Annotated in this window: 49 protein-coding genes, 3 tRNA genes and 22 pseudogenes; 29 read left to right on the top strand and 45 right to left on the bottom strand. The window is 42.1% G+C overall.

The features are described from left to right. Nucleotides 1-259: 259 nt before the first annotated feature. From TT11_RS10990 to TT11_RS10950, 9 genes and pseudogenes are all read right to left on the bottom strand, one after another. The gene (locus TT11_RS10990) at nucleotides 260-481 is read right to left on the bottom strand and encodes a DUF6122 family protein (RefSeq protein WP_261870471.1); all 222 of its coding nucleotides are present in this window, start codon (nucleotides 479-481) and stop codon (nucleotides 260-262) included. A gap of 307 nt (nucleotides 482-788) precedes the next feature. Beyond that, nucleotides 789-863, bottom strand: a tRNA-Thr gene (locus tag TT11_RS10985). 102 nt (nucleotides 864-965) lie between these two features. Continuing rightward, nucleotides 966-1,039: transfer RNA gene (locus tag TT11_RS10980), tRNA-Gly, on the bottom strand. A gap of 84 nt (nucleotides 1,040-1,123) precedes the next feature. Then, nucleotides 1,124-1,207: transfer RNA gene (locus TT11_RS10975), tRNA-Tyr, on the bottom strand. 337 nt (nucleotides 1,208-1,544) lie between these two features. Beyond that, nucleotides 1,545-3,041 (bottom strand): annotated as a pseudogene (locus TT11_RS10970) (anthranilate synthase component I family protein). A 176-nt stretch (nucleotides 3,042-3,217) separates the two neighbouring features. Beyond that, complete coding sequence (locus TT11_RS10965; RefSeq protein WP_261870470.1) at nucleotides 3,218-4,474, bottom strand: FHA domain-containing protein; 1,257 nt, start codon at nucleotides 4,472-4,474, stop codon at nucleotides 3,218-3,220. 157 nt (nucleotides 4,475-4,631) lie between these two features. After that, nucleotides 4,632-5,483 (bottom strand): RsiV family protein, encoded by an 852-nt coding sequence (locus tag TT11_RS10960; RefSeq protein WP_261870469.1) that lies wholly within the window; start codon nucleotides 5,481-5,483, stop codon nucleotides 4,632-4,634. A gap of 204 nt (nucleotides 5,484-5,687) precedes the next feature. Further along, a pseudogene (locus TT11_RS10955) lies at nucleotides 5,688-7,282 on the bottom strand (peptide chain release factor 3). A gap of 205 nt (nucleotides 7,283-7,487) precedes the next feature. Next, nucleotides 7,488-8,390 (bottom strand): hypothetical protein, encoded by a 903-nt coding sequence (locus TT11_RS10950; RefSeq protein ID WP_261870468.1) that lies wholly within the window; start codon nucleotides 8,388-8,390, stop codon nucleotides 7,488-7,490. 268 nt (nucleotides 8,391-8,658) lie between these two features. Here TT11_RS10950 and TT11_RS10945 point away from each other — a divergent pair, with 268 nt between their 5' ends. The 5 genes and pseudogenes from TT11_RS10945 (at nucleotide 8,659) to TT11_RS10925 (ending at nucleotide 13,811) form a co-directional block, all read left to right on the top strand. Continuing rightward, nucleotides 8,659-8,880: a hypothetical protein gene (locus tag TT11_RS10945; protein ID WP_261870467.1), complete on the top strand. Its 222-nt coding sequence runs from the start codon at nucleotides 8,659-8,661 to the stop codon at nucleotides 8,878-8,880. Between the two features lie 12 nt (nucleotides 8,881-8,892). Next, nucleotides 8,893-9,072 (top strand): OsmC family protein, encoded by a 180-nt coding sequence (locus TT11_RS10940; protein WP_370587837.1) that lies wholly within the window; start codon nucleotides 8,893-8,895, stop codon nucleotides 9,070-9,072. Nucleotides 9,073-9,336: 264 nt separating this feature from the next. Continuing rightward, nucleotides 9,337-12,313: pseudogene (gene polA, locus TT11_RS10935) on the top strand (DNA polymerase I). A gap of 376 nt (nucleotides 12,314-12,689) precedes the next feature. Further along, nucleotides 12,690-13,148, top strand: coding sequence for a hypothetical protein (locus tag TT11_RS10930; protein WP_261870466.1), 459 nt, complete (start codon nucleotides 12,690-12,692; stop codon nucleotides 13,146-13,148). A gap of 288 nt (nucleotides 13,149-13,436) precedes the next feature. Next, nucleotides 13,437-13,811 (top strand): hypothetical protein, encoded by a 375-nt coding sequence (locus TT11_RS10925; RefSeq protein WP_179799018.1) that lies wholly within the window; start codon nucleotides 13,437-13,439, stop codon nucleotides 13,809-13,811. Nucleotides 13,812-13,925: 114 nt separating this feature from the next. Here the strand turns inward: TT11_RS10925 and hemH are convergent, their stop codons facing one another. Beyond that, nucleotides 13,926-14,945 carry a ferrochelatase gene (gene hemH, locus TT11_RS10920; RefSeq protein WP_261870465.1) on the bottom strand — a complete coding sequence of 340 codons (1,020 nt, stop codon included), beginning with the start codon at nucleotides 14,943-14,945 and terminating at the stop codon, nucleotides 13,926-13,928. A gap of 489 nt (nucleotides 14,946-15,434) precedes the next feature. Here hemH and TT11_RS10915 point away from each other — a divergent pair. From TT11_RS10915 to TT11_RS10905, 3 genes and pseudogenes are all read left to right on the top strand, one after another. Next, nucleotides 15,435-16,785, top strand: a pseudogene (locus tag TT11_RS10915) (homoserine O-acetyltransferase). Continuing rightward, on the top strand, nucleotides 16,782-17,399 hold the full coding sequence (metW, locus tag TT11_RS10910) for a methionine biosynthesis protein MetW (RefSeq protein WP_261870464.1): 618 nt from the start codon (nucleotides 16,782-16,784) through the stop codon (nucleotides 17,397-17,399). The pseudogene TT11_RS10915 and the gene metW overlap by 4 nt, the downstream one beginning before the upstream one ends. Before the next feature lie 400 nt (nucleotides 17,400-17,799). Further along, nucleotides 17,800-18,382, top strand: a pseudogene (locus tag TT11_RS10905) (tetratricopeptide repeat protein). 789 nt (nucleotides 18,383-19,171) lie between these two features. Here TT11_RS10905 and TT11_RS10900 read toward each other — a convergent pair. After that, nucleotides 19,172-19,714, bottom strand: a complete 543-nt coding sequence (locus TT11_RS10900; protein ID WP_261870463.1) for a hypothetical protein — start codon at nucleotides 19,712-19,714, stop codon at nucleotides 19,172-19,174. Nucleotides 19,715-20,220: 506 nt separating this feature from the next. Here TT11_RS10900 and TT11_RS10895 point away from each other — a divergent pair. After that, nucleotides 20,221-21,312, top strand: a pseudogene (locus tag TT11_RS10895) (rhodanese-related sulfurtransferase). Nucleotides 21,313-21,462: 150 nt separating this feature from the next. Here TT11_RS10895 and serA read toward each other — a convergent pair. After that, nucleotides 21,463-22,689 carry a phosphoglycerate dehydrogenase gene (serA, locus tag TT11_RS10890; protein WP_201547948.1) on the bottom strand — a complete coding sequence of 409 codons (1,227 nt, stop codon included), beginning with the start codon at nucleotides 22,687-22,689 and terminating at the stop codon, nucleotides 21,463-21,465. A gap of 336 nt (nucleotides 22,690-23,025) precedes the next feature. Between serA and TT11_RS10885 the strand changes: the two are divergent. Beyond that, a pseudogene (locus TT11_RS10885) lies at nucleotides 23,026-24,463 on the top strand (FAD-binding oxidoreductase). Nucleotides 24,464-24,550: 87 nt separating this feature from the next. Here the strand turns inward: TT11_RS10885 and TT11_RS10880 are convergent. Next, nucleotides 24,551-25,180, bottom strand: coding sequence for a BLUF domain-containing protein (locus TT11_RS10880; protein WP_114701153.1), 630 nt, complete (start codon nucleotides 25,178-25,180; stop codon nucleotides 24,551-24,553). A gap of 561 nt (nucleotides 25,181-25,741) precedes the next feature. Here TT11_RS10880 and TT11_RS10875 point away from each other — a divergent pair. From TT11_RS10875 to lspA, 6 genes and pseudogenes are all read left to right on the top strand, one after another. Next, on the top strand, nucleotides 25,742-26,059 hold the full coding sequence (locus TT11_RS10875; protein WP_261870462.1) for a hypothetical protein: 318 nt from the start codon (nucleotides 25,742-25,744) through the stop codon (nucleotides 26,057-26,059). Beyond that, entirely contained in the window at nucleotides 26,043-27,104 is a 1,062-nt protein-coding gene (locus TT11_RS10870) for a carbon-nitrogen hydrolase family protein (RefSeq protein ID WP_261870461.1), read from the top strand. Before TT11_RS10875 ends, TT11_RS10870 begins: the two co-directional genes overlap by 17 nt. Before the next feature lie 7 nt (nucleotides 27,105-27,111). Further along, the gene (locus TT11_RS10865) at nucleotides 27,112-27,357 is read left to right on the top strand and encodes a hypothetical protein (RefSeq protein ID WP_261870460.1); all 246 of its coding nucleotides are present in this window, start codon (nucleotides 27,112-27,114) and stop codon (nucleotides 27,355-27,357) included. A 186-nt stretch (nucleotides 27,358-27,543) separates the two neighbouring features. Then, the gene (locus TT11_RS10860) at nucleotides 27,544-28,092 is read left to right on the top strand and encodes a protein disulfide oxidoreductase (protein ID WP_261870459.1); all 549 of its coding nucleotides are present in this window, start codon (nucleotides 27,544-27,546) and stop codon (nucleotides 28,090-28,092) included. Between the two features lie 451 nt (nucleotides 28,093-28,543). Beyond that, nucleotides 28,544-31,405: pseudogene (ileS, locus tag TT11_RS10855) on the top strand (isoleucine--tRNA ligase). Beyond that, the gene (gene lspA, locus TT11_RS10850) at nucleotides 31,398-32,054 is read left to right on the top strand and encodes a signal peptidase II (protein ID WP_261870458.1); all 657 of its coding nucleotides are present in this window, start codon (nucleotides 31,398-31,400) and stop codon (nucleotides 32,052-32,054) included. Before ileS ends, lspA begins: the two are co-directional and overlap by 8 nt. A 138-nt stretch (nucleotides 32,055-32,192) precedes the next feature. Here lspA and TT11_RS10845 read toward each other — a convergent pair whose 3' ends face one another. Beyond that, nucleotides 32,193-32,702, bottom strand: coding sequence for a DUF1294 domain-containing protein (locus TT11_RS10845; protein ID WP_261870457.1), 510 nt, complete (start codon nucleotides 32,700-32,702; stop codon nucleotides 32,193-32,195). 343 nt (nucleotides 32,703-33,045) lie between these two features. Here TT11_RS10845 and TT11_RS10840 point away from each other — a divergent pair, with 343 nt between their 5' ends. After that, nucleotides 33,046-33,543 (top strand): peptidylprolyl isomerase, encoded by a 498-nt coding sequence (locus TT11_RS10840; protein ID WP_261870456.1) that lies wholly within the window; start codon nucleotides 33,046-33,048, stop codon nucleotides 33,541-33,543. A 100-nt stretch (nucleotides 33,544-33,643) separates the two neighbouring features. Next, nucleotides 33,644-34,685, top strand: a pseudogene (locus tag TT11_RS10835) (aldo/keto reductase). Between the two features lie 173 nt (nucleotides 34,686-34,858). Here TT11_RS10835 and TT11_RS10830 read toward each other — a convergent pair. Then, entirely contained in the window at nucleotides 34,859-35,659 is an 801-nt protein-coding gene (locus TT11_RS10830) for a 1-acyl-sn-glycerol-3-phosphate acyltransferase (RefSeq protein ID WP_057758444.1), read from the bottom strand. A gap of 307 nt (nucleotides 35,660-35,966) precedes the next feature. On the opposite strand from TT11_RS10830, the gene hflX reads away from it, so the two are divergent. From hflX to TT11_RS10810, 4 genes and pseudogenes are all read left to right on the top strand, one after another. Beyond that, nucleotides 35,967-37,394, top strand: coding sequence for a ribosome rescue GTPase HflX (hflX, locus tag TT11_RS10825; protein ID WP_057758442.1), 1,428 nt, complete (start codon nucleotides 35,967-35,969; stop codon nucleotides 37,392-37,394). Between the two features lie 434 nt (nucleotides 37,395-37,828). Continuing rightward, nucleotides 37,829-38,203 carry a CidA/LrgA family protein gene (locus tag TT11_RS10820; RefSeq protein WP_261870473.1) on the top strand — a complete coding sequence of 125 codons (375 nt, stop codon included), beginning with the start codon at nucleotides 37,829-37,831 and terminating at the stop codon, nucleotides 38,201-38,203. Nucleotides 38,204-38,219: 16 nt separating this feature from the next. Continuing rightward, nucleotides 38,220-38,909, top strand: coding sequence for an LrgB family protein (locus tag TT11_RS10815; RefSeq protein WP_101204237.1), 690 nt, complete (start codon nucleotides 38,220-38,222; stop codon nucleotides 38,907-38,909). A 486-nt stretch (nucleotides 38,910-39,395) separates the two neighbouring features. After that, nucleotides 39,396-40,202: pseudogene (locus TT11_RS10810) on the top strand (lytic transglycosylase domain-containing protein). 157 nt (nucleotides 40,203-40,359) lie between these two features. Here the strand turns inward: TT11_RS10810 and tsf are convergent. The 11 genes and pseudogenes from tsf to TT11_RS10750 all read right to left on the bottom strand — a co-directional run bounded on the left by tsf (nucleotide 40,360) and on the right by TT11_RS10750 (nucleotide 53,888). Next, complete coding sequence (gene tsf, locus TT11_RS10805) at nucleotides 40,360-41,241, bottom strand: translation elongation factor Ts (protein ID WP_114701165.1); 882 nt, start codon at nucleotides 41,239-41,241, stop codon at nucleotides 40,360-40,362. A gap of 375 nt (nucleotides 41,242-41,616) precedes the next feature. Further along, nucleotides 41,617-42,409 (bottom strand): annotated as a pseudogene (gene rpsB / locus TT11_RS10800) (30S ribosomal protein S2). A 465-nt stretch (nucleotides 42,410-42,874) separates the two neighbouring features. Continuing rightward, a complete protein-coding gene (locus tag TT11_RS10795; protein ID WP_261870455.1) occupies nucleotides 42,875-43,282 on the bottom strand; it encodes a chemotaxis protein CheX in 408 nt (135 codons plus the stop codon). A gap of 78 nt (nucleotides 43,283-43,360) precedes the next feature. Further along, nucleotides 43,361-43,675, bottom strand: a complete 315-nt coding sequence (locus TT11_RS10790) for a chemotaxis protein CheX (RefSeq protein ID WP_261870454.1) — start codon at nucleotides 43,673-43,675, stop codon at nucleotides 43,361-43,363. A gap of 166 nt (nucleotides 43,676-43,841) precedes the next feature. Further along, the gene (locus TT11_RS10785; RefSeq protein WP_261862712.1) at nucleotides 43,842-44,012 is read right to left on the bottom strand and encodes a response regulator; all 171 of its coding nucleotides are present in this window, start codon (nucleotides 44,010-44,012) and stop codon (nucleotides 43,842-43,844) included. Then, nucleotides 43,990-44,193 carry a response regulator gene (locus tag TT11_RS10780; RefSeq protein WP_261870472.1) on the bottom strand — a complete coding sequence of 68 codons (204 nt, stop codon included), beginning with the start codon at nucleotides 44,191-44,193 and terminating at the stop codon, nucleotides 43,990-43,992. The genes TT11_RS10785 and TT11_RS10780 overlap by 23 nt, the downstream gene beginning before the upstream one ends. A gap of 73 nt (nucleotides 44,194-44,266) precedes the next feature. Further along, nucleotides 44,267-46,447 (bottom strand): ATP-binding protein, encoded by a 2,181-nt coding sequence (locus tag TT11_RS10775; protein ID WP_261870453.1) that lies wholly within the window; start codon nucleotides 46,445-46,447, stop codon nucleotides 44,267-44,269. A gap of 12 nt (nucleotides 46,448-46,459) precedes the next feature. Then, nucleotides 46,460-47,329: a transporter substrate-binding domain-containing protein gene (locus tag TT11_RS10770; protein WP_261870452.1), complete on the bottom strand. Its 870-nt coding sequence runs from the start codon at nucleotides 47,327-47,329 to the stop codon at nucleotides 46,460-46,462. Between the two features lie 354 nt (nucleotides 47,330-47,683). Next, nucleotides 47,684-48,858 (bottom strand): annotated as a pseudogene (locus TT11_RS10765) (multidrug effflux MFS transporter). Nucleotides 48,859-49,296: 438 nt separating this feature from the next. Beyond that, on the bottom strand, nucleotides 49,297-50,109 hold the full coding sequence (locus TT11_RS10760; RefSeq protein WP_101204229.1) for a crotonase/enoyl-CoA hydratase family protein: 813 nt from the start codon (nucleotides 50,107-50,109) through the stop codon (nucleotides 49,297-49,299). 223 nt (nucleotides 50,110-50,332) lie between these two features. Then, nucleotides 50,333-53,888: pseudogene (locus TT11_RS10750) on the bottom strand (ATP-binding protein). Nucleotides 53,889-54,553: 665 nt separating this feature from the next. Between TT11_RS10750 and cysM the strand changes: the two are divergent. The 6 genes and pseudogenes from cysM (at nucleotide 54,554) to TT11_RS10720 (ending at nucleotide 62,797) form a co-directional block, all read left to right on the top strand. Then, nucleotides 54,554-55,508: pseudogene (gene cysM / locus TT11_RS10745) on the top strand (cysteine synthase CysM). Nucleotides 55,509-55,650: 142 nt separating this feature from the next. Continuing rightward, on the top strand, nucleotides 55,651-56,475 hold the full coding sequence (locus TT11_RS10740; protein ID WP_160021514.1) for a 3'-5' exonuclease: 825 nt from the start codon (nucleotides 55,651-55,653) through the stop codon (nucleotides 56,473-56,475). A 61-nt stretch (nucleotides 56,476-56,536) separates the two neighbouring features. Continuing rightward, nucleotides 56,537-58,109: pseudogene (gene rlmD / locus TT11_RS10735) on the top strand (23S rRNA (uracil(1939)-C(5))-methyltransferase RlmD). Between the two features lie 422 nt (nucleotides 58,110-58,531). Next, nucleotides 58,532-61,068: pseudogene (locus TT11_RS10730) on the top strand (bifunctional (p)ppGpp synthetase/guanosine-3',5'-bis(diphosphate) 3'-pyrophosphohydrolase). A gap of 55 nt (nucleotides 61,069-61,123) precedes the next feature. Further along, nucleotides 61,124-62,065, top strand: a complete 942-nt coding sequence (gene mutM / locus TT11_RS10725; protein WP_134292618.1) for a bifunctional DNA-formamidopyrimidine glycosylase/DNA-(apurinic or apyrimidinic site) lyase — start codon at nucleotides 61,124-61,126, stop codon at nucleotides 62,063-62,065. Between the two features lie 345 nt (nucleotides 62,066-62,410). After that, on the top strand, nucleotides 62,411-62,797 hold the full coding sequence (locus TT11_RS10720) for a hypothetical protein (RefSeq protein WP_261870451.1): 387 nt from the start codon (nucleotides 62,411-62,413) through the stop codon (nucleotides 62,795-62,797). 114 nt (nucleotides 62,798-62,911) lie between these two features. On the opposite strand, the gene mscL is transcribed toward TT11_RS10720, so the two are convergent. The 3 genes and pseudogenes from mscL to TT11_RS10705 all read right to left on the bottom strand — a co-directional run bounded on the left by mscL (nucleotide 62,912) and on the right by TT11_RS10705 (nucleotide 67,139). After that, nucleotides 62,912-63,367: a large conductance mechanosensitive channel protein MscL gene (mscL, locus tag TT11_RS10715; RefSeq protein ID WP_261870450.1), complete on the bottom strand. Its 456-nt coding sequence runs from the start codon at nucleotides 63,365-63,367 to the stop codon at nucleotides 62,912-62,914. A 279-nt stretch (nucleotides 63,368-63,646) separates the two neighbouring features. Continuing rightward, nucleotides 63,647-65,495, bottom strand: a pseudogene (typA, locus tag TT11_RS10710) (translational GTPase TypA). Nucleotides 65,496-65,844: 349 nt separating this feature from the next. Continuing rightward, nucleotides 65,845-67,139 (bottom strand): annotated as a pseudogene (locus TT11_RS10705) (OmpA family protein). A 586-nt stretch (nucleotides 67,140-67,725) separates the two neighbouring features. Between TT11_RS10705 and TT11_RS10700 the strand changes: the two are divergent. Further along, entirely contained in the window at nucleotides 67,726-68,454 is a 729-nt protein-coding gene (locus TT11_RS10700) for a GspH/FimT family pseudopilin (protein WP_261870449.1), read from the top strand. A gap of 20 nt (nucleotides 68,455-68,474) precedes the next feature. On the opposite strand, the gene TT11_RS10695 is transcribed toward TT11_RS10700, so the two are convergent. The 16 genes and pseudogenes from TT11_RS10695 to TT11_RS10615 all read right to left on the bottom strand — a co-directional run. Continuing rightward, the gene (locus tag TT11_RS10695) at nucleotides 68,475-69,248 is read right to left on the bottom strand and encodes a pyridoxine 5'-phosphate synthase (protein ID WP_261870448.1); all 774 of its coding nucleotides are present in this window, start codon (nucleotides 69,246-69,248) and stop codon (nucleotides 68,475-68,477) included. Nucleotides 69,249-69,290: 42 nt separating this feature from the next. After that, nucleotides 69,291-70,105 (bottom strand): annotated as a pseudogene (locus tag TT11_RS10690) (DNA repair protein RecO). Nucleotides 70,106-70,168: 63 nt separating this feature from the next. Further along, nucleotides 70,169-71,134: pseudogene (gene era, locus TT11_RS10680) on the bottom strand (GTPase Era). A gap of 320 nt (nucleotides 71,135-71,454) precedes the next feature. Next, the gene (gene rnc, locus TT11_RS10675) at nucleotides 71,455-72,279 is read right to left on the bottom strand and encodes a ribonuclease III (protein ID WP_261870445.1); all 825 of its coding nucleotides are present in this window, start codon (nucleotides 72,277-72,279) and stop codon (nucleotides 71,455-71,457) included. A 102-nt stretch (nucleotides 72,280-72,381) separates the two neighbouring features. After that, nucleotides 72,382-72,774, bottom strand: coding sequence for a DUF4845 domain-containing protein (locus TT11_RS10670; RefSeq protein WP_220455960.1), 393 nt, complete (start codon nucleotides 72,772-72,774; stop codon nucleotides 72,382-72,384). A gap of 131 nt (nucleotides 72,775-72,905) precedes the next feature. Continuing rightward, the gene (gene lepB, locus TT11_RS10665) at nucleotides 72,906-73,808 is read right to left on the bottom strand and encodes a signal peptidase I (protein WP_261870444.1); all 903 of its coding nucleotides are present in this window, start codon (nucleotides 73,806-73,808) and stop codon (nucleotides 72,906-72,908) included. A gap of 102 nt (nucleotides 73,809-73,910) precedes the next feature. Beyond that, nucleotides 73,911-75,710: pseudogene (gene lepA, locus TT11_RS10660) on the bottom strand (translation elongation factor 4). A gap of 389 nt (nucleotides 75,711-76,099) precedes the next feature. Beyond that, a complete protein-coding gene (locus tag TT11_RS10655) occupies nucleotides 76,100-77,314 on the bottom strand; it encodes a capsule biosynthesis protein (protein WP_261870443.1) in 1,215 nt (404 codons plus the stop codon). 145 nt (nucleotides 77,315-77,459) lie between these two features. Next, nucleotides 77,460-78,551, bottom strand: a complete 1,092-nt coding sequence (locus TT11_RS10650; RefSeq protein WP_261870442.1) for a hypothetical protein — start codon at nucleotides 78,549-78,551, stop codon at nucleotides 77,460-77,462. Further along, entirely contained in the window at nucleotides 78,499-79,944 is a 1,446-nt protein-coding gene (locus tag TT11_RS10645; RefSeq protein ID WP_261870441.1) for a hypothetical protein, read from the bottom strand. Before TT11_RS10645 ends, TT11_RS10650 begins: the two co-directional genes overlap by 53 nt. Before the next feature lie 75 nt (nucleotides 79,945-80,019). Further along, complete coding sequence (locus tag TT11_RS10640) at nucleotides 80,020-80,469, bottom strand: SLBB domain-containing protein (RefSeq protein WP_261870440.1); 450 nt, start codon at nucleotides 80,467-80,469, stop codon at nucleotides 80,020-80,022. Nucleotides 80,470-80,516: 47 nt separating this feature from the next. After that, the gene (locus tag TT11_RS10635) at nucleotides 80,517-80,699 is read right to left on the bottom strand and encodes a hypothetical protein (protein WP_261870439.1); all 183 of its coding nucleotides are present in this window, start codon (nucleotides 80,697-80,699) and stop codon (nucleotides 80,517-80,519) included. Next, entirely contained in the window at nucleotides 80,690-81,790 is a 1,101-nt protein-coding gene (locus TT11_RS10630) for a polysaccharide biosynthesis/export family protein (RefSeq protein WP_261870438.1), read from the bottom strand. The genes TT11_RS10635 and TT11_RS10630 overlap by 10 nt, the downstream gene beginning before the upstream one ends. Before the next feature lie 55 nt (nucleotides 81,791-81,845). Beyond that, complete coding sequence (locus TT11_RS10625; RefSeq protein WP_261870437.1) at nucleotides 81,846-82,883, bottom strand: capsule biosynthesis protein; 1,038 nt, start codon at nucleotides 82,881-82,883, stop codon at nucleotides 81,846-81,848. 41 nt (nucleotides 82,884-82,924) lie between these two features. Continuing rightward, a complete protein-coding gene (locus TT11_RS10620) occupies nucleotides 82,925-83,602 on the bottom strand; it encodes an ABC transporter ATP-binding protein (RefSeq protein ID WP_261870436.1) in 678 nt (225 codons plus the stop codon). Nucleotides 83,603-83,642: 40 nt separating this feature from the next. Beyond that, nucleotides 83,643-83,826 (bottom strand): annotated as a pseudogene (locus TT11_RS10615) (ABC transporter permease); the annotation flags it as partial.

The raw sequence follows: 83,826 nt of genomic DNA, 5'->3' as shown, positions 1-83,826 counted from the left end.
GGTGAATGATCAATAAAAAGCTGTTTAATGGCTCATAATAGAATTAAATCATCATAAACCTAGCTATCAACCGCACGAACCACTGCTTAAACAATGCTCCGAACTAATTCTTGTATCCGTTATTATACGCTGACTTGTCTTAAATAGTCATACATCTCTTAATCGAAATCAACTTCTCTCTAACTAGTAGATATAAAGCTCGATTGATTATAACCTTTCTTATAACCGTATAATTATCTTGATATGCAAGGTCGCGATATTAGCTGACCGACATCATCAAACAATCCGTAAAATCCGTTAACATATGGAACAGCAGTCCAGTTCCAATGATATTAAGAGGCTTACGAAGAAAGAGTAAAGCAAAATACACTAGCATCGCATAATAAGTATGTAACGGATGAAAATTAATGCTACATCTATTTGCCTGAAATATTGGGTTTGCTACCAGATGATCTATATCAACCAGCATGGTCGCAAGCAAAATCAGATATACTTTTTTCCACTCTTTTCTAAAAAAACGCAATCGCGATAAAAAGAGGAAAACCAAAGTGCAAAAAAATAATGTATTAATGTCTGCATACTGACCTATTAGTTTTAGTCTTCTCTATATAAGACCATCAAAACCAATATTTATTAATATACTGACAGCACTAAAAGGCAACACCTCAGTGTCACCTTTGAATCATTGTCTACCGCACTACTGTTATATATTTCAATATTCTATAATTTCGATATCGACGCAAAGTTATATAAATAGCAAAACAAGCATAAAAGGTATAAACAATAAATGGAGCTCATATCGAGAATTGAACTCGAGACCTCTCCCTTACCAAGGGAGTGCTCTACCGCTGAGCTATATGAGCGTATATTGAAACCTTTGAGTTGCACTAAAAAAATATCACGATGCAGCAATAATTACTGACTCTCGTGATGATTTATTGTTATGCTTTGCGATGGTGTATATATGGAGCGGGTGGCGGGAATCGAACCCGCGTCATTAGCTTGGAAGGCTAAGGTGTTACCATTATACCACACCCGCATTTACTCTTATTCAGGATAACTCTAATCGAGAGTTATGAGATATAGAGAGTATGCTTGGCGCTATGACAAACTTTAGAAAATATGGTGGTGGGGGAAGGATTCGAACCTTCGAAGCTTTCGCGACAGATTTACAGTCTGTTGGGTTTGACCGCTCCCCAACCCCACCTTAGGTTGCTTTGAACAAAAATGACTTACATTTAAGACAAATTCATAAAAAGCTACTTTAAGAGAGATGGTGCCGACTGCCGGGATCGAACTGGCGACCTACTGATTACAAGTCAGTTGCTCTACCAACTGAGCTAAGTCGCTTGTTCTCTTAAAGTGGTGGCTATTCTATCAAATTTTTTTGAGATGCGCAAGTACTTTTTCATCTTTTTTTTAAATTAATTTGATATAAATATTTAAGTCACTGATTAAGCTGGTTTTTTTTATAAATAAAAATATGACGATAAATTGGCTTTTTACTGGTAGCCTTTATTTTTGTCACATTACTGGCTATTTAATTAGCGAATACGCAAGCCATTACAGGCCATTTCTACCGCTTTTATTAATGCCAATGCTTTTTTTATTGGTTTCATCCCATTCTTTTTCTGGAATAGAATCAGCGACAACCCCTGCTCCGGCTTGAATATGTATTTCACCACGGCGCATCACCGCAGTACGGATAGCAATGGCCGTGTCCATATTACCATTCCAACCTAGATAACCAACTGAACCACCAAATACTGTTCGACGTACTGGTTCTATCTCATCGATAATTTGCATAGCGCGGATTTTGGGTGTGCCCGATAGCGTCCCAGCTGGGAAAGTGGCACAAAACACATCTAGTGCATCCTTATCAGCTCGTATCGTACCCTCAACATTAGATGCGATATGCATCACTTGTGAGTAGCGCTCTATAAACATCTTTTCTGTGACTTTAAAACTGCCATATTCGCAAACGCGGCCAAGATCATTGCGACCCAAATCAATGAGCATCAAATGCTCCGCTGTTTCTTTCTCATCATTTAGCAGCTCTTGCTCAAGCGCGAGGTCTTCAGCCTTATCTCGGCCACGTTGCCGTGTCCCTGCTAGCGGCCTTACCGTCACCTTGCCATTTTCGATACGGGATAGATTTCAGGAGAAGCACCGATAATATCAAAGCGTTTGTGATCATCGAGTGTGTAGCCATGCACCAAGAACAGATAAGGCGACGGATTAAGGTAGCGAAGCGCACGATAGACGGCTAGAGAGTCGCCTGTATAGTCCGCTGTCAATCGCTGCGCTGGCACTACCTGCATGACGTCACCTGCGGCAATGTAATCCTTTATTTTATTGACATCGCTACAGTATTTTTTTGGCACCTGTTTGCGATATAAATTTAGGCGTAGGCATTACAGGTGCGCGCAAATTGGATGGCTCTGCTAGCTTTTCTTCGATTTGTTCTAGCTCACGGATAGCTGAACTGTAGCCATCCTCAGACTGGCAATCAGCATAGACGATGATTGATAGCGTATTCTCTAAATTATCAAATACAATAACGCTCATCGAAAGCATCAGCACATATCTGGCATCGACATTGGATTGGGCGCATCAGATAAACCGACACTTGGCTCAATAACACGTACCATATCGTAGCCAAAGTAACCGACTAAACCGCCGCTAAAGCTCGGCATTGTTGGCACATCCTCAGCGGTTGGCATATGATACTGCGCCATCAGCTCACGCAGGTAATCAAAGGGATTCTCTACTGCCTCTGTATCAATATGATCGTTTCGCTTGGTCGTCATATTGCCATCAGCGTACTGCAAAATCAGATCGCTACCCAATCCAATCATGGAGTACCGTGCCCAGCGCTCACCGCCTACCACAGACTCAAACAGATAGGCAGAGCCATTTAGATCACGTACTTTGGAGAATACAGATACAGGAGTCTGCGCATCCATCAGACGCTTTTTTACCAGCGGTGCGTGACTAAAGCCTCTATCTCTAAAAGCTTGGTATTCTTCAAAAGTCATCATAATAGCGCTCTCTTAGCACCTTATAGGCAATAACAAAACTATAAGCTGCTCTATAAAATATAGCGCCAATATTCGCTAAAATATCGACGCTATAATGAGTCATTTGTTTAAAAAAACGGTAAGCACAATAAGGCTCTCTATCAAAAATTACGACAAAGACCGAGTGTAAAATTGAATTATGCACCGCCCATATTAAACAACCATAAGGCCAAACCGATAATTAGAATGGTCACAAATACCCATATAAACCAGCCGCCGCTCGCTTTTTTCTCTACATGACCTGCATGTGCAGGGTTGCTGATTTCTTGATCCATCGCATTGTTGCCTTCGGTACCAAGATCGCGCGGCTGCCCTAAATTAGCCGTGCCTGAAAACTGTGCACTAGCTGCTTGTTTGGCTTTTAAAACTTCAGGGTCAGCTTCTTCTTGTAACTCTGTTTTTGTTGTTTTGTCGTGTTCGTCTTGGACTGCTGGCTCTTCATGCACTGCTGGCTCTTCATGCACTGCTGGCTCTTCATGCACTGCTGGCTGCTCTTCTACCACTGGCGCGCTATCAGTAGATGCTGCATGTGATGACTCTGTAGACGTCACAGCCTCTATTTCAGTTGCTGTTGGTACAGATGTGTCATCCACCCCTTCTGTGGCAACTGGCGTTTCTTCTACTGGCTTAGGCGATGCTGCTTCCGCGTCAGACAGTACTTCATTAATCCCTGTTTCTTTGACAACTGGCTCTGTAGCAACGGCTTCTTCAGTAGCTAGCTCTTTAACAGCTGGTTCTTCAACAACTGGTTCTTCAACAACTGGTTCAACGGTTTCGTGCGTAGGGGTTACTGATTCTTCGGTCATATCTGAGCCGGCATCTGCAGGTAAAGGCTCTACAGGTACAGTATCATCTGTAGCAGGTAACATTTCTTCGATGCCAGTCTCTTTGATCACTGGCTCATTAACTGTTTGCTCTATGATCGGCTCTTCCTCAAGAACGCTTTCCTCAATTATCTGCTCTTCAGTCACAGGCTCACTAGCAGTAGTTTCCAGCACGGCAGCTGTGTCAGCATTTTCATGTGCATCTGCTACTAACTCCTCTGTGGTCACTGGCGCAGCAGATGCCTGTACTTGAAAGCTAAAACTTGCAAAGCCAAGCGTATCATTTGCTTTGAGATGACTAGATTCATTACCTGCAATACGTTGCTCATTGATAAACGTGCCATTAGAAGAGTCTAAGTCTTTTACGTACAGCTGACCGTCTAACACACTGAGTACCGCGTGATTGCGAGAAACCTGCTTGCTACCTAGGACTACGTCGTTATCACTACCACGACCTATAGATAAGCTATCACTAACCGTCAGTGTTAGGTCACCTAGCGCTTCGGTCAATGCATTCAGCTGCCAAGTTGTACTTGCTGCCGTATTCGTACTTTCTGTCTCGTTTGTCATGTTATAACTCCTTATTTTTCTATTGAATATCCAATGATGCTAAAAATAATAACTCTAAAATATTACTGCCAATTGATGATAAGTATTGTCGCTATTTCTTTAATAATATTTGCCTAGCACGGTTTATTAAGTACTTTCCTCAGACACCATACAGTATTTACTTTGGTATAAAGTGAGGTTTTATAACTTTGTCAAGCTTGCTATAGGGGATATTAAGAATAGGCATACCGTAAGCATATGGGCCGATAGAATAATGCTGGTAACGAATGCTAACGCCTGTATCAGTCAAGGTCACATTATCGCTCAACGTAAATGGCCAGTTTTTCTCATAACTGCTCACGTCTTCGGCAACCGTTTTGACCCACACTTTATACGCATCATAGGCAAGCGCCTCAAAACGAGGTTTTTTACCTGAGATAAGCATGTCGTCAAGCGTGACTTGCTTTTTGGTACTTGGGTCAAATACTAGGTACTCGCTATAAGGCATGCCGTGTGCACCGCCAGTATAGACGTAAGAGCTTATCTCAAACAGTTCAAAGTCATCGACATGACCTAGATAATTGGGCGCTACCATCAGATTATAACCCCACGACACATCATCAGGCATATCTTGGAATTGCGAACTCACAAAGCTATCAAGAGCATCTTTAACTTCTTTTTCGCTGATTTTACCCTTGATAGGTGCTGACTCTGTCATCTGACTATTAACGACCATATTATCGATACGGGCATTGGCAATCTCATCTATCCAGTTTTGACTGCTTTTGAGATATTTAACTTCAATCTCTGGACAGTTATCACGCTTGTCACATGTCTCTTGTATATTACTGGGTAGTTGATACGGTAGATATTCAGTGCTACTAAGAAAGCTTCCTGCATTTACCGACATACTAACGGCACTTAATAATAGGCTGCCAGTCAACATAGCAATTGAACGTCTCTGGCTTACCTTTATCGAAAATAGATCAGCCGATATAGATTTATCATCAATTTGAGTCGTAGTGTGCATATGTCCTCTTTTATAAATATAAAATGTTGTTTATCATTCTACCGTAACAATTGCACTGTATTGTAGGAACACTGTTTGTGTTTTTAAGGTTCTGTTGACAATTAAATGCTTATCTCCTCGCATTTATCACATAAATAACAGACAATAAAAAAAGACACGGCTAGCGTGTCTTAATAGATAAACAATACAGCGATGTGGCTGATTTTAATGCTCACGCGTACTGCTAAAAGTCACTTCTGGATAACGATCTTGCATCAACTGTAAGTTAACACGTGATGGTGCAAGGTACGTTAAATAACCACCACCATCTATTGATAATTGGTCATGAGCTTTCTTCTTGAACTTCGCCAATGCTACTTCATCATCGCAATGAATCCAGCGTACCGTAGCTATCGATACTGGCTCAAAGGTACATTGAACCTTGTACTCTTCTTTGAGACGATGCGCGACCACCTCAAACTGTAGGACACCGACCGCACCCAAAACCAAATCATTATTAATCTGCGGCATAAAGACCTGCGTTGCGCCCTCTTCGCTTAATTGTTGAAGACCTTTTTGCAGAGCTTTTGATTTAAGCGGATCTTTTAGTACCACACGGCGGAACAATTCAGGAGCAAAATGCGGAATACCGGTAAAGCTTAACTCTTCGCCTTCAGTGAAGCTGTCACCGATGGAGATGGTGCCATGGTTATGCAAACCAATGATATCACCCGGATAGGCTTCTTCTAGCGCCTCGCGGTCACCTGCTAAAAAGGTCAGCGCATCAGCAATACGTACGTCTTTCCCCAGACGCACATGTTTCATTTTCATGCCCTTCTCGTACTTACCAGAGCACACTCGCAAGAACGCAATACGGTCACGGTGACGCGGATCCATATTGGCCTGAATCTTAAAGACGAAGCCTGTAAAATCTGTCTCGGTGGCTGATACTTCACGCTCAGTCGTTGGATGAGCTTTTGGCGGCGGTGCATACTTGACTAAGGTATCAAGTACCATGTTTACCCCAAAGTTACCCAATGCCGTACCAAACAATACTGGCGTCATCTCGCCAGCCAAAAATGCGTCAACACTGAACTCTTCTAACGCCATCTGTACCAGCTCAAGCGACTCTTCAAAAGCGTCAAACATCAACTGTCCTAGACGCTCACGGATATCTGGATAATCGTAGCCTTCTCGGGTCTCAGAGACCGTCATCTTGCCGCCATTACCTTTTTCATAAAAGTAAGTTTTATTTTCAGTCAGATGATAGACACCGATGAAGTCTTGACCCATACCGATAGGCCAAGTCACTGGGATACATTTGATTTTTAGAACGGCTTCGATTTCGCTAAGCAATTCAAGCGGCTCACGAATCTGACGATCTAGCTTGTTGACGAATGAGATGATAGGTGTATCGCGCATACGACACACTTCCATCAGCTTGATGGTTCGTTCTTCGACACCTTTTGCGCCATCGACCATCATCAGCGCACTATCCACTGCGGTCAAAGTGCGGTAGGTATCTTCACTAAAGTCGGCGTGACCTGGGGTATCTAGTAGGTTGACCATATGGTCTTTATACGGAAACTGCATGACAGACGTCGTAATCGAGATACCACGCTCTTGTTCCATGCTCATCCAATCTGAGGTTGCATGACGATCTGTCTTACGGCCTTTTACTTCGCCACTACCTGAATCGCTTGACCCCACAACAGGAGTTTTTCGGTCATGGTGGTCTTACCAGCATCGGGATGCGAGATAATGGCAAAGGTGCGGCGCTTAGCAACTTCTTTGTTTAATTTCTTTGGATCTACGCTCATAATTTTCAGCTTCAACAGTTATGTGATTTAGAAGTGACTCTAAATAAATAAAATAAATAATGGGCGTATTGTAGCGGATTTAGCATCAGGGTGCAGAATTAGCGTATAAAAAAACACGCTCCGTTATTTCAACGAAGCGTGTTTTTGGGCTTTTAAATTGCGATTATCCTGCTTAATTAGCGCGACTAATAACCATCACTCCATCTCAATAGTAGCGTTCTATTTGCTCAGCCAAGAAGTCGCCAGCTACTTCATTGACGATTATACAATCAACTACGTCAAAACGACTGTCTGTGTTCGGGTCAGTGCTACCTTTGGCGACATAGTTTGCCTCATAGACGTCTTTTCCATACTCAACACCGTTATATTCATAAGCAGGCTGATCATCGTATTCGAAAAACATGACTTGCGCGGCTTGTTGCTGATTGCCTACGCCCACTCCGAACTGAGAAGTTCTATGATCTCTATCAGCACTAAAGCGGGTTTTGGCCACTTCAATCCACCTCTCTATGGAGGCGTATCCAGTCTTGTTTTTATCATTAAAAGCCAAAAACGAACGCTCACTGGTTACCACAGGGATATAACAAACTGACCCTTCAGGAAAAGCAACATTGGTCGGAATTTCAGAATAATTATTTAAGTCGGTAATAATACCGTATCTATTGTTCACGTTTGTACTAGCAACATAGCTGTTCGCATGCAAACCCGATAAGTTGAGCGTCTTATAAGTAGTTTGATAGTCTAGCTGGTTATTGGTGTTTTTTTCATAGATGGGGCGTTTGACCGTCCGATTATTAACCTCGATGTCTTTATTTTCAAGTCGACCCTCGAAGTCATCTGCCAGCACGGTTCTATCTAAATCATTCAGGCTTTGGTTGCTATAACTGTTGATGAGATTGGTTGTTTTGATCTCGCGCGCACCAGTACGATACGTTTCATCAATTCGCGCAATTGCCGTAGCATTGGCTTTGCTATCATAACTATTAGCAAAGCTTGTCAATGTAATCTTGCTACTAGCCGTCCCATAAGCGCCGTCTTCTTCTTCGCACCCTATCAAAGCGAGCGTCGTCAAAAAGCAAACACTAGGTATCGCAATCCATCTATTCATCAAACAATGTCCTTATGATTCAGATTTCTATTATCTGTACTGATAACGTATATATGGCTCATTACCGCTATTGTACCTCTTTGACAACTGTACGATAAGATTGTAAATCTAAAAACGAATAAAACTGAGCCCGAAATCTCATTTACAAACTAGCAGTATATATTTACTCTCTATGCACTGAGCTGCGTGAGCGATTTGTTATGCTAGGTCTCATATTAAGATTTACCACTTAAATATAAACATAAAAACTCACAACAAAGGATGTGTCATGAAATCTTTATACTCTACCAAATCTACTGTTACTGGCGGCCGCATGGGTACAGCAACCTTAAGCGATAGTGACCTTGAAATCAATATGGTACCACCAGGCGGTAATGAAAAAGGTAATAACCCTGAGCAATTACTGGCGATGGGTTATGGCGCTTGTTTTGATGGCGCTTTAGGCGTGGTCAAAAAAAATGGAAAGCGCAACATTTGGCTCAACTGTTGAGACTCTGTAGACCTGTTACAAGGTGATAATCATGAATATAAGCTTGCCGTAAAAATTCACGTCATCGCTGATAATACAGACCTATCTGCTGACGAGATTCAAAAATTGGTCGAAAAAGCGCATGAAGTATGCCCATATTCGAAAGCAACCAGCGGTAACATCGATGTCGAAGTCTCATCAGAAGTAAAATAATGCATTCAAAGATTTCTTATCAACTATTTAATAACAAATAGTTGATAGTCATCAGACATTAAAAGAACTCAGTTTATCTGGGTTCTTTTTTTTGTTTTTACCAATTCATTTGTCTCGGAAATAGAATATCGAAAACTCAGTGTAGATTTCAATAAAAAAGAACACGATAGAACATCTCGTAACGGTTAAGCAGTTCGGCACACGATGATTTTATCGTTATAATAAGCGTATATATTTTTATCTAATAGCTGATAAGTGACTTTTATGACTGATGACATAGCTGACAATACCACCGATAACGACCACAACTCTCACCAAGCGCTTGACCCCAAAGCACTACCGAACTTCGATACCATGCCTAATGTGGCGCTGATGGATACCAGTCATGTAGACAAAGATCAGCCACCTTTTATTTTGGTTGATGGCTCCTATTATCTGTTCCGCACTTATCACGCCTTGCCAAAAACCATGCAAAACTCGCAGGTCTAATCACCAATGCGATACGCGGTACACTCAACGCACTACTAAAGCTGATGCGTCGCTATCATCCTACTCACATGGCTGTTTGCTTCGATACCAAATCACCGACTTTTCGTCATCATATGTCTGCTGATTACAAAGCTGCTCGTCCACCTATCGATGTCGAGCTAGTAGAGCAAATTCCTTATATTCATCGTTTGGTCACTGCATTAGGTATTCCGCTGTTGCGAATCGAGGGTGCAGAAGCGGATGATATCATCGGTACACTTGCCCATCGTGCTGTCGAGCAAGGCCATCATGTGTCATCTCAACGGGTGATAAAGACATGATGCAGCTGGTCAACGACTGCGTAATATTGGAAGACAGCTTTACAGGTAAAGTCACGGATACGCCAGCGGTAATCGATAAATTCGGTATCAATCCAAATCAAATGATCGATTTCTTAACGCTAATGGGTGATGCCTCTGACGGTATCAAAGGCGTACCTGGTATCGGTAAAAAGACCGCTAAAGACCTACTCGTTGAGTATGGTGATATTGAAAACATGCTCAAGCACATTGGCTTTATCAAAGGTCGTGGGGCGAAAGGTCTGATTGAGCATGCTGACGATATTCCTTTTAACAGAAAGCTTGCTACTATCGTCACTAACTTAGCCATCGGTCAAGATTGGAATGATCTAAAAATCAATACCGATCCTTGTGCGCATATAGATGAATTGCGCGACTTATATAATGAGCTTGAGTTTAGAAATGAGCTGGCATCGCTCGATCATCCAAATCACCCTGCCAATGGCTCTAAAAGTGTTGCTGATAGCCAAGCCAATACTGAGTCACAGGCACAGGTAGCAAAATCGCTCCAATCGACCAATACTGACAACATCAAAGACAGTACTAACCATGATAAAGCGTGGCACACTGTACTCGATGAGCCAGCGTTTGATAGCTTGGTCGAATTGTTAGAAGCTGCTCCGCATTTTGTCATTGATACCGAAACCACTAGCGTTCATTGGCGTGATGCACAAATCGTCGGTTTATCTTTCGCATTGCAAGCACACGAAGCCTATTACATTCCGCTTACGCATAGCCTAGAAGGTGATGAGCTAACTGCCAAGCAGCTTGATCGCGATACAGTATTAGCTCGCTTAAAACCTGTCTTAGAAAATCCTAATATCGGTAAAATCGGTCAGCATCTAAAGTATGATGCGCACATCCTCGCTCACTATGATATCGACCTAGTTGGCGCCATACATGAGCAGCCAAATAACTGGGCAATGGACACCATGCTTGCCAGCTATGTCATCAATGCGGCAGCTACTCGCCACGGTATGGATGATTTGGCACGTCATTATTTGCAAACGCAAACCATCAGCTTTGAAGACGTAGCAGGTAAAGGCGCTAAGCAAGTTACTTTTGACCAAGTGGCCATCGATATCGCGAGCGACTATGCTTGTGAAGATGCTGATATCACCTATCAATTATTTGACGTGTTCAGCGTTGAGCTGGCTAACGATGCCAATAATGCCAAATTGCTACATGAGCTAGAAATTCCAACGGCAGAGATACTTTGCCAAATGGAAGCGCATGGCATTTTGATTAAACGTTCATTCTTAAACGAGCTATCAAAACGCTTCGATGAAGAAATTATCGCCTTAGAAAAACGCGCTTATGAAGTAGCTGGTGAAGAGTTCAATCTTGGCTCTCCTAAGCAGCTTGGTGAGATGCTGTTTGAAAAGCTAGGCGTGGCTGGTGGCAAAAAAACCAAGTCTGGTCAATACTCGACTGGTGAGGCGGTACTCTCAAAAATCGATCATCCATTGGTCGATATTACACTAGAGTATCGCGGACTGTCCAAGCTCAAAAGTACTTATACCGATGCGCTGGATAATGTCGCAGATAGCGAAACCGATCGTGTGCATACTAGCTACCATCAGGCATTAACGAGCACTGGTCGTTTGTCATCGACAGATCCTAACTTACAAAATATCCCAATTCGTACGGCAACTGGTCGCTTAATTCGTCAAGCTTTTATCGCACCAGAAGGCCGCGTGATTCTCGCAGCGGATTATTCACAAATTGAATTGCGTTTAATGGCGCATTTTTCAGGTGATAAAAACCTAACTCATGCCTTTAACGAAGGGTTAGATATTCACGCGGCGACTGCTGCCGAAGTGCTTGGTAAGGATGTCGCAGACGTCACTTCAACCGAACGTCGTAATGCTAAAGCCATTAACTTTGGTTTGCTATATGGTATGAGTGCCTTCGGACTTGCCAAGCAGCTACAGATGAGCCGCGGCGAGGCACAAGACTATATCGATATGTACTTTGAGCGCTATCCAGGCGTCAAAAACTATATGATCAATACCCGTGCCAGCGCCTATGAGCAAGGCTATGTCGAGACGATATTGGGCCGTAAGCTCTATACGCCTGATATCAATCATAGCAATCGTATGGTCAAGCAAGGTGCTGAGCGCGCGGCGATTAACGCGCCACTACAAGGCTCTGCTGCTGATCTAATCAAACTTGCTATGATCGCCGTTGATAAAGTGCTGCCAAAAGAGCAAGCCAAAATGCTGCTACAGGTTCACGATGAACTGGTGTTTGAAGTGGATGCCGATAAAGTAGACGAAGTTAGCCAGCTAATTACCGATGCTATGCAAGATGTATTGATAACTACGGCAGTAGAAAAAGGCTGGAATGTCGACTTTGCAGTGCCTTTATTGGTCGAGACTGATAGCGGTCAAAACTGGGATGAGGCGCACTAGACATTAACTGTCACTAACTGCCATTTTATCAAGCGTGTAAGGCACGATTATTTATATATTTTGCAGATATGAGAGTTTTTGATAACTGATACTACAATGAGTCATTATATATTGTTTATATTAACAATCACTTATGACCAGTTAGTTATATTTCATAACAGTAATATCTAGGTACGGGGTTTATAATAGGTCATCTGTTAAACACTAACTATTCGATATTTTTGCTTTAAAGTGAGCCTTTGGGCTCACTTTTTTTTGTTTTTAACACATTCTTTTTGATACGCAGGAGCCAGTTATTTTGAGTTCAGATGGCATCATTGAAGTCCCTGGCATTATGCTTTTGATAATATGCCTATTTCGCAGTTCACAATATGTTATGAAAAGTCATGTCAAACAAATTAAGGCTTTTTGGCTGGCAGCCGTACTTATATTTGTCTCTGTCATTCGTCGAGAGTTGAACTATCTACCAGACTTACTAGTTCCAAGCGACTTTTCGATGCTTGGTCAATCTTATGACTGGTGGGAGGACAGCGTCCTTACCGTTATCTATCTCGTCGCGCTTGGTTTGCTGGTTTACTCGAGGCATTACCTATGGGCAGTGCTAAAAAACGTGCCAGTTTCGCTCTATCTTAGCGTTACTGTACTGGCTATCATTCAGTACATGGGCGAGAACGCTATTATGTTCCCGCATACATTTGGTGAAATTGTCGAAGAGCTGGCTGAGACTGCCATTTATGGTATTGCCTTGACCTATTTATGGCAATTTAAACTGGCTGACTATGAGTCATGTCTGGTACAGAAGTTAAATTATAAGTTCGACCACGCCAATAATTAACACTATAAGTTTTATTATTTATGTAGCGATCTGGCTATCGTACAAAGACTTAGTAGAAATTTCATAAACAATTACGGCTACTCATTTTGAGTAGTCGTTTTGCGTTCTAATCATCGTCTTACATTTTTGAACATCCTGTCACACCTTACTACTAGTGAAAAGTTGAATAAGCGTACAAACTGAGAAGCATATTATCTACAGTGCAATGAGCGATGACTTTAACAAGTCAGCGCGATATTTTTATTTCTAATGATGGCGACATCTAATAACTACAATAAGGAATTATTCATGGAAAATTCAAAAAACCCACTACCAAAAGAGATGGATCATATTGACGGTAATCGTCGTGACAATAATGACAACGTCGATAACTTAGATAACAATAATCAGGATGAACAAGACAACCAATTGGTTGATTTGGATAATCCTATGCTGCATACCATCGATAACGATGATGTGATTGATAATAGTGCAGGATTTAATAACTCAGAAGTCGGTAGTGATGCGACCCAAGGGCTGACACCTGCGCATCGTCAAAATATCGATGAGTCACGTGTCGATGAGATTTTGGTTCAGGACAATCTTGATGACAGCGATTATCCAGATGCGATGGATATTGTTGATAGAGAAGCGGCTGAACGTAGCAACGATGATGATTTTTAGAACTTAATACGATTGTTAATTTACCTCTCTAAACCAAAAAAGCACGCTTAACTATATTAAGCGTGCTTTTTTTCATTCTACTATTCAACTTACTAAAACAGCGACTTCGACTGTCTAAACCCAGCCATCTAGCGTGCCAGCCCAACCTTTCACCAATGGCAAACTCAACGCTTCAAGCAATTCAATATGTGTTTCATCAAGATTTAGTGCAGGAATATAATGATACTCTTGCCCGCCAGCATTAAGGAAGTTATCACGGTTTTCAATGGCTAACTCTTCTAGTGTCTCTAGACAGTCTGCTGAAAACGCCGGACTGATCACCTGTACCGAGCGCACACCTGACTTACCCCAGTCTTCCAACACCACATCGGTGTACGGCTTAACCCACTCTTGCTTACCAAAGCGTGACTGGAAACTGATAATCCATTCATCTTCCGTTAAGCCAAGTTCATGCGCCACTTGTGCAGCGGTACATTTACAGCGCTTAGGATACGGATCGCCTTTATCGGCATAAGGCTGCGGAATACCATGAAAACTAAACATCAACTTTTCAGGCTTGCCATGTATAGCTTGAAAGCGACGAATCGAATCAGCCAAAGCTTGAATATATAGCGGATGGGCAAAGTAGTCTTTGACAATCGTATAATTTGGCAAGTTGCGTTGCTTGAGCGTCCACTTCGTCAGCGCATCATATACGGCACCGCCTGAAGAGGCAGAATACTGCGGAAACAACGGTAGAATAACAAAGTGATCAACCCCTTCACCACGTAACGCGTCCATCACATCAGGCAAACCAGGATTACCATAGCTCATCGCAGGATGCACAGAGACACGAAATGGCGCCACACTATCGGCCAAACGTGGTTCTAATAGCTCAACTTGGCTTTTTAGTATTTTACGAATCGGTGAATCACCTTCCCAGATACTGGCGTAAGCCTTTGCTACGCGCTTAGGACGACTAGGTAAGACAAATAGATTCAGAATAATAGCCCATAGAAATTTGGGAATCTCGATCACTCGTGGGTCTGACAAAAACTGTTTGAGGTAGCGACGTACGGCAGGTGCCGTTGGCTCATCTGGTGTACCAAGATTCACTAACAAAACGGCAATACGTGGGGGCAATTTAGGTTTCATAGCAGCACTTTATTAGCAGTAAGTTATTAAGGGTTAGGTCAAAGTAATAAGAGACGATACTGTTAAGACATAGTTGAATAGATATCTCATTAGTGTAGCATTTTATCCATTAATGACGCGGGCTAAAAGCGCCCCTATACAATTTGATACGCAGTTGCTATTTATTAACTCTTGATTACTTGATGCTTGCGACTTATTCGTTATTCGCCTATGGCGCATTTTACACATAAACTATGATCGATGCGCTCGAAAGGCGCGCTCGATGGTTGTACTCCAACGCGCATCACCATACAATAGGCAGGCCCAGTTTATAAAAACCGTGTAGGTAAAATAGCCTGTTAACAACATGCCATTTTGCTTTTATTTTATTGATGATTGTAGTCTTGCGAGGTAACTTTGAACGCACGCTCTGATAATACCAGTGACCAGCATCCTAATTCACAACCTCACCCTAATAGCTCAGCCAATACCGACAGTGCTGTAGGATCTGTGGGTGTCGTTACGCCCCAGAATTTTCATTTTGCTGAGCCCTTAACGTTAGAATGCAACCGTACCCTGCCCTCGTTTGACTTGATGGTAGAGACTTACGGTACGCTCAATAGCGACAAATCAAATGCAATTCTGATTTGCCACGCGTTATCGGGCAATCATCATGCAGCTGGCTTCCATAGTGCTGATGACAAAAAAAGCAGGCTGGTGGGACAATATGATTGGCCCCAATAAAGCAATTGATACCAATCAGTTCTATGTGGTGTGTGTCAATAATATCGGTAGCTGTTTTGGTTCAACAGGGCCTACCACTATTAACCCTGATAGCGTTGGTTCGGACAGCGTTGATTCAAATAGTAGCGATGAGCCGCAAGTGTATGGCCCTGATTTCCCGCTGATCACTATCAAAGACTGGGTAAAAACTCAAGCAATGCTCTCAGATCGTTTAGGCATCGACGTTTGGCACGCCATTGTCGGCGGCTCAATGGGCGGTATGCAAGCGCTACAATGGTCTGTTGATTATCCAGAGCGATTAAAACGCTGTGTGGTCATTGCCAGTACGCCAAAGCTATCTGCTCAAAATATCGCCTTTAACGAAGTGGCGCGCCAATCTATATTATCCGATCCTGACTTTAAAGACGGACGCTATATACAAGAAGGCACTTATCCTCGTCGCGGACTGATATTGGCGCGTATGGTTGGCCATATTACCTATCTAACTGATGACGCGATGAAAGCCAAATTTGGCCGTGATTTAAAATCAGGTAAATTCATGTATGGCTACGATGTCGAGTTTCAGGTCGAAAGCTACCTACGCTATCAAGGCGAACGCTTTAGTGAAAACTTCGATGCCAATACCTATCTGCTCATGACCAAAGCCTTAGATTACTTTGATCCGACGCGCGACTATCCAATACGCGACTATCCATCAACGGTAGCAAAAGATACTACAGAGTCGGCAGTGCAAATAGAAGACTCAATCGCGGCGTCAGTCGAATCTAGCAAAGCGAATGCACAGAGTGAGTTAGAAGATGCGGTAACGACGATTGAGGATATTGAATCTGATCGTCAGCAAGAGCTTTCTGCGCTCAAAGCAGCTTTTGCCCATACACAATGCCAGTATCTAGTCGTTTCATTCACCACTGACTGGCGCTTTGCACCTGAGCGCTCGCAAGAGATTGTCGATGCGCTGATGGCCACTGGCAAACCAGTCAGCTATATCAATATTGACGCGCCGCACGGACATGACTCCTTCTTATTTGATATTCCTCGCTACATGGGTGCGGTTAAAGGATTTTTGACTGCGCCATTTATTACCCCTAGCCGCTCAGCCACAGGAGAACGCTCATGAGAATGGATCACCAACTGGCAGAGCGCTGGATTGCGCCGCAAGCACATGTACTGGACTTAGGTTGTGGCAATGGCGAGCTGCTTGCCCACTTACAGCAGAAACTAGGTGTAACAGGTTACGGACTAGAGATTGATGAAGACAAAATCAATGAGGCGATTGGTAATGGCTTATCAATTGTCGAGCAGGACCTCAACGATGGTCTAGCGCGCTTTGCTGATAACAGCTTTGACACGGTCGTCATGGCACGTGCCCTACAAGCAGTAAAAGCACCTGATGAGTTGTTGCTTGATATGCTGAGAGTCGCCCGTGAAGCAGTTATCACCTTCCCTAACTTTGCGCATTGGCAAAACCGTATCCATTTAGGGCTAAAAGGTATGATGCCCGTTTCTGAAGCGCTTCCTTACGAATGGTATAACACGCCAAATATTCACCTATGTACCTTTAAAGATTTTGAACTGTTATGTGCGCAGCATGATATTCATATTATCAATCGCTTCGCTGTCAGCGACTCTGACAGAGGTCATTCACCGCTGATGACCTCATTGATTAGACAAGCGCCTAACCTATTGGCAGATGTCGCCATCTATCGGGTGACCAAACAAAAGCCAGAGTAATAACAACTGTTAATGCTCCTTTTAAATGGATAATAAAGCTCAAATACGCTCAATTGAAACCTTAATGTAGTCTTAAGTTATTCTTACCCTTAAGTAACTGTATGATTTTATTGAAGACAATAAGGTATAGCCGGCCATTAATTCTTGTAATTAGTATTTGAGTTTCGTAAGTTTGGGTGTTAAGCTAGCAAAATAGTGTCGATGACACCCCTATTACAACCGTTTATCTGTTTGGTCATGGTCAAAACACAGACAAAACGATAAACCAAATTGCTAATGATTAGGTATGTTTATATCGCAAGATTCCACCTAATTGTTATCGCCGTCTAACTGTCTTTCGCGAGACAATGTTTAGCGGTACAATTTTTTTGCTTATTAACTGCCTAATTTTGGAGCTGCTATGAAATTATTAAAAGCTGCGTTGTTTACTGCATTATTTTCTTGTGCTGGTTTAGCCAATGCTGAGTTAATATCAAACGTACCGCTTGATACCTCACGTTTTGAGCTTATGCCTGTGAGCGAGCTGTCTAGTCGTGCCGCCCAAGGTAACGATCACGCACAGTTCTATCTGGCCAAGCGTTTGCAAAAAGGTGAAGGTATTGCGCAAAATACCCAACAAGCAATCCAGTGGTATACAAAAGCGGCTCAGCAAGGCGTTGCTCCTGCTCAGTTGAATCTTGCCATCATGTATTTGCGCGGCGAAGGCGTACAGCCTAACTTACAACAAGCTCGTCTGTGGTTAGAAAAAGCTGCAATGCGTGGCGATAATCGTGCCAGTTACACGCTTGCACTATTGGATGAAAAGCAAAAAAAATCTGGTCGATGCCTATAAATGGTATGACTTGGCTGCCCGTGATGGCATGCTAGATGAAAAAGTCCGCAACAAAGCTCGCGGCAAAATTGGTCAGTTGGCATTGAACTTATCAAGCTCAGACATTGCTAGTGCCCGTAGCAAAGCGGATACTTGGTTCCAGAGTAAGTAAATCTATAGCTATTTATTTTAGCAATAAAAATCCAGCCTTTGAGCTGGATTTTTTATATTTAAGGCATTACACCCTTTAATATTACTTCTCAACAGTACTGAACCATATTATGAAAAAAGTAATTTTTTTGGATTTTTATCATGACTTGTATCACAATACAGTCATTCTTCATTTATTTCATAGCACAACCACAATTCATTGAACGTTTTATCTCACTTTGGATAAGCTTTGGCGTAGAACAAACAGCTTATACTAAGTTTGTTTTTAGTACCATTGAATGGTGGTCGATAGTTCCTGTTGTGTGTTTAACACTTTCGGCTATTACACTACAACGCCCATCAAAGCTCTTATCAACTTTAACACTCATTATTAGTATGATCGGTATGCTGGCTTTGGTCTTATCGATATATTCGACCTCTCTGCTTATACCGCTCGGAAAGTAGATTAGGACAAGACTTACTATTCTACATTCCACAATAATGAAGAACGATAACGTCTATTTGATAGCTACCTTTAAATCTTGGATTTTACGCCTACATTTTGCATAATTGTCGTGCATCTTCCTCATCTATGGTTGAATGCTCATTTGAAATATATAGCCAACTATAATGAGTGTGACAATTTAAGCATAGGAATATATTAGACAGTGTGGTATCCCTCGATACATAACGCCTTGTGACACTGCAGTACTCACTATCTGGAACTCCTTTTGGGCGATAAATATCGTATTTAGAGTAAAGGTTTTTCTGCCAATCAACCATCTGCTGCAATTTTACAACCATTTGCGACTTACAATGGGGACAGTTTTTTTAGAACTGGCATTTCTACTTTATTGAATTGGCACTTACTATGGTTTAATACACCCTCATTATTTACATAATCAGTATTAATTTCAGAAAACCTTTTAATGTTAGATAAGGTATCAACACCAGCCTTGAACTCAACTTCATTATGTTTTAGGCGGTATAACACACTGTTATAATGAGATTTATACCTCTCAAATATTATGGAACCTACAAGAAATATCGCAATCAGATATAAGTCCATGATATCCGTCCAACTATATATTTTTGCCATAATTAAAAGAATTGCGTATAGCGACAGCCATGCGAAATAGGGCCAGTGATGTAAAAATGATTTAGATTTTCTATTTTCAACGATACTTACTTTGTTGATTTGATCTACATCAACTGGTTTCTCCGTCAAAAGACTGTGATTACAATGTGGACAAAATAGTATTCCTTTTTCGATTAAAGGGACAGCAAACGACTCATGACAACTTTCATGAGGACAAGTTAGGTTTAAAACTTTATTAGGTTTTGTTTTTGGCATGCAATCTCTTATTTTCTACTCGTCACAAATTTTGCACGATTTATAGCTCTATAAGGAACTATGGATCTTGTTAATATATTTTCGATGGTGATGGCTAAAATAAATATAATTAGTTGCCTTTATCATGAAATAAACAGAACAGATAATGATAAATGTCTACTATAGCAAGCCCTACTCATAGGATAAACGCCTAAAAGCTATTACAGCTTAGAGCAGATCACTTAATGAGTTATGTATACGCTTAACGATGCTATTAACTTTTAAAATATTCAAAACCCATCTAAAATTTGCTACACTACGCGCGCATTGGCCAATTCCACAATTAGACTAGTGTTATAACCCATTTCGAACTGACAAAGTCTATTTCAAATGAATGCGATATAAGAAAGCCGAGCGCAGATTGTACCCAAAGTACATCAAGCGAGGATGACACAATAACGTGTTCGTTTGAACCAGACTGTTAACCCAACGCACTAGGTTTACGACCTAGCCAGCAGGAGAAAAACATGAGTACCACTCAAAGTAGCAATATCCAAGATAGCACCACTCACAGCCCTACTACAACTGACAATAAATCAGCCCCTGTATACGATAGTGTAACTAATAATATCGTCGTTGCCGCACTATATAAGTTCACGCGCTTTGCTGATTTTGAGCAATATCGTGAGCCTATCCTAAACACTATGCTCGATCACGATGTGAAAGGTACGTTGTTACTTGCAAGCGAAGGCATTAATGGTACGATTTCTGGTACGCGTCAAGGTATCGATGCCGTACTTGACTACCTGCGTAGTATTGAGGCGATTGGTACGTTTACCTTCAAAGAATCCTATACTGACGCACAGCCTTTTTATCGCACTAAGGTGAAGCTAAAAAAAAGAAATCGTCACTATGGGTGTCGAGAATATCGACCCATTGGAGTCCGTTGGTCGCTATGTAAAGCCAAGCGAGTGGAATGCGTTGATCTCAGATCCTGAAGTCACCTTGATCGATACGCGTAACGATTATGAGGTGCAAATCGGCACCTTCCAAAATGCAGTCAATCCGAACACTGAAACGTTCCGCGAGTTTCCAGAATACGTTTCAAAAGAGCTAGATCCAACCAAGCATAAAAAAAAGTGGCGATGTTCTGTACAGGTGGTATCCGCTGCGAAAAATCTACTGCCTATTTACGCGAGCAAGGGTTTGAAGAGGTCTATCATTTAGAAGGCGGTATCCTAAAATACCTTGAAGAAGTCCCTGCCAGTGACTCTATGTGGCAAGGCGACTGCTTTGTTTTTGACAACCGTGTGTCAGTAAACCATAACTTAGAAAAAGGCAGCTACGAGCAATGCTTTGCTTGCCGTATGCCAATCACCGCTGAGGAGATGCAAAGCCCTGCCTATATCAAAGGCGAGTCATGCCCACACTGTATCGACAAAGCGACCGACGAGCAGAAAGCCCGTTTCCGTGAGCGTGAGCACCAAATGCAGCTAGCGAAAAAGCGTGGCGAAGCCCATATCGGTAGTGACGTGATGGATGTAATCGAAAAACGTAAAGCTGCTAAGACGGAAGCGCGTCTACAAGCGGAAGCTGCAAACAATACTAAAGCCAATTAAACTTAGCATTAGTACAATAAAAAAAGAAGTGAAATAAAAAAAGAGAGGCTCTAATCAATAGAACCTCTCTTTTTTATGATAAATCTTTAGTGACTATCAAAACTATTAGCACTGATATAGTTAATCCAATTTTATAATGGAGTGACTATATTAGAATAAGATACGTACGCGGATAGTCTCTTCTACATCTTTTAATTGGTCTAGTGCAGCGGTCGAATCATTGTAATCGACATCCATCACTAGATAACCAACATCACCTTCTGTCATCAGGCTCTGCGCTAGGATGTTAATGCCAGCTTCAGCAAATAAGCGGTTAATCTGAGACAGTACGCCTGGCACGTTTTTGTGAATGTGTAGTAGACGATGCGAGTTTTCTTTGAACGGGATAGAAACTTCTGGGAAGTTCACAGCAGTCGCTGTATCACCTTGGTCAGAGTATCTAACGAACTTATCTGCTACTTCCAGTCCGATATTGGCCTGTGCTTCTTGTGTTGAACCACCGATATGTGGCGTCAAAATCACATTATCAAACTTACGTAGTGGTGACTCAAACTCTTCGTCAGCTGATTTTGGCTCTTTTGGGAACACATCAATAGCCGCGCCCAAGATTCTACCAGACTCAAGCGCATCCGCCAGATCATCAATCTCGACGCACGTACCGCGAGCCGCATTGATAAAGTAGCTGCCTTCTTTCATCTGAGCGAACTGCTCAGCTTTCATCATATAGCGAGTGCTTGGTACATCAGGTACATGCAATGTTACGATGTCAGCCGTTGATAGTAGCTCTTCTAGACTACCAACCTGTACCGCGTTGCCTAGTGGCAACTTGGTCACAGCATCATGATAAATGACTTTCATACCAAAGCTTTCTGCTAAGACAGACAGCTGCGAGCCGATAGAGCCATAACCGACGATACCGATAGTCTTGCCACGCACTTCGTGTGAATTGGTCGCAGACTTGCCCCAGCCGCCGCGATGTACAGTTGCATTCTTCTCAGGAATACCGCGGTACAGCATAATGGCTTCGGCCAATACTAGCTCAGCTACCGAACGGGTGTTCGAAAATGGCGCGTTAAAGACAGGGATACCAAGATCACGAGCGGCGTCTAGATCTACTTGGTTGGTACCAATACAAAAGCAACCAATGCCGATAAGCTTATGTGCGTGCTCAAGCACTTCACGCGTCAACTGAGTGCGTGAACGAATACCTATAAAGTGAGCATCTTTGATCTTTTCGATCAGCTCGTCTTGATCTAAGGCGTGACTGATATTCTCGATGTTGTGATAACCAGCTCCTTCCAATACTTTTAGGGCATTGTCATGTAGACCTTCAAGCAATAAAAACCGGATTTTGTCTTTTTGTAGTGATAACGCCATATGAGAACTGTCCTATAATTGTTTTATAAGATTACCTGTTGGATAATCTATGATGGATGAAACGAAAACAGTCCCGATATCTTACACAAAATTTGAGGTCGATGTTAGCAGATTAGATGAATTATTGGTTATCAAGCCTGAAAAATTTTTATGCTATAGTGAATTATTCTGTTTGAAACCGATCGAATCAACTATTTATTACTTACCTCTTATTATAGGTAAAAATTATCACCCACTTATTACTTCTACGAGCTGACTCATCACTGAATTTATAGTTATTTCACTATATAATAAGCAGTCCCAGCATCGTGCTTACGCCAATATTGAGATTTGACCATGACGCCAACTACCGCTCAGAACACATCCGAAACCAATGCCGTGCAAACCATCTTGAGCACGCTCACTGATACCCATGATTTCGATCCGACCCAAATCAAAACTGATGCTGAAAGTTTAGAGCATTGGGGCAAAGACTGGACCAAGCATTTTGCGCCTGCTGCTGCTGCCATCGTCTTTCCAAAGACCACTGAACAAGTACAGGCTATCGTACTGCTGGCCAATGAGCACAACGTCGTCCTCACCCCAAGTGGCGGTCGTACAGGCCTGTCTGCTGGTGCCGTGGCTGCTAATGGCGAGATAGTCGTTAGTATGGATAAAATGAACCAGATTGGACAGTTCTATCCTGCCGATCGAATAGTTGAAGTCGAAGCCGGTGTCGTCACCCAGCAGTTGCAAGAATTCGCTGAATCCAAAGACCTATATTACCCTGTCGACTTTGCCTCAGCAGGCTCTAGTCAAATCGGTGGCAATATCGGTACCAATGCTGGCGGTATCAAAGTCATTCGCTATGGCATGACCCGTCAATGGATTATGGGATTGACTGTCGTCACGGGTAAAGGCGATATCTTGCAGCTGAATCGCGGTATGGTAAAGAACGCTACTGGTTATGACTTGCGTCAACTGTTTATCGGTAGTGAAGGCACGCTTGGCCTTGTCACTCATGCGCAAATTAAGCTTGAGCGTCAACCACAAGACTTAAACGTCATGGTGCTTGGCATGGACAGCTTTAACGATGTGATGAACGTACTCTCTGCTTTTCAAGCGCAGATTGATTTGACGGCATTTGAGTTCTTTGACGATGTGGCGATTGATAAGCTGATGGCACATGGTCAAGTACAAGAACCGTTTGAATCGCGTACCAAGTTCTATACGCTATTAGAGTTTGAAGCACCATATGAGCCAATCATGGACAAAGCCATGGCCATATTTGAGCATTGTATGGAACAAGGCTGGGTGGTCGATGGTGTCATGAGCCAAAACCTCACACAAGCAGCAGAGCTGTGGAAGCTGCGCGAGTATATCTCTGAGACTATCTCAGTATTCACCCCTTATAAAAACGATGTGTCTGTACTAATAAGTCACGTACCGACCTTTATCGAAGAGATTGATCATATTGTTAGCAGCAACTATCCTGACTTTGAAGTCTGTTGGTTCGGTCATATCGGCGATGGTAATTTGCATCTGAATATCTTAAAACCTGAGAATATGAATAAGGATGATTTCTTTGCAGAGTGTCAGGTCGTCAATAAATACGTGTTTGAGACGGTACAGAAATATGGCGGTTCAGTGTCTGCTGAGCATGGGGTTGGTATGACGAAGAAGCCGTACCTGCACTATAGCCGCAGTGAGACGGAGATTGATTATTTACGAGAAGTCAAAAAAAGTATTCGATCCAAATAACATTATGAACCGCGGTAAAATTTTTGATATGTGATTAGTACTCTAAACGCTTAACCCAAAAAAAAGACGCTAACCCGAGAGCTAGCGTCTTTTTGGCTTTATAATTCGCAAAAACTACAATCTATAAATATAACAGTATCAATGCGACGACCAGTAGTATGCTCAAAAACCCTTGAATAATCAGAAATGCCTGATGCGGTGCCGCGATATGACGCACCATATTACCCAATGCATTATAAGTAATACCTGCCGCCTTAATATGAGGTGGACTATCGAAAGTTTTGATAATTTGCAAAAACTGTTCGGTCCGATCAGATGACCAACCGTGCGGCGCAAATGGTAAAAACGGAGATAATTGTACAGCCTGTTTCTTGGTTGCGGGCGACCATAACCAACGCTCTAAAAACAGCAAACGCATACGCCAGTCGGCAAAGCTGCGATGATTGATAACTTGTAGTAGCAATACTTCTACATTCTTATGACGACTATCGACGAAGATACGCTCTTGCAGATTAAATACGTCTGACTTTTTACCTTCAATACATTGCAGGAAGTGACCATTGCCGTAGCATAGCGTGCCTGTGATGTTATGCTGCTGATTGTAGTTACGTGCGTGGCCTTCTACTTCATCAAAAATAGAGGTGCTCAGACGCGAGCCAAGAGTCAGCGTACTGACATAAACCAACTGAACCAAAGCGGAGTCATCTATGTCATCCCACTTCATGATTCTATTGGTATGATTTAAAGGCATAATAAAATAATCCTAAGAAGCCGATGAGATACGGCTAAACGATACAAGCAACACAATACTATGCCTGAGTTGAACCAAAAAAATTGACTCACAAAAACGTAGCAAATATTTACTACGTGAGACTGTTATTACCGTTACAGCTTGCTATGATAACAAGCAAAACAAAAGGTGCTGATAGATATTATTTAGATTCTATATTGAGATAATAAATAGCAAGACAGTCGCAGGTACAATGATAATGCAGGGTTATGCGCTTATCGGTGCTCACAAACCCAATAGGTATAAAGTGGTATAGAATGCGGCGTTCGCTATCCTTTAGTCCTCTATATTAGCCAAAATCATTACGAAATATAGTGAGCAAAACAGCCTAAGATATCAACATAACCTATTGTAAATACGGCAATAAATTATTGTAACGACAATATCTTCCTATTGGAATGTTTTTATTACTTTTTTTGCACAAAAATCGGCATATCAATTTGCTATGACCCCATTATTTGATAACACTACATTCAATAGCTATTTAAAACAGGAAAATTATGAGTAAGATGGAAAAACTAGATGATTTTCACCTCACGATTGCTGAGATTAAGAAAAAAAGATTATCCACAATTAAAAGCCTTGATGGATCGTGTCTATGTAAACTTGGGTGGCGCTTGGTCAAAGACAACCATTCATACTTTAATCGATGCTTTTCCAGAAGGTCAGATTGCTTTGTTTGATCATGATCAGCTGATTGGTATCGTGCTCTCCATGCGCGTTGACTATGCCAAGTTTTCAAATCCACATACCTATGATGATTTGATTGGGCAAAAAGAAATCATTAGAGACAATCCAGAAGGTGATGCCATTTATGGTTTAGATGCACTCATCGACTGATTATCGCGGCTACCGTCTCGGTCGTCGTCTTTATGATGCACGCAAGGAGTTATGCCGACAGTTGAACTTCCGCGCTATCTTAGCTGGCGGGCGTATACCTAACTATCATAATCACAAGGATCTGACTCCAGGCGAATATATTGATGCCGTTGAAAGCCGTGAAATTCACGATTCAGCTTTGTCGTTCCAGCTATCTAATGGCTTTATCGTTAAGCGTATCTTGACCGCTTATCTGCCAGATGATAAACAATCAAAAGGCTTTGCTACCTTGCTTGAGTGGGCAAATATCTACTATGAGCCTAAAGACTATAAGCCTAATACTCGTAAGTCTGAAGTGCGTATTGGTGGTATTCAGTGGCAGATGCGTGAAGTCGAATCACCTGAGGAGCTATTGCAACAGGTTGAGTTCTTTGTCGACATCATGGCTGACTACAACTCAGACTTTGCCTGCTTACCAGAGTTTTTCAATGCGCCATTGATGGGTCTATGCGAAGAAACCGATCAAAATATTGCCATTCGATTTTTGGCGGGTTATACCGAGTGGTTCAAAAATGAAATCTCGCATTTAGCCGTCAGTTATAACGTCAACGTCATTACCGGTTCGATGCCGTTACTAGATGAAGACGATACCTTATACAACGTCAGCTATCTGTGCCGCCGTGATGGCACCGTTGAAGAGCAACGCAAAATTCATATTACTCCGCATGAGCGTAGCGCTTGGGTAATCGAAGGTGGCGATGAAGTCAAAGTATTCGACACAGATGCGGGTCGTATCGGTATCTTGGTCTGCTATGATGTTGAGTTCCCTGAGCTTGCACGTCTAATGGCACTTGATGACATGGATATCTTGTTTGTGCCCTTCTGGACTGATACCAAGAACGGCTATCTACGTGTTCGCCACTGCGCGCAAGCCCGCGCTATCGAAAACGAATGCTATGTGATGATTTGCGGGTCAGTGGGTAACTTACCGCAAGTTGAGAGCTTGGATATTCAGTATGCTCAGTCATCGATTTTTTTCACCTTCAGACTTTGCGTTCCCACATGATGCGATTATGGCAGAGACCACTGCCAACACGGAGATGGTATTCTTCTCTGATGTAAACTTAGACAAGCTTACTCACGTTCGTCATGAAGGCTCAGTACATAACTTAATCGACCGCCGTGATGATTTGTTCAGTTTAAAATGGAAGCGCAAGGCCAAAGTGCCAGCGAGCAAATTGAGTGATGAGCAGCGCCTTGAAAATTCAGGCAGCGTGCTTATTGGTGATCCATTACAAAACCGAGCACAAAAGCCATAATAGGTTGACGTAGCACACTTATAGTAGACTTTATAAATAATACGGCTGATTTTCAGCCGTTTATTTTTATCTAATGTCTACTCTTTGTGCAATGGCCATATAGGCAATCACGATAAGATAAGCAGTGACGATAAGCCATTATTTGAAAATAACTGAGAACAATATGCAAACCAAAAAGCGGATGTCATGACGACTGATATTGAGCAAAAAGAAGTAAAGCCAAAGAAGCAGCCGAAGCGAAAGATAGTTTCGATACTTAAAACGATAATGTTATACGGTCTCATGTTTGTCGTGATCTATAGCGTGATCAATTGGTGGCGACAGCCTGTCATGCCTGCCAATCCTCAATTGCAACTGACCGATTACCAAGGACAAAGTATCGATCTAGCAGCGATGAGTCACGAGCGGCCGACACTGGTATACTTTTGGGGTACGTGGTGTTCAGTCTGTAGCTTTACCTCACCCACCATTAATAAGTTAGCAGCAGATAATTATCCCGTGGTCACTGTTGCCGTACAGTCAGGCTCAAACCAAGAGTTGCGCAGCTACCTCGATCAACATCAGTTTGACTTCACCACCATAAACGATCAACAAGGCAATATCTTTGCAGATTGGCAAGGACAAGTCACACCGTCTTATGTGGTATTAGAGAATGGCGAGATGACACAAGGGCTAACAGGGATTCAGCCATTATGGTCATTGAAACTGCGCTTGTGGTTAGCATCTGTTTTTTAGCACTTGAGCCGTACTTTATATTTCAATAAATCATTATTTAAAGTGCTTATAGTTACGTCCGTGCTAAGGATATACGACGTAGATAAACGATTGATATTGGACAAAATTGGGCTGACCTCGCACAGCTCTTTTTACCCTACCCTTTTTGTCATATAATAGCTGCCGATCTAAATCTTTTTTTTGAATTATTTTTGCTAGCATATTTTATGTTGCAATCGTCTCGTTACCATTTATTATTGACGTAACTATTTACCGACTAATGAGCGATAATGGGTATTTATTGACATGATGGTTGATAAACCGACTATGATGAGCAATATACCTACTATTAGTAATTGAATAATATCGACACAGCATTAACCTCAGCACTATATTGAACTACATTGAACATCGAGCCTTGTATCCGGTTTTGAACCGACACACAAACCTACCTTTTAAAAAGATACCTTCTATGACTGATAAAAGCACTGACACACCAAGCCAAGATTACAAAGACACGCTGAACCTTGCGGATACGCCATTTGCGATGCGCGCAAACCTTGCCAAACGCGAGCCAGATTGGTTAGCTGCTTGGGAAGCAGATGACGTGTACGGTAAAATTCGTCAGGCGCGTGCTGGTGCGACCAAATATATTTTGCACGATGGCCTCCATACGCCAACGGTCAGATTCACCTGGGTCACGCAGTCAATAAAGTACTAAAAGATATTATTGTAAAATCAAAAACCTTGTCAGGATTTGATGCGCCTTATGTCCCTGGTTGGGATTGTCATGGTCTGCCAATCGAACAAAAAGTCGAAGCCAAGGTTGGTAAAGTTGGTCAAAAAGTGTCTGCTACCGAATTCCGTGGTCTATGCCGCGAATATGCGAGCACTCAGATTGAATTGCAAAAAGCAGACTTCAAGCGTCTAGGTGTGTTTGGTGATTGGGACAACCCTTATCTGACCATGAACTTCCATCAGGAAGCCAACATCGTACGTGCGCTTGCCAAAATATATGACAATGGTCATGTGACTCGCGGTATGAAGCCGGTCAACTGGTGCTTGGACTGTAGCTCTGCCCTAGCAGAAGCTGAAGTAGAATATCAAGACAAAGTCTCTGACGCGATCTATGTCAGCTTTGATGTGCTCGGTACGGATAAAGTAGCCGCACTGGCTGATATCGCAGATAACATCGCTGCTGTTATTTGGACAACTACGCCATGGACACTACCTGCCAACCAAGCTATCTCAGTACATCCTGAGCATAACTATAGCGTGGTTGCGACCGAAAAAGGCAATCTGTTACTCGCAGCGGATCTTGTAGAAACGGCGCTAAACGAACTTAAACTAGAAAATAACGGCATCCTAGCAACTGTATCAGGCAGCGAGCTTGAAGGCTTACATGCCCAGCACCCACTAATTGCAGACCGTCAAGTACCGCTCATCTTGGGCGACCATGTGACTACTGATAGTGGTACTGGTCTGGTACATACTGCACCTGGTCACGGTTTAGACGATTATATCGTTGGTCTAAAATACAACTTACCAGTGGAAAACCCAGTAAGCGGTACAGGCGTTTATTTAGATAGCGCTGCTGTATTTGCAGGCGAGCACATCTATAAAGCCAATCCAAAAATCATCGCTGCCCTACATGACAATGGTCATTTAATCAGCCATACCAAAATTGAGCACAGCTATCCGCATTGCTGGCGTCATAAGTCACCAATTATTTTCCGTGCTACGCCTCAGTGGTTTATCAACATGGAAACCAAAGGCTTACGTGCTCGCGCGCTTGCTGATATTCCTACAGTCAACTGGACCCCAGCGTGGGGACAAAACCGTATCGAAGCAATGATGACAGGTCGTCCTGATTGGTGTATCTCGCGTCAGCGTACATGGGGCGTGCCGATTACTTTCTTTACGCATAAAGAAACTGGCGAGCTGCATCCAAACACGCTTGAGCTAATGGAAACTGCGGCACAAAAAAATCAATGAAGGCGGCGTAGAAGCGTGGTTTGATGCTAGCTGTGAAGATTTCTTAGGTAGCGAAGCCGCTGACTATGACAAAGCAACTGACACGTTGGACGTTTGGTTTGACTCAGGCACCACGCATTTTGCGGTACTTGATCAGCGTGATGAATTGACCAATCCAGCTGATATGTATCTAGAAGGCTCTGACCAGCATCGCGGTTGGTTCCAGACGTCACTGCTAACGTCAGAAGCGATGTATGAGCGTCCACCGTTTAAGCAAGTATTGACCCATGGTTTTGTGGTCGATGAAAACGGTCGCAAGATGAGTAAGTCACTGGGCAATATCATCACCCCGCAAGAAGAAATCAATAAAACAGGCGCAGACATGCTGCGTCTATGGATTGCCTCAAGTGACTATCGTTATGAGATGAGCGCAGGTAAGACGGTCTTTAAAGGTGCGATCGATATGTATCGCCGTATCCGTAATACCTTACGTTTCTTGCTTGCCAATACCGATGACTTCAATCCAGCGACCGACAGCATTGATATCAATGAATTGGTTAGCCTTGATAAATTCATCATTGAGCGCGCACAAACCGTACAAGCGCAAATCATTAGCGCTTACGATGCGATGGACTTCCACCAAGTCACTCAGCACGTGACGGCGTTTTGCTCGCAAGACTTGGGTAGCTTCTATCTAGACATCATCAAAGATCGTCAGTACACCACGCAGGCGGAAGGTCAACCTCGTCGTTCTGCGCAGACGGCTATCTACCATATCACTCATGCTCTGATTCGCTGGATTACACCAATCCTGTCATTCACAGCGCAAGAGGCTTGGGAAGTGCTGAACCAACGTGATGCAGATAAAGGCGGCTATGTATTCACTCAAGAGTGGTATGAGTTCCCAGCGTTTGAGCTAAGTGCTATTAGCAATGATGACTGGCAGCGCATCATGTTCGCGAAAGACATGGTAAACAAACATATCGAGACTGCACGTGGCGAAAAAATCATCAATGCCAACTTGTCTGCCGACGTGAGTCTATATGCTGACGGTGCTATGTATGAAAGCTTAGCCAAGCTTGATGAAGAGCTTCGTTTTGTACTAATTACTAGTAACGCTGCACTAAAGCCAATGAGCGAAGCACCTGCTGATAGCATCGCACAGACAGAAGAAGCGACCGACACTAATACCGAAGAAGCTGTAGATTTAGTAGTCCAAGTAAGCGCGGCTACTGGTACTAAGTGCGTACGCTGCTGGCACATTCGTGATGACATCGGCACAGATAACGCACACCCTGAACTATGCGCGCGCTGCGTAACCAATGTCAGTGGCGATGGCGAGGTACGTCACTATGCCTAACCCAACAGACTCACCTGAAAGCCAGCATGACCAGCCGCCGCAGGTTGAGGTTGACCATTCACCTAAGCCTGCTCATGCAACCACAGGTAGCTCAACTACGCCTAGAAGTCGCCTGACCAAGTCAACAAATAGGACACCAAAGCTGGTGGCCAATGGTAGTCGTGCTTTTGTATGGTATATATTGGCATTGGTTGTTGTCATTATCGATCAGTGGACCAAATGGCTGGCAGAAACCAAACTGACCTTTCATGATCCAGTGCCGGTAATTGAGCCATTTCTTAATTGGACATTGGCTTATAACTATGGCGCGGCATTTAGCTTTTTGGCGGATGCTGGCGGTTGGCAGAAGTGGTTTTTTTCAGGACTGGCATTACTAATGTCGCTATTTCTAATCATTTATCTGATTAAAGCACCGCGCAAAGCCACGCTGTTATCTTTTGGTCTAGCCTTAGTGTTGGGCGGTGCAGTTGGTAATTTAATCGACCGCTTACTACATGGTCATGTTATTGATTTTATCCATGTGCATTATGCTGATGTCTGGCATTATCCGATTTTTAATATCGCGGATATCGGTATATCCATCGGTGTTGTACTGATTGTCATCGATATGCTGTTTTTGGAAAAGAAGCGTGAAATGCCACGTTCATAACCGTCTATAGCTAGAGACATTAATTCAATTTATAAATAAAAAAGGTGGGTTACGCAGTCGTAACCCACCTTTTTTTGTCGATCATTTTAGTGCTTTCGTCATACACGTAGCAATACTGCTAATCGTGAATGCAATTATTTATAGCAACGCTGATAGTAAATCAGTGACAGTCTCTAACCCACCATCTGATAATAAAAACAGCAAGCCTGCCATATTAATGACAACGGTCAAATAATAGGTGACCCGAAACTCAGGCTTTTGTGATTTGTGCCGCAGATACGTCTGAGCCAATAGCGCGCCTACCCAACCGCCAAGCGCGCTTAGTATATGTAATTTAGACTCAGGCGTACGCCAGTCGCCACTTTGCGCAGCAGCTTTGTCTTTGGCATACATGCCATAAGTAATAATCCCTAGCACGACGTACCAGCCGACCACTAGCCAGCTTAGTTTATCTGTTGCTGCTAATAAAGCTAAGACACCATAAAAAGCCAGTCCAAGAAATGAGCGTTTCTTTTGACCCGCTTCAAATTCCGCTTGGTGGCTACGTTTCTGATTACGCTGACGAATCTGCTGATTTTTTTTGTGCCATTTTTTGCTGCACAAACCCAAGCTCTTGTACTTGCTTGGCTCGCCTGCGTCCTTGGGCATCCTGTCCAATGCTAAAGACCACTGCCTCACCGATATTAGGACGGCGCTGAGCCTAAACTCACTCACATGAAAGAAGACAGACTCGCCTGCTTCAGTTTCAATAAAGCCAAACCCTTTATCGTCCTGCCATTTTTTTGACAGTGCCTTGTTGTTTATTCACTACCGACACCTCATATCTTTTAGAATTGCCAATTATAGTACACCATCTGCGTTACATTATTGACGCTTACATCTGGTCTTAGATGGCTTATTATTTCTTACACTATAATACTGCAATTAAAAACACTTTAATCAAACACATTATTTTCTATTCTTTTACTCTAGTAACCGATGGTTTTTTATTATGACTCAATCTCAATTTATTAATCCAAACGAAGACACGCGTATCGCTCACGGTAGCCTTGTTAAGCTGCACTTTGAAGTTTCACTAGAGAACGGTACCATCATCGATTCAACCTTTAATCGTGACGCACCTGTGTCTTTGACCGTTGGCGATGAGAGCTTGTTGCCTGGTTTTGAGCAAGTACTGATGAATCTACGCGCCGGTGACACTCGTACCGCACACCTTGAACCAGAGCAAGCATTTGGTGAGTGGAATCCTGAAAACATCCAACATTTTAGCCGTACTCAATTTGCGCTAGTCGCTGACAATCCAGAGATTGGCATGATGGTTGAGTTCGAAGACAAAGGTAAAAACACGCTGCCCGGTACGATCAGTGCCATCGATGATGATCAAGTCGAAGTCGACTTTAATCATCCGCTTGCTGGACAAGACGTGTTGTTCAAAGTAAAAATCTTCAAAGTCACACCACCCGGTGTCACTGGTATCAAATTGATGTAGTCACTTAAAGACTATCAAAAACTCGTTAGGCATTAACTAAGATAAAAGCTCGCGACGATAAAAATTAATATCGATAAAAAAAGCCAAAAGGGAGACTTATATGCAGTATCAAACCTTACCGCAACTCGATGAAAAAGTATCTAAAATCTGTTTAGGCACGATGACATGGGGACAGCAAAATACTGAGTCCGAAGCACATGAGCAAATGGATATGGCACTCTCTGAGGGTGTGAATTTTTGGGATACCGCCGAGATGTACCCGTCACCACCAGATAAAGACAAACAGGGTGATACCGAACGCTTTATGGGTACTTGGTTTGATAAAACCAAACAGCGTGACAAAGTCATCCTTGCTAGCAAAATATCACCAATGGACTTTTTGCGTGATGGTCAAACGCGCTTTAACGCCGAGCATATTAGCAGCGCTATTGATGGCAACCTTGAGCGTTTACAAACTGATTATATCGATATTTATCAGCTGCATTGGCCTGAACGTAAAACAAACTTTTTCGGTCAGCGCGGCTATGATGAAGAGATGTCAGCACAGTCATTAGATGATTTAACGCCATTTTTAGAGACTATTCAAGCGTTGAACGATGAAATCAAAAAAAGGTCGTATTCGTGCTTATGGTTTATCGAATGATACCGCGTGGGGACTCATGCGCTACCTGTGGGAAGCAGATAAAAACGGTCTAATTGCACCACTTACCGTGCAGAACCCATATAGCCTATTAAACCGTTTATACGAAGTTGGTATGGCTGAGATTGCCCATCGTGAAAACGTTGGTCTACTGGCGTATTCTCCGCTTGGTTTTGGTGTATTGTCTGGTAAATATCTTGATGGTAAACGTCCAACTGGTGCACGTCTGACTATGTATGATCGTTTCGGTCGTTATGTGAATGAGCAAGCCAAATCAGCCACTGAGCAATATGCCAAGATAGCTGCTGATGCAGGTCTGGACATGGCGCAGATGTCATTGGCTTTTGTAAACTCTCGTCACTTTGTCACTAGCAACATCATTGGGGCGACCACGACCGAGCAACTCAAATCAAACATCGACAGTGTCAATGTGGAGCTAACAGCAGATGTATTAGAAGCGATTGAAGCGGTGCATACACAGCAACCTAATCCATCACCATAGTTGGTATTTTATAGAGACTGGATGTTAATAGAGCCTGCTGAATAAATAATATTAAGTTCGCTCTATTAAATCTCCTATAAGAAAGGGCGCAAATCGTTTCGATTTGCGCCCTTTTATTAACTGGCTGAGATTAGCTGCACTAGTTCAACTCTAACTAGCTCAACTATAAGTAATCAGTCTTCAACTGGTGCGCTAAGTACTCTTGAGTGCAGCTCAGCCAACCCTTCATTCATGCGTGCTTGCAATAAATTGGTCAGCTCGCTTTTGTTACGACCCTCTGGATCTATAGGCGCGAGTGGCAATACATAAGCGGTCACGTTTTTGCTATCGAGCACTTTTTTCATACTTTCTTTCATCGTCAGCTTACCATAGTATGGCAATGCGTCGCTTAGTGTGCCGTCTTTATTGACATAAGCGATGATGATCGGTCTGATAGGCACATCAGCGTCAATGGCTGCTTGCAGCAATGTTCCATGAATGCGCTTTACTTTTTTACCACTAGTGGTCGTCGCCTCAGGGAAGAAAATAATCGAAAAACCTTTGGCTAAAAAGTCAGCAATCTGTGCCGATACTGAGCTTGCATCACCGGAGCCACGCTCGATGAAAAGCGTCCCTGCGGCATGGGCAAGTTTGCCAAATACAGGCCATTCACCGATTTCAGCCTTGGATAAAAAGAACGCTGGGCTCACAGTACCAACGACAGGGATATCCATCCATGACACGTGATTCGATACCCACAAGCCATGGAACTGCTCTACAGGTTCCACCTCTACCACTTTTACCCCAAAAGAGCCTGCCATCTTGCGGCAGAATGTCTGGATATAGCGTGGTAAGGTCTCGCGTGGTGGCTGCTTAAATGCACCGATACGCTTCGCCGCGCGTATGCCGCCGACCATGGTCGTGGTCATACCAGCAACCTGTCTGCCTCGGCTCAACTGTCGTCTGAGTGAAAAGCTTGATTTAGCTTGGCTCATCTTCGCCTCATGATTAAATAACGGGTGTTTAATAGTCAAAAAAACGAGCCCAGTATAACAAAGTTCGCACACTCAGTGATAGCTTGTTCACTCAGTGAATGCTGACTTTTATACAAATGGGTAATAAAGCAGATTTATAAAAAAATTATCCGCAGCAAACGCTGTAACATAAAACCATCGCTAATTATGCTAATACGCTTTAATATCAAGTGATAAGACCATATATAGATAATCATATGAACGCTACGTCAAAGCTTATTGAGCTGATTATGGCGAGACATTTACTTTATTAAATAGGTGATACTCTTTGGATTATTTTGAAAGACATGAAGGTGGCGAACGCGCCATTTTAGTACATTTAGACATCCGCCAAATTCAAGATCCTGATGATCTTAGTGAATTTGAGCTGTTGGCTGATTCAGCAGGTGCCGATCGTTTGGCATTAGTCACTGGATCACGCTCACGCCCTGACGCCAAATACTTCGTTGGTAGCGGAAAAGCAGAAGAAATCGCAGAGTTGGTACGCGAACACGAAGCAGACATCGTACTGTTTAACCATAGCCTGTCGCCATCACAAGAGCGTAATATCGAAGCGCTAGTGAAGTGCCGCGTGTTGGATCGTACTGGTTTAATTTTGGATATTTTTGCGCAGCGTGCCCGTACCTACGAAGGTAAGTTGCAAGTAGAGCTGGCTCAGCTTAACCATTTATCAACGCGTCTGGTACGTGGTTGGACGCATTTGGAACGTCAAAAAGGTGGTATTGGTCTGCGTGGACCGGGTGAGACTCAGCTTGAGACCGATCGCCGTCTACTACAGACTCGCGTCAACCAGCTAAAGAGCAAACTAGAAAAAGTCCGTCAGACCCGTGCGCAAGGTCGTGCCCGTCGCCAAAAATCTGATGTACCGACTATCTCACTGGTCGGCTATACCAATGCGGGCAAATCTACTTTGTTCAACCGTTTGGTCGATGAAAACATCTACGCTGCTGACAAACTATTTGCGACGCTAGACCCTACTCTACGCCGTCTGGACTGGCAGGGAGTTGGTCGTGTCGTCTTAGTCGATACGGTTGGTTTTGTCCGTCATCTGCCGCATGAGCTGGTTGAGTCTTTTCATGCAACCCTAGAAGAAACACTAGAAGCAGACTTGTTATTGCACGTCATCGATTCCTCTAGCGAAGACATGCACGAGCAGATTCAGGCGGTTAAAGAGGTATTGGCAGAAATCGATAACGATGTACCTGTGCTCAATGTCTATAACAAGATTGATTTGACTGACGAGCCTGCACATATCGGCTATGCTAGCGAAGGTCAGCCAAACCGCGTCTATGTTTCTTCTAGACAGAACCTCGGTATGGAAGAGCTAACGCTTGCCGTACAGCAACTGCTGACAGGTAAACTGACGACGTTTGATTTGACCTTGCCGTATGATGCTGGACAGTTCAAAAACACCTTATATGAACTGGGTGTTATTGAAGAAGAAAGCTACGACGATACAGGTCGTGAATGTCTGACGATTCGTCTGCCAAGTGACCGTCTAAGACAGCTACTGGGTCAAGCAAACTTGAAACCTATCGATGTATTGCCGCTTGCACAAGCAACACTACTGATGCCGGTACTCGAAGAGTTTGAGAAGGTTGACGACGTTGAAGAGCCAACCATGACAGAGGCTGAAGAAAAGGCGTTTGACGAGTTTGATGCATTACACTCAGAAACAGCTGATTCAGAAAAATAATGATCATTTCTGCAAAATAAGAACTATTGTTAAAGTGAGTCATTTGCGACAGTAGTTGAATGAACGTTTGATTCATACTGTTAGATCACAAACCCTTATATAGTACGTTAAAATAGAATAGACGATATCCATTGATATCGTCTATTTTTTTGGATATGACCAGTCACGGTGCATAGGCTTTATTAGTTGCCCCACTCTCTATATAATCGCCTGTTATACATTCAATAAATATTGATAGATAGCGCTAATCTCTCGAAAGTGAATCATTGCTACCATCAGTATGCATAGCATCATTTTCTACGTTGTGTTCTTGGTGTGATCACGCATTTTGTTTTGTACACCATCCATTTATATCTGACTTGGCCAGAATTGCTTATGAAGCTGCTCACTCTCCCCATCTCCCACTATGGCTTGCGTTAATTCTAACGTTGACCATGGTCATCGTTGTTCGAGAAACGGCGGTCGTTCTCTGTCAAATGGCAGGCATCGAAAAAGCGGCCAATATTGTCGGTTTGGTTGCGATGTTTGTTATCTTGATGGCGTGGCGATTGCTCAAAGGATTACCGAGCTGGCTCACACAGGCCAGTAATACTTTACTAGTCGATAGTGGGTTTGCCTTCTTACCCGTTTCTGCTGGTGCAGGCTTGTTACTATTTGCTCTAGGAGATGAGCTATGGGGTGTGATGATAACGATGATTGTTAGTACGCTCATACCATTGTGGGGACTGGCATTATTGGCCAATCGTTGGCTCAATCACGCTGCAAACACTGATAGTACGACTACCACTGAGCAAAAGGGACAGCCGTGAGCTGCGGAGAAATATTATGACTTTTGACAGCGTATTTATGGCAACCCTAGCCGCAATATTATTGACATTAGCAGCACACGTAATTGCACGTGTATTGGCACGTAAATTATCATGGCTACCGATGGTCATTACCGCACTTGTCCTCGTGCTTGTTTTCCTATTTGTACTGCAGTGGGATTACAACAACTATTACAGCGCGGCAAAACCTGTATTTGACCATCTGTTGGGATATGTGACAGTACTTCTGGCTGTACCACTGGCGGCGATGAACTTTAAAGGCTTACCAGTCAAAAAACTCACTCTAATTGTCGCTATCGCTAGTGTCGTTGGCGCATTACTGCCTATGTCGTTGGCTTACTTATTTTCACTCAGCCATGAGACCCTATTGGCTTTCGCTACCCGTTCTGTGACTACGCCGATTGGCCTGAGTGTCGCAGATTTAATCAAAGCACCGTTGGCAATGGCTAACCTAATTATCATCGTCTCAGGATTGATAGGTGGTACGGTCGCTCGCTTTTTGTTCCGCGGTATCAATGACGACCGTGCTAAAGGTCTAGCACTGGGGTTAGCAGCTCACGCGTTTGGTACTGTAGAGGCATGGCAGATCAGTCACACAGCAGGACGTTATGCAGCATTTGGCTTGGCAGTGAATGGGTTGGTTACTGCAGTTTGGGTACCTATCTTTATCAGTGCTATCGGTATCTAGTCATCACTAAAAGCTACCTACACTATTCTTATATTTTTAAGAACCTAACCATTAATAGTATTATCTACTGTTAATTTCAGATTGAAAATCACCTCGACTATTCAAATGTCATTATTATTTCTTAAAAAAATTGAGAAACTTTATTTATATGAATTCATAAACGAAAAAAACCGACTACAAATGGCTCATTAAGTCACTTAGAAAAGTTAGTATATTGATTTATCTAAGGTTATTTAATAATAGAAATCTGATTTTACAACTTAGTTTGTCAATCTGATGCGTCAAAAAGTTATTATATGTTATAGTAAGCAACTATTATTTTTTGTATCTATTGCAAGTGGTTCCTTATTGAAAGTGATAATTGCTAAGCTGCTGTCCTCACAGTGGGCTAAATAATTCTGCAAAATCAGTAACCGCTTAAGCGCCTAAATCAACGCATATGTAGGCAAAATAATTTGCTGTTATTCGATAAAAAGTGATTTTACTATGATAAATACGGCTACTTTGATGACTCGCTGCTTATCTCCCCTTTTGCTAAGTGCCATTGCTCTTTCGACTTTTTCTGTCGCTGCCAATGCAGGCAATATGTATATCTACAAAGACAAAGGTGGACAAGTACTGTTGACCAACGTCAATCCTAGTGGAAATTTTGATAAGTTTACGAAAAAAAGTAAAAGTAACTTATTATAAAGACTCTAAGATGTATGACGGAAGTAGCGATAGCTATGGTAGCAGCGCCGCTAGCAACAGCGGAAGTCGCAACTCTTACGACAGCTACATTCGTGCGTCCGCTGAGCGCAACGGTGTTGACCCTGCCCTTATGAAAGCGATGATGCATACCGAATCAGCTTTTAATCCAAACGCACGCTCACCAGTGGGGGCGCAAGGCTTATGCAGTTGATGCCAGCGACTGCGCGCCGCTTCAATGTCAGCAATCCTTGGAACCCTGCAGATAATATCGAAGGATCAGCTAAGTATATCGCTTGGCTCATGCGCCGCTTCAATAACAATGTCGAACATGCTGTCGCAGGCTACAATGCGGGTGAAGGCAATGTCGATAAATACGGTGGCATCCCTCCATTCAAAGAAACACGTAACTATGTTCAAAGAGTGATGAGCCGTTATCATAGCTTGTATAAGAATGATGCAGGGCTTTTTGGTGCAAGTATCAGTGCTAACAATCAAACCAGTAGCACCAGTACCAGTAATGGCTTACAGAATGTCAGTTACGGTACCAGCAGCAATGTTAATAGTGCCAGCTATGCCAACTCAGCCTATGCAGCTTTACGCTAAGCCAATTACCTAAAAGCCAAACATAAAAAAGCCCATTAACGAATTAATGGGCTTTTTTTTATGTTTGGCTGCTTTATATCTTGATGCATTAAGAGTAATAAAGCCAAACTGTGAGTCACAATTAAGGACTCACAGCTGATCCAATACTATTTGATGCTTACTTGTTAGCAGCCTGAGTTGCAGCAACTTCAGCAGCGAAGTCTTCTTGCTTCTTCTCGATGCCTTCACCAACTTCTAGACGTTTGAAGCCAAGTACTTTTACGCCTTCAGCTTTTAGGACTTCACCAACTTTCTTGTCGTTGTCCATAACGTATGGCTGACGTAGTAAAGTTACTTCGTCTAGGTACTTACGTAGGCCACCTTCGATCATTTTTTCAACGATGTTATCAGGCTTGCCAGACTCACGAGCTTTTGCTTCGATGATGTCTTTTTCGCGTGCCAATACGTCAGCAGCAACATCTTCATCATCTACAGCAACAGGGTTGAATGCAGCGATATGCATAGCAAGGTTTTTACCAGTGTCAGCGTCGCCACCTTCATAAGATACAACTACACCGATACGTAGACCATGACGGTATGCAGCGATGTTAGCACCTTCAAGGGTTTCAACACGGCGAATCTGGATGTTTTCACCGATTTTCTGTACTAGAGATACACGTGCTTCTTCAACAGTCTGACCTTCACCATAAGACAATTCAGAGATAGCAGCAACGTCAGTTACGTTGTTTTCTAGCGCAAGGTTAGCAACTTTTTCTGCAAATGCAGTGAAGCTGTCATCTTTTGCAACGAAGTCAGTCTGGCAGTTAACTTCTAACAAGAATGCTTTGTTCTCGCCTTGAGCGATGATGATAGCGCCGTCAGCTGCGATGTTACCCGCTTTTTTAGCTGCTTTAGCTTGACCAGATTTACGTAGGTTATCAATGGCAACTTCAACATCACCGTTTGATTCTTCTAACGCTTTTTTACATTCCATCATGCCAAGACCAGTACGGTCACGCAATTCTTTTACCATTTTGGCAGATACTTTTACTTCTGTCATAAGAGTCACCTTAGTATAGTTATGTATAGGAGTGCTGTATTTCTAAATGCTGTATTTCTATTCGATATCTTAGTATTACTTAAAATCTAGCAGACAGCTCGTTTTGAACGATTACTAATATAGCCATCAATGATGTCAAACAAATAACATCTGTACAATATAGCGATATGACCAGTAGGAGCGATAATACTCGCCCAATAGCTACTCGCTTATACGCATGGCGTTATTAATAAGGCTTTATTCAATAACAAGGCATGACGAGTAAAACTACATCATGCCTATTATGAGCTTATACGCTGTTCAAAACATTATATGGATGCTGATAGATACACTATCAAGACATCCTTACAAAGTTAAACTTTTTAAGTCAGCTACTTATTCTGCTGGAGTTGCTGCAGCTTCTTCTGCAGCTGGCGCTTCTTCAGTTGCAGCAGGTGCTTGCTCAGCTTTACCACCAGCTTGAGTTTGTGCGTATTCTTTACCAGCGATGATAGCATCAGCCATAGAAGTTACGTACAAAGTCACAGCACGGATAGCATCATCGTTAGCTGGGATGATGTAGTCAACGTTGTCTGGGCTAGAGTTAGTATCAACGATACCGATAACTGGGATACCCAAGTTCTTGGCTTCTTTAATAGCGATAGCTTCGTGATCTACGTCTACTACGAAGATAGCGTCAGGTAGGCCGCCCATATCTTTAATACCACCTAGTGAACGCTCAAGTTTTTCCATATCGCGAGTACGCTCTAGCGCTTCACGCTTAGTTAGCTTAGCGAAAGTACCGTCTTCTGCTTGCTTTTCTAGCTCTTTTAGACGGTTGATTGACTGACGTAGAGTTTTCCAGTTAGTCAACATACCACCTAACCAGCGATGGTCAACGTATGGCATGCCAGCGCGAGCTGCTTGCTCACGTACGATACCGCTTGCAGCGCGTTTAGTACCAACAAATAATACTTTGTTTTTCTTAGCAGCTAGGCCGTTTACGTAAGTCAACGCTTCGTTGAACGCTTTTACGGTGTGCTCTAGGTTGATGATATGGATCTTGTTACGTGCGCCAAAGATGTATGGACCCATTTTTTGGGTTCCAAAAACGTGTTTGGTGACCAAAGTGAGCGCCTGCTTGTAGTAAGTCGCGCATTTCGATTTTGGTTGGATTCTTTGTAGCCATGAGAATATATCCTATTGGTTGGGTTATGCCTCCACATCACAAAAACAGCCTATTTAGCGACACGCATCTGCTACCGGTTAGTTTTCATTAGTAAAGCACTAACAGATCACAAATTAATCAAGTCGCCAAACACCCAGCAATTTTTTTGCCATGATGTGTGTGTCATTGGTTGGTTTAAAAAAAGAAGCTATCGCTAGATTGAAGCAAATGCTCAAATCTAAACTATAAAGTGAATTATAAAAAAATAGCTGCGCTGTATTTTATCACATAACGCCTTGGAATCTCCAGCAGTTTGTTTGTAGCGTATCAATAAGATAAAAACAAACTACGGCGATAATAAAACAAAAAAAGCGACACATTTGCATCGCTTTTTTATGATTATCTTTTTAATAGCTATTTTTTAAGCAAGGTTAATGCTGCCGCTCTTTTATAGTTATCACTCGTTGATAGAGGATTGACTATAACTTATGCAATGCAAATACCAATGACCGCTTTGTAACCACGCCACGTAAATGGTGTGATATAGCTTTGACGATCTTTAGGTAAATAAGACACGCTTGGGGCACTCTCTACAATGTGCGGCGGCGAGATAATAAACTCTGAACCAAACTCTGTCCGAGCGTTACCTGAAATTGTATTGGCCATTTCACCCAACAAATCTTTCATCATAGTGATTGAAGAGTCAGGCTCGCCCATCACTTTGATGACTTCTCGCAACATCGCGCTTGGTGCACTGACATAGACGCAACCTTCTAAAGGCCCTGATATCTTAATGACACCGCTATAATCAAAGCCAATCGCGCTTTTGTTGTTGTTCAAGTAAGGGGTATCAATTGACACTTCCGAGCCATCGATTTGCGCAAAAAAACGCATTGATCGAGCTTAGAAATACACCCAATTTTTCTACTTTAACCATAATATATTAATATCCATCTGTATTACGTGGCAGCATTAATCTTGCAAACAAACCACAATCTCGCCTACTTCAGAATGCCAAGTGATGGGGATGATAAAAGAACGCTCATCGTTCGGCAATACAATACTTTGCGGCGCACCTTTGAACACAAATGGTACAGAGATATGAAACTCTGAGCCAAACTCTTTGCGTGCATTGCCTGCGATGGTATTGGCCACTTCCCCAGCCAGATCTACATAGTTCTCTTCACTTTTATCGGTTTCGCCCATGCTGTCTAATATTGAAGACAGCAAGTCACGCGTCGCCGAAAAATACACCACGCCTTTTTGGCCACCAGATATACCAATCACGCCTGTATAGTCATGGACTTTTGGCTGTTTGTTTTCTAGTAAGTAAGGGGTATCAGCAATTAGCTCTTCTCCGCCAAACTGATCAAAGTAATTACTAATAATACTTAAAAAAAATCTGTAGCTTTTGCTCTTTCATAATGACATCTGCTTTGGTCGATGAATGGTATTAGTCTTGCATCAGCTCATACAAAGACTCTACAAGCTCCTCTTCTGAAAAAGGCTTGCACAAAAAGCCGCTGGCACCCAATGATAATGCCTCAATACCAGTGGCTTTGTCCGATAACGCTGATACCACCAAAATGCGTACTTCAGGATCAATCGCGATGATTTTTTTCAATGCATTCTAGCCCATCCATTTGTGGCATGGTTAGGTCCATAGTGATTACATCAGGACGATGGACATTGAACTTTTCGATGGCTTGAACACCGCTAGTCGCTGTCGCCACCAGCATGAACTTTCCTGAATCGTATGCACGCTGAATACGGTTTCTAATAATATTTGAATCATCAACAATCATTAACTTATACATAACTTATCTACTACCTTTAATGAAGTGCTTGTCGTCCCTGACAATATAATTACTATTTTGATTAAGCTTTAGGTAAAGTAATGACAAACCGTGTCATCTGACCCAGCTCGCTATTTACATTAAGCTTGCCATCATACTCTTTTACTTTTGCTTTGATGATATCAAGTCCAACACCGCGGCCACCGTCTTCATCTGCGTGCTCTTTGGTAGAAAATCCAGAAGAGAACAGCTGTTTGAGTAAGTCGCCTTTGCTAAGCTGATTTGCCTCTTCCGTACCGAAACGACCTTCTTGAATCAGCTTATTACGGATGTTGTCATAGTTGATACCCTGTCCGTCGTCTTGCACCACCAACATAAAGTTTGAACCGTTGTCTTGCACTTCCAAATCAATGGTCCCAACGTCAGGTTTGCCAGTAGCATGACGCACATTTGGCGACTCGATACCATGGACTACCGCATTACGCAGCAACTGAATACTGATTTCTTTGATTGGTTTTGCAAGATGCGCCGGAATGCTCGTTTGGGTCAGCGTCGTACTTTTTAGCTGTACTCGCTTGCCCTGTCTTGCAGCAATCTCTTTTGTAAATTCATTGTAGAAAGACAGCAAATCGTCATCTGTTTCATTGTCTAAGTCGATATCTAGCCCACCATCAAAGTCAGCATTGCTAGCTGCATGGTCTGCTACTGGATTTTGAGTAGCGACTGGTGCTTGTACGGTTGACGCCTTAGCTGCTGACGGTGCTGAGCGGTTGATACGCTCACCCAACGTCGCAATCGTATTCGATAAGCTAAGCAAATCATCCAAATGTACCGCTAATGGTAAGAAGTCATTACCAGACAACTGACCTTGGTTTTGTAATGCATGCAGCTTGTCTTCAGCATCAGAAGCAATCTTCGTAAAGCTATGTAGTTTTAGTGCTGATGCTTCACCTTTTAAGCTGTGCATTTCACGATAAATAGCTTTTAATTTGCCTTCAAGCTCATATTGTGAGCTACCAGGATTTTTCAAGATATTATTCATCTTCTCGATATGCGCTTGGGTATTACCAATAAACTCATTAATAATCTTTGGATTCACATTCAAGATAGTCGTTAACATCTCAATCTGCATATCGTTTTGCGAACGCTCTTTTTCTAGGCGCTGTTCTAAGTAGACTGCATCTGATACATCGTTAACGTTGACCAAGATACGAGCAATGTCTTTATTGTCATAAACACGTGAGAATTTAAAATCTAAGAAGCGATTATCAAGACTCTTGTCTTCAGATAGGTTATGTAGCATGACCTTGTGTAATGGGTTAAGTGAATCTACCAGTTTTTCTTTAACGCGAGGGTTATAGAGCTGCTCAATAAATTGCTGGGTGGTCTTAAGGTCTTTATCAGAGATACGACCACGCAAGACATTGGTAAAGTTCTCCCCTGCCAAGCGATCAGAGCCGATGATATTGTTAAGCGCACGAGAATGCTGTTGACCAATATTCAAGTCTTTATCAAGTAGGAAAAGACCCGTATTTACCGTTTCCATAATCTCTTGCGTTTCTTGGCGAGCGGCAAGTGCTTCAGCATCCGTCTCACGTAGACGACGTACAAAGAAGAATACGAAAATTAGGAAGTAGGTAAAGATAGCGGCAACACCAAGTACCTGAATAAGACGAATGGTCGTTGCTTGACGTTGTGCACTATCGAACACGTCTTTTGTCAAATTATCCAAAGAATCGTTAATAAACAAACTTGATGTTTTCGCCTGTTCAACGGCCTGCGTCAATTCATCAGCAGACGTTACCATGATATTATCAGCATCTTTTAGATATGTTTGAATCTTAGGCTCTAGCGCTTTCCATTGCTCATTGGCCGCAGCAATATTGGTCTGTGCTTGACTATCAATTTTTGGCAAGTCATAGCTATTACCTTCTGCATCTGTGATTGTACTGCCTTGCTCAATAGCAGCAATCGAGCTAGTGATTAGCGCAGTATTTTGTTCTAAACGGCTTAGCACTCGTTGTATGTGCGGAGAGTTAGTATCCTCACCATAACTACTGTCTAAATCGAAAAGATCTTTAATTACTGCCTGTGCACTATTCGCAACTTGGTTAGTTTGGTCAATTAAAGCGGTGTTTCTTTCTAATAAATTTGAGGTATAAAACGTAAACGCCAGCAAAGCACCGATTAGAGATAAAAATAGTGCAATTGAAATAATCAGACCTTGATAGCGCTTATTGTCAACATTAGGTACGGTTGCCATCTTCAGAATTCCTTAGTTCAATTGCTTAGTATTGGTGTCAGAGTCGCTCTTTTCAGTAGGGTCAGCTTCACCCAACCAGCGCGCCTCAATTTCTTTAAATGTCCCTTTTTCTTTTAGTTTGGCAATACCTTCATTAACCGTTTTGATAAGCTGAGTATTTTCTTTTGCCATGAGCACCACTTGTTGGGCTGAAGGCGCATCTGCAGCTTCATAGGGTACAATTTTCACTTTATGCTCAGGATAGCCTTTGACGATATATTGCAAGACTGGCATATCGTACAAGAAGACATCCGTATTACCTTGAACCAAATCCTGATACGCCAAAAATGCTGTAGGTCTCGAAATTAGCTCCACTGAACTACCCATCTCTTTTAGTGTGTCTTCTTCTTTAGAGCCTTCTAACGTACCTGCTCTTAGACCTTTTATATCGTTTAAGCCTTTTATATCGAACTTACCTTCCAAATACATGATAGTAGCTGGGTTGAAAAAGTATGGTGTTGATAGACCATATCTCACTGCCCGATCGTCTTTGTAAGAAATACCAGAAATCGCTAGATCACGCTTTCCTGTTTCGACGCTATCGAACATGTCTTGCCAAGTTTCTTTGTAAAACTCGACTTTGAACCCCTGCTCTTCACCAATAGCACGAATTGAATCAACATCAGTGCCCTGCATATTGCCATAGTCATCCTGGAATGAAAAAGGCGGCAAATCACCAGTCATGGCAACTTTCAATGTTGGCGCTGTATCAGGTAACTTACTCACAAAGCTATCTGTGTTTTCCTTTACTGGTGCGCTTGCACTTTCTTGAGTAGCGGAATTCCCACAGCCGAATAGGCCAACACTCAACAAAATCGGTAACGCTCGATATAACTGCTTCATAATCTATCCTTGAAACCTAACGTTGTTTTACATTTTAATTAATTGACAATCTAGCAAGGTTAAGCAATGTCTATACATATCCACTTACAGAAAGTTACGTTAGATAATACTTACCTAATTTTGCGATTGCAATAATTATGTTTGGTCATTATCTACGTTTAGTTATATATATAAAATACAGCATATAATTCGGAACAACTTATGTTTACTAAAGTCTAGTGACCTTGCTACTTAAAGTCTCTATGAGACTTGATCCTTAACTGAATAATTATTCAACACAGAAAAAAACACTTATACGCTGTGAACGTATAAGTGCTTTTTTTGAAATACTGTTAACTTAAAATAGAGGCGCTGTTACTCTGCGTCGTCCAAGTTGAGATTACGATCAATTTTCCAAATCAGGAAAGAACCGAAACTCATTAGTGAGAACAGGGCAATACCAACTTTGAGAACTGGGTTGACTGGAAACAGGTTCAATAATAAACCGCCAAAGATACCGACTGAAAACATTAGCGAACCTTGTAGCGCACTTGCCATACCAGCACGGCGTTTCTGAAAAGCGAGCGCAATTGCAGAAGCATTGGGCTGGGTCAGACCCAGTCCTGCGATACAAAAGAAAATACAAGCCAGCACTAGTGGCAACCAAGCGTCCGTCCCTAAAAGCAAGCCGATCACGAATAGCAGACCCGCAGAGATAACCTGCATCATTGCCCCAAAGCGCAGAATACTTAGTATTCGAAAGCGATTGGTAAGCCATTGGTTTAACTGAGTCAAACCTACAAAACCTGCCGCATTCATTCCGAACAACCAAGCGAAATGTGTTGCTGAGACGCATAAGTATCCATGATTAGCTCTGAAGCGGAGCTGATATAGACAAACATTGCTCCCATTAACAATCCACCACCAATTGCTGGATAGTTAAAGGTCGGGTCTTTTAATAAGTCCCAATATTGACTGAGCACTTCTCTTGCAGGGCGTACGTTACGGTTTTCTTCGGTCAAAGTTTCAAAAAAGAAAAACTTAGTAAGTAACAAATTAAGAGCGCCAAATGCAGCTAAAAACCAAAAGATAGAATGCCAATCAAAAAACTGTAAGAATAGCGCGCCAAGCGATGGTGCCAATATGGGTGCTAAGCCCATCACTAAAATCATGATGGAAAAAGCTTTTGCCGTTTGTTTGGCAGTGAGGCGATCTCGAATCGCAGCGCGAGTAACTACTGCACCGACGCACGCGCCCAACGCTTGTAGAGTACGGCCTGCAAAAAGCACGTACTCATTGTCAGTGGTCGCACAAAGGATAGAAGCGATAACGTATAACGTCATACCTATATATAAGGGTTTGACACGGCCAACACGGTCACTAAAAGGTCCGTAAAATAGCTGCCCAAATACCAAACCTAAAAAGTATGCAGGAACAGAGTTGGCCATAAATGCCGTTGAAACACCGAAATCATCGGCCATCGATGGCAGTGCTGGCAGATACATATCAATTGATAATGGCCCTACCGCAACCATCAGCCCAAGCATCATAATCCATGCAACAGGCAAATCAGCAGAGCGCACTCGCTCAGAAGCGATAGGTTTGTTTGGAAGAGAGGGTTTTGAAGCAGACATATTTAGACCGTTTTATATAGTGGCTATTATTTTTAATATTTTATTTTTCAACGTTTAATTGCTTGCACGTGTTATTAGGTAGGCTTTCGTCATTTTACTGGCTTATCCAGTAATCAAAATGAACACCTTTAACAACAATAGTGCATCTTTACCCACATCGGTGCAAGCAGACAATGCTATATCGTGCTATCTGCTTGCATTTCAATGGCTATAAGATATTGGCGAAACGACCGCTAACAATTAAAAATCGTCAAATAATTAATCAAAATATGTCTAGTTTTCTTAGGTAGCAATTTCTTTTATCAGAATGAATCAAACGAAAATAACACTAGAAAATTTACTGATAGCAAAAATTTAGCGGAATTGGCGTTTGCCAAATAAGGTGCTGGCCTGCTTTGCTTTTCTGAGGGCAAGCTTACGATTACGACCAAGCATCATTTTAAGCTGCCATGCTTTTTCTTTATATAAAGTCTTAGCAGGCTGATCGTACATCGCATTTATCACGCGTTTACTTGCTAGCACCGCATCAGGAGAGCGCTCTGCGAATTCGGCAGCAAGCTTTTGCGCTTGTTCAAGAGGCGCTTCACTACAATGACTAATCAAGCCTAACTCTTTGCCTTCATTAGCATCGATGATACGGGCGCTCATGGCGAGCTCTTTTAGAGTGTCTTCTCGTAGGACCCCAAATGCTGATTGGGTCAGTCCCATGTCTGGCACTAACCCCCACTTAGCTTCCATAATAGATAATTGACAATCAGGATGGCTGATACGTACGTCACAAGCCAATGCCAACTGTAGTCCAGCGCCGATACAATACCCTTCCAATACTGCTATGACGGGTACTGGCAGATCACGCCATACCAAGCACACCCGTTGGAACGCACTTTGCCATGGCTTGATCAGCTCCCAAAGCGCAAATGCTGTGTTCTTTGGATGATTTAAGTCTCCTAAGTCAATCCCTGCACAAAAAGTTCCTTCTGCCCCATTTAGAATGACTGCGCGTATGGTTCTGTCCTTGCTAATACGACCTGCCAGCTTAATCAGCTCATTGATTACCTGAAAGCTCATGGCATTTTTTTTATGTGGACGATTTAAGGTAACCGTCAGTATGTTGTCTGTAATACTAACTTGTAAGGTCTCATACTGGTAACTTGCAATCGCGTTCATAACAATCCTTATTAATGAATAAAACATATATGGTGCTAATATTCACAATATTAGCAGGCTTGTCTTTGTTGTACCGTAGTAATAACTGACTGCCACGATACTATAGTCAGTTTCATATACAGCAGACACAGAGTACCTAGTTGATAGCGATAAGCAAATCTAACAAGATTACCTATCGCTCTCTGAATCTGAATGATTTTGTCTGTTTTGCCTTACCGTCAACTTATATCATTTTCCATGTCATGTCATTTTCGCTCAAGCGATGATAATTAAGCTGAGGATAAGAAGATAAATCCACCTTTTGCAAGTTGTCTAGCGCCGTTAATAATGCCTCATAATAAGGCTCAATCATTGCAAATTGCACAGGTGTCGTATGCTGTACATTCAGCAAGCACTTATCTTCCAAATCTTGGCTAGCCTGACGCAGTTGCGGTACACCTGTATATCGACTACCACCCAGTATACGATGGGCAATTTGTGCCAGCATATTGCGGTCATGCGCTTCCCATGCCTGAATAAGCGCCTGCTTTTCATCATTGATAGTATCGATCATCATGATAATAAGCTTGGCCGCCAATTCAGGTTTGTTCGCTGAACGAGTGAGCGCATCTTGCCAATCTAAAATGTTTGAGGTATCACTTTTGCTTATATTGTTGTGGCTAAGGTCATTATTAATTTGCTCGTGTAAAGTCGTATTATCGTGAGCTGTTCTATCTTGAGGGCTTTGGTCTTGAAAGCTGTCGATAGACTTTGTTGGTGATTGTAGTAGTGGTGACTGACCTTGTTTTTGTAGACGTAAGCTCTCATAGCGCGGCTGAATATCACGCGCAGTATCTCGTCTATAGCCGTCACGAGGCTGGCTATCACGCAGATAGTCATCACGGATTTTTTTCAAGGATAATGGACGGGTAATTTTTGGCTCGCTACTGACAGAAGTACTATTACGATCTACCCCGTCTCCTCTTATTATTGGATAAGTAGCGGTTAATGTATTTGAAGATATATCTGAACTGGCTTGAGTCTCTTGCCCTTTTATATTATTAGAGAGCAAGTCGTTCGATAAATCATTATCATTAATTGAGTAACCGCGCAGCGAGTCAATAGGAGTTAACTCAGCCCTGTTGGGTCGATACTCTGTACATTAGCACCTTGTACATTAGCATCTTGTAAATTATCACTCTGCAAATCAGAATGCTGTAAGCCAAAGCTCTGCAAATCTGTATCAGGCAACGCGGTCAATTGTGGTGTAGTACTCTTACGACCAAGCCATTTCTGTAGCACCTGTAATAACTGAGGTTGGCTAATCGGTTTGCCAACATAGTCATTGATACCGCTGGCTATAAGTTTGTCACGTTCATCTGCCAACCCATGCGCGGTCAGAGCGATAATAGGGATACGACTATCCGCATTTTCGATATTTCGAATCTGCTTAGCTGCCTCATGTCCCGACATCCGCGGCATTTGAATATCCATAAAGATCAGATCAATATTATCTTTATCTTGCGTAGCCGCTTTATCATCAGCGCTCGTGTCCTCATGATAGAACGCGCTATTTGTTTTCTTATTTATCTCATCACGTGTTTCTGCTTTAGAAAGTTGCGTTTTATTCGATAGGCTTTGCTTATCGCTCTTGGCAGTTTTGATGTTTTTGGTTTGCTGTTTACTGATAATCTCGATAGCATCAAACCCACTGCTCGCAGTAACTACCTGAATCCCTAGCTCGCTCAATAGAGCATCAAGCACTAGTAAATTGGGCAAATGGTCATCAACTGCCAGTACCGTGACCCCTTTCCAGCGTGGTTCCTGAAGCTTTGCGGCGTACTACGGCTTTGCGTATCAAGCATCGCGTACAGCTGTCTTTTGTCTAATGGCTCATACAGTATGTTGGCATGATAGCGATTGAGTAGCGCTTGATCGGCAGCCACTTGATAGCCAAATACAGCAAGCTTACCTTGATAATGCAGACGAATTTGCTTGAGGAGCGCCATCATATCGTCTTGCGTGTCATCATCAACGATGACCCAATCCCAATAATTACCGTGCTCTTTTAGTGACTCAAGTACACCTGGTAATGAGTTGGCTTGAGTTAGCTTAATTGGCAAATACTGCAAGCTGGCCTTAAGCACTTGTATTGAAGCAGTATGATTGATCCAAACCAGTACATTAAATTCATCGGTCTCGCTTGCTAGTGGCGCTAATACTGGCAATTCAATCGTCTGTCCTGTGGCCGCCTCTAGCACGTCGACATGGGCTGGCATGCGAAACCAAAACGTTGCACCTTGGTTGGCAATATTCTCTTGCGCATTATCATGAAACCCAATATCACCGCCCATCAAGCGCGTCAACTGTTTGGAGATGACCAAACCTAACCCTGTACCACCATACTGACGCGTGATTGATGGATCGCCTTGGCTAAAGCTTTGGAACAGCATTTTTTGATCTGCCAGAGAAATACCTTTTCCGCTATCTTGCACACTAATCATCAGATAATTATCACGGTGGTCATCTAAGCTCACACGCACCACCACATCGCCACTATCCGTAAATTTAATGGCGTTACCAACGATATTGGTCAATACTTGCTTAAGACGTAACGCATCGCCATTGATACGCATCGGCACATCATTGTAAAACAGTACTGCCATGCGCAAACCCTTCTCCGCAGAGACAGGAGATAGCATATCGACCACATCATAAATGGTGTCATAGAGATCGAACTCATGGCGATCCAATACCAGCTTGCCTGCTTCAATTTTAGAAAAATCTAAGACATCATTTACCAAAGCAAGCAAATGTGCTGAGGACTTACGTATGGTCTGTACATACAAGTCCTGCTCAGGATTAAGCTCACCATGGCGTGCCAGCAGATTAATAAAGCCATCGATACTGTTCAATGGTGTACGCAGTTCATGACTGATATTGGCTAAAAACGCAGATTTTGCTTGGCTGGTTGAAATCGCTGCATCACGTGCATTTCGAATAGAGATGTTTTGCATCTCCATTTCATCAAATGCCAACCGTAAATCATCCTCAGTCTGCTCGGCATGGTCTTTGAGCTCTTGAAAGCTTCTATGCAAGCGGCGCAATGTTCTGACTAGATCTTGCTGCAATAGATTCAGTTCACCATCTGACTCAACGGGTACAGGTTGGTATAAATTATCGACATGGGTACGCTGCAACTGCAACCGCAGCTCATAAATGGGGGCAATCCAACGTTTCGAATAGATATTTAAGCTCAGTAGTAGAATCAAGATAGTAAACAAGCCAGTAATCACTAACGCCATCGCAATACGGTAGCGTGCAATATAAAGCGGCTCATTATCCATATCCACGAGCAACCACAATGTCTGCCCTTCAAACTCTCCCAATACACTGCCATACGCTGTGCCTACAGGCGTTGGGCGTTGTGATAAAAAGCTTGCAGAATCACTGATTAATGGCCATTCTTCATTGAGACCATAACCGACGGTTGCCAGTATTTGATTGCCTTCATTAATAATAGCAATGCGCTGTACATGCTGCTCAGACTGCATACGTCCAAGCTTATCTTGGATGCCCTCTAGCGTCGTCATCGCCGCTTGCTGGGTCCTCTCAGCACTACTCCCTACTTGCTGGCGCTCTTGTTCTAGCAGCTCAGGAATCAGTTCAGCTATGACTGGCGTATAGCGAATAAGTACCGCTTCGGCCAATACTTCTTGCTCAGAGTCGCTTGCACGCATGGTTTCGTGAAATACCAAAATGCCGCCTACTGCTGCCAACACACAGATAGGCAAAAACACCAGTATGATCAGCTGACCATAAGCACTACTGGTATCGAAACGTTTTTTTTATATGCCATGCTAGGTCTACTCTCTACTAGGTTCTTGCCATGAATTTTTGTGATAATGTCAGTATTCGTGTTACTTATAGCATGTCGTGTCAAAGCATTTGGGTAAGGCGCTACTTTTAATGAAGCCACTAATCGTTAATAAGGTCACTGGTTTTGATAAGACAATTGATATATAACTCAAGATTATCTTAACAGGATTTTATAAGTACTGGTTAAGCATTCCATGTGATGAATAACGTTATAATTAGAGTACCAACCACTCTGTGTTAAAGAGAATATGGCTTTAAGCGAACAGTCCCATTTTTGCAACCCTTAACGTAGCATTAGTACTGACCTGATACAGTGACTATTAATCCTTGATGCGATAAGCGCAGCTGAAAACAAAATGATATAATAAAGCCACTTTTTATTTACCACAATATATCGCTCATAGTCATAACATATGAGAGCGCACTCTAATGCCTTTCGTTTTTAGCTCGCTTATCACTGTAAACCTATAACCCAAGCGACTGTCTAAAATTATGATCAAACAATAAAAACAGCGCTTCCATCAAAAACAAGCCATTAAAAACATATTTAAAAAATAGAAAAGGATACTTTATGTCCACTACGGCCATGTCAAATGCTAACTTTATTACTCAAATCACTACCCTCGCTGATTGCGTTGGTCAAACGCCATTGGTGAAACTTCAACGCCTGCCTGAGCAAGAGCACATTGCCAATGGCGCCACAGTACTAGCTAAGCTTGAAGGTAATAATCCAGCGGGTTCCGTAAAAGATCGCCCCGCTTTTAATATGATTTATCAAGCAGAACAGCGCGGTGATATCAAGCCTGGCGATATGTTGATTGAACCACTAGTGGCAATACTGGTATTGCATTGGCCATGGTCGCTGCGATGCGTGGCTACCCAATAACATTGCTCATGCCAACCAACTCTACCCAAGAACGTAAAGATGCCATGATTGCTTATGGCGCAACGCTGATTGAAGTAGATGAAGGTATGGAAACTGCGCGTGACTTGGCATTGCAGATGCAAGCAGATGGCAAAGGGGTTGTATTGGATCAGTTTAATAATCCTGACAATAGCCAAGCACATTACCTGACTACAGGCCCTGAGCTATGGGCACAGACAGAAGGTAAAATTACGCATTTTATTAGCTCGATGGGCACGACAGGTACGATTACCGGTGTGTCACGTTATTTAAAAGAGCAAAATCCAGACGTCAAAATCATCGGCCTACAGCCTGACGAAGAAGCTTCGATTGCTGCATTCGCCGTTGGCCTGCTGCCTATATGCCAGGTATTTTTGATGCAGACTTGATTGATGAAGTGATGGATATCGATCAGCGTATTGCTGAAGTCTATATGCGTAAATTGGCGAAGACTGAAGGTATCTTTGCTGGAGTATCTTCGGGCGCAGCTGCGTGGGCAGCGACCCAAGTGGCAAAAGAAAATCCTAATGCTGTTATTGCTTTCATTGTTTGCGATCGTGGCGATCGTTATTTATCAACAGGTTTATATAACGTTGATGATAGTAATACGAACAACAGCAGCGCAGAAGTTAATTAATGCATAAGAAATACCATTTAGTATCGTTAATTTAAAAGAAGTGCAAAGCGGCCAAGTGCAGATGTAATACTTCAAGCAAGGTTAGCGCTGTTATTCTTTTATAATGAATTAACTATAAGCTCATAAATAGTCAGGATTATCTATGTCACAAGCGCTACCATCCGACCCTATATTGGTTTTTGATATCGAGACTGTTGCCGATGTCGATGCAGCACGCCGTATCTATCCGAAATTGGCCGATCTTAATGATGCAGATGCCTTAAGCGCGCTGACAGCCATACGTACGCAAGAGGCAGGGCATGACTTTATGCGCTTGCCACTACAGCGTATCGTCTGTATCTCAGCTCTGTATATCAAGGATGGTAAGTTATCGCTATTTTCTTTGACTGCCGATAAATTTAGTGAAAAAGAAATCCTAGCCAAATTCTTTAGAGCATTTACCGACATTGAGACACTGCCACAACTTATTAGTTGGAATGGCTCGGGCTTTGACATACCTGTACTGATATATCGTGCCATGCAATATGATTTGTCAGCACCATGGCTGTTCGAAGAAGGCGAGCGTATTAAAAACATGCGCTTTGATAACTATGTTAATCGCTTTCATACGCGTCATCTAGACTTGATGGATCGGTTTAGCCAGTACGGTGCTAGTCGCCGCGAAGCCATGGATATCGTCGCAAGTCTGTACGGATTACCTGGTAAAACTGATGTAGATGGTAGCATGGTCGGCGCGCTTGTTAGTAGCGGTGACTGGCAGACCCTATCTATATACTGTGAGTCTGATGTCATGAATACTTGGCTTATTTATTTACGCTGGTTACGTCTAACAGGACAGTTGTCTTCACAAGATTTTGATGCCTGGCAGCAGCAGAGCTATGACTATCTGGCAAAGTATACCCAAGCTGACGGTAGTCCGCGACATCAAGAGTTTATCGCTGACTGGTCATCTGCACCTGAATTATAGAATTCGCATTATTAGTAGTTTTTATTCCCCTCTTCTAGTTATTTATTATTAAGGCAGGTTTATGCAACCCACCGATTCAAAAACATCTACAGCATCTGATATGGCAGCGCAAAATAGTAACACTCAAGCGAATGAAGCTCAAACAAACGACACCCAAACGATTGTCATTCCGCCGAGTAAGAAAAAATCAAAGCCATCATCAAAGACACGTCGTCGTCTAAAAGATGCAGAGCCAATTCCATTCAATATAGATGGCTTATCACATGATGGTCGCGGTGTTGCTGTGTATGGTAATGGTTTTGACGTTGCTGAAGGTCATGCTGAAGACAAGCATGGCAAAAAGATCTTTGTTAGCTTTGCCCTACCCGGTGAGAGCGCCTTAGTAAAAATAACTAACAGCCGTGCTAGCTTTGAAGAAGGCGATGCCATTAGCATTACTGCCAACCCAAACCCTGAACGTGCTGTACCACCCTGCCCGCATTTCGGTACCTGCGGCGGTTGTAACTTGCAACATTGGCAACCAGATGGTCAAATAAACTTCAAGCAGTCAGTACTGGCTGAAATGCTAATGCACCAAGCCAACGCGGAACCTGACAATTGGCTCCCTCCTGTGGTCGGCGATCGTCTTGGTTATCGTACCAAAGCACGTTTGGGCGTGCGCTATGTTGTCAAAAAAAGAAACCGCACTTGTCGGCTTCCGCGAGCGTTCAAGTAACTTCTTAGCAGAGCTAAATGAGTGCCATATCTTGGATCCGCGTATTGGTTTCGAGATTGAAAACCTAAAAACACTTATTAGCACTTTAGAGAGCCGTGACAAGATTGCTCAGCTTGAGCTTGCAATGGGTGAGCAACTGCCAGAACTACCTGATGGCAATCAGCCAGTTGCGCTCATCGTACGTAATTTAGAACCGTTGTCAGACGCTGATATAGACAAACTAAAAGTATTTTTCGCAGCGCGTAATTGGCAATTGTATTTACAGTCGAAAGGCGTTGATAGCATCCAACGTATTGCGTTAACAGATGCTGATGATTTGAGCGAACAATTTGGTCGTTTATATTATCAATTGCCAGAGTATGATCTGACTTTTGAATTTATCCCTACTGACTTTACCCAAGTAAACTTATCGGTTAACCGTCAGATGACTAAGCTTGCCTGTGACTTGTTGGACTTAAAAGCAGGTGAAAGGGTACTAGATTTATTCAGTGGCTTGGGTAACTTTAGCTTACCACTAGCGCGCCTCGTTGGCGAGATAGGCTCAGTAGTCGGTGTCGAAGGCAGTGAAGCCATGACCGAACGTGCTGCTGACAACGCTCGTCGCAACGGTATCAACAATACTGAGTTTTATAGTCAAGATTTGACTCAAGACTGTACTGATAAGCCATGGGCCAACCAAGGCTTTGATGCACTGTTGATTGATCCGCCGCGCTCTGGTGCTTGGGAGATTATGCAATATTTGCCAAAATTTAATGCTGAGCGCATTGTTTATGTCTCTTGTAATCCAGCGACCCTTGCTCGTGATACAAAAGCATTGTTAGAACAAGGCTATCGTCTGACTCATGCTGGCGTGATGGATATGTTCTGCCATACGGGTCATGTTGAATCTATCGCTCGTTTCGAGAAGGTAGCGGTTTAACATTGTTAGTCTTCAAAAATGATAATAGTTAGTAACAACTGATAGTTGAACCTGATTAAAGAGACAATTAAGCGTTATTACAATTATCTAAGTTAACCCAAAGCTTTGATAAGTTTGTGCTAATAAATAGCCATTATTTAGCGTAATTGACCACAGCCATACAGAGGCTCGCTTGATTTGTCACTTTAAAATGAGATAATAGTAAACAATCTTCCTATGTTTTTGGTGATGTTTCCAATCGCTACATAGCAAGCATTTGCACTCATAGCTTTATATATTTTACGCGCATTTTATAGCTGCTAAAAATAACATTTTTAGCAGTTGTATTGGTTTATAGCTGACACTTTATGGATCATTAATTCAGAGTGTGTGCATAGTAGATGAGGTTATAATCAATTCAAAATAGCTAAGAGGAGTCGGCTATGGTAAAAATTCGTGAAGGATTACCGCTGGTGGATGGACAAACCACGCAGGCCGATAGTGCAACACTTGCGGCGCAACTGGTGGCGAGCCAACGCTCTCACCAGTCAGCAATAGCTATGCCCAAATTCCCCTCGACATCAAATACCAGTTGGCAACTCACAAGCTACATACTACTTTTGATCGCTCAGCCGCACACACTTATCATTTGCATGACCCTCACATTGAAGACGAGTATTTGGATGATACCAATGTGCTATCAAACGAAGAGCTTGAGGCGGTCGACTTAGACCAAGCCAATATTGACGTACCTACTTGGCTAGATAATGTGGCCAAGCGTATTGGACAAGAGTCAGTACCCAACCTAAGTGCAGCTTGCGAGTTTATTCGCAGTCATATGAACACCAGTGAATCTGAGCGTTCAGGCGCTTATGTGACCGGTATTGGTATGACTGATATTTTGACCTATCTTTATCAAGATGAAGAAGCATTGGTCGCGGCCATGCTGTATCGCAGTGCGCGCAAATCAATTATTAGTCTCGCTGAAGTGGAAAAAAACTTTGGTCCAGATATTTTGACGCTTGTTAAAGACACCCTTGCAATGGGTAAACTGTCGGAGATTATCGAGAGCAACAAGCGCTTAGAAGATCATTTCGTCAATAATCAGCGTGATCAGCTATCAAATATTTATAGCATGCTCATCTCTGTTACTAACGATGTGCGCGTGGTACTGATAAAACTGGCTGAACGTACTTTCGCCATGCGTGAATTGACGTTTTCTAGGCCAGAGCGTCAAACGCGTGTCGCACGTGAAGTCATGACTATTTATGCGCCATTAGCCCATCGTTTAGGTATTGCGCAGCTAAAATGGGAGCTTGAAGATTTAGCTTTCCGTTATCTCGCGCCTGATCGCTATAAAGAAATTGCTAAGCTGCTGTCAGAAAAACGTAGTGAACGTGAGTCCTATATTCAGCGCGTACAAGACAAATTAAATGAGTCATTAGCAGACGCCAGTATCGAAGGCGAAGTATCTGGGCGCGTCAAACATATCTACTCTATCTATCGAAAAATGAAGCTCAAAGGTTTATCGTTTGATCAGCTTTATGACATTCGCGCCTTACGTGTGTTGGTCAATAGCCCTTCTGACTGTTATCACGTTTTAGGATTAGTACACGGATTATGGCGTTACATTCCTGAGCAGTTTGATGACTATATTACTAACCCTAAGTCCAATGGTTATCGCTCGCTACATACTGCTGTAATTGCAGAAAACAAATCACTCGAAGTCCAGATTCGTACTCATGAGATGCATTTTGAGGCCGAGCTTGGCATGTGTGCGCACGTTAATTACAAAGAAGGGCTAAAGAACAAAAAAAGACAATTATCTGAATCAAAGAATCAGCTCACTACGCCAATTATTATCTATCAACAATGAGACACGTAATCAACCACGCTCAGCTGTGGTAGCGGGCGAAGAGATAGACGATATCGAGTTTGACGAAGAAGAACAACTTGTTGATTTTGATGAACTAGAACGTATTTATATCTTTAGCCGTGACGGTGATATTACTGAGCTACCAAAAGGCGCGACCGTTCTCGATTTTGCCTACTATGTGCATACTCAAGTTGGCAACCGTGCGCAGGCTGCTCGTGTCAATCAACGCTATGTGCCACTGACGTATCAGTGAAAACAGGTGAGCAAGTTGAGATTATTACTAAGGCATCGCGTGAGCCCAATCGTGATTGGTTGGTAGCCTCGTTAGGTTATATTCATACCAATCGCGCCCGTTCAAAACTGCGCCAGTGGTTCAATAAGCAAGACCGTGATAAGAATATTGAAATAGGTCGCCAAATGCTCAGTAAAGAGCTTGAGCGCCTATCTGTTCATCCTAATAGTATTGATCTGAACGACTATATTCAGCATTTTCATGTCAATACGACCGACGATATTATCGTGGGGCTAGTGACAGGTGATATTGGCCTTAATCAGTTAACCAGTCATATCTCTCGTCAGCTACACCTTGAACCTGAGATACCACCAGAGAGCTTTGTACCTCATGTAGATAACAGAGATACAGGTAAGCTCGATGCGTATAAAATCCATATCGATGGTTTGGATAATATCGAAATCAATTTGGCAGGTTGTTGTCATCCTGTGCATGGCGAACCGATAGCTGGCTACATCACTTTATCGCGTGGCGTTAGCGTGCATAATCGAGGCTGCCCAGAGTACTTACGTCTGGTCGAGCGTGACCCTGAGCGTAAGATAGAAGCCGCTTGGCAAGTGCAGACGGGGCGTTATCAGCCCGTTGATATTCATGTCGAAGCATATGACCGACGAGGTTTGCTACGTGATTTGACACAGATAATTGATAAAGAAAACGTCAATATTCGCCAAGTGCAAACGTTAAGTAATGACGACAATATTGCTTTTTTAAAGTTCCATATTGAAGTCTCAGGCTTAGCACATCTATCTAAGTTGCTCGCAAAATTAGAGCAGCAACATGGTATTTTGCACGCACGCCGTGCAGTCGTGTAAATAAAACCTTAAGCCAGTCGTTGTTTATTCCACAATAGAGTTGTCAAAAAATACTATGCCTGAATTACCTGAAGTAGAAACCACTAAAGCCAGTCTTGCTCCATTGTTGGGGCAACAGGTAGTTGATGTTAAAGTATTTCAACCAAAGCTGCGATGGATGATGCCAGATAACTTGGACGAGCTAGCTAATTACACATTAGAGAGTGTCGAGCGCCGAGCAAAGTATCTGATTCTTAATTTTCTGCCAGTAGATTCACAGAATAACGCTCCCATATCAGCCAGCAAAGTTGAACCACGTCAGCTTCTTATTCACTTAGGAATGTCAGGTAGCTTACAGCAACATAGCTATGGTACTGATAAGCGTAAACATGATCATCTGGTTGTCATCTTTAATGATGCTGATAATGAAAAGTCTCAGCTACACTACTATGATCCGAGACGTTTTGGTTCAGTACTATGGCATGAAGATTACGGCAATAAACTACTAGATCATCTAGGTCCTGAGCCGCTTTCAAAAGATTTTACCGCAGACTATTTGTACAATTTAATCCAGCGTATAGATTTATCTAGCCAAGATGGCAATGGGTCATCGACAGATAATACTAAAGCAAACAAACGACTAAAACCCATCTCCCGAGCGATTAAATCTGTCATCATGGAACAAGAAGTCGTGGTTGGGGTTGGCAATATCTATGCGACTGAAAGTCTGTACTTGTCCGGCATCCACCCTGCTACACCAGCCAATCAAATTTCATACGATCAGATTGTCATTTTAGTGAGTCATATTAAAGAAATTTTAAAGAAAGCGATAAAATTAGGCGGTTCGACACTACGGGATTTCACAGTAGCAAGTGGTCAAACTGGTTACTTTCAGCAAACCTTAAATGTGTATGGTAGACAAGGAGAGAGCTGTCTGCATTGTAGTACGACGCTAGAAAACATCAAGCTTACTGGTAGAGCCAGTGTTTATTGTCCAAATTGTCAGCCGTTAAAATAGCTAATAAATGATATCTATCTGCTTATGGTATATTTAGATTAAATGAAGCTAATATCTGGGCAGAGTATCTATTTTTAAAAGTATCAAATACTGCCAAAGCTATCACTAGATTATTCTCATTTTTGTTGCTTATTAGCGCACATCTTGCTTTAATAGTGCTAGCGCTTACATAAATAGTGCGTATCATTTATTTTTCTGTAATATTTAGCCTAACTATTGTTGCCGCAAGATTCCTGCGTGAAGATAGCAGCAGCCATTAATCATACTACTATGAGTTTCAGGATATCGTTATGACTGTTAAAGCAAAAACTCAACGCACAGTTAAGCAGAGATTTTTTTACTGTATTGGCAACTTTAGGATTGGTAGCTGCGACTATTCAACCTACTTTTGCAGCTATAGAAATTGATGAAACTGATTTCGGTCCTTCATATGAAACGATGGTAGTCGATACGATTGTTGGCAAACCACTTCAACTCGTTAATGCGGTAGCTGGAACAGCAGCTTATATCGTAAGCCTACCTTTCTCACTTATTGGTGGTAATGCAGATCAAGCACAGCAGAAGCTATTTGTTGAACCTTGGAATGCGATGGGACGTTGTTTAGGCTGCACAGTTGCAGAAGACAACTATTATAAATCTCAAGTCGTTGATAATAATGTGGTACGTATCGTTGTCGATCAACCATCAGAAATTCTAATTAATACCAATGATTATGTAGTGGTTACTCCGTAAAAGTTCTCTTTTAACGGAAACATCCAATATTTTATAAAAGATGATAGTAAATACTTTATAGAAAAAAAGGCTAACGAGAAGTTAGCCTTTTTTTATTGTCAGCGAGTTTATAATTTATTTCGTAATACTAGTATTACTTAATTTGGCACTGATTTCGCGCAGCAACTTCACTTCCTCTGATGGCTCTTCTACTGCTTCTTCTATAACTTCCTCTACCTCTTCAGCACGGCGCATTTTATTGACACCTCTCACCATCATAAAGATGATGAAAGCTAAGATTAGAAAGTTAATAAGTACGGTAATAAAACTACCGTAAGCCAATACAGGTACACCTGCCTCCTTGAGCGCATCATAAGTCATAGCAATACCATCAGGTGCATCGCCTAAAACTAAGAACATGTTTTCAAAATTAATCTCGCCGCCAAAAATAAAAGCGACAATCGGCATAATAATATCATCTACCAAAGATTTTGTGATGGTAGCAAAAGCCCCACCGATGATGACACCGACTGCCAAATCCATCACATTACCTTTGACAGCGAACTCTCTAAACTCTGAAACCATACTCATTGTTTTTTCCTCAAAATTTATCTATAAGCAAATAGATATTTATATAATAAGTGTCACATCTAGCTTTCATGTTAATAATTGAATACATTAATGCCACTATTCATTCTGTCTGTATTTTTCCAAGATTACAACACAAAAAAAGCAGTATAAAGTGAACCACTAATAGCTCACCTTATACTGCTCATTTTTGAATCACTCAGTGCCTGTAGAAACTACTGACACTAAGTGTTCGCGTCAAACATCAATACTATGAATTACTGAGTAACTCACTTATTGATATTAAGCACCTTTCTTACCACGGCCGTGACGCTTACGCTCACTTTCAGTTAAGTAGCGTTTACGAATACGTACCGCTTTTGGCGTTACTTCGACTAGCTCATCGTCTTGAATAAATTCAAGCGCTTGCTCAAGAGTGAACTTCACTGCTGGCGTCAACGTCAATGCTTCGTCAGTACCACTAGCACGTACGTTGGTTAGCTGTTTAGCAGTCGTTGGGTTAACAGTCATATCATCGTTACGAGAGTTAAGCCCAACAATCATACCTTCATAAACTTCAAGCTGTGGTTCAGCAAATAACTTACCACGTTTCTGTAGGTTAAACAGAGCAAAACCTAGCAAGTACCATTTGCCATAGAAACCAATACGCCGTTAGAACGACCACCAACATCACCGATCTTCTGTGGACCGTAATGTGAGAAGCTCGAGGTCATGATACCACTACCTGAAGTCAGGGTTAGGAACTCAGAACGGAAACCGATCAAGCCACGCGCTGGTATGGTTGCCTCAATACGCATACGGCCTTTACCGTCCAGCTCCATGTTAGTCATCTCGCCTTTGCGTAAACCAACTTGCTCCATGATAGAACCTTGATGCTCTTCTTCGATATCGAAGACAACGTTTTCATACGGCTCTTGTAGCTTACCATCAACTTCTTTAACGATAACTTCTGGACCAGAAACACCTAGCTCAAAACCTTCACGGCGCATGTTTTCGATAAGTACTGATAAATGAAGCTCACCACGGCCTGATACTTTAAATTTGTCAGGAGACTCAGTGTCTTCTACACGCAATGCTACGTTGTGAATCAATTCACGCTCAAGACGCTCACGAATGTTACGTGAAGTCACAAACTTACCTTCACGACCAGCAAATGGTGAATTATTTACTTGGAAGTTCATAGATACTGTAGGTTGATCTACCGTTAGTGCTGGTAGTGCTTCAACGTTGTTAGGATCACAAATAGTATCAGAGATGTTTAGTGCATCGATACCCGTGATACAAACGATATCACCTGCTTGTGCATCTTCAACGTCAATACGATCAAGACCATGGTAACCCATGATTTTTAGGATACGGCCGTTACGCGTCTTACCATGCTTATCAATGACAGTCACTGGCGTGTTAAGTTTAACTTTACCACGCTGAATACGGCCAATACCGATTACACCAACAAAGCTGTTGTAGTCAAGGCTTGAGATTTGCATACGGAACGGAGCGTCAGCATCAACCTGTGGAGGCTGAACAACGTCAACGATAGTTTGAACAATGGCGTCATATCATCAGCTAAATCATCTGCTTCTAGACCTGCAATACCGTTCAATGCTGAAGCATAAACAACTGGGAAATCAAGCTGCTCATCGTTTGCACCTAGGTTGTCAAACAAATCAAAGATTTGATCCATTACCCAATCAGGACGTGAGCCAGGACGATCGATTTTGTTAATAACAACGATCGGCTTTAGACCTTGTTCGAATGCTTTTTGCGTCACAAAACGAGTCTGAGGCATTGGGCCATCAACAGCGTCAACAACCAAAAGTACGCAATCAACCATAGACATTACACGCTCAACTTCACCACCGAAATCGGCGTGACCTGGGGTGTCAACAATGTTGATACGGTATTCAGTTTCTGAAGTTTTATCTGTCCAGCGGATAGCTGTGTTTTTAGCCAAAATGGTAATACCACGTTCTTGCTCAATATCACCTGAGTCCATTGCACGCTCAGCAATGTTTGCACGGTCGCCAAAAGTACCAGACTGATGTAATAACTTATCAACCAAAGTTGTCTTACCGTGGTCAACGTGGGCAATAATTGCAATGTTACGCAGGTGTTTGATATCGTTCGCCATATAAAATGCTCGTTTCGTCTTAAAAAAATGCAGTAGCAGTAAGCGCTGCTGAATAAACTTTCATCATCAATCAGATAGATATTGAATCTAAGATGACGCAAAAAAAGAATGCTATCAAATAAAAAAAGTTCAATACAATCAAATATCTATACTGACGAATTCATCATACAGATTGCTATGCTATTGTACATACTGTTAATTTACAGAATGTTTGGGTGGCTAGTATAACATTATTGATTCATAAATTTATGTAATAACTCACTTTTCTCAATACATAAATAAAAAAGCCACCCATTGGGTGGCTTTTTTTGTAACTGTATATTTAACTATACGGTTATTTTGCTAATACTTACTGAACAACCATATCTTTAGTTTGTTCAACAGTCATTGTTTTGTCACCAGTGATGATGGCATAAACACGACGGTTCATAGCACGACCTTCTTCAGTGTCGTTTGAAGCGATTGGGTTATCATAGCCATAGCCTACAGTTGATAGACGGTTTGGAGCAATACCGAATTCATTAGTTAGCATAGATTTAACAGCAACGGCACGAGCTTCAGATAGACGTTGGTTATAACGTGCTGAAGGACCAGTCTTAGAAGCATGACCTTCTACACGAGCGGTAGAGTTAGGATACTCACGCATCTTCTCTGCTACTTTAGCGATTTCTGGCTTGTACTGGTTTTTGATAGCTGACTTGTCGTTATCAAAGAATACACGTAGTTCCATTTTCAGTTCGTCAGTAATGTCTACTGGTACTGGGCAACCGCGCTCATCAACCACAACGTTCATTGGAGTGCCTGGGCATGCATCGATGCTATCAGGTACGCCATCACCGTCAGAATCAAGATCAGCTTCAACAACAACTACTGGAGTATTGTCAACTACTGGCTCTTGCATAGGTGGTACTGCTACTGTAGGTGCTAGATGGCCACCTAGTACTACTTCTAGACCGGCCAAAGCCATGCCTTCCCACCAGTTGTTGTCAAAGTTATGAATCGCACGAGCTTCACCACGTAGGCTTAGCGCGTCATTGATGCGATACATAGCACCTAACCTAGGTTACCGATAGTGTCTTTAGAGTTTGATACTTCAGTACCAGCAGCAACTACTTCACCGTTAGAATTAGTATACTGTTCTTGGTTTTCTACTTTGATTTTAGACTGACCAGCACCTACTAGTACGTATGGCTTAAGTGCGCTATCAGTGTAACCAGTGAATTCTTCAGTACCGATCAAGAAGTTACCAGAAATCATTTCTTGTTCGATATCAAAGCGGTTAACGCCTGCATCAGCTGAATCTTCAGAAGCTTCACCGTTTGCGTCAGATACACCATACTCTACTTGGAACTGAGTAGAAGGAGTAAGTTCAATACCTAAAGCTGCACCAGTGTATAGGCTGCTTTCTTTAGCTACGCCACCATTAGTTACGTTTCCAGCACGGCCGTCAATAGAATTACCATTGGCATCTACATATAAGTCTTTACCAGTACGTAAAACTTCACGCTGTTTGTCAGAGGTATCACTGAATTCTTCAGTCATGTGATAACCAAGAAGCAACGGGCTAATAGTAACACCAGCATTAGCTGCCATCGGTGCAGCCGCTACAGCAACAAGGGCTAGAGCTATTTTATTCAATTTCATGGACTTCCTCCAAAGGATAATTTTAGTGATGCATTAAGCAAAACCGATTCTCAAGACGTACTAAGATAGACATCTCTTACGCATTTTAAGTTACAAAGCAAAACCAATTAAGGAGTAGCTTAGCGATTATTAATTCAGTTTACAACTTTTTTTCGTTAACGAGCTACACATTATTACACGATAATGTTGTAACTAAAACACAATAAACCGTCTAAGTTACCCAGAACTAACACACCTTACGCTTCTTATCTTTTACACCTCAGTTTGCGATAGATGAATAGTCCATTGATAGCTATTTTCTTGAAGTATTTTATTACAATTGGAATTTTTTCTCTATTGCTAATGTCGTTCTTTCACTAATTGAAACATTTTTTGACAGTCGCTATATATTACATATATATTGTAAAAAAACCAATATTCTTCTGAAAATCAAGTGATTAGGTGTTATATGTGCTTTATATACAGTGGAATAAGAGAAATTTTAAAGAATTTGGACAATTGGTTAGCTTAAAAGATAGTCAACACAAGGATGTGTGAGACGTTGTTTTTTACTTCAAAGATAAACAGCTATAGGATGTAGCGCATTATGATCTTGCTTAGTAAGATACTGGCCCATTATAAGAGAATAGCCATTTTTACCCTTTGTTTACCTATTTGTAAAAACGGCAGGTATGGAATTGATAATTTATTAGCTATTGCATCTAGGTTATTCAATAAACTATTGAAGTTTGTCATTTATAGGAAACCACTCCTTCAAAACGATAATATTTTAAATGCTAAGCAATCAAACGGCTTTACTCTCGTTGAGCTAACTGTGACGACAATGGTATTGGGAATTATCGCAGCTATTGCAGCGCCAAGTATCTTAACGCACTTAGCACGAATGGAAGCCCAAAGGGTCAAGCATCAATTAGAGAACACCTTATCCTTAGCAAAGGCCGAAAGTTATATAAGTCGGCAGGATGTCTTGGTTTGTTTATCGAATGATGCACAGCAGTGCCATAGGAACAGTGATAAAACGCTTCTGCTATTCGTAGATAAAAATAACAACAAGCATTTTGATTCTCAAGTAGATACCTTATTAACTCAGCAATCCTTAAACCTAAGATATAGTACAGTGAAGTTACGAGTTGGCGGTAGGCGTCACTACACTAAATTTTGGGGCGATAGCGGCAGACCTCGAGGACACTTCGGTCATATAAAATATTGCCCTACCTCTTCTTATAATAAATCAATGTACCAAATCTCTTTTAACCAATCCGGTATCGTCAAACATAAACTTAACGTAGACCACCCTACGAAATGTAATGGGTAATAGATGCCGTATATGCAAACCTATTTATGCATGGCCTCTTTCATCATTGTCACAGCGCTTTCTAGTCCTACGAAGACCGCATCTGCAATAAGTGCGTGACCAATATTTAACTCATAGATACCATCAATCTTTGCAATGGCATTAACATTGTCACACGTTAGACCATGACCCGCGTTAATAAGCAATTTATTATCTAGGCTCTGTGCTGTAGCTACTGCTTGTTCGATTCTTTTAAGTTCAGCCAACTGTGCTGCAGTATCATTTGCTAAGCCTGCTTCGGCATAAGCACCAGTATGCAATTCTATCGCGTCTGCACCACACTCGATCGCGGCTGCAATCTGCTTGTCATCAGGATCAATAAACAAAGAAACCTTAATATTAGAATCTTGTAGCTTATGAACATACTCTTTCAAAGACGTGACTTGACCTGCAACATCAAGACCACCTTCTGTCGTTAACTCTGCACGCTTTTCAGGTACTAGACATACCCAAAAAGGTTTAACTTCGCAAGCAATTGCAAGCATCTCATCAGTTGCGGCCATCTCTAGATTCATTCTCGTCGACAACTGCCCTGCCATTTCATAAACATCAGCATCTTGTATATGACGACGATCTTCACGCAGATGTATAGTGATACCATCTGCCCCTGCCTTTTCGCACAGTAATGCAGCAGCTAAAGGACTCGGATAACTCACACCGCGCGCTTGACGCAATGTTGCCACATGATCAATATTCACGCCTAACAAAGGTTTTTTTGTATTGTTTTCAGATGAGGTAGATACAGAGATACTCATAAAAATCCTTTGGACAATTAAGCCTAACTTATATAGTTGATACTACGATGATATTTGAGAATGCAGTTGTTGATAACGCTGCTGCTGCTGCCATAACAGACGGCTTTGTAGCGGCTGATAATCAAGCAAATGATCAATAAGATGTCGATGTAGTTTGGACCAATGGCTCAGCGTTTGCTCAGTAATACCTAAGCGTGCCATTTCTATGATATCTGCACCCTTAAAGACGGTCTGTCCAGACTCACTGGCTAAATGCTCAGATTCTTCATTATGTACCAATACAGGGAGCAAACCCACATCCGGTAAAAAGCGGTAAGTACAATCAGACTCGATGGGGTTTTCAACATTGTCATGCGTTAACGTTAAAGTGAATCCTAATTCAGTAAATAGATACTGCTCAAACTGACGTAGACAGAGACGAAGCTCGCTATTACTTAGAGGTTGTTTGAGTTGTTGTAGACTGATTTGATAATGCTGCCACAATACTGGCATTGGGTCTTCAGTAGGTAACAGCCGCCACAGAATCTCGTTTATATATAGTGCAGCATACTGATGTTGACCGCTGATATTAGCGTAAGGTACGGCTTCTAAGACAGCAAATGTACTATCTTTTTGAACACAGTCTTTTTGAATACTGTCAGCTTGAGTATTATCTTGCGAAGCAATATTAATTTGACTAAAGGTTTTTAGGTCGCGTTTGCCAGTAGCAAAAAGCTGTAACGGCATAAATAATGGCGCGCCTTTTTCCCAACACCATGTATCACACCGTGTTGTTGAGAAAAAAGATAATACAAAGCGCGCTTTTCCTGATAAGGACGCTGATGCAATAAATACCCGACGAGCGCTTCATTACGCATTTGTTATTACCTAAATAGTTAAAAGGCAGACAGTGCTTTTAAAGCGTTCGTTCTTAACCGCTATCAATAGCCCAAACTGGTCAACGCACGCTCATCATCAGACCAACCACGTTTCACTTTGACCCACAAAGTTAACATGATTTTTTTACCGAACAACTGCTCCATATCTTTACGAGCATCCATACCAACTTGTTTGATACGCTGGCCTTTATCACCGATAACGATGGCTTTTTGACCACCACGTTCAACATAGATGGTCGCATCGATGAAAGTACAAGCTTTGCGTGGACGCCCTGTTTTTGGATCAGTATGTGCAGGTTCGTCTTTAAACTCATCAATCTGTACGGTTAAATCATATGGCACTTCATCGCCCGCACTACGCATGATTTTTTTCGCGAATGATTTCACTGGCCAAAAATCGCTCAGAGCGATCTGTGATTTGCTCTGTATCATAAATAGGCGCAGCGACTGGTAAATGTGAGGCAATCACTTCTTGCAAACGATCTAAGTTTTGATTTTTTTAGTGCAGATACAGGAACGATATCAGCAAAATCGAACTATCGTTGAAGGTTTCGATAAGTGGTAGCACGCTGCCTTTATCTTTTAGAGTATCTGACTTATTGATAACCAATACGACTGTTAGATTGGTCTCACCGAGCTTTTGCAAGGTCAATAAATCATCGTCACGCCATTGATCTGAATCAACAACAAACAGTACTAAATCTACATCTACTAACGCCGATACCGCCGCTTTATTCATACGTTCGTTAATAGCACGTACTTCGTTACGGTGAATACCTGGTGTATCAACAAACACCGCTTGCATTTCATGGTTTGACAAAATGCCATGAATACGATGACGGGTGGTTTGTGGTTTGCGTGAAGTAATAGACAGCTTTTGACCTAATAAGTGATTCATCAAAGTTGACTTGCCCACATTTGGTCGTCCAACAATGGCCACATAACCTGCTCTAAAATCATCAGCATCCGAGTATTGCCACTTGGCGCAAAAAATTCTTCAATAGCCATATCATTGTCTAATGCAATATCTTCTGCATCAATACTATCAGTCTCTTCGGTAACTTCGATATTGTTTTGGCTTAAATCGATATCTGTGTTTTCACCCAAACTTTGGGTGCTGTCTTCATTGTTTGATGGCAAATCAGTATGATTGCTCATAAGTTAATCCTATAGGGTTTGTGTCTAGCCGAACAGTCGTTGATGCTAAATTTATTTAGTCACCATTAAAAACGAGCTAGAAACATTTAAAGTTTTAAAATAAATAATATGTGAGGTAGTTTTAATGTATGTTTGCCAAGTTACAACCAATCTAAGCTAATACTCTGCATCTAAAAATGCATTAAATAGACATCGGCTATACACGTTTTTTTGGCAGATCCTGGCAATTTATGTAATTGGTTAATCATAAGCTCTGCTGCTTTTTGTTCAGCGATACGGCGGCTCTCACCAGATTCAGTAATATCAGGGCAGTTATTGATATTGACATGACAACGTACAACGAAAATTTGATGCGGTGCATTACCACGCGTTTCCATGAGCTCGTAATTAGGCAAGTCAAACTGTTTAGATTGTAGCCATTCTTGCAGCCGACTCTTGGCGTCCTTCAATGCTTTTTGGTCATTGACATTATCAATCAGATCACCATACCAAGAGAGAACACATTTACGAGTAATATCCATATCCTGACTGTCTAAATAGATAGCACCAATCAGAGACTCTACAGCATCCGCCAGTATGGAAGCACGATTGCGACCGCCACCTTTGCGCTCACCTACTCCTAATATAAGATGGTTAGACAGCTCTAAGTTTTGAGCGATAATTACCAACGACTCTTGGCGCACCAATGTCGCGCGCATACGCGTTAAGCGCCCTTCATTTTGACTAGGATAACGATGATATAAAGCTTCACCCACAATCATCCCTAAAAGTGCATCACCTAAAAACTCTAGGCGCTCATAGTTTTTTTTGCTATCAAATGAGCGATGCGTTAACGCAAGTTTAGGTAGACTCAAGTCATTGAACTCGTAGCCTAACTTACGCGTTAATACGGCTAACCGCTGAATAAATTCCGAGCTAACAACAAGCGTGTCAACAGATGTACTATTTTTTTGGGAAGTAGGAACCGCTTGGGAATGTTGCGAAGTTGGTTTCATGCGTGGTTTGTGGTTATCCCTTCTGCTTGACAGATTTAGTTTAATAATATTATTTGATATATTTTATGAAATAATGAAAGCGCTATGTCGTACTATGATGGCTTACTCTGCTGTTGCCATTTCAATGGCCCCTTCGAAACGGTTCACAATGTCAACATTGCTAAAAAAGTTATTAGTTACTGCATATTCTTTATAAATAGCCAATTGACCTGTTTTTTTATCGGTAAAAGTAAATACGTCTTCGGCTTTAGTATCGTAATCTGCGTTAATTGATAACTGTTTGTTGACACGTTCAACAAACTGTTTGGCTGTCTCTTTATTATTATTGGCTTCTTTTAGCTGTGCACTTAATACCTTGGTCAGTTGATAGTCACCAATCTGAGCCGGTACGATAGCTACTGTCAACTTAGTCGCAATACCTAAAAGCATAATAATGAGAACAATGTTTGTCACACTGGCGCCGCGCTGCATAGCCAAACCAGATAATTGCTGCATTATGATATCCTTCTAAAGATAAACGACTATTTCGAATAAGTGTATAAATAATAAATAGCTATTGATTATTTATCAACGATATTAGCATAAAACCATCGTCAACCAATCAACCTCTAGACAATCTCATAATCTTAATTGATAGTACCATTACGTTCAAAGGTCGGTAGGTTAAGACCAGGTGGTTTATGCATCCAAATATAAACTGCCTTACCTGCTAGGTTTTCATCCGGAACGAAGCCCCAAAATCTACCGTCTGCGCTGCGATCCCGGTTATCACCCATCACAAAATACTGATCTTCTGGCACATCAATACGCCACTCAGTACCTTCTGATTCAACCACCTCTGGTGATTGTTGCTGCAAAAATGGCGCGTATTGTGAACTGTTCATGCCATCTAAATAGCGCACGAGGTGCTTGTTGTCACCTTGTACTTCTTCAAAATATTGTGCCGCATCTTCTTCTTGCTGGCCCATTGCAGAAGCACTCTCTTCGGTCAGCACTTGACCTGGACCAATTTGCCCTGGTAAGTATAGCTGTGAAGTCAATTCAGCATTTGCCGCAAAATCTACAGACTTAGTCTCAATAGGTACGTCATTGATAGACAACGTGCCTTGACTATAACTCACGCTATCCCCAGGCAAACCGATAACGCGTTTAATATAATAAATGCTCGGGTTCTCAGGATAGCGAAACACTGCCACATCACCATGTTCAGGTTCACCAGTATCTAGCACCTTATTATAGGTTAACGGCAGGCGCACGCCATATGCATACTTATTAACAGCAATGAAGTCACCCGTATATAGCGTCGGCACCATAGACGATGATGGGATATTAAATGGCTCAATTAAAAATGAGCGTACTATCAATACCACTGCTAACACAGGGAAAAAGTCATAAGCCCAGCGCACTAGTAAGCCTTCTTGACCTCGACCACGAGTTTTGCGCTGTTTGAGCGCTAGCTTATCTAACAGCCAAACAATTCCTAGGACTATAGTTAACGGCACTAAAATTAAATTAAAATCAAAATCCATACCAAATTGCCTATTAACGAGCGGCTTATCTAATACCTTTACGATAAGACTCACTACATTTGACTGTTATCTACAATGGTTATCTTAAATTAAGCTCAATGATTAGCTATCAACTTGCAACACAGCTAAGAAGGCTTCTTGTGGGATTTCCACATTACCTACTTGCTTCATACGTTTTTTTTACCTGCTTTCTGCTTAGACAGTAGCTTTTTCTTACGTGATACATCGCCACCATAGCATTTTGCTAATACGTCTTTACGCATGGCTTTTACCGTACTACGACCAATGATTTGGCTACCGATAGCGGCTTGAATGGCAACATCAAACATTTGGCGCGGAATTAACTCTTTCATCTTCGTAACCAGTGCATTACCACGATAACGTGATTGGGTTTCGTGCACGATCATCGCTAAGGCATCAACTTTATCGCCATTGATTAGTACATCAACTCTCACCAACTTATCGGCTTGATAACGTTCAAAGTTATAGTCTAGCGATGCAAAACCACGTGAGACTGACTTTAGGCGATCAAAGAAATCCATGACCACTTCGCCCATTGGGATATCAAATATCAGCTGTACTTGTCGACCCATAAAACGCATATCAACCTGAACGCCACGACGCTCAATACATAGCGTCATTACATTGCCTAAGAATTCTTGCGGTACCAAAATTTGACAGCGGGCAATTGGCTCACGGAATTCTTCTATGTTGTTTGGCTCAGGTAGATGTGATGGATTATCTACATAGATTACATCACCGTTCTTTTTCTCAATTTCGTAAATAACTGAGGGCGCTGTAGTAATCAAATCTAAATCATATTCACGCTCTAGACGCTCTTGGATAATCTCCATGTGCAGCATACCCAAGAAGCCACAGCGGAAACCAAAGCCAAGCGCATCCGACGTATCTGGCTCAAAAAACAGCGAAGCATCGTTGATTTGCAGTTTTTGCAAAGCTTCACGGAATTTTTCAAAATCACTCGAATCCACTGGGAACATACCAGAATAGACTTGTGGCGTGACTTGTTTAAAGCCTGGGATACGATCCACATCAGGGTCTTAGCATGAGTGATAGTGTCGCCTACTGGTGCTCCGGCAATATCCTTAATACCCGCAATAACAAAGCCGACTTCCCCTGCTTCTAAAACACCCGTATCTACAGGCTTAGGCGTAAAGACACCAATCGAGCCAACCAGATGTGCCTCTTGAGTCGATTTGATATATAACTTGTCACCTTTACGTATAGTACCTTCACGCACCCGTACCAATGAAACCACGCCCAAATAATTATCGAACCAAGAGTCAATAATTAGTGCTTGGAGTGGCGCTTCACGATCACCAGTTGGTGCTGGAATAAATTCGACCAATGCTTCTAATAGTTTGTCGACACCCAGACCAGATTTCGCTGATACACGCGGTGCGTCAACGGCATCGATACCGATAATATCTTCAATTTCTTGAATGACGCGCTCAGGCTCAACTTGCGGGAGATCAATCTTATTTAACACCGCCATGACCTCTAAGCCTTGATCAACGGCTGTATAGCAATTGGCTACTGACTGCGCTTCTACGCCTTGAGCGGCATCAACAACCAACAGCGCGCCTTCGCAAGCCGCTAATGAACGCGAAACTTCATATGAAAAATCGACGTGACCCGGGGTATCAATAAAGTTAAGCTGATAGCGCTCACCATTTGGATGATCATAAAACAGTGTTACTGACTGTGCTTTGATAGTGATACCGCGCTCACGCTCAATATCCATTGAGTCGAGTACCTGCGCCTGCATCTCGCGATCTTGCAAGGCACCGCACATCTGAATAAAACGATCGGCAAGCGTCGACTTGCATGATCAATGTGGGCAATGATTGAAAAGTTACGAATATTGGCTAATGCAGTCACAAAGCGCCTACTAAATTAAGGGTGATAGAGTAATAAAACTAAAAAAATAAATACTGTCAGATGCAATTGATAACGTGCTTGTACTCTTTGAAGGTTAACCGTTATAACAAGCCGATCGGGCTAATACTACCGTCTAAATCCATAGTCAAGCACATTAACTCTTATGCGTAGACATAAAAGAGTATTCTAGCAGTTTTCCACTGCAAAGTAAGGCGATTTTGTTAGAAGAGATGTGACTTACAGATGAAATGACAAGCTAAAAAAAGGATAACGCAACAATCGTTACACTTGTTGAACTTCGTTTCTTTATATAGATACTATTATAATTACTATGACTTCTTAGAAACAAAAGCGAATAAATGACTAGGGTAAATTGGTTTTAGACATATCTACGTCTGTCGTTTCACTGCCAGTTTGGCACAAATACTTATACATCCATGCGATCTGCCATAAAAAGCACCATTTATTTGAGTTTGCTCTATCAGATACTCACGAAATCTCAAATAAAATTCATTATCTGGGCCCTTAGGCTGCTGCCAAAAATCATCAAGCGGCTTTTGATCTGTTAGCTTAGGAATATCGTAAATTGCACGACCCATAACCTTAGTAGGTTTCTTATGATAAACCGACTGCAAGCCTGTCGTACTGTTAATAGTCACCATGCCAATACTATATTTCATCAAAGTTGGCAGGTGCATATCACAACCATAGAAAACACGATGAGACACTTGATAGCGCTCAGCTAGGCTAGCTACCAGCTCCCGATAGTCTCTATGACCACGATCCAATGGATGATGCTTAAACACAAGTAACTGTTTTTGCTTAGCAAATTTTGCAAAGCTTGCGATAGACTTATCAATGAACTGTACCACATCACGATAATCACTATGATGGGTAATCTGTGAGTCATTATGCACTTGCAAACTGATCAAAAAGTAATTGTTACTTTCTTGCTTGATCAGTCTATTTTGCAATTGTTTATCTGGCAAATATCCTCGTAGCTTCCGCCACGGTGCTTTTAACCAAGCGATGGCCTCTTGCCAAGCGGTCATACCACGATAATGCGAATAATGTGGATAACGACTTTTATAAAGCCAAGCAATGATGTAATAGACGATGGCCGCGATACTTAAGCGATAAAATCGATTATGTGTGTATAAAGGCTGATCATTGGCTTTCTTAAGCGCTTTAATCTCAGCAGTGTTTAGACGTGAATAGCCATTAATCCCATGCTCTTGTAAGGTAATGTAATCAGGACGCAAGTACCCTTCTTCAAAGACAAAAAATGAAATACCTAGCTTCTCACTGATACACGCTGCTTGAGTATGATGCGGTCGACAATCGCCAAAGCATACAATCGCATCAATGGCATTTTCTTTAATGAACGCCTGCAACCAAGAGGAAAATTGCGCTAATGTATTGGTATATTCGTAGGTATTGTCGTGATGGTAAAAAAAGGCATCGCCTGCATTAAAATTGATTTTGCTTACTTTAATGTCTTGAATTTGCAAGAATGACGAAAAGCGATTAAAAAACCCACCCATTTTCCCTTGTAGTAGCAAGACATGTCGATGAGTAAGCAAGTGAGACATCGAAGCTGCCATAGTACTGGGCTACCATTAAATGAGAAAATAAGAGATAAAAATGAGAAAGGTCATGCAACCGTGCGAAAACACATAGCGTAAAAATGATTATACCGAAAAAGCACCTATTTGTCGCAATGCAATTATACGGTGCTACTCTGGTAAATCAACGAGACATTTTACGCAATTTTTGTTGCCATCGATGACGTTGCTGCATAAAACGTGTGGTCGCGTGACGTTTAAACTTTGTAGGTAAAGACGAGTTCACAGTCTTAGCTGAACTATTTGAAGTACTAGCCATTTCAGATTGCGATTCTTCACTATTCGCAAGCAGATGCGAGTCTTTGAGAGGGTATAAATAATCGATCACCTGTTCTACTTGTGCTAATCCATAGCCATCAGGCAGACGATACAACGGATAACATATAAGCCCGCCATATATTAGCTGCTCAAAAGTCAAAGGTATATCTCGTTGACGTCTTTTTAGATAGGTAGCTTTTGGTAACGACTGCTCGTCAATATCTGTGGTCAACCCCCAACCTGCATAAAACGGCAATCCATAACAGGTAACGTCCAACCCTCGCAGCAACGCTTCAAAACCAGTCAGTGAGCTGATCGTATGAACCTCATCCACCCATTCTAAGCAATCAGGCAGCGCAGTATCGTAGGCAACCGCTTGAACTTGTTGTAGATGGGCTTCTGATACTTTACCCGCTCGCAGTCCTGCTTCGACATCAGGATGCGGCTTATAAATCAAATAAGCGTCTGGGTTATCTTGTCGTACACGTTCGATCAGACCACTGTTTGTCTTTATTGTAGAGCCGCAGTACTGTACTGACAAATCGTCCTCTACCTGACCGATAATAAGAACGCGTCGTCTCCCAGATATTTTGGCATCCTGCATCCACGAATTATTTTGGATGCTAGAAACATCTATACCAGCCCCAACATTGTATTTACTTACCCGCTGATTCAGCAGTTTGTCTTGCAGTTTTTTTACGCGAAGACGCTGTTCAGAACTCAGTGGCTGACAATTTTGCAGCAATGTTTCTAAATCTGAAGGTTGGGTCGCATCGTAATAAATACCTTGCTTATCTATTACAACAGACAGTGGTGCCAATAAAGTAGCACCTAGACCGTTTGATCGGATAAACCCATCTTCCATACAATAAATAGCTGGCATATCCGAGCTTTGTTCAGCAAGTTTACTCTGTAGCTTTTTCTGTACTTGCTGACGTTTGGCTAAACCCCATACCAATAAAGGTTGGCTGAAATTGACACGGAAATGATCTGGATGTAACAGGTTTTTTTAGACGTGGTTTTGGTTTGATAAATAATGTCGTACGCGGTAGGTCTGTAAAGGCTTTGACAAATGGCAACTTCCAACGACTAAATTCATATACAGTCAAATCGCCTTCAAGTCGCGCTTGCCACCGCCGATTGGTCACTAGCCATTCGATGGCTGCATCGATATCACAAGCCTGTTTCGTTGCCGGATCTACATAACGACTGTAATCAATATAAGCACTATAAAATAATGTTTCTAATGACGTTTCAAGCGTCTTATGTGACGTCGCAGGAAACACTGCTGAGTTTGACAAATCTCTATTATTGAGAAGTATCTCAGCTGACTCTAAACGACGTTTTTGAACTGCTTTAAGTAAATTTTTAGGTGCGTTAGTGTCATCGGTCAGCCCCCAAGCACTATACCAGCTGACTCCAAAGCAATGTACTCTTTTACCTAGCATTAATGCTTCAAAGCCCATATGTGAGCTGACGGTATAGACCTCACTTACTTGTTTAAGCAGTTCAATAGGATTGAGAGACTCTGTCAATAAACTAACGTTTTTAGGCAGTTTTAAGTTGGATAAATAGCCTGATTTTGACGCAGGATGAGCCTTTATCCAAATATGGGCGTTAGGATGGTTGTGGCATGCAGATTTTAGCATCTTCTTAAATTGACGTTTATTCGCACCAGCACCTTTAACAGAGGCATCACCCGCTACTTGGTCAATCAACAGGATATGTGATGGTGAAACACTTTCTTTTTCGTTAATATTTTCTTCATTAATCAATTTGTCCAACGACGGACAATCGATTATAGAATTATATTTACTCAGTTTTTCTTCGCATATACGTGTCATCAGATGATGAGCACGTGCCTCGTCTGCTGCGCGATCATTGCTAGTACTCTTGGTGCGCTCAACAATCAACTGCTCGAGGCGCGAGTGATGCGTCATATCAAAGTAGATACCAACGTCATCGATAACCACACTCAAACCGTGGCGACTATTAATACCTGAATCTAATGAACGCAAAAATCCATCTTCAATACTGAAAGCATTCACATTCTGACGAGTGGCGGCTTTATTAGCTCTTTGGAAGCTTTTCTTATGCCCCCATCCAATAAATGCCTCAGGTTGTGATTTTTTCTTGCGATTTATCAGGCTGTGTTGCAAGCCTGACCACGGATACCAGCGCTGGATATCAGCTTGCAACACTTGCGAGAGTAGCAAGTTATTGTGGCACATACCTTTACCAACTACTGCCAACTGCTTTGGTGATTGGTACTGTGATGAAGGCGAAAGTAGCGCATGATCAGAGGTAGACATAGTAGATACCTTGACTTCATTCGCTACTTCTTTTGCCATATCTTTAATACCTTTACTCGTTAATTTTGGTTAAATCTATTCAACAGTCATCGTTAAGGTGTAACTGGCTAACCGTTATAGATCTAGAACTACCTTGGCAGCAATTGCTAACTGATAAACAATCTGTGATAGACCGCGAGCAATCTCCACACGCTTAGTTTTAACTTTCGGTAATACCATAATCTCATCACCCTGCTGGATACGATACGCAGTATTGACCACTTGGCTCGCCCCATTTTGATGAATAATTAAGATATCTTTTGTATCAGCGTTATCAGAGAAACCACCAGAATTAGCCACATAATCGCCAACGGTATAGTCAGGATTAAAGGTAAGTGCCCCTTGTGCTCGTACCTGACCGTTGACTGTAATGACTGATGTTTGTGCTGGTATCTCAATGATGTCGCCCTGTTGCAGAATAATATCTTGCCATGAATTTGGCACAACGACGATTTGACCGTCAGTCTGTACATTACGAGCCTTGGCGACGAACTGTTTAACCAATGCTGCATCATCTTGACGCAATGCGGCTTCTTCACGAGTCGTTGACTGAGTGGCAAGCGTTAGCTCTTCTAACGGTCGAGCGACTCGTTAATCATGCGTTTTTGTTGCTCAGCAACAGATTCACGATAGATGGTTAGATGCGTTAATTTCGCCAGTGGGCTTGGCTGTAATTGTGGCACGATATCTTTTAGACGCGCGCCATATGGTACAACCATCGCGCCATTACCAGTATGTGCACCTTTTACCTGCACCGCGATGTACCTGCGTAACGATCTGACGTTACTACCATTTGATCGCCGTTATAGACAGGAACATTTTGGGCTTCACTTAATGAGTAGTACTCTGCCGTTTGTGCACGTCCTGCACTGCGAGTGATACTGACATTAGTAGCATTGGCTGCTGGATTAGACACTTGCAACACATCACCAATAGTCAGATCATTCACATCAAATTCAAAAGTATATTCGTTTTGAACTTGACCGCTTACCACGAATGTCTTTTTCTGCGGTGCCACGGTGATGACATCACCATCTCGAAATGAAAAAGCCTGTAATTTACCTGCTAGCAAAAAGTCATATAAATTGACTTGCTGTAGCATTTGACCATTGCGCTTGATTTGGATATCGATATAACTACCGCGTGTTGGGTCAACGCCGCCTGCTCTATCTAAATAAGACAATACCGAGTCTGCTGCTAGACCACCGTAATAGCCTGGCTGCTTAACAAAACCTGTGACGAATACTTTAACTGGCTGCGCCTGCTCTAATGAAGCATAAACGCCTACATTCGATCGGTAAATACGACTGACGGCACTTTTGACCACATTCTGTAAGCTACCATTTTGCACACCAGAGACACGGACTGGTCCAACGTTTGGTAAGAAAATATTACCTTGTGGATCGACGGTCATGGTAGCAGCATACTGGTAAGCGCCCCACATTCTTACTTGGACGTTATCACCAGGGTTAATCACATAGCTATCATTGAAGGTAGAGCCTGAAGTCGTCGAAAATGCTCCACGGAACAATTGCTCACCGAACATCATATCTTGAGTTTTGATATCTTGATAAGGACGCGTTGTATTGATAACTGACTGGCTTGGTAAGCTTGCTGCATTGACCGCTTCTTGAGTCGTTGCTTGCCCTGGCACTGCCCCAGCAAATGCTTGGGTAGACACGTTAATATTGCTCTGGTTCTGAGATTGGCTCATATTATTGTTGCTTGTGCCAAAGCCCGAACCTGATATTTGATCTGCATAACTGCTTGCAGCTGTTGCAGACATACTAGTCGCCGCCATTGCCAAGCTTGTCGCTATCACGATAGAACGTGGTTTCATATTCATGAGTTATATTCCTTTCCTGATCTATCGATCATTACTGATATCTGGTTTTTCAAGATTAGCTACGGTGATCACGGACAACTGCCATTACCAAACGCACAAAGCCGTATAGCATTAAGAGCAATGCAAGCGATGTCCAAATAAGATACGCTTGGCGCGGGTAAGTTGCATCTTCAGCTTCGTAGGGCGTTGAGATCACAATCAAGTTTTTCATTTTCTTGAATGCTTCTAGTCTTGATTTTTCAAGCGATGATAACGACAATTTATACAACTCGGTAGCAAAATCCACATCTGCCTTGATGGTCTCAAACTGTACCGCTTGACGGTTCAACTTGGTTGTATTTGGTGATGTCAATTTGGTTTGTTCTTGAGTGATTTGCTCTTCAACAGCCTTTATCTGACTTCTTAGTGAAACCACTTGCGGCGCATCTGGATTTAGATAACTGAGTAACTGACGCTCTTCGGTACGCAACGAGCTTAATTGCGCTTGCAAGCTGCCAATCAACTGATTGACGATTTGCGCATTGGCTTGTGGGTCATAGATTTCGTTTTCATTCTGATAGTTTAATAACTGCTCTTTGGCATCATTTAAACGCTCTTCTGATTCGTCTAACTGAGTTTCTGCAAACGCCAATTGATCACGAGCCACTTCTTGTGAAATGCGGTTTACAAAACGCTCAGACTCTCCTAAGATAGCTTTGTTCAGCTCAAAAGCATACTTTGAGTCAAAGCCTTCTGTTGATACTGAAAGCACATAGCTCTGCTCATCAAGGTTAATGTGAACCCTTTTTTCGAAGTACTCAAGCAGCTCCTCTTGTGTTGCATCAGGATCAATTTCATAAATAGGGTCGGAACCATCAACATAGTAAGCTTCACGGAACTTAAACTTGTTATTTAGCCGCTTAACCATATCATTTGACAAAATATACTCTGTCAAATAAGTCGCATCTTCTTTACTGGTACTATTGACGCCTAATAGAGCGGATAGACCTCCAGCTGCTGGCACGCTCGAATCACTGACTTGCTTCACCACCACATCTGCAGTCGAAACGAAGCGTGGATGTGCCAGTGTCATTACATAGTATATAACGAGCAACCAAGGAAGGCCGACCAAGCCGATAAACAGCGAAAGGTTAATTATCTTACTTTTTTTGCTTTGTGGATATGCTTTTCATAAACCTCAATCGCTTCTGTTGTATCGTCAAAGACGTGTGCTGTTTGATCCATTAACACGATGCCAATATCACAATTACGCTTTATATCACCAATATCATGTGACACTATTAAAAAACCTGCTTGTGCGCGGCGGGCCGCTAAAATCTCTTCACTACGCTTACGGAATGCCGCATCCCCAACGGCACCTGCTTCATCGAGCATATAGTAATCAAAATCAAAGGCCAAGCTTAAACCGAACGTTAAGCGGGCTCTCATTCCTGATGAATAGCTCTTAACTGGCATATCAAAATAATTACCAATATTTGCAAACTCTTCGACAAAACGAATTTTTTCATTAACATAAGAGCCACTAGAATATAGACGGCAGACGAAACGAACGTTTTGACGCCCGGTCAAACTGCCCTGAAAACCACCTGAAACCCCAACTGGCCAAGAAATAGTAGAATTAGTAAAAATTTCTCCCTGATCAGGCTTATCAAGACCGCAAATGATACGTAGTAAGGTTGATTTCCCAGCACCATTACGTCCCAATAGACCCACACTTTGCTTGTCACCAATGGTTAGATTTAAATTTTTAAATAAATAATGTCGACCTTGTTTGGTCATAAATGACTTAGAAATATTTCGAATTTCAATCATTTTATCATCCTAGGTTAAAACTGGTAGTATGCTTGATGACTTATTTGGAACGTATTAAATCTCTTTCTACTGCTTTATACATCAACAAACCTAAGAAATTTACTGCAATAGTCCATTTTAGAAAATATGTCATATCAATATGATAAGCTGGATAGTTAGGTGCTAAAGCATGTCTTATCAGTTCGATATTATGAATAAAAGGATTGTATAGCAAATAGCTAAAA

It is taken from the genome of Psychrobacter sp. JCM 18901, assembly GCF_000586435.1.
In the GTDB taxonomy this organism is placed as follows: domain Bacteria; phylum Pseudomonadota; class Gammaproteobacteria; order Pseudomonadales; family Moraxellaceae; genus Psychrobacter.
The sequence above is the reverse complement of the archived record's forward strand: the minus strand, read 5'-3'. Positions and strand labels throughout refer to the sequence as shown.

Excerpts from the sequence above, each read along its gene's own strand:
- rnc (WP_261870445.1), bottom strand. The coding sequence starts at position 72,279 with ATGAAACCAACTTCGCAACATTCCCAAGCGGTTCCTACTTCCCAAAAA.
- TT11_RS10950 (WP_261870468.1), bottom strand. The coding sequence starts at position 8,390 with ATGAATAGATGGATTGCGATACCTAGTGTTTGCTTTTTGACGACGCTC.
- TT11_RS10930 (WP_261870466.1), top strand. The coding sequence starts at position 12,690 with ATGAAAAGTCATGTCAAACAAATTAAGGCTTTTTGGCTGGCAGCCGTA.
- TT11_RS10655 (WP_261870443.1), bottom strand. The coding sequence starts at position 77,314 with ATGGCAGCTTCGATGTCTCACTTGCTTACTCATCGACATGTCTTGCTA.
- TT11_RS10775 (WP_261870453.1), bottom strand. The coding sequence starts at position 46,447 with ATGGCAACCGTACCTAATGTTGACAATAAGCGCTATCAAGGTCTGATT.
- TT11_RS10875 (WP_261870462.1), top strand. The coding sequence starts at position 25,742 with ATGATTTTCACCTCACGATTGCTGAGATTAAGAAAAAAAGATTATCCA.
- TT11_RS10845 (WP_261870457.1), bottom strand. The coding sequence starts at position 32,702 with ATGCCCAAGGACGCAGGCGAGCCAAGCAAGTACAAGAGCTTGGGTTTG.
- mutM (WP_134292618.1), top strand. The coding sequence starts at position 61,124 with ATGCCTGAATTACCTGAAGTAGAAACCACTAAAGCCAGTCTTGCTCCA.
- TT11_RS10740 (WP_160021514.1), top strand. The coding sequence starts at position 55,651 with ATGTCACAAGCGCTACCATCCGACCCTATATTGGTTTTTGATATCGAG.
- TT11_RS10645 (WP_261870441.1), bottom strand. The coding sequence starts at position 79,944 with ATGGCAAAAGAAGTAGCGAATGAAGTCAAGGTATCTACTATGTCTACC.
- TT11_RS10840 (WP_261870456.1), top strand. The coding sequence starts at position 33,046 with ATGACTCAATCTCAATTTATTAATCCAAACGAAGACACGCGTATCGCT.
- TT11_RS10925 (WP_179799018.1), top strand. The coding sequence starts at position 13,437 with ATGGAAAATTCAAAAAACCCACTACCAAAAGAGATGGATCATATTGAC.
- TT11_RS10965 (WP_261870470.1), bottom strand. The coding sequence starts at position 4,474 with ATGACAAACGAGACAGAAAGTACGAATACGGCAGCAAGTACAACTTGG.
- TT11_RS10820 (WP_261870473.1), top strand. The coding sequence starts at position 37,829 with ATGGTCATCGTTGTTCGAGAAACGGCGGTCGTTCTCTGTCAAATGGCA.
- TT11_RS10860 (WP_261870459.1), top strand. The coding sequence starts at position 27,544 with ATGACGACTGATATTGAGCAAAAAGAAGTAAAGCCAAAGAAGCAGCCG.
- TT11_RS10620 (WP_261870436.1), bottom strand. The coding sequence starts at position 83,602 with ATGATTGAAATTCGAAATATTTCTAAGTCATTTATGACCAAACAAGGT.
- TT11_RS10695 (WP_261870448.1), bottom strand. The coding sequence starts at position 69,248 with ATGAGTATCTCTGTATCTACCTCATCTGAAAACAATACAAAAAAACCT.
- TT11_RS10870 (WP_261870461.1), top strand. The coding sequence starts at position 26,043 with ATGCACTCATCGACTGATTATCGCGGCTACCGTCTCGGTCGTCGTCTT.
- TT11_RS10865 (WP_261870460.1), top strand. The coding sequence starts at position 27,112 with ATGGCAGAGACCACTGCCAACACGGAGATGGTATTCTTCTCTGATGTA.
- hemH (WP_261870465.1), bottom strand. The coding sequence starts at position 14,945 with ATGAAACCTAAATTGCCCCCACGTATTGCCGTTTTGTTAGTGAATCTT.
- lepB (WP_261870444.1), bottom strand. The coding sequence starts at position 73,808 with ATGGATTTTGATTTTAATTTAATTTTAGTGCCGTTAACTATAGTCCTA.
- TT11_RS10945 (WP_261870467.1), top strand. The coding sequence starts at position 8,659 with ATGAAATCTTTATACTCTACCAAATCTACTGTTACTGGCGGCCGCATG.
- mscL (WP_261870450.1), bottom strand. The coding sequence starts at position 63,367 with ATGAGTATGGTTTCAGAGTTTAGAGAGTTCGCTGTCAAAGGTAATGTG.
- lspA (WP_261870458.1), top strand. The coding sequence starts at position 31,398 with ATGCCTAACCCAACAGACTCACCTGAAAGCCAGCATGACCAGCCGCCG.
- TT11_RS10960 (WP_261870469.1), bottom strand. The coding sequence starts at position 5,483 with ATGCACACTACGACTCAAATTGATGATAAATCTATATCGGCTGATCTA.
- TT11_RS10815 (WP_101204237.1), top strand. The coding sequence starts at position 38,220 with ATGACTTTTGACAGCGTATTTATGGCAACCCTAGCCGCAATATTATTG.
- TT11_RS10795 (WP_261870455.1), bottom strand. The coding sequence starts at position 43,282 with ATGCGTTTTTTTGCGCAAATCGATGGCTCGGAAGTGTCAATTGATACC.
- TT11_RS10770 (WP_261870452.1), bottom strand. The coding sequence starts at position 47,329 with ATGAAGCAGTTATATCGAGCGTTACCGATTTTGTTGAGTGTTGGCCTA.
- TT11_RS10830 (WP_057758444.1), bottom strand. The coding sequence starts at position 35,659 with ATGAGCCAAGCTAAATCAAGCTTTTCACTCAGACGACAGTTGAGCCGA.
- TT11_RS10700 (WP_261870449.1), top strand. The coding sequence starts at position 67,726 with ATGATCTTGCTTAGTAAGATACTGGCCCATTATAAGAGAATAGCCATT.
- TT11_RS10670 (WP_220455960.1), bottom strand. The coding sequence starts at position 72,774 with ATGCAGCAATTATCTGGTTTGGCTATGCAGCGCGGCGCCAGTGTGACA.
- tsf (WP_114701165.1), bottom strand. The coding sequence starts at position 41,241 with ATGACAGAAGTAAAAGTATCTGCCAAAATGGTAAAAGAATTGCGTGAC.
- TT11_RS10630 (WP_261870438.1), bottom strand. The coding sequence starts at position 81,790 with ATGAATATGAAACCACGTTCTATCGTGATAGCGACAAGCTTGGCAATG.
- serA (WP_201547948.1), bottom strand. The coding sequence starts at position 22,689 with ATGGCGTTATCACTACAAAAAGACAAAATCCGGTTTTTATTGCTTGAA.
- TT11_RS10760 (WP_101204229.1), bottom strand. The coding sequence starts at position 50,109 with ATGAACGCGATTGCAAGTTACCAGTATGAGACCTTACAAGTTAGTATT.
- TT11_RS10880 (WP_114701153.1), bottom strand. The coding sequence starts at position 25,180 with ATGCCTTTAAATCATACCAATAGAATCATGAAGTGGGATGACATAGAT.
- TT11_RS10900 (WP_261870463.1), bottom strand. The coding sequence starts at position 19,714 with ATGCCAAAAACAAAACCTAATAAAGTTTTAAACCTAACTTGTCCTCAT.
- metW (WP_261870464.1), top strand. The coding sequence starts at position 16,782 with ATGAGAATGGATCACCAACTGGCAGAGCGCTGGATTGCGCCGCAAGCA.
- TT11_RS10780 (WP_261870472.1), bottom strand. The coding sequence starts at position 44,193 with ATGATTGTTGATGATTCAAATATTATTAGAAACCGTATTCAGCGTGCA.